The sequence below is a fragment of the Pseudomonas sp. GW821-FHT09E12 genome, assembly GCF_059416085.1.
Window position 1 is genome coordinate 228,404 of the sequence record NZ_JBWKOM010000003.1, and the last position, 111,240, is coordinate 339,643.

Genomic DNA, 111,240 nt, shown 5'->3' on the forward strand with positions numbered 1-111,240 from the left:
GCACCTCGATACCTAGCCAGCCACGAATCACCTGGCCGTGCTCGATGATCGACTTCATCACCTCCATGGCCAGCTTGATCGGGATGGCGAAGCCAATGCCCTGGGAACCGCCGGACTTGGAGAAGATCGCCGTGTTGATCCCGGTCAGGTTACCGTTGGCATCCACCAGCGCGCCGCCGGAGTTGCCCGGGTTGATCGCCGCGTCGGTCTGGATGAAGTCCTCGTAGTTGTTCAGGCCCAGCTGATTGCGCCCGGTGGCGCTGATGATGCCCATGGTCACGGTCTGGCCGACCCCGAACGGGTTGCCGATGGCCAGGGTCACGTCGCCGATGCGGATGCTGTCGGAGCGCCCGACGGTGATCGAAGGCAGGTTCTTCAGGTCGATCTTGAGGACCGCCAGGTCGGTTTCCGGATCGCTGCCGATCACATGGGCCAGGGTTTCACGACCGTCCTTGAGCGCCACCACAATCTGTTCGGCACCGGAGGTCACGTGGTTGTTGGTCAGCAGATAACCTTCGGGACTCATGATCACCCCGGAACCCAGGCTCGATTCCATGCGCTGCTGCTTGGGTAGGTTGTCGCCGAAGAAGCGGCGGAACTGCGGGTCCTCGAACAACGGGTGCGCCGGTTTGTTGATGACCTTGGTGGTGTACAGGTTGACCACCGCCGGCGCGGCGATCGCCACGGCATCGGCATAGGACACCGGGCCTTGTCGAAGCGCCTTGGTTTGTGGGGCTTGCTGCAGGTTGACGTCCAGGCTGGGCAGGCCGACCCATTGCGGGTAGCGCTGAATTATCAGCAACGCGATAAGCACGCCGGCCAACAGTGGCCAGCCAAAAAAACGCAGAGCCTTGAGCATTGAGCAAGTCCTGAGAGGTTGCAGGCCGCCCGGGACGGCCCATAATGTCGCGCATTATACGAGGCCGCGCGCGCCTCTGAACGGGATATTTAGGAGTCTTTTATGGCCGTTGCACTGAGCACTCTGGTAGAGGAAGCGGACCGCTACCTGGGCAGTTCGCGAATCGCCGATTACTGCCCCAATGGCCTGCAGGTCGAAGGCCGGCCACAGGTGCTGCGCATCGTCAGCGGCGTCACGGCCAGCCAGGCGTTGCTCGATGCCGCGGTGGAGTCCAATGCCGACCTGGTGCTGGTGCATCACGGCTATTTCTGGAAAGGCGAGAACCCCTGCATCACCGGCATGAAGCAGCGTCGGCTGAAAACCCTGCTCAAGCACGATATCAGCCTGCTGGCCTATCACCTGCCGCTGGACCTGCACCCGGACGTCGGCAACAACGTGCAGCTGGCGCGGCAACTGGATATCACCGTGGAAGGTCCGCTGGACCCGGACAACCTGAAGATCGTCGGGCTGGTCGGCTCCCTTGCCGAGCCCATGACCGCGCGGGACTTCGCGCGCAAGGTCCAGGAGGTGATGGGGCGCGAGCCGCTGGTGGTCGAAGGCAGCAAGATGATCCGGCGTGTCGGCTGGTGCACCGGCGGTGGCCAGGGCTACATCGACCAGGCGGTGCTGGCCGGGGTCGATCTGTACCTGAGCGGTGAGGCCTCGGAGCAGACCTTCCACAGCGCCCGGGAAAACGACATCAGTTTCATCGCCGCCGGCCATCACGCCACCGAGCGTTACGGCGTGCAGGCGCTGGGGGATTACCTGGCCCGCCGCTTCGCCCTCGAACACTTGTTCATCGACTGCCCGAACCCTATATAAAGCCTTGTCCTGTAGCCGCTGCCGCAGGCTGCACCAAGGCCTGCAGGGCCTTCAAGAGCACGCCTGCTGCGCAGTCGATCGCAGCCTGCGGCAGCGGCTACAGAGAGGCGTAAACACAGCAAACAGGCGGGTATATTCATATACCGTTTCGATCTAGCTGGCGTCCTGATTAGAAGAGGTCGCTGTGCTAGCATGCCCCGCTCGAACACGGCCCGCAGGCCGTCCATAAGAAAGCTTTCGTGAGTAGCCATGGTCGACAAACTGACGCATCTGAAACAGCTGGAGGCGGAAAGCATCCACATCATCCGCGAGGTGGCCGCCGAGTTCGACAACCCGGTGATGCTGTACTCCATCGGTAAAGACTCCGCCGTGATGCTGCACCTGGCGCGCAAGGCGTTCTTCCCGGGCAAGCTGCCGTTTCCGGTGATGCACGTCGACACCCAGTGGAAATTCCAGGAGATGTACAAGTTCCGCGATCGCATGGTCGAAGAGCTGGGCCTGGAACTGATCACCCACGTCAACCCGGAAGGCGTTGCGCAGGGCATCAACCCCTTCACCCACGGCAGTGCCAAGCACACCGACATCATGAAAACCGAGGGCCTCAAGCAGGCGCTGGACAAGTACGGTTTCGATGCGGCGTTCGGCGGTGCCCGGCGCGACGAAGAGAAATCCCGCGCCAAGGAGCGCGTGTACTCGTTCCGCGACAGCAAGCATCGCTGGGACCCGAAGAACCAGCGCCCCGAGCTGTGGAACGTCTACAACGGCAAGGTCAACAAGGGCGAGTCGATCCGCGTCTTCCCGCTGTCGAACTGGACCGAGCTGGACATCTGGCAATACATCTATCTGGAAGGCATCCCGATCGTGCCGCTGTACTTCGCCGCCGAGCGCGAAGTGATCGAGAAGAACGGCACCCTGATCATGATCGACGACGAGCGCATCCTCGAGCACCTCTCCGACGAGGAGAAGGCCCGCATCGTCAAGAAGAAGGTGCGTTTCCGTACCCTTGGCTGCTACCCGTTGACGGGCGCGGTGGAGTCCGAGGCCGAAAGCCTGACGGACATCATTCAGGAAATGCTCCTGACGCGAACTTCCGAGCGCCAGGGCCGGGTCATCGATCACGATGGCGCCGGTTCCATGGAAGACAAGAAACGTCAGGGCTATTTCTAAGTAGGGTCTAACATGTCGCATCAATCCGAATTGATCAGCGAGGACATCCTCGCCTACCTGGCCCAGCACGAACGCAAAGAACTGCTGCGCTTCTTGACCTGCGGTAACGTCGACGACGGCAAGAGCACCCTGATCGGGCGCCTGCTGCACGATTCGAAGATGATCTACGAAGACCATCTGGAAGCCATTACCCGCGACTCGAAAAAAGTCGGTACCACCGGCGACGACATCGACCTGGCATTGCTGGTCGACGGCCTGCAGGCCGAGCGGGAGCAGGGCATCACCATCGATGTTGCCTACCGCTACTTCTCCACCGCCAAGCGCAAATTCATCATCGCCGACACCCCCGGCCATGAGCAGTACACCCGCAACATGGCCACCGGTGCTTCCACCTGTGACCTGGCGATCATCCTGGTGGATGCCCGCTACGGCGTGCAGACCCAGACCCGTCGCCACAGCTTCATCGCCTCCCTGCTGGGCATCAAGCACATAGTCGTGGCCATCAACAAGATGGACCTCAAGGACTTCGACCAGGGCGTGTTCGAGTCGATCAAGGCTGACTACCTGAAGTTCGCCGAAGGCCTGAAGATGAAGCCCACCAGCCTGCACTTCGTGCCGATGTCGGCCCTCAAGGGCGACAACGTGGTGAACAAGTCCGAGCGCTCGCCGTGGTACACCGGCCAGTCGCTGATGGAAATCCTCGAGACCGTGGAAGTGGCGGGTGACCGCAACTTCAGCGACCTGCGCTTCCCGGTGCAGTACGTGAACCGTCCGAACCTGAACTTCCGTGGTTTCGCCGGGACCCTGGCCAGCGGCATCGTGCACAAGGGCGACGAAGTCGTGGTGCTGCCGTCGGGCAAGAGCAGCCGGGTGAAATCCATCGTCACCTTCGAAGGCGAGCTGGAGCATGCCGGCCCGGGCCAGGCCGTGACCCTGACCATGGAAGACGAGATCGACATCTCCCGTGGCGACCTGCTGGTACATGCCGACAACGTACCGCCGGTGACCGACAGCTTCGAAGCCATGCTGGTCTGGATGGCCGAAGAGCCGATGCTGCCGGGCAAGAAATACGACATCAAGCGCGCCACTAGCTACGTGCCGGGCTCCATCGCCAGCATCGTCAACAGGGTCGACGTGAACACCCTTGAAGAAGGCCCGGCCAGCGCTCTGCAGCTGAACGAGATCGGCAAGGTCAAGATCGCCCTCGACGCGCCGATCGCCCTCGACGGTTACGACAGCAACCGCACCACCGGTGCCTTCATCGTCATCGACCGCTTGACCAACGGCACCGTCGGCGCCGGCATGATCGTCGCCCAGCCTGTGGTGCATGGCAGCGCCACGCACCATGGCAAGCTGGCCCATGTCGCCACCGAAGAGCGCGCCCAGCGCTTCGGCCAACAACCGGCCACCGTACTGTTCAGCGGCCTGTCCGGCGCCGGCAAGAGCACCCTGGCCTACGCGGTAGAGCGCAAGCTGTTCGACCTGGGCCGCGCGGTGTTCGTCCTCGACGGCCAGAACCTGCGTCACGACCTGAACAAGGGCCTGCCTCAGGATCGCGCCGGGCGTACCGAGAACTGGCGGCGTGCCGCGCACGTGGCACGCCAGTTCAACGAAGCCGGCCTGCTGACCCTGGCGGCGTTCGTTGCGCCGAGTGCGGAAGGTCGCGAACAGGCCAGGGACCTGATCGGCAAGGAACGTCTGCTGACGGTCTACGTCCAGGCCTCGCCGGCGGCTTGCGCCGAGCGTGATCCGCAGGGCTTGTACGCCGCAGGCGGGGATAACATCCCGGGCGAGTCCTTCCCGTACGACGTGCCGCTGGATGCCGATCTGGTGATCGATACCCAGTCCGTGTCGCTGGAAGAGGGCGTCAAGCAAGTGCTGGAACTGCTGCGCAAGCGTGGCGCGATCTAAGCTTTAGCGGCCAATGAAAAGCCCGCCGTCGAGTGATCGACGGCGGGCTTTTTTGTGGCCTTGAGAAAGCTATCGCGGGCAAGCCTCGCTCCTACAGACGCAAGCGTGTTGCTTCTGTGTAGGAGCGAGGCTTGCCCGCGATGAGGCCCTTGCAGGCGGCTCGTTATTTGCCTGGATACTCTCGATGCATCTGTTCCAGCAGCGCGTCCTTGTTCTGCCACAGCTGGTTGATCCAGCCCTGGAACTCCAGGCGGTACACACCATCCTGGTCGTAGTTCTTGCCGATGAACTGCGGCGGGATCGGCAGCTCCTCGAAATGCACCACCACCTGGTTGACCTTGCCACACAGCAGGTCCCAATAACCCGGCTGGCCCGCCGGATAATGAATGGTGACGTTGACGATGGATTCCAGCTGCTCGCCCATGGCGTCCAGCACGAAGGCGATGCCGCCGGCCTTGGGCTTGAGCAGGTAGCGGAACGGTGAGGCCTGTTGCGCGTGCTTGGCCTGGGTGAAGCGTGTGCCTTCGACGAAGTTGAAGATGCCCACCGGGTTGTCGCGGAATTTCGCGCAGGTCTTGCGGGTGGTCTCCAGGTCCTTGCCCTTTTTCTCCGGGTGTTTTTCCAGGTAGGCCTTGGAGTAGCGCTTCATGAACGGGAAGCCCAGGGCCCACCAGGCCAGGCCGATCACCGGCACCCAGATCAGCTCCTGCTTGAGGAAGAACTTCAGCGGGCGGATACGCCGGTTGAGCACGTACTGCAGGACCATGATGTCGACCCAGCTCTGGTGGTTGCTGGTGATCAGGTACGAGTGCCGGTAGTCCAGGCTGTCGAGCCCGCTGAGGTGCCAGCGGGTGTGCCCGAGCAGGCTCATCCAGGCCTTGTTGTTGCTGATCCAGGCTTCATGGATGTGGCTCATCAGCCAGTCGGTGAAGCGCTGGGCCGCCGGGAAGGGCAGCAGCAACTTGAAGATCGCCACCACGAACAGCGGGGTGCAGCAGACGATGGTGTTGAGCGCCAACAACAGCGAGGCGATCACGCCTCGCAGCGGTGCAGGTAGAAAATCCAATTTACACATCCAGGGGTCGGTTGGCGGCTTGAATCGCGGTCAGGGCGATGGTGTAGACGATGTCGTCGACCTGGGCGCCGCGCGGCAGGTCGTTCACCGGCTTGCGCAGGCCTTGCAGCATCGGCCCGAGGCTGACGCAGTCGGCGCTGCGCTGCACGGCCTTGTGGGTGGTGTTGCCGGTGTTCAGGTCGGGAAACACGAACACCGTGGCCTTGCCCGCGACCAGGCTGTTGGGCGCCAGTTGCTGGGCCACGGCCTCGTTGGCCGCGGCATCGTATTGCAACGGACCGTCGATCAGCAGCGAGCTCTGGGCTTCATGGGCCAGCAAGGTGGCTTCGCGGACTTTCTCCACTTCTTCGCCTCTGGCCGATTCGCCGCTGGAATAACTGATCATCGCCACCCGCGGGGTGATGCCGAACGCGGCCGCCGAGTCGGCGCTTTGCAGGGCGATCTCGGCCAGCTCGCTGGCGCTCGGGTGCGGGTTCATCACGCAGTCGCCGTAGACCAGCACCTGCTCGGGAAACAGCATGAAAAACACCGATGACACCAGGGTGCAGCCCGGCGCGGTCTTGATCAGCTGCAGGGCCGGACGGATGGTATTGGCGGTGGAGTGGATCAGGCCGGACACCAGGCCATCGACTTCGTCCAGGGCCAGCATCATGGTGCCGATCACCACCGGGTCTTCCAGCTGCTGTTCGGCCATCGGCGCGTTGAGGCTCTTGCTCTTGCGCAGCGCCACCATCGGCTCGACGTAACGCTCGCGGATCTGGTCCGGGTCGATGACTTCCAGGCCAGGCGGCAGCTCGATGCCCTGGGCCCGGGCGACCGCCTCGACATCCGCCGGCTTGGCCAGCAGCACGCAACGGGCGATGCCGCGCGCCTGGCAGATCGCTGCGGCCTGCACGGTCAGCGGCTCGCTGCCTTCGGGCAGGACGATGCGCTTGTTGGCTTCCTGGGCGCGCTGGATCAACTGGTAGCGGAACACCGCCGGCGACAGGCGCATTTCCCGCGGCGTGCCGCAGCGCTGGTGCAGCCACTTGGCGTCCAGGTGGCTGGCGACGAAGTCGGTGATGATCTCCGCGCGCTCGCGGTCATCGATGGGGATTTCCTTGTTCAGGCCGTTCAGCTGGTTGGCGGTGTCGTAGGAGCCGGTGCTCACCGACAGCACCGGCAGGCCGGCATTCAAGGCGCCGCGACACAGCTCCATGATCCGTGGATCGGGCAGGGTGTCGCTGGTCAGCAGCAGCCCGGCCAGGGGCACGCCGTTGATCGCCGCCAGGCTCACGGCGAGGATGATGTCGTCGCGATCGCCGGGCGTCACTACCAATACGCCGGGCTTGAGCAGCTCCACGGTGTTACGCATGGTGCGCGCGCAGATGATGATCTTGGTCATGCGCCGGCTTTCGTAGTCGCCGGCGTTGAGCACCTGGGCGCCCATCAGGTCGGCGACGTCGCGGGTGCGCGGTGCGTTCAGTTCCGGCTGGAAGGGGATGCAGCCGAGCAGGCGGAAGTCGCCGCTGCGCAGCAGGGGCGAGTGCTCTTTCAGGCGGGCGGAAAAGGCCTCCATGCTTTCGTCGGTCCGCACCTTGTTGAGGATCACCCCCAGCACTTTCGGATCGCGCGGGCCGCCGAACAGCTGCGCCTGCAACTCCACGCGACCGGACAGCTCGGTGAGCACTTCGTTTTCCGGGGCCGATACCAGGATCACCTCGGCATCCAGGCTTTTCGCCAGGTGCAGGTTGACCCGCGCGGCATAGCTGGCGCTGCGGGTCGGCACCATGCCTTCGACCACCAGCACGTCCTTGCCGACGGCCGCCTGCTGGTACAGGGTGATGATTTCTTCCAGCAGTTCGTCCAGCTGGCCGTCGCCGAGCATCCGTTCGACATGGGCCAGGCCTAGCGGCTGCGGCGGTTTCAGGCCATGGGTGCGGGCCACCAGCTCGGTCGAGCGTTCAGGGCCGGTATCGCCTGGGTGAGGCTGGGCAATGGGTTTGAAGAAGCCGACCTTGAGGCCGGCCCGTTCCAGGGTACGCACCAGCCCGAGGCTGATGGAGGTCAGACCCACACCAAAATCGGTGGGCGCGATAAAAAAAGTTTGCATGCGGATTCTCGACGGGTGCATGGCAACGGTGAGTCGCTTATGTTTACTGCTCTACCGGAAATTCAGGCGCCAAGGTTAGCGCTAACCGAGCCTTGTGCGCACCAACCGCAGGCAAAGGGCTGGCCTATTTTTTCCGCACGCTTGAGCGGATCCAGGATCCAGGCCCGGGATTGCCAGGGCGGCTGGTGGCGCAGGTGCTGGGTATGGCCACAGGACAGCTCGACGACCCAGTGGCCGTCTTCATCCTGATGAAAGCCGACGATCGTCGAGCTTGGCGTCAGGTTCCGTTTGTCCGGGTTCCGTTCGCTTTCGGGCGATTGCTTCGCTAAACTTGGACGTTCTTCATTCTTATGCAAAAGGTCTCGCCCCATGCTGATCGCCGCCAACAAGGCTGTCTCCATCGACTATACCCTCACCAACGACGCTGGTGAGGTCATCGACAGCTCCGCCGGCGGCGCACCGCTGGTCTACCTGCATGGCGCAGGAAACATCATTCCAGGCCTGGAAAAGGCCCTGGAAGGCAAGAACGTCGGCGACGAGCTGAGCGTTGCCGTTGAGCCGGAAGATGCCTACGGCGAATACGCCGCCGAACTGGTCAGCACCCTGAGCCGCAGCATGTTCGAAGGCGTCGACGAACTGGAAGTGGGCATGCAGTTCCACGCTTCCGCTCCGGACGGCCAGATGCAGATCGTCACCATCCGCGACCTGGACGGCGACGACGTGACTGTCGACGGCAACCACCCGCTGGCCGGCCAGCGCCTGAACTTCAAGGTCAAGGTTGTCGACATCCGTGACGCCAGCCAGGAAGAAATCGCCCATGGCCACGTCCATGGCGAAGGTGGCCATCACCACTGATTTCTGCGCTAAGCTCAAGTCTGACTGGAGAGGCGCCCGAGGGCGCCTTTTTAGTCGGCGGCTTTTATCGCCGGGCAACAGGCGGTACTGTCGAGTGGCTGTTTTCTGCAAGAACACGGGAATTTGGAGTTCGTCATGAGTGCTTTTCACGACCTTAAATTGAAAGCCCTGGATGGTCAGGAGCTACCGCTCGCGCCTTTCAAGGGGCACGTCGTGCTGGTGGTCAACGTCGCCTCCAAGTGTGGTCTGACACCACAATACGCGGCGCTGGAGAACCTCTACCAGCAATACAAAGGCCAGGGGTTCAGCGTGCTGGGCCTGCCGTGTAATCAGTTCGCCGGGCAGGAGCCAGGCTCCGAGCAGGAGATCCAGGAATTCTGCAGCCTCAACTACGGGGTGACCTTTCCGTTGAGCAGCAAGCTGGACGTCAACGGTCCGGAGCGCCATCAGTTGTACCGTCTGCTGGCGGGCGAAGGGGCGGAATTCCCGGGCGACATCACCTGGAATTTCGAGAAATTCCTGCTGGGCAAGGACGGCCGCGTCCTGGCGCGTTTCTCCCCACGCACCGCGCCCGACGATTCGACGGTCATCCAGGCCATCGAAAAAGCCTTGAGCTGAATCTGCACGCCGGGCCCCGCTGCCCGGCCGGTTTTACCGCGCGTTCGCGCACCTTCGCTTTCCTCCGCTTTGGCACCTTAATCACCCCGATCAATAGTGCTGGGCGTTGCCTGGAGCACGGAATATTATCGCCATCATAAGGCCGTCGGTGTACCCGCCCGACTTGCCATTTCCCGTGATTAAGACCGTCAGCCCTGGAGTACCGCATGCCCGTTCAAGCCTTGTTCAAACCCTTTCAGCTGGGTGCCCTGGAGCTGTCGAGCCGGGTGGTGATGGCGCCGATGACCCGCTCGTTTTCCCCGGGTGGCGTGCCGAACTCGAAAGTCATCGAGTACTACCGTCGTCGCGCCGCGGCCGGGGTCGGCCTGATCATCACCGAAGGCACTACGGTCGGGCACAAGGCCTCCAACGGCTATCCGAACGTTCCGCGCTTTTATGGCGAAGCGGCCCTGGCCGGCTGGAAGAAGGTGGTGGACGCGGTGCACGCCGAAGGCGGCAAGATCGTTCCGCAGCTGTGGCATGTGGGCAATGTGCGCCGCCTGGGCACCGAGCCGGACGCCAGAGTGCCGGGTTACGGCCCGTCGGAAAAACTCAAGGACGGCCAGGTGGTGGTCCACGGCATGACCCGGGACGACATCGGCGAAGTGATCGCCGCCTTCGCCCAGGCCGCCAAGGATGCCCAGGACATCGGCATGGACGGCGTGGAGATCCACGGCGCCCACGGTTACTTGGTCGACCAGTTCTTCTGGGAGGGCAGCAACCAGCGTACCGACGAGTACGGTGGCGACCTGGCCCAGCGTTCGCGGTTTGCCATCGAGCTGATCCAGGCCGTGCGCGCCGCGGTGGGCCCAGGCTTCCCGATCATCTTCCGTTTTTCGCAGTGGAAGCAGCAGGACTACAGCGCCCGCCTGGTCCAAACCCCCGAGGCCCTGGGCGAGTTCCTCAAGCCGCTGGCGGACGCTGGTGTGGACATCTTCCACTGCTCCACCCGGCGTTTCTGGGAGCCGGAGTTCGAGGGTTCCGAGCTGAACCTGGCCGGCTGGACCCGTCAGCTCACCGGCAAGCCGACCATCACCGTGGGCAGCGTCGGCCTCGACGGCGAGTTCCTGCAGTTCATGGTCAACACCGACAAGGTGGCGCAGCCGGCGAGCCTGGAAAAGCTCCTGGAGCGTCTGAACAACGACGAATTCGATCTGGTAGCGGTAGGGCGCGCATTGCTGGTGGACCCGGACTGGGCGCAGAAGGTGCGGGACGGTCGCGAGCAGGACATCCTGCCGTTCAGCCGTGAGGCGCTGATGACGCTGGTCTGAGTGCAGCCGGGAAACGTTATCGCGGGCAAGCCTCGTTCCTACAGGATCACGAGGCTTGTCCGCGATGCTTTTGGCCCTGATGTTTTCAGCGCTAGGGCAACAACCGCCCCTCAGGCACTACCACTTCTTCCGTGCAGGCGCCGCGCAGCTGGGTTTCAAACTGCTCGATGATCGCCGCCCAGCCCTGGCGGCTGGCGTGCTGGCGGGCATTGAGGCGCACCCGGCGCAAGGTCTCGGGATCTTCCAGCAGCCAGCTGGCGGCATCGCAGAACGCGCATTCGTCCCCGGGCATCGCCAGCACACCGTTGTAGCCATGGCGAATATGCTGGGCCGCCGCGGCCTGGTCGTAAGCCACCACCGCCAGCCCCGAGGCCAGGGCCTCCAGCACCACGTTGCCGAAGGTTTCGGTCAGGCTCGGGAACAGGAACAGATCCCCCGACGCGTAGTGACTGGCCAGCGCTTCGCCGCGTTGCGAACCGCAGAACACCGCGTCCGGCAACTCCCTCTGCAGGACCGCGCGTTGCGGGCCATCGCCCACCACGATCAATTTCATGGACTGCTGTGGATAAGTGTCCTGCAGCTGAGCGAAGCAGCGTTTGAGCAGGCCCAGGTTCTTCTCCGGCGCCAGGCGGCCAACGTGAATCACCGCGATATCGTCATTGCCCAGACCCCAGCCTTGGCGCAGTTCGTTGAGGCGCTTGACCGGGTGGAACAGCTGGCTGTCGACCCCGCGCGACAGCAGCGCCAGGCGTTCGAAGTTGCGCCGCTCCAGCTCCAGGCGCTGGCTGGCGCTGGGCACCAGGGTCAGCTTGGAACGGTTGTGGAACCAGCGCAGGTAGTGGGTCAACAGGCGGGTCAGCAAACCCAGGCCGTACTGGCTGGAGTACTGCTGGAAGTTGGTGTGGAAACCGCTGACCACGGAAATCCCCAGGCGCCGCGCCGCCCGCAGCGCGGACAGGCCCAGCGGACCCTCGGTGGCGATGTACAGCACATCCGGGCGATGACGTTTCCAGCGCCGCAACAGCTTGTGCATCGACGACTGGCCCCATTGCAGCCCCGGATAACCCGGCAGCGGCCAGCCACGGCACAGCAGTAGACCTTCGTCGCTGATCCGGCTCTGATCGGCGCCCTGACGTGGGCGGATCAGTTCCACCTGGTGTCCACGGGCGCGCAATCCATCGCACAGGCGGCCAAGGGTATTGGCCACGCCATTGATTTCCGGTGGGAAGGTTTCGGTGATCAGAGTGATATGCAGAGCTGTCGTCATGGCCTCAGTGTCAACCGAGGCCATGTCGTCATTGTGACGTTGCGATGATGGATTTGTGACCCGCTCAGCGTTGCTGGGCCACCAGGCTCTCCGCGCCGCGCTCACGCACCCAGAACAGCGTCGCCCCGGCCACCGCCGCGGGCATCATCAGGATGTTGACCACCGGGATCAGCAGCACCAGATAGACGATCCCGCCAAAGCTCATGCTCTGCCAGCGCTTTTCCCGCAGCCAGGCGAGCATCTCGTTCCAGCCCAGCTTGTGGTTGTCCGCCGGGTAGTCGATGTACTGGATCGCCATCATCCACACGCCGAACAGCAGCCACAGCGGCGCGGCCACCAGGTTCACCACCGGAATGAAGGACAGGATGAACAGGCCGATGGCCCGCGGCAGGAAATAGCCCAGCTTGCGCATTTCCCGGGCCAGGGTGCGTGGGATCATGGCCAGCAGTTCGGCCCAGCTGAAGGGCGGGAAATCGTCGGTGCCACGGACCACCACTTCGACTTTCTCCGCGAGAAACCCGTTGAAGGGCGCGGCAATCACGTTTGCCAGCATGGTGAAGGTGAAAAACACCATCAGCAGCACCAGCACCACGAATAGCGGCCAGAGGATGTAGCTGAGAAAGCTCAGCCAGTCCGGCAGGGACGGCATCAGGGTGTCGACCCACAGGCTGAACTGATGGCCGGCGAAATAGATCAATCCGACGAACAGCACCAGGTTGATGGCCAGGGGCAAAAGGACGAACAGACGCAGGCCGGGGCTGAGCACCAGCTTGAGGCCTTCGCGCAGGTATTGCGGGCCGGACAGAACGGGGGCGGGCATAAGGAGCTCCGTGCAGGGGGAAAACGCGCCGACCTTACCGGCTTTGCCCCACCGGCGAAAGCGCGGTCGTTAGGTCGACATCAACTGTAACAAAGGCGCCGGTAAATACGCCGATACCGGATAGAGACCTCCTATGAGCTGGATTGTTAAACCGTATTTCCTTAATCTTCGCCCCCTCTATACGCTGCACCCATTATTTTTCGGACGGGCGAACCTGAAGCCTTCCCCAAGTGCTTTCGCCGTCCTTTTTTATTCCAGCCGGCAATCCGGCGTTCCGCGCCAGTGATCCGGGCCGGTCGATAGGAGTGAGTCATGTCTGATGTACGTCATTCGCGTGTGATTATTCTCGGTTCCGGCCCTGCCGGTTACAGCGCCGCGGTCTATGCCGCCCGCGCCAACCTGAAGCCGCTGCTGATTACCGGCATGCAGGCCGGCGGTCAGCTGACCACCACCACCGAAGTCGACAACTGGCCGGGCGACGTCCATGGCCTGACCGGCCCGGCGCTGATGGAGCGCATGCGTGAACACGCCGAGCGTTTCGAGACCGAAATCGTCTTCGATCACATCAATGCCGTGGACTTCGCCGCCAAGCCTTACACCCTGACCGGCGACAGCGCGACCTACACCTGCGACGCCTTGATCATCGCCACCGGCGCCAGCGCCCGTTACCTGGGCCTGCCTTCGGAAGAAGCGTTCATGGGCAAAGGCGTATCGGCCTGCGCGACCTGCGACGGTTTCTTCTATCGCAACAAGCCAGTGGCCGTGGTCGGTGGCGGCAACACCGCTGTCGAAGAAGCCCTGTACCTGGCCAACATCGCCAGCAAGGTCACCCTGATCCACCGTCGTGATACCTTCCGCGCCGAGAAGATCCTGATCGACAAGCTCAATGCCCGGGTTGCCGAAGGCAAGATCGAACTCAAGCTGAACGCCAACCTGGACGAAGTGCTGGGCGACAACATGGGTGTCACCGGCGCGCGCCTGAAGAACAACGATGGCAGCTTCGACGAAATCAAGGTCGACGGTGTGTTCATCGCGATTGGCCACACCCCGAACACTTCGCTGTTCGAAGGCCAGCTGGAGCTGAAGGACGGCTACCTGGTCGTGCAGGGCGGCCGTGAAGGCAATGCCACCGCCACCAGCATCGCAGGCATCTTCGCCGCCGGCGACGTGGCCGACCACGTGTACCGCCAGGCCATTACCTCGGCCGGCGCCGGCTGCATGGCCGCCCTGGACACCGAGCGTTACCTGGACGACCTGCAGAACGCTTGATTCTCAGACCGTTGCAATGAAAAAACCGGCCCAGGCCGGTTTTTTTGTGTCTGTTGTTTCCGTAGGAGCGAGCGGGCGGCGATCCGACTTGCCCGCGATAGGCTCCACGCGGTCTATCTGCAGCACCGCGTTGTCTGGATCGCGGGCAAGCCTCGCTCCTACAGGTCAGCGGCGCTTGAGTGGCTGCTGGGCAAACTTCACACCCGCCAGGCCATGGGCGATCAGCGCGCGGATATTGCCGTGGTCGCTGCCTTCAGGGGTGGCCAGCACCGAGCGGTAATGCTCACCGAACGCCAACAGCGCTTCTTCGTCGCTCAAGCCTTCCAGCAGGGCCAGGCCCAGGGTCTTGCACGAACCTTCGTTCTGCCCGGTGGCGTTTTCCACGCCACCGTTGTTGAAGGCTTGTGGCTGGTAATCGTAGCCCGCGGCGATAAAGGCCAGGGTGTCGGCGAAGACATGCTCGCCGCTCTTGAGGCTGGCGCGCAGGGTGTTCAGGTCAGTCATGGGGTTTTCCTTTGGCGAACGCCGCTTGCTGCTCGGCGCTGGCTTCTTTCTGGTAGAGGTTCTTCCACTCGGCGTAGGGCATGCCATACACCACTTCACGGGCGTCATCGAGGCTGACCTCGATCTGGCGCTCGTCGGCCTCGGCCTTGTACCACTTGGACAGGCAGTTGCGGCAGAAGCCGGCGAGGTTCATCAGGTCTATGTTCTGCACGTCCTTGCGGCTGTCCAGGTGCGCGACCAGGCGGCGGAAGGCGGCGGCTTCGAGTTCCAGGCGTTGTTGCTCGGTCATGTTCGGCTCTGTGCGATCAAATGTGGCGCGGATGATATCAGCGGCTGGCCGCGAGGGTGATCGACACCGACTCGGCGAAACGCAGGGCGTGGGGTTTGTCGACTTCGACCTCGGCGTACAGCACCGATTCGTTGGCCATGATCAGATCGAGGATTTCCTGGGTCAGGCGCTCGAGCAGGGCAAAGCGGTTGCCCTCGACGTGGGCGATGATCGCCTTGGTGATGGTGCGGTAGTTCAGCGCATGGTCGATGTCGTTGTCGCGCACGGCTTCCTGCGCGGCATACAGGATGGTCAGGTTGATCAGCACATCCTGCTTGTTGAGGATCTCGTCCTCGTTGATTCCGATGAAGGTCCGCAGGCACAGGTCCTTGACCCGGATGCGAGCCATTCCTGGCTGAAGTTGTGGCATTGCTACTTGCTCCGTCCGATCAATTGCAGGAATTCCTGGCGCGTGGTGCTCGAATCGCGAAAGGCGCCGAGCATCACCGAAGTGTGCATGGTCGAGTTCTGCTTCTCGACTCCGCGCATCATCATGCACATGTGCTGCGCTTCGACGACCACCGCGACGCCGGCGGCCTGGGTTACCCGCTGCACCGCGTCGGCGATTTCCCGCGTGAGGTTTTCCTGGATCTGCAGGCGGCGGGCGAACATGTCGACGATCCGGGCGATCTTCGACAGGCCCAGCACCTTGCCGGTGGGAATATAAGCCACATGGGCCTTGCCGATGAAGGGCAGCAGGTGATGTTCGCACAGGGAGTAGAGTTCGATGTCGGCGACTATGACCATTTCATCGTTGTCGGAGGCGAACAGCGCGCCATTGACCACCTCATCCACCGACTGGCTGTAGCCATGACACAGGTACTGTATGGCCTTGGCCGCGCGTTGCGGGGTGTCGAGCAGGCCTTCGCGCTCGGGGTCTTCGCCGAGACCCTTGAGGATCTCGCGGTAGTGCTGGGGCAGGGAAAGCATCATGCAACGTCCTCGCGGGAAGCCTTACTTGAGGTGCCGCCCGCCGTTGACGGTCAGGGTCGTGCCGGTGACATAAGGGTTATCGAGCAGATAACGCAGGCTCTGGTAGACCACCTCGCAACCGGGTTCGATGCCCAGGGCGGACTTGGCCAGGGCCTTGGCGCGGTACGCCGCGTCGTCGTCGGGATTGAACATTAACAGAGCCGGGGCGATGCCGTTGACCTTGATCGTCGGGGCATATTTCGCCGCGAAGGACAGGGTCAGGCTGTCGAGGCCGGCCTTGGTGGCGCAATAGGCGATGTGCTTGCTGCTGCCGCGGCGCGTGACGTCGTCGCCGATGTGCACGATGTCGGCGGGGCTGGAGCGCCGCAGCAGGTCCGCGCAATGCAGGTTGATCAGGTAGGGCGCGAGCATGTGCACGCTGAACATGTCGGCGAAGGCCGCGCTTTCCTGGCCGGGCGTTTCCTCCAGCCATTGCGAGGCGTTGTGCACGATCGCCCGCAGGCTGTCGGTGTGCTCGTGCAATTGGCTGATGAAGGCCTGGATCCCGGCTTCGCTGGAGAAGTCGGCGAACAGGGCAATCGCGCCACGCTCGCGCAAGGCCTGCACGCCGGGGCGTTCGGTGCGATAGCTGATGATCACCCGGTGACCGTCTTCCAGCAGGCGCAATGCGCAATGCAGGCCGACACGCTGGCCGGCGCCGGTGATCAGGATCGGGGCAGGGGAAGTAGTCATGAACGGCTCGCGTCGCAGGTAGAGCAAAACTATACCAGCGCGGGGCGGGGTTCGCCCAAGCCGCTGCAGGAGCGAGCGGGCGGCGATCCGACTTGTCCGCGATGATGGCGCCGCGGTCTGTCTGGCAGACCGCGTTATCGCTCATCGCCGGCGAGCCGGCTGCTAGATGTGGCTCTGTGGGGAAGGTGCTGCCGGCAGCGGACGGGGCGGCGTGCTGTTCAGCCACCCGGACAACAGGCGGGTGGACAGTGGAATGAACCAGTAGACCATCAGCGGCGTCAGGGCCAGGGTGCTGACGAGCACCCGCGGCGCCAGGCTGAGTTCGCCCAGCAACGGGCTGAGGATGAAGTTGAAGATCAGCGACACCGGGAAGAACGCCAGCCAGATGGCCACCGCCTGCTTCCAGCGCGGAGGGCGCTGGCCGGTTGCGCCGAACCAGCCGTCGATGCCGCTGACCCGGTGTTCATGGGGATGGGCGAACAGGTCGCTGCCGCGGGCCAGCCAGGCGGTGCGCGAGGCGGAGTGCTCCCAGACGTGCAGGGTCTGCTCGTCGGCGAAGCGGAAGATGATTTGGAATTCGTCATCGTCGGGCGGCGGAGCGAGCACGCCGGAGCCGAGATAACCGGGGAAGTCGGTGGCCAATTGTTCGCCTTCGCGCAGCCAGGCGATCAGGTCCTGGTAACGGCCATCGGCGACACGCCGGGCGACCATCAGGGTGACGGGTGAGGTAGACATTATGTATCTCCGTAAAACCAATGCGCTGCCTGGGTAAGGCCGTACGCCGGACGCAGCACCGGGGTGTTGGGCTGCGTCGTGAAAGCAAGCAAGGATTATTCCTGATTGTGACAAATACACCAGAGGCAGCGGTCGCTTTGCCCTGTGTTGAAGAACTGTCACCGATGGGGAGTAGAATGGCCGTCACTTTATCCATCGGTGTTTTCTGCCCAGATGCCCGTTATTACTGAACTTTCCCGCCCGACACAGCCCCTCGACCAACCCTCGCAGGACGATCTGTTTCCAATCCGGGAAGTTTCACGGTTGACGGGGATCAACCCGGTGACCCTGCGGGCCTGGGAGCGTCGTTATGGATTGATCCAGCCGACGCGCACCGAAAGTGGGCACCGTTTGTATTCGATGCACGATGTCGAGACGGTCCGCGAGATCCTCGGCTGGATCGATCGGGGTGTCGCGGTCAGCAAGGTCGGCAAGATCCTCGCCAAGACCCGGGCCGCCCGCGAGGCGCCGCAGGCCATGCCGGGCGACAGCGCATCGGGCGATTACCTGCAGTGGCAGGGGCAACTCAAGCGGGCGGTCGGCGGCTTCGACGAGCCGCACCTGGAGCGGCTGTACGGCCAGATCTTCTCCAGCTATTCGCTGTCGGTGGTGTTCCAGGACATCCTCATGCCGTTCTGGCGGCAGCTGGCGCAGCACCAGGAACCTTACGGCCACACCAGCGAATGGCTGTTCTTCGATCACTTCCTGCGTTCGCGGGTCTCCCAGCGCCTGCTGTTGCAGCGCGGCCAAGCGCTGCGCCCGGTGCTGCTGGCGGCGCTTGCCGAGCAATGCCGGGAGCTGGAATTGCTGGTGGCGGCGCTGATGCTGGGCAGTGCCGAGTTGGAAGTCCGGGTGTTGGCGCCGGGGCAGCCGTTCGACGAGCTGACCCTGGTCTGCGAGAAGATCAAGCCCCAGGCGCTGGTGCTGTTTTCCAATCACGCGCCGGCGCCGGAGCTGCCTCGACGCTTGAACCGCATGGCGCTGACCCTGGAGTGTCCGCTGATGCTGGCGGGAGATGTCGCCGAGCTGGCCCAGGACAGCCTGAGCGCTTCGCCGGTGGGCTGTCTGGGGAGTGACGGGCGTTTGATGATGCAGCGCCTGCGGCAGTTTCTCAGCGGTACGCTCGATACCTGAACTCATACCCAGGCAGCCAAAAGCTGCGATTTCAGATGTGCAGGTTGGGGTGTGCCAGGCGGTGCTGTTGCAGGATGAACTGGCGCAGGCGCTCGGTTTCATCCGTGTCGCTCTGGTTCAACCGATAGGCATAGAAGCCGACGTCGGTCTGGCGTTCGAGGCGGCCGCGCAGGGCGATGCGCTCGTAGCCCGACGGACTGAACCACTGGGCGAACTGCTTTGGCGCTTTGGCCCGGTTGTGGGTTTCCAGCAACACGCTGTTGAACGACACCTCATGCACCCACAGCGCAGTGGGCTGCCCCTTGGCGTTTTCCAAGGCCACCGGCTCCGCCAGCGTCAGGCGCCAGGGGCGGACCCTCGGCCCATCCTCGAAGATGCTCGGCACGCCCAGGCGCAGATGCAGCGCGTGGAACTCGTCTTCCACCAAGTGCAGGGGAAAGGTCATCTGTTGGTTTTCAAAGTGCGCCTGAATGGTCACTTGCTCATTGGCCGCCAGGCGGGTGAGCAGGTCGCGGATCTGTGAGCCCCCATTCACCAGCAGGCTCGAGTTCGCATCCCGCATGTTGAGTTGCGGGTTGTGCTGCATGGTCTGAATGAAGTCCAGTTCATCCTGAGTGAGGAGAGCGTCACGGCGCATGATGTTGCTCGAAGGAGAAGGTGACAAAATCATTGGTGATTAAGCGTACTGACAACTAATTCGACATCTTGTTAGAGCCGCTCGTCGCCTGGAAAGCGGCGAGTTCCGCGCGGGTTTCGGCCAGCTCCTTTTCCACCTGCGCCAGCCGTTGCTGGGCCTTGACCTGGACCGTCACATCTTTCTGCACCCCGACAAAATAGGTCAACTGGTCGCTTTCGTTGAACACCGGGGTGATCGACAGTTCGTTCCAGAAGTGACTGCCGTCCTTGCGGTAGTTGCGCAGCACCTGGCGGCAGGGCTGGCCGCTATCCAAGGCCTGGCGAATCAGCGGGATTGCCGGCTGGTCCCGGTCGCCCGACTGGAGAAAGCGGCAATCCTGGTACAGCACCTCGTCGGCGCTGTAGCCGGTGAGCCGTTCGAACGCCGGGTTGACGTAGATGATGATGTTGTCTTCGCCTTCCTGTTCGGCAACGACGATCCCGTCGTTGGAGGCGTTGATCACCAGTTGCAGCAGATGGGCGTTGATCATCGGAGGCTTTCCGCAGTCGATCGGCAGGTGGCGGCAATTCTAAGACATGGCGCGAAGCTGTCCACTGGCCATTATGGGCAAATCACGCTACAAGGCTGGATTTTTTCGCGCAACTGTTAATATCCCAGTCTTTTACTCAGCTTCAGGATCAGATTGATGAAAGTCGCCATCCTTTCCGGCTCGGTGTACGGCACGGCTGAAGAAGTCGCCCGGCATGCCGCCAAACTCCTCAATGCCGCAGGTTTCGAGGCCTGGCACAACCCGCGCGCGACCCTGGCGGATGTCCAGGCGTTCGGCCCTGAGGCGTTCCTGGCCGTGACCTCGACCACCGGCATGGGCGAGCTGCCGGACAACCTGCTGCCGCTGTATTCGGCCATTCGCGATCAACTGCCGGCGGCCTGGCGCGGTTTGCCCGGCGCAGTGATCGGCCTGGGCGATTCGAGCTATGGCGACACCTTCTGTGGCGGTGGCGAGCAGATGCGCGAACTGTTCGCCGAGCTGGGCGTGCGTGAAGTGCTGGCAATGCTGCGCCTGGACGCCAGCGAAAGCGTGACCCCGGAAACCGACGCCGAGCCTTGGCTGGCCGAGTTGATCAGCGCTCTGCGCGGCTGACCGGCCGCTCGCGCAAAAGCGCCAGCCAGGCTTGTGCGGCCTTGGACAGATAGGCGCCCTGGCGCCAGATGAAGGCGATGTCCCAGCGCAGGTAGTCGGGCGCTTGCAGCGTCAGGCGTACCACGCCGGGCCGCACCAGGCCGCGCGCCACCACGCTGGGCAACAGCACTACACCTTGCCCGGCGGCCACCAGGGCGGCGAGAAAGTCCGCCTGGCCGCTGCGGCCACCTTCCTTCGGGGTGAACCCCACCTGCTGACAGGCCTGCAGCAGCCGGTCGTTGAGCACGAAACTGCGCTGATAAAGCAGGAACGGCGTGTCCGCCAGTTCCTCCAGGCGCACCTGGGCCTTGATCGCCAGTGGATGATCGGCCGGTAGCAAGGCATCCAGAGGTTCATCGCAGAAAGGCTGGTAGGCGAAGGTCGGGTCCTTGGGCGTCAGGCTGCCGCCGATCTCCAGTTCCCCGTTGAGCACCGCCTGCTCGATATTCAGGCTGCCGCCTTCAAGCAACTGCACGCTGATGTTCGGGTAGCGCCTGCGGTACTCGGCGAACAGGCCGGCGAACAGTGCGTCGCTGCCCAGCAGGGGCAGGCCCAGACGCAATTCCCCGCGGGCCAACAAGCTCAGGTCGTCCAGCTCGCTGAGCAACTCATTGCGCAGGCGCAGCATGCCTTCGGCGCGTTGCAGCACCACGCTGCCAGCGGCGGTGAGATGAATGTGCGAGCCCTGGCGATCCAGCAATGGCGTGCCCAGGCTCTGTTCCAGCTGGGCGATTTGCTTGCTCACCGCCGACTGGCTGATATGCAGGGTCTTGGCGGCCTGGGTGAAACCGCCCTGGTGAATCACTTCGACAAAACTGCGCAGCTGTTTGAAGTCCATGTTTTGGGTCCGTGCTCTTAATTCCATTCTGGAATGGCTTCTAGTCTAACAATTCGCTTCGGTGATGGCAGGCGCTTGCCTAAAATGCAGGCCTGCGAGGACCGAATTCCATGAACGCTTCCACCTTGAAACACCTGGGTCGCCTGTTATCCGAACTGGCGGTGTTGCTGGCTATTTATCTGTTCGGCTGCCAGCTGGCCGGGTGGCTGGCGTGGCCGATTCCTGGCGGGGTGATCGGCCTGGCCCTGCTGTTGCTGGCGTTCGCCCTGGGCTGGGTCAAGCCGGCGGCGCTGCAAATGGGCGCGGGCCTGCTGATGGCCGAGATGCTGCTGTTCTTCATTCCGGCGCTGATGAGCCTGCTGGACTACGGCGGCCTGCTGCGCCAGGACGGCTGGCGGATCCTGCTGGTGATTGGCGTCAGTACGCTGATGGTGATGCTGGTCACCGCGTTCACGGTGGAATGGGTGTGCCGCTGGAGAATGCGCCATGACGCTTGAGCCCATGCCGATGTTCTGGCTGCTGCTGACGCTCGCGGCCTATCTGTTCAGCCGCTGGATCTACCGGCGCACCGGGCGCTACCTGCTGTCGCCGCTGATCCTGGTGCCGGCCCTGCTGTTGGCGATCGCCGTGCCGCTGCACACCGCCTATGCCGAATACGCCGCCAATACCCATTGGCTGATGCTGGTGCTGGGGCCGGTCACCGTGGCTTTCGCAGTGCCGATCTGGCAGCAGCGGCAGCTGTTGGCGCGGCATTGGTCGGCCTTGCTCCTGGGCATGCTGGCGGGCAGCGCGGCGTCCATCGCCAGCTCCTTCGGCCTGGCGCGGGTGCTGGCCCTGGACAGCTCGGTGACCCTGTCGCTGGTGCCGCGTTCGATCACCACGCCCTTCGCCATGCCGCTGGCCCATGACCTGGGCGGTGTGCCCGAACTGACGGCGGTGTTCGTGATGTTCACCGGGGTGTTCGGCGCCATGCTCGGCGGTGTCCTGCTCAAGTGGCTGCCGCTGCGCAGTGCCCTGGCTCGCGGTGCTTTGTTCGGGGTCGGCGCCCACGGCGCGGGGGTCAGCCGCGCCCATGAAGTCGGTGGCGAAGAGGGCTCGGTGGCTGGGTTGGTGATGGTCCTCACGGGCCTGCTGAACCTGTTCGCCGCCCCTTTATTGGCGTCGTTGCTTTGACGTTTGACCTGTGCCGATTGCAACTAAAATAACCACTGACCCGCTCGGTCAGTAAGCTGGCTGCAAAGGCAACTACCCGAACCCGGGTGGCTGACTAGACTGATCCCCACGTCCGAAAAAATAATAAAAAACTGCCGTCACTGAGGTCCTTGCCGTGAGCCTATCCTCCGTTCAATCGACATCGAGTGTGAAAGACCAGGTCAGCACCGCCGAATGGCAAACCCGCGTCGACCTGGCAGCCTGCTACCGCCTGGTGGCGATGCATGGCTGGGACGATCTGATCTTCACCCACATCTCCGCCAAGGTCCCTGGCACCGAAGATTTCCTGATCAACCCGTTCGGCCTGATGTTCCATGAGATCACCGCCTCCAGCCTGGTGAAGGTCGACCAGGCCGGCAACAAGCTGATGGACAGCCCCTACGAGATCAACCCCGCCGGCTACACCATCCACAGCGCCGTGCACGAAGTGCGGCACGATGTGGCCTGTGTGCTGCACACCCACACCGCGGCCGGGGTCGCGGTGTCCGCGCAGCAGCAGGGGGTGTTGCCCATCAGCCAGCAATCGCTGTTCGTGCTGTCGAGCCTGGCCTATCACGCCTATGAGGGCGTGGCCCTGAACCACGAGGAAAAGGCCCGGCTGCAGGCCGACCTCGGCGACAGCAATTACCTGATGCTGCACAACCACGGTCTGCTGACCTGTGGCGGCACCATCGCCGACACCTTCCTGATGATGTTCACCTTCCAGCGCGCCTGCGAGATCCAGGTGCTGGCGCAGAACGGTGCGGCGCAACTGATCGCCATCGAGCCGCAGATTCTGGCCGGGGCCAAGGCGATGATCGCCGGGGTCACCAGAAGCGCTCAAGGCATGGGCGGCGCGCTGGCATGGCCGGCACTGCTGCGCAAACTCGATAAACAAGACGCGGGTTATAAACTCTGATGCCTATGGCCGAGATTCCTCTGTGCGTGTGGCGCAAGCGCGGACATAGCTTCGCGTTTCGCGGCCATGCCATTCGCTACTGGACCGCGGGGCAGGGCGAGCCGCTGCTGCTGATCCATGGTTTTCCCACCGCCGCCTGGGACTGGCATTACCTGTGGCAGCCCCTGGCGCAGCGCTATCGGGTGATCGCCTGCGACATGCTGGGGTTTGGCGATTCGGCCAAGCCGCGGGACCACGAGTACAGCCTGCTGGAACAGGCGGACCTGCAGCAGGCCTTGCTCGAGCATCTGGGGGTCGATAGCCCCGTGCATCTGCTGGCCCACGACTATGGCGACAGCGTCGCCCAGGAAATGCTCGCCCGGCACTACGAAGAGCGTTGCAACATGGCCAGCTGTGTGTTCCTCAACGGCGGCCTGTTCCCGGAAACCCATCGCCCGGTGCTGACGCAGAAGCTGCTGCTCAGCCCGCTGGGCTGGATGCTCGGCCGCGCCTTCAGCCGTGAGGGCCTGGCCAAGAGTTTCAGCCAGATTTTCGGCCCGCAGACCCGGCCCAGCGAAAGCGTGCTGGATGACTTCTGGAGCCTGGTGGAGGCCAATAACGGCCCGCGGATCCTGCATAAATTGATCGGCTACATTCCCGAGCGCCGGGTGCAGCGCGACCGTTGGGTGAGTGCGATGCAGCGCGGCGAGGTGCCGCTACGGGTGATCGACGGCGCGGTGGATCCGATTTCCGGGGCGCACATGGTCGAGCGCTACTGCCAACTGATCCCCGCCCCGGATACCGTGCTGCTGGCCGGGATCGGTCACTACCCGCAGACCGAGGCCCCGGTCCAGGTGCTCAAGCACTATCTGGCCTTTCGCGACAGCCTGGAGTTTCCACCGCGAAAACTGGCCTGCTCCTGAGCGCCCCGCGCTGTCCGTAGCTACCGCGGTTCTGCGGCCTTGGCCTGTGCATGCCAGACGCCGATGCGGCCCACGCCGTGGTTCCCCCTCGATCATCCCCCTGCCTTATTGCGCACCATTCAGCTTCAGCCGTGTTTATTGTGACCGCCAGCCGCGTGCCTGACACTCGAAGCCATTGTCCGTCTGTTGTCCATCTGGCCTGTGGGAGTTCGGTATGAGTGAGTCTGTGCGCTTCGAGAATAAAGTCGTGATTGTCACCGGTGCCGGCGGTGGTCTGGGGCAGGCTCATGCATTGCTGTTCGCCCGGCACGGGGCGAAGGTCCTGGTCAACGACCTGGGCGGTTCGACCCAGGGCGAGGGCGCCAATGCCTCGGCGGCCGACCGGGTGGTGGCGCAGATTCGCGAAGCCGGCGGCATCGCCGAGGCCAACCACGATTCGGTGACCGACGGCGACAAGATCGTGCAGAACGCCCTGGATGCCTTCGGCCGGGTGGATGTGGTGGTGAACAACGCCGGCATCCTGCGCGACAAGACCTTCCACAAGATGGAAGACGCCGATTGGGACCTGGTGTACCGCGTCCATGTCGAAGGCGCCTACAAGGTGACCCGCGCCGCCTGGCCGCACATGCGCGAGCAGGGTTATGGCCGGGTGATCTTCACCGCGTCCACCTCCGGTATCTACGGCAACTTCGGCCAGTCCAACTACGGCATGGCCAAGCTTGGCCTCTACGGCCTGACCCGCACCCTGGCCATCGAAGGCCGCAAGAACAACATCCTGGTCAACGCCATCGCGCCAACCGGCGGCACGCGGATGACCGAAGGGCTGATCCCGCCGCAGGTGTTCGAGCAACTCAAGCCCGAGCTGGTCAGCCCGCTGGTGGTGTACCTGGGCAGCGAGAACTGCCAGGAGACCTCCGGCCTGTTCGAGGTCGGCGGCGGCTGGATGGGCAAGGTGCGCTGGGAGCGCAGCCTGGGCCTGGGCTTCGATCCGCGTGAAGGTTTTTCCCCGGAAGATGTCGCCGCCCACTGGCAGCAGATCTGCGACTTCGAGGGCGCGGCGCATCCCAAGGACAACATCGAAGCCTTGAAAGAGATGATGCAGAACCTGCAGAAATACGCGATCTGAAGCAGCGCCCGCCAACCCGAACAGCCGCGGCCTGCGCGGCTGTTCGCCTTATGCCTTCATCACTGCCTTCGGCCTGACCCTGGCGCTGTCAGTCCATCGCCTGTTGCAGCGTTTCCATTGCCACGGCGAGCAGACCTTGAGCATCGACCTGGCTTTCTACCGGGCATAAAAAAGGCCGCTGCAAGGCAGCGGCCGAAGGAAGACGTTAGATCAAGGAGCAACAAATCAACGTCAGTGAACACCCGGTGAAGATCTGAATATCGTTGCTTCAAACCTTCTGAATCCTCTTGCCCCCAAGGTGGCGTGATCACACCTCTGGGCGACTCTGCGTGGCTGTTTGCCGTGAGAGCGAGGCCAGAATAAGGGCTGGCTGTGCAATGAAAAATAGCGATTGTGGACAAGGACTGTTACAGCCTGGGCAATAGTAGTGCACGTTGCGCGGACATGCCCTGCAAGGGCGCAATCCATCCACCTGATACCCGTCCATCCAGCCCGTCGATGCACCGCGCAAAGGCCCGGCTGGCGAGGGCATTCATCCTTTCGGGCGACAACGCGAATACCTCCTTGGTGCGCTTATCGCTCCTGTGCGCCGGCAGTAGGGTGAGGCCTTCTGTCACTCACCGGGGAAGACGCATGACAAAAACAACAATGCGCGCCATCTTCACACCGCGGGCGCTGGCCGTCGCGGTGGCCTTGGGGGGCTGCGCCCAGGCGCAGGCCGTTTCATTCAACATCGGAGAGATCGAGGGGCAGTTCGATTCTTCGCTGTCCATCGGCGCCAGCTGGGGCATGCGCGATGCCGACAAGGACCTGGTGGGTGTGTCCAACGGCGGTCGCGGGCAGTCTTCCACCGGCGACGACGGGCGCCTGAATTTCAAGAAGGGTGAGACCTTTTCGAAGATCTTCAAGGGCATCCATGACCTTGAACTGAAGTACGGCGACACCGGCGTCTTCGTCCGTGGCAAATACTGGTACGACTTCGAACTCAAGGACGAGGACCGCGAGTTCAAGCCCATCAGCGACCACAACCGCAAGGAGGGCGCCAAGTCGTCCGGCGGGCAGATCCTCGATGCCTTCATCTATCACAACTACTCCATCGCCGACCTTCCGGGCACCGTGCGCGCCGGCAAGCAGGTGGTCAGCTGGGGCGAAAGCACCTTCATCGGCAACTCGATCAACAGCATCAACCCGATCGACGTGTCCGCATTCCGTCGTCCTGGCGCGGAGATCAAGGAAGGCCTGATCCCGGTGAACATGCTGTTCGCTTCCCAGGGCCTGACCGACCAGTTGACCGTGGAAGGTTTCTATCAGCTGGAGTGGGACCAGACCGTGGTCGACAACTGCGGCACCTTCTTCGGCAACGACGTGGTGGCGGACGGCTGCACCACTGGCTACACCGTCGGCAGCCCGGCGATCCGCCCGCTGCAACCGATTGCCGCAGCGTTCGGCCAGGGCGTCACCGTGGCCCCCGAAGGCGTGGTGATCGGCCGCGCCGGTGACCGCGATGCCCGCGACTCCGGGCAGTGGGGCACCGCCTTGCGCTGGCTGGGCGATGACACCGAGTACGGGCTGTACTTCATGAACTACCACGCGCGCACCCCGACGGTTGGCACCATCACCGCCGGGAGCAGCACTCTGGCGAGCATTCCGGGGATCGTCAGCACCGCCAACCGCATCGCCCCGGGCACCGGTTCGGCCCTGGCCCAGAGCGTGATGCTCGGGCGTGGCCAGTACTACCTCGAGTACCCGGAAGACATCCGCCTGTACGGCGCCAGCTTCTCCACCACGCTGCCCACCGGCACCGCCTGGACCGGCGAGATCAGCTACCGGCCCAACGCCCCGGTGCAGGTCAACACCAACGACCTGACCCTGGCCCTGGTCAACCCCATCGCCGGTGGCCTGGCGTCGCCGGTGCGGACCTCGGCGGGCGCCGACAACACCGGTTACCGGCGCAAGGAAATCACCCAGGTCCAGAGCACCCTGACCCAGTTCTTCGACCAGGTGCTGGGCGCCGACCGCCTGACCCTGGTGGGCGAGGCGGCGATCGTGCATGTCGGTGGCCTGGAGTCGAAAAGCGAGCTGCGCTACGGCCGCGATTCGGTCTACGGCCAGTACGGTTTCGGTGGCGATACCGACGGTTTCGTCACCGCCACGTCCTGGGGTTATCGCGCCCGGGCGATCCTCGATTACAACAACCTGATCGCCGGGATCAACCTCAAGCCCAACCTGTCCTGGTCCCACGACGTCAACGGCTACGGGCCCAATGGCCTGTTCAACGAAGGCGCCAAGGCGGTGAGCCTCGGGGTCGATGCCGACTACCGCAACACCTACACCGCCAGCCTCAGTTACACCGACTTTTTCGGCGGTGACTACAACACCCTCAAAGACCGCGACTTCCTCGCGTTGAGCTTCGGCGTGAACTTCTGATCCGGCCCTGAAGAAGGACAACTTTATGCGCAAGACGATTTTGCAATGCGGCGCCCTGGCCTTGACCCTGCTGGCGGCCAACGGGATGGCGGCGGTCACCCCGCAGGAAGCGGACAAGCTCGGCACCAGCCTGACCCCGCTCGGCGCGGAAAAGGCCGGCAATGCCGACGGCTCGATCCCGGCCTGGACCGGTGGTATCGGCAAGAACGCCGGGGCGGTGGACGCCAAGGGCTTCCTCGCCGACCCGTTCGCCAACGAGAAGCCGCTGTTCACCATCACCGCGGCCACTGTCGACAAGTACAAGGACAAGCTGTCCGACGGCCAGGTGGCGATGTTCAAGCGCTACCCGGAAACTTACAAGATCCCGGTCTACCCGACCCACCGCACGGTCGGCCTGCCGGCGGACATCTACGAGTCGGCCAAGCGCAGCGCGCTGAACGTCACCTCGATCAACGAAGGCAACGGCCTGGCCAATTTCACCGGCAACCGCTACTACGCCTTCCCGATTCCGAAGACCGGCGTGGAAGTGCTGTGGAACCACACCACCCGTTATCGCGGCGGCAACCTGCGCCGGATCATCACCCAGGCCACGCCGCAGACCAACGGCAGCTACACGCCGATCCGCTTCGAGGAAGAGGTGGCGGTGCCGCAGCAGATCCCCGACCTGGACCCGGAGAAAGGCGCCAACGTGCTGACCTTCTTCAAGCAGGCGGTGACCGCTCCGGCGCGCCTGGCCGGTAACGTGCTGCTGGTGCACGAAACCCTCGACCAGGTGAAGGAGCCGCGCCTGGCGTGGATCTACAACGCCGGCCAGCGCCGTGTGCGCCGCGCCCCGCAAGTGGCCTACGACGGGCCGGGCACCGCCGCCGACGGCCTGCGCACCTCGGACAACTTCGACATGTTCTCCGGCGCGCCGGACCGCTACGACTGGAAGCTGGTGGGCAAGAAGGAGATGTACATCCCCTACAACAGCTACAAGCTGGATTCGCCGAGCCTCAAGTACGACGACATCATCAAGGCCGGGCATATCAACCAGGACCTGACCCGCTACGAGCTGCACCGGGTCTGGGAAGTGGTCGGCACGGTCAAGCCGAGCGAGCGGCATATCTATGCCAAGCGCCACATGTACATCGACGAGGACAGCTGGCAGGTGGCGCTGGTGGACCACTACGACGGGCGTGGCCAGCTGTGGCGGGTGGCCGAAGGGCATGCGCAGTTCTATTACAACGCCCAGGTGCCGGCCTACACCCTCGAAGCGCTGTACGACATCATCGCCGGGCGCTACCTCGCCCTGGGGATGAAGAACGAAGAGAAGCACAGCTTCGAGTTCGGTTTCGCCGCCAAGGCCGCCGACTACACTCCGGCCGCCCTGCGCGCAACCGGCGTTCGGTAAGGCCCGGGATACAAACGATGGCAAAAGGCGACCGATCGGTCGCCTTTTTTATGGGCGCGGATCAGCGTGTTGAATACTTCTCAACAAGCACCGGCGACAAGGCTAGGGTGGGGGGCACGCAGGCTAAAACTATAAAAAGGCACGCCGCAATGACCGCCATGACTCCCTGTCCTGGATTCCTGCCCCGTTTGTCCTCCCATCACCTGTCCCGCAGCCGTCTGAGTGCCCCGCTCCTGGCGTCGCCCGCCCGGGTGAAACTGCTCTGTGCTCCGGCCGGCAGCGGCAAGACGGCCCTGCTCGCCGAATGCCTGTTGCAGGCGCCGCCCGGGTGCCGGGTGTGCTGGTTGCCCCAGGCCGGGGCCGCGCAGACACCGCTGCAATTGTGCGGCGAGCTGGCGCGGGCGCTGGGCCTGGCCGTATCGGACGAGGCCGCCGTGCTGGACCATCTGGCGCAGGTGCAGACTCCGACCTGGCTGTTCCTCGACGACTATTGTCGGGTCGCCGCGCCGCCGCTGGACCTGCTGCTCGACCGCCTGCTGGCGATCAGCAACCCGGCGCTGACCTGGTGGCTGGGCGGCCGCCGCCGGCCGCAATGCAACTGGCCGCGGCTGCTGCTCGACGACCAGCTCTACGAATGCACGGGGCCCGAGCTGGCGTTCACCCAGGAGGACATCGAGCGACTGCTGCAACAATTGCCGCAGCCTTTGTCGATCCACACCGCCAGCCGGATTTTCCAGCGCAGTGCGGGCTGGTGCGCCGGGGTGCGCATCGCCCTGCTCGAAGGCAGCGAGCTGGTGGCCACGCCGTGCCGGCAGGGGCGGCCCAATACCCTGCTGGAATACCTGGAGCACGAACTGTTCAGCGTGTTGCCGGCGGAGCTGTCCGAGGTCTGGCATGTGCTGGCGCACCTGCCGCGCTTCAATGCGCCGTTGTGCGAGCACCTGTTCGGCGCCGGGGAGGGTGCCCAGTACCTGCGGACATTGCAGGAACTGGGCTGCTTCATCGAACCCTGGGAGGCTGCGCCGGAGTGGCTGCAAGTGTTCGCGCCCCTGTCCCGGCTGATGCGCGACGAGCCCTGGCCGGCGGGACGCTCCTGGCATCGCCGTGCCTGCCAGTGGTTCGCCGCGCAGGAGGACTGGCAGGCGGCGTTCGAGCAGGCGTTGCTGGCGCAGGAATACGAAGTGGCGGTCAGCCTGTTGCAGCACTTCAGTTTCGAGCACCTGTTCGAGCAGCAGAATGTGGTGTTGCTGTTGCGTTTGCATGAGCAGCAGGGCGAGGAACTGCTGCTCGGCAGCCCGCAGTTGGTCGGGCTGTTGACGGCGGCCTTGCTGTTCGCCGGGCGTTTCGACCAGGCGCAACACTGCGTGGCGCAGATGGCGCGTTTCACGCCGCAGCCGACGGCCTCCGGGCAGCGGCAACTGGTGGCGCGCTGGCAGGCGCAGCAGGGCTGGCTGCTGCATCTGCAAGGGTTGATGGAACCGGCGCGGATGCATTTTCTCGAGGCGCTGACCGAACTGCCGGCCCATGCCTGGCCGACCCGCCTGCTGTGCCTTTCGGGCCTGACCCAGCAGGCCTTGCTCAGGGGCGAACTGGACGTGGCGCAGATGCTCAACCGCGAGGCGCTGTGCCTGGCCCGGGCCCAGGATTCATTGCTGTTCGAAGCGCTGCTGGAGCTGGACCATGCCCAACTGCTGGAGCAGCGTGGGGCGCCCCACAGGGCGCAGAGCCTGCTGGACGATGTGCAGCAATTGTTGAGTCGCCAGGCTTATCGGGTCGGCCCGCTGCTGGGTCGTATCGCCTTGCGCCAAGGGCGCCTGGCCTTGCGCCAGGGGCAGGCGGAACAGGCCGCCGGGCACTTCCAGAGCGGGCTCGAACGCTGTCTGCTCAGTCACGACAAGCGCGCCCTGTACGGGTTTCTCGGCCAGGCGTTCCTGGCCGCCAACCAGGGCGACTATGCCCACGCGTTTGTGCGCCTGCGCGATGCCGAGCGGCTGATGCAGCAACGGCAGATCCCGGACACGGTGTACCGCGCCGTGCTGCTGCAGGTCAGCAGCGTGTTCTGGTTGCAACAGGGGCGGCCAGAACTGGCCCAGGAGGCCTTGAGCCGGGTGCTGCGTCACTACCGCGGGCCCCAGGCGCGCCAGGCGCCACCGGCCACCCTCGAGCTGATTCCGCGTATCGAGTACCTGCTGGTGCTGGCCGAGGTGTACCTGCAGCGTGCCGAGGCACCGGTGGCAAACTTGCAGCGCCTGCTCGAACAGGCCCGGCAACGGGGCATGCTGTGCCTGCAGACCGAGTTGCACCTGGCCCTGGCCGAGGTCGCTTTCCTGCTGGGGGATCGGGTGTTGTCCGCCCGTGCCTTGCAGGAGGGGCTGGAACTCGGTGCCCGGTGCAACCTGCACCAGGCGCTGCATGAATTGCGTCTGCGTCAGCCGCGGATGTTTGATGTCCAGCCGGTGGCCAAACCCGAAGCGCCCATGCCGCTGCCGGTGGCAGGGGAGAGCCCGCTGAGCCAGCGGGAGCTGGAGGTGCTGCAACTGATCGCCCTGGGCAGCTCCAACCAGCAGATCGCCGAGCAATTGTTCATTTCCCTGCACACGGTGAAGACCCATGCGCGGCGCATTCACAGCAAGCTCGGGGTGGAGCGCCGCACCCAGGCCGTGGCCAAGGCCAAGACGTTGGGATTGATGTAGTGGTCGGACAGATATCAGGGCCGCCAACCTGACGGCGCGGTGCATCTGCTAAACCGCGTGGCCCTCTTTTACGACGGCTGCGCCGCCGATCGCAGCCTTCGGCAGCGGCTACAGAGGTCGGGGTTGTTGTAGCCGCTGGCGCAGCCTGCGATCGGTCGCGCAGCGGCCACAAAGCTGACGATTGGATGGATCCGCGTCTAGGGTTGGTAACCCATGCGCCAGCTCACCGCCTGGGACGCGGCCAGCAGGCGTTGCGCCGCCGGGCCGTTTTCGTCGGCGTGGAACAGCGAGGTCGGGCCAACCACCGTCAGCACGGCGGCGACCTTGCCGGTGGCGTCGAACACCGGCGCCGACAAGGCATCCACGCCGGGCATCAGCAGGCCGTGCACATGGTGCAGGCCGCGCTGGCGGATCTGCTCGCACAGGGCGGCATAGGCCTGCTCGTCCGCCAGCGCGTGGGGCGCGTGGGCCTTGAGTTCCTGCTCGCGCAAATCGACGGTTTCGCGATTCGGCAGGTAGGCGCCGAACACCAGCCCGGTGGACGAGCTGAGCAAGGGCAGCACCGAACCCAGTTGGGTCACCACCGTCACCGCGCGCACAGCCGGTTCGATATGCACCACAGTCGCGCCCTGGTTGCCCCATACCGCGAGGAAGCAGGTCTCGTTCAATTCATCGCGCAACTCGGCCAGGGGCAGGGCGGCGACCTTCAGTACATCCATGCTGCCCAGCGCCGCCATGCCCACCCGCAAGGCCTCGCGGCCCAGGCCATAGTGGTTGGTGGCGGTGTTCTGTTCGGCGAAGCCACTGGCGATCAGCGCTTGCAGGTAACGGTGAACCTTGCTCGCCGGCATCTGCACATGTTCGGCCAGGCGCGACAGCGAGGTCGCCGGCGACAGCTCGGCCAGGGCCTTGAGGATGTCGGTGCCGACCTCGGCTGAGCGGACTTTCTGTTTACCGTTGCTGTCGCTGGTGCTGCGCGGCTTTTCCATGGAAGTGGTGTGATCCCGGGACGAATGGGCGTCTTTATAGCTTGACGGTCAATACCAATCAAATTACGTTATCCGTAATTGGATTACGATAAAAATAACGCTGGCGTGCCGAGAACTCTCCCCATGGAGTCGCTGGCCGCTGCCAACTCCACTTCCAGGAGGCTCCATGAACCTCGATTCCACGGCGTCCGGGCTGGCGTACCAGTCGGGCTTCGGCAACCAGTTTTCCAGCGAGGCCCTGCCAGGCGCCTTGCCCGTCGGCCAGAACTCCCCGCAAAAAGCCCCTTACGGCCTCTACACCGAACTCTTCTCCGGCACGGCCTTCACCATGGCCCGCAGCGAAGCGCGGCGCACCTGGATGTACCGTATCCAGCCATCGGCCAACCACCCGGCCTTCGCCAAGCTGGATCGCCAGCTGGCAGGCGGGCCGCTGGGCGAGATCACGCCCAACCGGTTGCGCTGGAACCCGCTGGATATTCCGAGTGAGCCGACCGACTTCATCGACGGCCTGGTGAACATGGTCGCCAACTCGGCAGCGCAGAAACCCGCCGGGATCAGCATCTACACCTACCGCGCCAACCGCTCCATGGAGCGGGTGTTCTTCAACGCCGACGGCGAGTTGCTGCTGGTACCCGAACAGGGCCGCCTGCGCATCGCCACCGAGCTTGGGGTGCTGGAAGTCGAACCGCTGGAGATCGCGGTATTGCCCCGCGGCCTGAAGTTCCGCGTCGAACTGCTGGACCCGCAGGCGCGCGGCTATATAGCCGAAAACCACGGCGCGCCCCTGCGCCTGCCCGACCTGGGGCCGATCGGCAGCAACGGCCTGGCCAACCCGCGGGACTTCCTGACCCCGGTCGCCCACTACGAAGACCTCAAGCAGCCGACGACCCTGGTGCAGAAATTCCTCGGCGAGCTGTGGGGTTGCGAGCTGGATCATTCGCCCCTGAACGTGGTGGCCTGGCACGGCAACAACGTGCCGTACAAATATGACCTGCGCCGTTTCAATACCATCGGCACCGTCAGCTTCGATCACCCGGACCCGTCGATTTTTACCGTGCTGACCTCGCCCACCAGCGTGCACGGCCTGGCCAACCTGGACTTCGTGATCTTCCCGCCGCGCTGGATGGTGGCTGAGAACACCTTCCGGCCGCCGTGGTTCCACCGCAACCTGATGAACGAATACATGGGCCTGATCCAGGGCGCCTACGATGCCAAGGCCGAAGGCTTCGTGCCCGGCGGCGCTTCGCTGCACAGCTGCATGAGCGCCCACGGCCCGGATGGCGAAAGCTGCACCAAGGCCATCAACGCCGAACTGCAACCAGCCAAGATCGACAACACCATGGCCTTCATGTTCGAGACCAGCCAGGTGCTGCGTCCGAGCCAGTTCGCCCTGGAGTGCCCGCAATTGCAGAACGACTACGATGCTTGCTGGGCCTCGCTGCCCGCCACCTTCAACCCGAATCGGAAATAACCCATGAATCAGCCAACCATCACCCGCAGCTGGGTTGCCTCCGCCAACGACCATGCCGACTTCCCGCTGCAGAACCTGCCGCTGGGGGTGTTCAGCCACAAGGGTTCGGCGCCGCGCAGCGGCGTGGCCATCGGCGAGCACATCTTCGACCTGGAAGCGGCGCTCGACGCCGGGCTGTTCGAGGGCCCGGCCAAGGCTGCGGTGGATGCCACCCGTGGCGGCCAGTTGAATGCCTTTTTCGAACTGGGCCGCCCGGCCCGCGTGGCCCTGCGCGAGCGCCTGCTGGAATTGCTCGGCGAGGGCAGCAGCCTGCGCGGCAAGGTCGAGGCCCAGGGCGCGAAACTGCTGCCCCTGGCCGCCGATTGCCAGATGCACTTGCCGGCAAGGATCAATGACTACACCGACTTCTATGTCGGCATCGAGCACGCGCAGAACGTCGGCAAGCTGTTCCGCCCGGACAACCCGTTGCTGCCGAACTACAAATACGTGCCGATCGGTTACCACGGCCGCGCTTCCACCATCCGTACTTCCGGTGCCGACGTACGCCGGCCCAAGGGCCAGACCCTGCCCGCCGGCCAGAGCGAGCCGACCTTCGGCCCATGCGCGCGGCTGGACTACGAACTGGAGCTGGGCATCTGGATCGGCCAGGGCAATGAACTGGGCGAGCCGATCGCCATTGGCGACGCTGCCGAGCACATCGCCGGCTTCTGCCTGCTCAACGACTGGTCGGCGCGGGATATCCAGGCCTGGGAATACCAGCCGCTGGGCCCGTTCCTGTCGAAAAGCTTCATCACCAGCATCTCGCCCTGGGTGGTGACGGCCGAAGCCCTGGAGCCGTTCCGCCGTGCCCAGACACCACGTCCCGAAGGCGACCCGCAGCCGCTGCCGTACCTGCTGGACAAGCGCGACCAGGCCGCCGGTGGTTTCGACATCGAGCTGGAAGTGCTGCTGCTCACCGAAGCGATGCGCGAGCAAGGTCTGCCGGCCCACCGCCTGACCCTGAGCAACACCCAGTACATGTACTGGACCGTGGCGCAGATGGTCGCTCACCACAGCGTCAACGGCTGCCAGTTGCAGGCCGGCGACCTGTTCGGTTCGGGCACCCTGTCGGGCCCGCAAAGCAACCAGTTCGGCAGCCTGCTGGAAATCACCGAAGGCGGTAAGAAACCGATCGAACTGGCGTCCGGCGAAGTGCGTAAGTTTCTTGAGGACGGCGACGAAATCATCCTGCGCGGCCGCTGCCGCCGCGAGGGTTTCGCCTCCATCGGTTTCGGCGAATGCCGCGGCAAAATCCTGCCTGCCCGTTAAGAAGAGGTGCGCGTTATGGAGCTCTATACCTACTACCGTTCGACCGCGTCCTACCGGGTGCGCATCGCCCTGGCGCTCAAGGGCCTGGACTACCAGGCGCTGCCGGTCAACCTGCTGGCGGCCGGCGGCGGTGCGAACCGCCAGCCGCAATACCTGCAGATCAACCCGCAAGGCCGTGTGCCGGCCTTGCGTACCGATGACGGCGAGCTGCTGATCCAGTCGCTGGCCATCGTCGAATACCTGGAAGAACGTTATCCACAGGTGCCGCTGCTCTCCAAGGAGCTGGCGGCCCGCGCCCACGAACGGGCGGTGGCGTTGCTGATCGGCTGCGATATCCATCCGCTGCACAACTCCAGCACGCAGAACCTGCTGCGCCAGTGGGGCTACGATGAGGCGCGGGTGCTGGAGTGGATCGGCCACTGGATCAGCAACGGCCTGGCGGCGGTCGAGCAGTTGATCGGTGAGCAGGGGTATTGCTTCGGCGAGCAACCGGGGCTGGCCGACACCTTCCTGATTCCCCAGTTGTACGCGGCCGAGCGCTTCAAGGTGCCATTGGACGCCTACCCACGGATTCGCCGGGTCGCCGCCCTGGCCGCCGAACATCCGGCGTTCCAGAAGGCCCACCCGGCCAACCAGCCCGATACGCCCGCCTGACCTGTGTAGCCGCTGCCGCAGGCTGCGATCGACCGGAACGGTCGCGAAGATCTCTGGATCGCTGAAGGCCTTCGGCCTTATCGCAGCCTGCGGCAGCGGCTACAGGAGACAGGCCTGCGGCAGCAGCGTGTTCCCGCGCCTGAAGATGTACACAAGACCGATCCTTGTCGCCCAAGAGCAATGACGGTCTGCCGGCTTCCATAACCATAAAAAACAGCAGGTACCTTGCGATGCACAATCAGATTGCCAGCTTCCGGGCGGCCCTCGACGCCCGTCCGGTGTCGCGTTATCAGTGGTTGCTTCTTCTGCTCCTGGCCCTGTTGCTGGTCACCGACGGCTACGACGCCCAGGTGCTGGGTTATGTGGTGCCGGCCCTGGCCCAGGATTGGGGCCTGGAAAAGGCCGCGTTCGGTCCGGTGTTCAGTGCCAACCTGCTGGGCCTGACCCTGGGCTCGCTGGCGGTGACGCCGCTGGCGGACCGGTTTGGCGTGCGGCGGATTCTGCTGGCCTGCGTGCTGATCTACGCCAGCCTCACGGTGATGATGGTGTTCGCCGATTCGCTGAACAGCCTGATGGTCGCGCGTTTTATCTGTGGCATCGGCATGGGCGGGGCGATGCCCAGCGCCATGGCGCTGATGTCGGAATATTCGCCGCCGCGCCTGCGTACCCTGATGGTGACCCTGGCCGCCTGCGGTTTCTCTTTCGGCGGCGCGGCCGGCGGTTTTGTCGCCGCGGGTTTCATCGACCGCTTCGGCTGGCAGGCGGTGTTCCTCGCCGGCGGCGTCACGCCGTTGCTGCTGTTTCCCTTCCTGGCCTGGTTCCTCCCCGAATCGTTGCCGCGCCTGCTGCGCGATCAGCCGCCTTATGCCCGCCTGCGCAAGGTCACCGCGCGCATGCTGCCGGACTGGCAACCACCGGCCGCCTCGGCCGCGCAGAACCAAGCCGAGCAGGGCAGCAAGCTCACGGTGATCGAGCTGTTCCGCCACGGTTATGCGCGCCCGACGCTGCTGATCTGGTCGACCTTTTTCGTCAGCCTGATCCTGCTGTATTTCATGATCAGTTGGTTGCCGTCGCTGCTGCTGGAAAGTGGCCTGGGGTTGAACGAAGCGAACCTGGTGACCTCGATGTTCCTGTTCGCCGGCACCCTGGGGGCGATCTGCATGGCCTGGTTCGCCGACCGCCTGCAACGCAAGGTACGGCTGCTCTCGGCGGTGCTGGCCGGGGCGGCGCTGTGCACCCTGCTGTTGGGCCTGAACCACGATAATCCGCGTTACCTGGTGGCCTTCGTCTTCGCCGCCGGCTTCTGCATCATCGGCGGCCAACTGACCCTCAACGCCTTCGCCAGCAACTTCTACCCGGCCCATGTCCGCGCCACCGGCACCGGCTGGGCCCTGGGCGTCGGCCGCTTCGGCTCGATCCTCGGCCCGCTGTTCGGCAGCCTGCTGCTGGCGATGCACATCCCGGTGCAGCAGATCTTTTTCTTCTGCGCGATTCCGGCGGTGATTGCGGCGCTGCTGATCATCCAGGTGCGCTCGCCGTCCGAGGCGCCTTCGGCAGGCGCGGGGCCTGCACCAGAACTGCAGGCGCCGCTCAAACCCTGAAGGCGCGCGGGCTCAGCGTGCCAGATGCTTGATCATCGGCACGCAGGCCAGGGTCAGGCCCCGGGGCGAATGGTACTGGGCAACCTGCTCGCCGACGAAGCCGCAGTGGCGATAGAAGTCTGCGGCGTTCAGGGTCGAGTCCAGGATCAGGTGCGGTAGGCCGGCCTGCAGTGCCAGCTGTTCGAGGTAGTCCATCATCTGCCGGCCGATCCCGCGGCCCATGTACGCCGGATCGACAAACACCGCATCGACCTGCCCCGACTCCGGATCGAGCATGCCGCTGGCGGCGATCTGGTCGTCGATGACGGCTACGTGCCCGGTCTTCTTCAGGACTTCGACGAAGTAGTCCCCTAGGCTGCCGGCGGTCCAGACCTGCAGGTCGGCGGCGGGGTAATGGCCGCTGCACTGGTGGTTGATGGCTTGGTTGCGAATGACGAAGATGCGTTGCGCGTCGTCGCCATGAGCTTTTCTGATCAGCATGCTGTGCCCATTCCCTGGTGTGAGCCGAGCATCCTGCCAGAGCCCGGGCGGGGCTGTCATGCCGCCCTGGCCTGGATCAGCAGCAGCCCCCAGCCGGTCAGCAGCGTGCCGTCCGCTCGGAGCAAGGGTTGTGTGGCCGTGCGCAGTTCGCTCTTCATCAATGCGCGATTGGCGGGTGTCAGGCGATCCAGGTCGTAGGTTTCTGCCAACGAATCCCAGAGCTCCTCGAAGGTGGGCGTCCACTCAAGGTCCAGTTCCTCGAAGTGCAGCGAGGTGAAGCTGTGGCCCAACAGCTCCCGCCATCCACGCTGTGACTGAGTACGGGGATCCACCAGGGGCAAGGGACGGAGCTGGTCGCGTCGGGCGGCGGTGCGAAAGGCCTGCAAGTAGTGCTGGCCCGGCTCGCCCAACAGAAAGGCCCGGCCGACGATGGCCGAGAGTTGCCCGCCCTTGGCCAGAACCCGATGGATTTCCCCCAGCACCTGTTCGATATCGCTCATTAGCATCAGGGCCAGGTGCGAGACCACGGCATCGATGCTGCCGGTGGCAATCGACAGGCACTGGGCCCGCTCATTGAGCAGCACGCTGCGGTTCGCGAGGCGGGTGCGGGCCGCCTGCAGTTCGGTTGCGCTCATGTCCACGCCGGTCAACCGGGCGTCGGGATACTTCCTGGCCAGCAGATCCAGCAGGAAACCGTCGCCGCAGCCCAGGTCCAGCACCCGTGCGCGAGGCTGAGTGGTGGCGAGCGTGGCTGCCAGCATCTCGTAGGATGAACCGCGCCCCGGCAGGCTCAGCCCGGAAAAAGCCGGCGGCGTGGTGCCGGGGCGACGTTGGTGAAAGTCCTGAAGAAAGCGTTCGGCGCTGTTCATGCTGTTCATCCTTGAAGCAAACGGAGAGTTGTCGCCGGGCATTGTGGCATGGGAGGCAGAGCGCCCCATCAGTGCACGATGGTATTGGGTGGCAAGTGCCCCAGGCGTTCGGTCAGGCGCAGGCGCTGGATCGGGTCTTCGCTGAGCAGCAGGGCGTGTTCCAGGTCGAAGCGTTCGGCGTTGGGGCAGTCCAGGTGCTGGTAGAGGCTGGCGCGGGCCAGGTAGTCGGAGGCGCTGCCATTGCCCAGTTCCAGGACCCGCTCGGCATCGATCAGCGCATTGAGGTGGTCGTCGTGGCTCAGGTGCAACTGGCGCAGGTTGCGCGACAGGCGCTGGAGCATTTGCTGCGGGCTGGCCGTGGCCAGGTGCTCGGCGGCCAGCTTGATGTTCGGCCCGTACTGGCGCTCCAGCAGCTCACGGCAGTCGTTGGGGTACAGGCGGCGCCCGCCGCAAGGGTCGAGCAGGTGATCGGCACCGGGCACGCGCAACAGAAAGTGCCCGGGGAAGTTGACCCCGACCATGGGGATCTCCAGGCGCCGCGCCAGCTCCAGGGCAATCAGCCCCAGCGCCAGCGGTTGCCCGCGCCGGGTGTGCAGCACCTTGTCCAGCAGCGCCGCCTGCGGGCGCAGCGGCAAGAACTCGTCCTGCTGGAACCCCAGGTCGTTCATGCGCCGCAGCAGCGGCTGGCCCAGTTCGCTGACCGGCAGCAGCGGCAAGCCTGCGCTGACCCGCTGTTGCAGTTCCTTGAAGTCTTGCAGCAACTGCTCGGGCGACACCTCTTTGTCGTGCTCGGCGGCGATCCACAGCGCCGCCTCGAAAAGGGCGGGCGGGGACTGTTGCAGGCAGGCGAAAAAAGCTTGACGCGGGTTCATCGAAATCTCCAGCGAATGCCTCGTTTTAGCCCCGTCGCGGGCGTTCGTCCAGTGCCGCACACATGCCGTAGCAGGTTATTTCCTAAAGCCCGGTAAGGCACCGGGCTTATTCCCGCGCGCTCCAGCAATTTTCATGCACAAGCCTATACTGGCGACTACAAGAAGTGATTCGGGAGCCCGACGATGTTCGCTCTCATGCAAAGCACTCGCCTTGAATCGCTGCACCTGAGCGTTGACCCGGCCACCGGGTTGAAGGCGGTGATTGCCATTCATAGCAGCCGCCTGGGGCCTGCCTTGGGAGGCTGTCGTTACCTTGCCTACCCCGACGACGAAAGTGCCGTGGTCGATGCCGTGCGCCTGGCCCAAGGCATGAGCTACAAGGCCGCCCTGGCCGGCTTGCCCCACGGCGGCGGCAAGGCGGTCATCATCCGTCCGCCACACGTCGAAAGCCGCGCCGCATTGTTCGAAGCCTTCGGGCGCTGCGTCGAGCAACTCGATGGCCGCTACATCACCGCCATCGACAGCGGCACCTCGGTCGCCGACATGGACTGCATCGCGCAAACCACCCAGCACGTCACCAGCACCACCGCCTCCGGCGATCCGGCACCGCATGCCGCCATGGGGGTGTTCGCCGGCATCCGCGCCACCGCCATGGCGCGCCTGGGCAGCGACAACCTCGAAGGCTTGCGGGTGGCGATCCAGGGCCTGGGCAATGTCGGCTTCGCCCTCGCCGAGCAGTTGCATGCCGCGGGCGCCGAACTGCTGGTCAGCGATATCGATTCCGGCAAGGTGCAACTGGCCATGGAGCAACTGGGCGCCCATCCCATCGCCAACGAAGCCTTGCTCAGCACCCCGTGCGACATCCTCGCGCCCTGCGGGCTGGGTGGCGTGCTCAACAGCCACAGCGTGGCGCAACTGCGCTGCTCGGCGGTCGCCGGCTCGGCCAACAACCAGCTGACCAACCTGCAGGTCGCCGACCAGCTGGAAAACCGCGGCATCCTCTACGCGCCGGATTACGTGATCAACGCCGGCGGGCTGATCTACGTTTCGCTCAAGCATCGCGGTGAAGACCTGGCGACCATCACCGCCCACCTGTCGAAGATCAGCCAGCGGCTCACCGAGGTCTTCGCCCATGCCCAGGCTGAAAAGCGCTCCCCGGCGCGGGTGGCCGACGACTTGGCGGAGCGCGTGCTGTACCGCTAGGCGCGAGGGCCTTACCCGGCCATTTCGCCCTGTAAGCTCCGCGCCACAAGCGCGAGGCGCAACAACTGCACGCTGACCCGGCGTGCCAGGAGCCATGTGATGCCGCACAAGGTTGCACTTCCCTATACCCGCTATTTGTCCCCGGACGGCCAGTTGCTCGGCGACCTGCCGGCCTGGGCCGACGACTTCAATCTGCTGACCCGGCTCTACCGGCAGATGGTCCTGACCCGCCTGTTCGACCAGAAAGCCGTGGCCCTGCAACGTACCGGACGCATCGGCACCTATGCGCCGACCCTCGGCCAGGAAGCCATTGGCGTGGCCATCGGCAGCCTGATGCGGCCCGAAGACGTGCTGGTGCCCTATTACCGCGACACCGCCGTGCAATTGATGCGCGGGGTGCGCATGGAAGAGATCCTGCTGTACTGGGGCGGCGATGAGCGCGGCAGTGATTTCGCCGACCCGGCGGTGGCCGAGGATTTCCCGATCTGTGTGCCGATCGCCACCCAGGCCCTGCATGCCTGCGGCGTGGCCAGCGCATTCAAGATCCGTGGCGAGCACCGGGTGGTGGTGACCACCTGTGGCGATGGCGCCACCAGCAAGGGCGACTTCCTCGAGGCCCTCAATGTGGCGGGCACCTGGCAGTTGCCGGTGGTGTTCGTGGTCAACAACAACCAGTGGGCGATCTCGGTGCCACGGCGCATCCAGTGCGGCGCGCCAACCCTGGCACAGAAGGCCATCGGCGCCGGCTTCCACGGCGAGCAGGTCGATGGCAACGACATGCTCGCGGTGTACGACCGGGTGCAGGCCGCCCTGGAACGTGCCCGGCATGGCAAGGGACCGGTGCTGCTGGAGTGCCTGAGCTATCGCCTGGGCGACCACACCACCGCCGACGATGCCACGCGCTATCGGGCCGCGGATGAGGTCAAGCAGGCCTGGCTGGAAGAACCGGTCAAACGCCTGCAACGCTTCATGGTCGGGCAGGGCGTCTGGGACGGAAACCGCGAGCAGGCGCTGATGGTGGAATGCCAGGCGCTGGTGCAGCGTGCTGTGGATAACTTCGAGGCGGCGGGCACCCAGGCCCCCGAGTCGGTACTGGACTACGTCTATGCACAGTGGCCGGCGGCCCTGGCCGAACAGCGCGAGGTGTTCCTCGAACGGCTGGCGCGGCGTGCGGGAGGTGCGGACCATGAGTAACGGCACATTCAGCCTGCTGGAAGCGGTGAACCTGGCGTTGCACCGGGCCATGGCCGAGGACGAGAACGTGATTGTCCTGGGTGAGGACGTCGGCGTGAACGGCGGGGTGTTCCGCGCCACCCTGGGGCTGCGCGACAGTTTCGGCTTCAAGCGGGTGATCGATTCGCCACTGGCGGAAACCATGCTCGGCGGTCTGGTGATCGGCATGGCCGCCCAAGGCCTGAAGCCGGTGGTGGAAATCCAGTTCATGGGCTTTATCTACGCGACCATGGAGCACCTGGTGTCCCATGCCAGCCGCATGCGCAACCGCACCCGCGGACGCATCACCTGCCCGATGGTGTTGCGCACGCCCATGGGCGCGGGCATTCGCGCACCGGAACATCACAGTGAAAGCACTGAAGCGTTGTTCGCCCATATCCCGGGGCTGCGGGTGCTGGTGCCGTCCTCGCCGGCGCGGGCCTACGGCCTGCTGCTGGCAGCCATCGACGATCCCGACCCGGTGCTGTTCCTCGAGCCGACCCGGCTCTACCGCATGAACCCGCAACCGCTGGTGGACGACGGCAAGCGCCTGCCGCTGGACAGTTGTTTCACCCTGCGCGAAGGCAGCGACATCACCCTGGTCAGCTGGGGCGCGAGCATCGTCGAGACCTTGCAGGCCGCCAACGCGCTGGCCGAGCAGGGCGTGTCGGCGGAGGTGATCGACGTCGCCAGCATCAAGCCGCTGGACCTCGACACCCTGGAAGCCTCGGTGCGCAAGACCGGGCGCTGCGTGATCGTGCACGAGGCGCCGCGCACCTGCGGCGTCGGCGCGGAAATCGCCGCCAGCCTCTACGAGCGGGTATTGCTGGAATTGCAGGCGCCGATCCTGCGGGTCACCGCGCCGGACATTCCACCGCCGCTGTATCGCCTGGAGTCGCTGTACATCCCCGACGTCGAAGACATTCTTCACGCCTGCGACAGCACCCTGAACTTCGCCTGAGGAGGCTGCGATGAAATATTTCAAACTGCCCGATCTGGGCGAAGGCCTGCAGGAAGCGGAGATTGTCGAATGGCACGTCAGGGCCGGCGATGCGGTCAAGGCCGATCAGTTGCTGGTGTCGGTGGAAACCGCCAAGGCCCTGGTGGACATTCCCGCGCCCTATGACGGGGTGGTGGCGAAAACCTACGGCGCGCCGGGCGACATCCTGCATGTCGGCGAACCCTTGCTCGGCTACGAAGGCGAGGCGGATGCCGGCACCGTGGTCGGGCGCCTCGAAGGTGGCGGGGCCAGTCAGGAAGACCGGTTTTTTGTCGGCGCCGCGCCCTCGACCCGCGAGCATATGGCAGTCCGCGCCACGCCGGCGGTGCGCCAACTGGCCCGGCAACTGGGCGTGGACGTGAATGCCTTGAGCGGTTCGGCCAAGGATGGGCTGATCAGCCGCAGCGATGTGGAAAACGCCGCGCAGCAGGAACGGGAGCGGTTCGGCGGCGACCGGCTGCGCGGGGTACGCCGGAGCATGGCGCTGAACATGGCCCGCTCCCATGCCGAGGTGGTGCCGGTGACGATTTACGGCGATGCCGACCTGCACCGCTGGGGCCAGGCCCGCGATCCGCTGATCCGCCTGGCCAAGGCGCTGGCGGCGGCCTGCGTGCTGGAACCGGTGCTCAACAGCGCGTTCGACGGCAAGACCCTGTCGATCAAGCAGCACCAGCACCTCGACCTGGGCATCGCCGTGGACACCCCCGATGGCTTGTTCGTGCCGGTGCTGCGCAATATTGGCCAGCGCGACGCGGCGGACCTCAAGGCCGGGGTGACGCGCCTGCGCGCCGACGTGCAGGCACGCTCGATCCCACCCCAGGAGATGATGGGCGCGACCCTGACCCTGTCCAACTTCGGCACCCTGTTCGGCCGTTACGCCAATCCGGTGGTGGTGCCGCCGCAAGTGGCGATCCTCGCCGCCGGGGTGATCCGCGACGAACCGGTGGCCCTGAACGGCGCGGTGGTGGTGCATCCGCTGCTGCCGCTGTCCCTGACCTTCGATCATCGGGTGGTCACCGGCGGCGAGGCAGCGCGGTTTTTCAAGGCGTTGGTCGAGGCGCTGGAACAACCTGAGCTTTAGTCTTCCACAGGCATGAAAAAGGCCCTGAGCCAGAGACTCAGGGCCTGTTCAATTCGAGCCTGCTTACTTGGCGGCTTTGCTCGCCTTGGCGGGCTTGGCCGGTGCTGCGGGTTCCGCGGCTTCGGGCGCTGCCAGCGGAGCCTCTGGCTCGGCCGCCGCAACCGGCGCGCTGAGCAGTTCGGACAGGGCGTCCGGCTGGCTCTTGAAGGCCTTGGCGAACACATCGCGGTTCTTCGCCATGTAGATCCCGGCTTCTTCCACTTGTTGCTCGCTCAGGGACGGCACCGCTTTTTGCAACACTTGCGCCAGCAACTCAGCCAGTTCGAGCATTTTGTCATGACGGTCAGCTTCGGCTTTATCCATGAACAAGCGCTCCAGATCTCGGCTGCTGCGGTATACCACTTCGACGGCCATTCACCACCTCACATGCCTTCACGATAATGGGTATTTGCTACTACTGTATTTATATACAGGCTAGAAGAATAAGCGAATCCTTATGCTTTGAATAGTGGCTTTTTAATCTAGACGGGTTTCCGGGTTTGTCAGCTTTCCCCTGTAGGAGTGAGCTTGCTCGCGATCCGCGCAGCGGCCATTCAGTACCTTGTCTGAACAGACGCTATCGCCAGCATGCTCGCTCCTACAGATTGCCGCCGGCCTGAACGTGCCTTGTCTGCATCAGCCACCATCTCACCCCAGACGCTGGCCTTTTTTCTGCATGCAGAGCAACCGTCACGTCCAACCCGCATCATCCGGTCGAGTCGACCTAAGGAAAAACCATCGTGAAAATCAATTGGGCCGAGAAACTGCGGCAGAACGTCCATCAGCTGGCCGAGTCCCTGGGCAACCTGTTTGTCGAGACCTTTCACTACCTGGCGCTGTTCGCCATCGGCGCGGTGACGGCCTGGGCGGCGGTGATGGAATTTCTTGGGATGCTCGAAGAAGGTCATATCAAGATCGATGACATTCTCCTGCTGTTCATCTACCTCGAACTGGGCGCCATGGTCGGCATCTACTTCAAGACCAACCACATGCCAGTGCGCTTCCTGATCTACGTGGCGATTACCGCGCTGACCCGCCTGCTGATCTCCAACGTGTCGCACCACAACCCGCCGGACCTGGGGATCATCTACTTGTGCGGCGGCATCCTGCTGCTGGCGTTCTCGATCCTGGTGGTGCGCTACGCCTCGTCGCAGTTCCCCTCGGTGAAAATCGAACACCCGCAACGCAAAGTTGGCGCGGGTTCCAGCGAGCACCCGGAAGTCGAGAAGGGCGAGCTTTAAATCGCCACGCTCAGGGGCGGCCGGCCCTTGGCGGCCGGCAGCGGCAGCTTGAAGCTGTCGCTGTTGGTCATGGCTTCGAGGATGGCCACGGCGCTGTGGCCCTGCTCGATGGCGATGCCGAACTGAATGCTTTGCACCAGGCGCTTGAGCCGCTGCGGATCGTTGCGCTGCTCGGCGCTGATCATGCGTTTGGCCACGGCCCGGCCGGCCTTGGACAGGGTCAGCATGATGCTGCCGTCCAGGCCCTGGATGCTCAGGTTGACCCGGTATTCCGGGGCGAAGGCATCGGTAATCAGCTGAAAGGGGTTGTCCATGTGCGTCACCGCCTGATTGTATCGTGCAGTCATTGACCGGCCGGGATCGGGATTAGTTCGCATGTCCAGACCACTGGCAGGCCGTTCGCCGAGGTTTGATAACGTCCGTATTCCTCGGGTCTTGCAAAGCAAAGGGCATGCCGGGAAAGCCGTCGACCAATAAACCCGGGGGCGAAAAAAAACGGACCAATAGGTCCGTTTTTCTTTGGCTACCCGTTTCAGGGCATGAACGAATAAATGATCGCTGACAGTGCGATCAGACCGATCAGCACCACGAACAGATTCGACAGCTGGCCCGAATACTGGCGCAGCGATGGCACCCGCCGGATCGCGTACATCGGCATCAGGAACAGCAGGCAGGCGATCACCGGTCCGCCCAGGGTTTCGATCATGCCGAGGATGCTCGGGTTGAAGGTGGCCACGGCCCAGCAGGTCAGGACCATGAACAGCGCGGTGCAACGCTCCAGCCAGCGCGACGACAGGGTCCGGCCGCGGCTGCGCAGGCTTTTCACGATCAGCCCCTGGAAACCTTCGCTGGCGCCGATGTAGTGGCCGAGGAAGGATTTGGTGATGGCCACCAGCGCGATCAGCGGCGCCGCATAGGCGATCACCGGCGTCTGGAAGTGGTTGGCCAGGTACGACAGGATCGAGATGTTCTGCGCCTTGGCCGCGGCCAGGTCGGCCGGCGACAGGGCCAGCACACAGCTGAAGCAGAAGAACATCACCGTCAGCACCATCATGCCGTGGGCCACGGCGAGGATGCCGCTGCTCTTGCCTTCGGCCTGGGCGCCGTAGTGGCGCTTCTGGTCGACGGCGAAGGCGGAGATGATCGGCGAATGGTTGAACGAGAACACCATCACCGGGATCGCCAGCCACAGGGTCTTGAGGAACAGCGGCGTGGACATGCCGTCATTGGCCGAGGCGAAGAAGGCGCCGTTCCAGTTCGGGATCAGGCTGAGGGCCAGCAGCAACAGCGCGGCGACAAAGGGATAGACCAGCACGCTCATGGCCCGCACGATCACGCCCTGGCCGCAGCGCACGATGGCCATCAGGACGAGGATCAGCACCAGCGACAGGATCGCCCGTGGCGGCGGCGTCATGTGCAGCTGGTGCTCCATGAAGCTGCCCAGGGTGTTGGTCAGCGCCACGCTGTACACCAGCAGGATCGGGAAGATGGCGAAGAAGTAGAGCAGGGTGATCAGCTTGCCGGCGCCGATGCCGAAGTGCTCTTCCACCACCTCGGTGATGTCGCCGGAACGCCCGGACAGCACGAAGCGGGTCAGCCCGCGGTGGGCGAAGAAGGTCATCGGGAAGGCCAGCAGCGCCAGCACGATCAACGGCCAGAAGCCGCCGCCCCCGGCGTTGATCGGCAGGAACAGGGTGCCGGCGCCGATGGCGGTGCCGTACAGGCCGAGCATCCAGGTGGTGTCGTGCTTGCTCCAGCCCTGGCTGGCGGTCGTGGTGTCGCGGGCAGTCTCTACGGCAGGGTTTTCGGCAGCGGGTGTTCGTACATCGGTCATCGGTATTGCCTCGTTATTATTTTTGCTCGGGCTCACGTAGTACAGGCGGTCAGGCCGTTTGAAAACGTAGCGAGCGAAGGCAAGACAAGGCAAAAACAGGCGAGGAAGGGGAGTGTAGGGGCCTACATGAGCATTCCGAGCCTGTTTTTAACGCAGTATTGCCGAGCGCAGTCGTTTTCATACGGCCTGGGGGAATGCTCCTCAGCACTCCACCCAGCTCACGGCCAGGCCGCCCCGTGAAGTTTCTTTGTATTTGTCATGCATGTCGGCGCCGGTATCGCGCATGGTGCGGATCACCCGGTCCAGGGAAATGAAGTGTTTACCGTCGCCGCGCAGGGCCATCTGGGTGGCGTTGATTGCCTTCACCGCGGCGATCGCGTTGCGCTCGATGCAGGGCACCTGCACCAGGCCGCCGACCGGGTCGCAGGTCAGGCCGAGGTTATGTTCCAGGCCGATCTCGGCGGCGTTTTCCAGCTGCTCCGGGGTGGCCCCAAGCACCTCGGCCAGGCCGGCGGCGGCCATCGCGCAGGCGGAACCCACCTCGCCCTGGCAGCCGACTTCGGCGCCGGAGATCGAGGCGTTTTTCTTGCAGAGGATGCCCACCGCGGCGGCGCCGAGGAAGAAGTCGACCACGTCGTCGTCCGACGCTTCGGGGTTGAATTTCATGTAGTAATGCAGCACCGCCGGGATGATCCCCGCCGCGCCGTTGGTCGGTGCGGTGACCATGCGCCCGCCGGCGGCGTTTTCCTCGTTCACCGCCAGGGCGAACAGGTTGACCCACTCCATGGCCGACAGGGTCGAGCTGATGACGTTGGGCTTGCCGATTTCCAGCAGGTTGCGATGCAGCTTGGCCGCGCGGCGCGGCACATCCAGGCCGCCGGGCAGGGTGCCTTCGTGGCGCAGGCCCTGCTCGACGCATTCGCGCATCACCGCCCAGATGTGCAGCAGGCCGCTGCGGATTTCGGCGTCGCTGCGCCAGGCCCGTTCGTTGGCCATCATCAGTTCCGAGACTCGCAACTGGTGCCGTTGGCACAGGGCCAGGAGTTCCACCGCGCTGTTGAAGTCGTAGGGCAGTTCGACGCCGTTGGCCGCCGGGGCGCCTTCGGCCACTTCGGCTTCCTCGACGATAAAACCTCCGCCCACCGAGTAGTAGGTCTGCCGCCACAGCAGGCCGTCCGCAGCAAAGGCTGACAGCGACATGGCATTGGGGTGGTAGGGCAGGCTCTCGTCGAGCAGCAGCAGGTCGCGCTGCCAGTCGAAGGCGATGCGCGAGCGGCCGCCGAGGCTCAACTCGCTGCTTTCGCGCAGTTGCTGGATGCGCGGGCCGATGCTACTTGGGTCGATGCTGTCGGGCCATTCGCCCATCAGGCCCATGACGCAGGCACGGTCGGTGGCATGGCCGACGCCGGTGGCGGACAAGGAGCCGTACAGACGGATTTCCACCCGCTGCACCTGCTCCTGCAACCCTTGCTCGAACAGCCCCTGGGCGAAGGTCGCGGCGGCGCGCATCGGGCCGACGGTGTGGGAGCTGGATGGACCGATACCGACTTTGAAGAGATCGAAAACACTGATAGCCATGCTAAAGCCTTACAAGCAATGGAAGAGAAATCGCTGCCATTTTTTGTAGGCCGAGCGTCAGGTCGGCGATACTGCCTAGCTCGGTCAAGACTGACCAACGAATTTTCCTAAGACAGCCTTTAGCAGGACTAAACGATGAGTCGTCAGTTTCATGCCCAGACCTACGTCTGGCTGCATGTGTTTTCCTGTGCCGCGCGGCACTTGTCGTTCACCCGTTGCGCGGAAGAACTGCACATCACCCCGGGAGCGGTCAGCCAGCAGATCCGCCTGCTGGAAGAGCGGCTCGGCTTTCGCCTGTTTCACCGCCGTGCCCGTGGGGTGGAACTGAGCGCCGAGGGGCAGCGGCTGGCGATCACGGTGAACGAGGCCTATGGCAGCATCGACGCTGAATTGCGCCGGCTGGATGCCGGAATGATCAGCGGCACCTTGCGCCTGCGCTCGATCCCGTCATTTCTCGGCAAATGGCTGACCCCGCGTTTGCCCCGGCTGCAGCAGCGTTTTCCGGACATTCAGCTGCGGCTGGTGGCCGAGGACAGCAGCGTGGCCTTGCACGAAGGCGATTTCGACCTGGCCATCGACCTCAACGACGGAAGCTATCCGGGGCTGTTATCCACAGCCTTGCTGGATGAACAGATCTTTCCGGTCTGTGCCCCGGGGCTGTTGCGCGGGCGGCCGCCGTTGCACGGCCCGGCGGACCTGGTGCATTTCCCGTTGCTGCACGACATCACCGCCTGGCGCGGCAGCTATGAGTACGCGGAGTGGGAGTTCTATCTCAATGCCATCGGCTGCGAGGGCGCGGATGTGCGGCGTGGGCACACCTTCAATCGCAATCACCTGACCATCGAGGCGGCGATCGCCGGGATGGGGGTGGCGATTGCCCGGCGTACCCTGCTCAACGATGAGCTGGAGCGCGGCACCCTGATCGTGCCGTTCGGCCTCGCGGTGCCCAATCACAAACGTTATGTGCTGCTGTATGCGCCGGGTGCGCTGAGCCATCCGGGCGTGCGCGCGGTGCACGACTGGCTGGTGGAGGAGGCGGGGATTTTTCGTAGCCAGCACCCTCTGGGAGAGGGACAGCTGTGAGTGAAAAAGGCCAGGGACAGGGGCGACCCAACTCCCGACATTAACAGCGCTTTTGCTCCTTGTCCGGCTTTATTTGCGAATAGATATTTATCTTTTTTTAGGGGTTGAATTGTTCCGCGCTCTGCCCAACTCTGTAACCAAGAGGCCGCAAAAAGTACGCCCTCAGGGGCACGCGGTTCCTCTCGCGAGCTAGCTGAAATAAGGGAAGAACTATGCAAATCCAGGTCAATAGCGATAACCATATTCAAAGCAGCATCCGACTGGAGGAGTGGGTACGTACTACCATTGAGAGCACGCTCGAACGCTACGAGGAGGACCTGACCCGAGTCGAGGTTCACCTGCGGGACGAGAACGGCGAAAAGCCCGGTCCCCACGATTTGCGCTGCCAACTGGAGGCGCGGCCAAAAGGCCATCAACCGATTTCCGTGACCCACAAAGCCGAATCCCTGGAACTGGCCATCGAAGGAGCGGCCACCAAGCTGGAGAATTCCCTGGAACACCTGTTCGGCCGGTTGCGCAACAAGCGCGCCGCGGCAGCGCCAAGCGCCCGCGAAGGCCAGGCCGACGCCTTGCTTGAAGAGGAATTCCTGGAAAACGAACAGGCCGCGCTCAATAGCTGACGGCTGAGTTACTGTTCAAAAACATGCGCCTGCTGCGCAGCTGATGTTTGTAGGTGCTGGACATCCAATGCAGGCCCTCATTATTGGGGGAGACACATAAAGGCCATCGCTGTGATGGCCTTTTTTTGTAGCTCAACCCAGGCTCATCCTGCTGTGTTCGCGAAAGGTCGTTGGCTGATCGGGCAAATGCGGATACCTGCGTGGCAAGGGGCTCGACAGTAGGCATTTGGAGTCGATTTCAGATCGCCTCTTGAATATGCCGCACTTCAATAATCAATATTTCCTCGGCTTTCTGGCTCAGGATGTTGCCGATTCGTAGCTTGTTCTGGCTGTCCAGATTTGCATCCCACTCATCGAGCAGGATTATCCGGGCCTTTTGATTCAGTACATGAAGGAGCTTTTGAACCTGACTTTCTCCAGTGGAAAGTGGAGCGTCGGTTTCATGAAAGCTTACGTGGTTTGGCAGCAAAATGGACTCGGCAAACTCTGACTTGATCAGTTTTAAAAAAGACGACTTTCCAGAACCATTCTTGCCTGACACGAGAAATCTTCCTTTAAGACTGGCGATTGTGCGAATGTCATCGAGCAATTGATCAATGGGGATGGTCTTTCCATTCACGGTATTGCAAATCGATATATCTTCGCGAACGACTTGTTTGTTGAGGTTCAGTGGCTCCAATGTATCGGTGAAATTCAACAGATTGCTGATTCTTTTGCAAAAGTATACGTACTTGCTGTTATACAAACTCATTGAGTGAACATTTCCGAATACCTGCAGGGACCGCGGTAAAACCGCAACGATCATCCCCCAAGGGACAGACTGGCTCAGAGGCAGTCCTTGCAGGTATATCAGAATTATTGCGACGGCTATACATATCGGCAAGCACGCGGCCAATTGCTCAAGCCTGGTGTAGTACAGGGAGGATTTAAGGAAGTCCGCGATCAATGATCTGGAAGAAGCCTCCGAGTAGCCAATCATGGATGAGTTTGCATTCAGGTAGTAATCCCAAAGCGAACTTGCACGCTTGACTACGTTGAGCCTCTTCTGTTGTATTTCTGTGGCGGAGACACTTATTCTGCTTTTCATGGCCTTTACCAAGAAGTATGAAATCAGAATGGAGCTTGCCATTAGTATGGCGATGTGGGTCCCGAGCACCCAATAAAATACATAGAGGGTGACTATGATATTGCTATACACGGAAGTCATGCCGAAATAGAGATTGACTGTGCCATCCAGCGTTGTCGGTACTTCACTGCCCAGCCAGCTCTGGACATTCTTGCGGTTTGCTTCAGACGAAAGAGGTTGATTGTGGCGAAGATGCTTGTAAACGGAGAAGATGTATTTCTCCCATAAATCAATCTTGAGCTTTGCAGAAATGAACTCTACTGCGGAACTGATCAGGTATCCCAGCAAGGCAAATGAGAAGAAAAGGATTATCCGAGTCTTTAGCAGTTGGTAGTCTTGCAGCGAAAGAGCCGCGCCAGCCATGGCAATATAATAGGTTGATATGCCCAGGGAAACTTGCTGAGAGATGATCAGCACAATGCCTGAAATGAAATACCTATTGGAGGTAAACATGCGGTGCCTCTTTAAAAACCACTGTCAGTTGCTGTGTGCAACCAACATCAGGTTTTTATAGGCTTGTTTTGTTATATGGTTATTTCTGAATGACAGGGCGCAAGTCGGAATAAACATGTCGAGCTGTTTTGTCAGCCTCGATGCCATCGCCAGCAAGTGCGTGCCTGCAGAGCGGAATGATTTGCTGTTCTGTAGGAGCCAGGCTTGCCGGCGATGAAGGCGGCGCGGTGTGTCAGGCCGGACGCTATCGCGAGCAAGCTTCGCTCCTACTGGCAGGCGGTGGCCGTGGATCAGAACGCCACGGAGGTCTGTACGTACAGGGTCCGCGGTTCGCCCACGTACTTGCCTTTGTTGTTGTCGTCGAACGAACGGGTGAAGTACTGGTGGTTGAAGATGTTCTTCACCCCGACCGCCACGCTCAGGTCCGACAGTTGCGGGCCGAAGTCGTAGGCGGCGCGGCTGCTGAACAGCATGTAGCCGGGAATCCGCCCGGTGCTGCCGTCGGCGCTTTCGGCGGAGGTGTTGGCGTTGTCGGCGAACTGGCTGCTCTGGTAGCTGCTGTCGAAGTTCAGCTTCCACGGGCCCTCGGTGTAGCCGATGCCGAGGGTGCCTTTGTGCTTGGACGAGAACGGCACGCGGTTGCCCTTGTTCGGCCCGTCCTCACGGATGGTGGCGTCGACGTAGGCGTAGGTGGCGTACAGATCGAAACCGGCCAGTGCCGGGCTCAGGCCGTCCAGCGCGTAATTGACGCTGGTCTCGATGCCCTGGTGACGGGTTTCGCCACGGGCGATCACCGAGTCGTTAGTCTGGTTGCTGTCGTACTGGTTGTCGAAGTTGATCAGGAACGCGCCGATCTCCGCCCGCAGGGCGCCGTCGTCATAGCGGGTGCCCAGTTCCCAGGTGCGGGCCTTCTCCGGTTTCACTTCGCCGCTGCTCACACGGTTGGGCATCTGGCTGTACTGCACGCTGCCGAACGAACCCTCGGTGTTGGCGTAGAGGTTCCAGCTGTCGGTCAGGTGGTACATCACATTCAGCGCCGGCAGCGCGGTGTTGTAGTCGCCCTTGTATTTGACGTTGGTCAGGTTGTTGGTCTGCTGGGACTCGATCATCTCGTAGCGGATGCCCGGGGTGAGGGTCCACTTGCCGATGTCGATGCGGTCGTCGACGAAGAACGCATTGGCCTCGGTGCCGCCGCGGGTATCGCGGTCGTTGCGGCTGCTGGTGCTCGGCAGTTGCTGGTTGGCGCTGATCGGCGTGCGGTAGCGCAACTCGTGGCCGGCCTCGTTGATGTAGCGGTAGCCGATGCCCAGCTCGTGGCTGGTCGGCCCCAGGTCGAAGCCCTGGGCGAAGCGGGTTTCGACGCCGCGCACCCAGTATTCGCGCGGCGATAGCGAGAGGAAGCTGCCCTGGTCCAGGTAGCCGCTGCGCAGGGTCTTGGTGAAGAAGCTGTTGACGGTGAATTCGCGGCGATCTTCCTGGTAGCGATAACCGAAGTTGATCAGCGTGCGACGGCCCCAGAACTTGTCGTACGGACGGGTCGACTGATACGGGTCGGCCTTGTAGTCGGCGACGTTGAGGCCGCCGGGCATGTCGGCCTCGCCCTCGTAGTACTGGGCCATGGCGTTGAAGCTGTTGGTGTCGTCGAGCTGGTAATGGCCCTTGAGGATCAGGTCGTCGATTTGCGTGTCGCTGTGTTCGCGCCAGTCGCCGCCACGGCTGCCGGAGTACAGCAGGGCACCGCCCAGGCCGTTGTCGGCGGTGCCGCCGGTCAGCAGGTTGCCGGTGGTCTTGAAGCCGTCGTGGCTGGAGGACGGGCTGGTCTCGGTCTGGAAGCCGCCCTTGACCGTGGGCGCATCGGGAATGGCGCGGGTCACGAAGTTGACGATGCCGCCGACGTTCTGCGGCCCGTAACGCACCGCGCCACCGCCACGCACCACATCCACCGCGTCCATGTTGCCCATGCTGACCGGGGCGAAGGACAGCTGCGGCTGGCCATAGGGCGCGAAGGGCACCGGAATGCCGTCCATCAGTACCGTGGAGCGCGAGGCCAGGCGCGGATTGAGCCCGCGAATGCCGAAGTTCAGCGCCATGTCGTGGCTGCCGGTGCCGTTGTTTTCCGGGGCGTTGACCCCGGGGATGCGGTTGAGCACGTCGCGGGCCTGGGTCGCGCCCTGGCGTTCGAATTCTTCGCGGCGGATCACATCCCGCGCACCTGGATGCTCGAAGACGTTGGTCTGCGCCGCGTCGCCCAGCCAGTCGCCGACCACGCTGGAGGCGCCCAGCTCCAGGGCCGCCGGTGCGCCCTCGGTGCTCACCGGTTGCAGGCTGAAGGCATTGCCGCCTTCGGCGCGGGCTTGCAGACCGGTGCCCTTGAGCAGGGCATTCAGACCTTCTTCGGTGGTGTAGCTGCCTTCCAGGCCCTGGCTCTGCACGCCGCTGGTGACCTGGGAACCGAAGGAAATCAGCACCCCGGCTTCACGGCCGAACTGGTTCAGGGCGTTTTCCAGCGACGCTGCCGCGATGTGGTAATCGCGCGTCGGGCCGTCGGCGGCGATGGCCAGCGGCAGGGCGGCCAAGCTCAGGCTGGCGCCCAGCAGCAACTGGCGCAGGGTACGGGCAAGGGGCGTAAGGCGAGTGGGGTGCTGGGGCATGGACATCGATCCTGAGAAGGTTGCAGTCAAAGGGGGCTTTCCTTCTCTGTCACGCGAGTGCTGGAAAACGGCTCACACAAAATGAAAATAATTCGCACGTCGGAAAAAACATTGAATCGGTGCCGATTGGTAGCCGCTGCCGAAGGCTGCGATCGACCCCGAAGGGGACGTGCTCTTGAGGCCATCGCAGCCTGCGGCAGCGGCTACAGAGGCGATAGGTTTCAGGCGCGGGCCTCGACCGTGACCCAATAACGGGTGAAGCGCCGGACCTTCACCGGCAGGCTGATTTCCAGCAGGTCGAGGATCCGTTCGCTGTCGTCCAGTGGGTAACTGCCGGAGATCAGCAGGTCGGCGACCCGTGGATCGCAGTTGAGCTGGCCGCGACGGTAGCGGCCCAACTCGTCGAGGAAGTCCGCCAGGCGCATATGGGCAGCCACCAGCATGCCCTCGCTCCAGGCGCCGCTGCCGGCGTCCAGCGGCCGCGGGTTGTCCCAGGCGCTGCGGGTGAAGCTCAATTGTTGCCCCTTGCTTACCTGCAATGGTGCTGCCGAGTAATCCGACGGGCTTAGGCTGACGTTGCCCTCGAACACCGCCAGTTGGGTGCGCTGGCTGAACTGGCGCAGGTTCAAACGTGCGCCTTGCGGGCGCAGCAGGCCGTGGGTGCTCTGGATCAGCAGCGGCCGGCGGTCGGCCGCTGCGGTCAGCAGGATCTCCCCGGCCAACAGCCGGATCAGCCGTTGCTGGCCATCGAAACTCACGTCCACCGCGCTGTCGGTATTGAGCTGCAGCTGGCTGCCATCGCTCAGTTGCAGCGTGCGCCGCTGGCCCACCGGGCTGCGGTAGTCGGCCATCAGCGGGGTCAGCGGATTGTGTTCGCGCAAGCCCCAGGCCGCGGCGGAACCGGCGCCGAGGATCAGCAGCAGTTTCAGCGCCTGGCGCCGGCTGGAGGACTTCGGCGCGTTGAGCGCGGCATGGGCCAGGGGCGAAGACAGGCCGCGCAGCCGCTGGTTGACCCGCTGGATATGTTCCCAGGCCCGTTGATGTTCGCTGTGGGCGTCGTGCCACTGCTGCCAGGCCAGTTGCTGGCGCGGGCTGAGCGGCCCCGCCTGCATTTCGAGCAGCCAGTGCACGGCCTGTTCGGCGACCTGGGCGCCGATGTCCGGCGGACGGGGGAGTGCAGCGTTCACAGGGCGAAGTAACAGCGCAGGGCTGCCTTGTGCAGGTGGCGCTTGACCGTGGCGATGGAAATCCCCAGTTCGCGGGCGATCTCGCCGTGTTTCAGGCCATCGACCTGGGCCAGCAGGAACGCGCGTTTCACCAGGCGCGGCAAACCGTCGAGCAACTGGTCCAGCTCCATCAGGGTCTGCAGGATGATCGCCTTGTCCTCCTCGGACGGCGCCAGCAGTTCCGGCATCTGCGCCAGCGTGTCGAGGTAGGCCCGTTCCAGGTCCTGGCGCCGGTAGTGGTTGCACAGCACCCGTTTGGCGATGGTGGTGAGGAACGCCCGTGGCTCGACGATCGACGGCGTTTCCCGGGCGCTGAGCACCCGCATGAAGGTGTCCTGGGCCAGGTCGGCGGCGCTGTCGGGGCAGCCGAGCCGACGCCGCAACCAGCCGTTCAGCCAGCTGTGATGGGCGTGATAGAGGACTTCGACGGTAGAGGAGTGAGCCAAGCCGAACGCTCCGGCAGCATGAAAATGCTTAAGAGAACAAGAATTGTTCGCATTGTAGTGGCCGGGCATGGCATTGGGCAATCAACCCGGACCGACGGAAGAGCCCTCGGTGGGTTGTGGATTTTTTGCGCATGAGAATATTTATCATTAATATTGCGCCGACTTGAGCCCGCGTGAGGTATTTGCCAATGCCGGGCTGTCCTGGTTTCAAGGTCGAAACATGAAAAGCAAAGTTGCTGCGATCCCTTTTTCCTATCGTCTGGCCGTGACTTCACGGGTGCTGGCCGCGGTGTTCGGCGGGTACCTGCTGGCGGCGTTGTCCAGCATTTGCATGACCCTGCTGCTCCCTGTGTCCCGCGCCGATGCGGTATTCGGCGGCATGATGGCGTCCTTCCTGTTCTACCTGGTGGCGGTGCTCTGGTGCTTCGCCTGCCGCACGGCCTGGCAGGCCTGGTTCGGGTTGCTGCTGCCGGCGCTGGTGTTGGCGGCGATTTCTGCGTTGGCGTATTGGATGAATCTCTCATGAAGGAGGGATTTCGCCAGTCCATGGCCTGGTTGCACACTTGGGTCGGACTGGTATTCGGCTGGCTGCTGCTGGCGATTTTCCTGACCGGCACCCTGGCCTACTTCAAGGATGAAATCAGCCATTGGATGCAGCCCGAAGTGCCGTCGCGCTCGGTCAGCAACGAGACCAGCCTGATCCTCGCCCAGAGCTACTTGCAGCAGCACGCCCAGGGTGCCTCGCGCTGGTTCATCAACCTGCCCGATGCCCGCGAGCCGGTGTTGTCGGTGATGTGGCAATTTCCGGGCAAGCCCGGCGAGCGCGGCGCCTTTACCCAGAAACTGCTGGACCCGGCCACCGGCGCCGAGCTGCAGGCCCGCGATACCCGCGGCGGCGAATTCTTCTACCGTTTCCATTTCCAGTTGCAGATGCCCTATCCCTGGGGCCGCTGGCTGTCCACCGCGGCGGCCATGCTGATGTTCGTTGCCTTGATCAGCGGCATCATCATCCATAAGAAAATCTTCAAGGACTTCTTCACCTTCCGCCCTCGCAAGGGCCAGCGCTCCTGGCTCGACGGGCACAACGCGGTGGGTGTGCTGGTATTGCCGTTCCACCTGATGATCACCTACAGCAGCCTGGTGATCTTCATGTCGATGGTCATGCCGGCGAGCATCCTGGCCACCTACGGCGAAGACAGCCGGGCACTGTTCAATGAGGCGTTTCCCGCCACCAGCAACGCACCGGCCGCGGGCCGGACGGCGCCGCTGGTGCAGCTCGAACCGCTGTTGCAGCAGGCCCGCGAGCAGTGGCCGGGCGGCCGCGTGGGGCGTATCACGGTGAACAATCCAGGGGATGCCAATGCCTCGGTGAATGTCATGCGCCACGGTGGCGACCAGGTGGTTCGCGATTTTGGCAGTGCGGTTTCGTTCGACGGCGTCAGTGGCAAGCTGCTGCAGGTTGCCCCGCCGCAGTCGCCGATCGTCGCTATCCGAGGCGGTTTCTACGGGCTGCACATGGGCCTCTTCGCCGGGCCGCTGTTGCGCTGGCTGTACTTTATCTGCGGCCTGGCCGCCACCGCGATGATCGGCACCGGGCTGGTGATCTGGCTCGGCAAGCGCCAGCTCAAGCATGCCAAGAGCGGCGTGACGCCCTTCGAGTTGCGGCTGGTGGAAGTGCTGAACATCGCCAGCATGTCCGGCCTGGTGCTGGCCGTCGCCGCCTTCTTCTGGGCCAACCGCCTGTTGCCGGTGAGCTTCGCCGAGCGGGCGGACTGGGAAGTGAACAGCTTCTTTATCGTCTGGGGCCTGAGCCTGTTGCACGCCGCGCTGCGTCGCGGGCGCAAGGCCTGGGTCGAGCAGTTGGGCCTGGCGGCGTTGCTGCTGGCCAGTGTGCCGCTGCTGGATGCGCTGACGGTGCCCGATGTGCTGGATGGTTTCCTGGTGCACGGCGACTGGGTCCGGGCCGGGTTCGACCTGACCTGCCTGGCGGCGGGGCTGTTCCTGGCCTGGGCGGCCTGGAAGATGTCACGTCCTGCCTATCCCAACGCAGCCGCCCGCTCGCGACGGGCCGCCCTTGAAACCGAGGTGAATTGAATGCTCCTGGCGCTGCTGTTGTGTTACCCCGGTTTTGCCGGGTTGTGCCTGTCGATGGACCGTCACCACGCCGAACTCCTGGGCTACAAACCCACGGCCCGGCGCCGCAGTAGCCTGCGCCTCGGCGGCTGGTTGCTGCTGGCGGGTTCGCTGTGGGCGGCGATCGCGGCGGCTGGCTGGGCTTTCGGCCTGGTGCAGTGGTGCGCGGCCTTGATGCTAAGCGCCTTGTCGCTGGTGCTGTTGTTGCCGTATCAGCCGCGCCTGGCATTGCTGGCGGCCGGGCTGGGGCTGCTGGTCAGTCCGCTGGCCGCGTTGGCGCAATGAGCGCTGCGCAACGCCCAGCCTGAGGCGTTGGCTGCGATTGTTCGTTGACACGCGCCCCTCGCCAATCGTTATCTGGGCGCCCGCCGCAGCCGCAAGGCTGTCGGCGGTGGGTTCGAGGTCATCAAGGAAATACCTTTCTCATGGGTTCAGTACATCGTTTTTACACTCGCGGGCTGGGGTTGTTCCTGGCCTTGTCGCTGGCGGCTTGCGCCAGCCATCCCGGCGCCCGGTACGCTGCCAACCTGGATCAGGTCCTCGCCGACCCGGCGCTCCAGGGCGCCACGGTATCGCTGACGGTGCGCGATGCCGAGAGCGGTGCGGCCTTGTATCAGCACAACCCCGACAGCCGCCTGATCCCGGCTTCGAGCCTCAAGCTGCTGACCACCGCCGCCGCGCTGGACGTCCTCGGCCCCGACTACCGTTTTGCCACCGCGGTACTGGGCGACGGTGCGCAACAGGGCGAGCGGCTGCACGGCAATCTCTACCTGCGCGGCTCCGGCGACCCGAGCATGCAGGCCAAGGATTATCAGGAGCTGGCGGCGGCGGTGGCGCGTACCGGCATTCGTCAGGTCGCGGGTGACCTGGTGCTCGACGACACCGCCTTCGACGATCAACGACTCGGTGTCGATTGGGCCAGCGACGATGAAAGCCTGTATTACGCGGCGCAGATTTCCGCGCTCAATATTTCTCCCAACGACGACTTCGACGCCGGCAGCGTACTGGTTGCGGTAACGGCACCGACGGTGCCGGGAGCGCCGCTGGCGGTTCGCGTCAGCCCGGAAAACCGGCTGATGAGCTTGCGCAATCAGGGCCGGGTCGGGACGGCGGACAGCCTGCAGGTCGGCCGTGAGCATGGCAGCAATCTGCTGTTGATCAGTGGCGCCTTGCCGCCGGGGCAGTCGCGGCGCAATTGGGTCAGCGTGTGGGAACCGACCCGCCTGGTGGCGGACGTGTTCCAACAAGCGCTGGCCGAGCAGGGCGTGACGGTGCTGGGCCAGGTGCGCCTCGGCCAGCCCACGGCGCCCGCCGCCCGGGTGCTGGCCAGCCACTCGTCGATGCCGCTGGCGGGCCTGATCACGCCCTTGCTCAAGCTGTCGAACAACAACATGTCCGAGGTGCTGCTCAAGGCCATGGGCCGCAAGACCGCCAATGCCGGCACCGCCGCTGCCGGGGTGGCGGCCATCGAAGGCTTCCTGCGGCGCCAGGGCCTGAGCCCGCAAGGGTTGGTGCAGGTGGACGGTTCCGGGCTGTCGCGGCGCAACCAGATTTCCAGCCAGAGCCTCAGCGACCTGTTGCTGGTGGCGCGCAAGCAGCCTTGGTTCGCCACCTGGTACGCGGCGCTGCCGGTGGCTGGCGATGCCCAGCGCATGACCGGCGGCACCCTGCGTTATCGCCTGCAAGGCACCGGGGCTGTGGATAACCTGCACGCCAAGACCGGCTCGATGCAGGGCGTGTCGTCGCTGTCCGGGTATCTGCGAACGGCCGATGGTCGCCGGTTGGTGCTGGTGATGCTATCGAACAACTACCGTGCCGACGGCGCGCAGATCAAGGCCCTGGAAGACCGGGTGACGCGGGTGCTGTTGCAGTAAAAGCCTGGAACGACGGAGGGTAACCGATACACCGTCTTCGCGGGCAAGCCTCGCTCCTACAGGCGCCGCGTTCGTAGGAGCGAGGCTTGCCCGCGAAAAGGTGAGACGCGGTACGCCTGCCGATCACTCGCCGTCAGCCGAAAAACGCCTGGCGATATTCCCCGGGCGTGCCGCCCAGGGCCTGGCGAAAGCGGTTGGTGAAGTGGCTGGCGCTGGCGAAGCCGCAGGCCAGGGCAATCTCCCCCAGGGGCAGGCGGGTGCCGCGCAGCAGGTCGCGGGCATGTTTCAGGCGTCGCGCCAGCAGGTATTGATGGGGTGGCAGGCCGAAGCTTGCGCGGAACATCCGTGCGAAGTGGTATTCCGACAAGGCGCAGCGCGCGGCCAGTTGCCCGAGGCTGATCGACTCGGCCAGCTGGCTGTCGATGTATTCCACCAGTTGCCGGCGCTGGTGCGCCGCCAGCCCGCCCTTGAGGCGCAGGCCCTGGCGCTGGCCGACCTGGGTCAGCAGGGCATGGCTGAGCATCTCGTGGGCCAGGCTGCTGGTCAGCAGGCGCTCGCCGGGCTCGTCCCAGTTCAGCTGGATCAGTTGCCGAAAGCGCCTGGCCTGCTGTGGGTCGTCGAGGAAGGTGGTTTCCTGCAATTGCAGTTCGCGGGGGTCGCGGTCCAGCAGGGTCACGCAGCCCAGGGCAAATTGTTCCGGGCTGAAATACAGGTGGGCCAGGCGGATCCCGCCATTGATCACCCAGGCAGACTGGTGCTCGGCGGGCAGGATGCACAGCTTGTCCGGACCGCCCTTGGTCCCCGGCTGGCCGCGGCGAAAGGTCCCGGTGCCGCCGGCGATGTAGCACGACAGGGTGTGATGGCTCGGCGCTTCGTAGTCCTGGGCGTCGTGATGGTTGCTCCACAAGGCTGCGGCCAGGCCGTCACCGAGCTCGGCGCTGTGCTCCAGGCGAGCATTGGGCGAGCGGTTCAGGGCTTGAAAGACTTGCAGGGTTTCCAGTGCGGGCATGGCGGTCAGGTCTGAAATTGAACGGCATTCTGTAGCCGCTGCCGATAGGCTGCGATCGGCTCCGCAGGAGACGCGCTTTTGATATCGCAAGAAGGTCCTGCGGACCTTATCGCAGCCTGCGGCAGCGGCTACATGGCTCTGCATCCTACTCCGTGGGCGGCGCGCTGCCAGCCCGGCAACCGACAAAAGCGCAAGTTTATGCAAGCGCCCGGGCAGGCAATGGCCTGAGACTGGGTTGCCCTGCACAGGAGTCTCGCGCCATGAACCTCACGCTTTATCTGCTCACCGTCCTGATCTGGGGCACCACCTGGATTGCCCTCAAGTGGCAGTTGGGGGTGGTGGCGATTCCGGTGTCCATCGTCTATCGCTTCGCCCTGGCGGCCCTGGTGCTGTTCGTCATGCTGCTGCTCAGCCGCAAGCTGCAGGTGATGAACCGCCGCGGGCACCTGATCTGCCTGGCCCAGGGGCTGTGCCTGTTCTGTATCAACTTCATGTGCTTCCTGCACGCCAGCCAGTGGATTCCCAGCGGCCTGGTGGCGGTGGTGTTTTCCACGGCGACCCTGTGGAACGCCCTGAATGCCCGGGTGTTCTTCGCCCAGAAGATCGCCCGCAACGTACTGCTGGGCGGGGCGTTGGGGCTGCTGGGGCTGGGCCTGCTGTTCTGGCCGGAACTGGCGGGGCATAGCGCCAGCCCGCAAACCCTGCTCGGCCTGGGCCTGGCGCTGTTGGGCACCTTGTGTTTCTCGGCGGGCAACATGCTGTCCAGCCTGCAGCAGAAAGCCGGCCTCAGGCCGCTGACCACCAACGCCTGGGGCATGGCCTATGGCGCGGCGATGCTGGCGGGCTATTGCCTGGTCAAGGGCATCCCTTTCGATATGGAGTGGAACGCGCGCTACATCGGCTCCTTGCTGTATCTGGTGATCCCGGGATCGGTGATCGGCTTCACCGCCTACCTGACCCTGGTCGGCCGCATGGGCCCGGAGCGGGCGGCCTACTGCACCGTGCTGTTCCCGGTGGTGGCGCTGAATGTCTCGGCCTTCGCCGAAGGTTACCAATGGACCGCCCCGGCGCTGGCCGGGCTGGTCCTGGTGATGCTGGGCAACGTACTGGTGTTCCGCAAGCCCAGACTTGTGCCTGCATCTGCATCCGGATTTGAATCTGAATCTGTAGCCGCTGCCGAGCCTGCGAGGCTGCGAACGGCGGCGCAGCCGTCGCAAAACCAGGCGACCTGATTCTGCAGGTCTATCGCTGAAGGTCCTGCGGACCTTTTCGCAGCCTCGCAGGCTCGGCAGCGGCTACAGGTGGTGATAGGCAGTGGTATCAGCCTTTCCACACCTGCGGGTTGACCAGGTCTTGCGGACGCTCGCCGAGCAGGGCGCTGCGCAGGTTGGCCAGGGCGCGGTTGGCCATGGCGTCGCGGGTTTCATGGGTGGCCGAGCCGATATGCGGCAGGGTCACGGCGTTTTTCAGCTGGAACAGCGGCGACTCGGCCAGCGGTTCCTTCTCGTAGACGTCCAGGCCGGCGCCGCGAATGGTGCCGTTCTGCAGGGCTTCGATCAGCGCCGGCTCGTCCACCACCGGGCCGCGGGAGATATTCACCAGGATCGCGCCCGGCTTCATCAGCGCCAGTTCGCGGTGGCTGATCAGGTGCTTGGTCTTTTCACTCAACGGCACCACCAGGCAGACGAAATCCGCTTCGGCCAGCAACTGCTCGAGGCTACGCAACTGCGCGCCCAGCTCCTGTTCCAGCGCGGGCTTGCGGCTGTTGCCGCTGTAGATCACCGGCATGTTGAAGCCCAGGCGACCGCGTCGGGCGATGGCCGCGCCGATGTTGCCCATGCCGACAATCCCCAGGGTCTTGCCATGCACATCGCAACCGAACAGCGGTGCGCCGACGCTGGCCTGCCATTGCCCGGCCTTGGTCCAGGCGTCCAGTTCGGCGACGCGCCGGGCGCTGCTCATCAGCAGGGCGAAGGCCAGGTCGGCGGTGCTTTCGGTGAGCACGTCCGGGGTGTTGGTGAGCATGATCCCGCGTTCGTTGAAGTAGGCCAGGTCATAGTTGTCGTAGCCCACCGAGACGCTGGAGACCACTTCCAGCCGGCTGGCGTTTTCCAGCTGCGCGCGGCCCAGCTTGCGACCGACGCCGATCAGGCCGTGGGCGTGGGGCAGGGCTTCGTTGAATTGCGCGCCGATATCGCCCTGCTTGGGGTTGGGCACTATCACCTCGAAGTCCTGGCGCAGGCGCTCGATCATGTCCGGAGTGATGCGGCTGAAGGCAAGTACGGTCTTTTTCATCGCGGGAAAGCTCGTCAGGCAGAGGAGAATGCCAAGCAAGCTAACATTCCCCACGGGCTTTTTGTAGCGGCTGCGCAGGCGGTCAGGGCCGGATGATTCTGCGAATGTAGCCGCTGCCGCAGGCTGCGATCGGCCGGCACGGCCGTGACGTTCCAGCAGCCGCAGGAGGTCCTGCGGACCTTTCGCAGCCTGCGGCAGCGGCTACAGGGGGATACATGAGAAAGCCCCGATCAAGGGGCCAGGCGCACGCCGCTGAGTCCGCCGCTCAGTTCATAGGCCGTCAGCTCCGCCTGATGGGCGGCGAGAATCTCCGGCAGGGTGTTGCGCAGGTACTCGACCCAGGTCTTGATCTTGGCGTCCAGGTACTGGCGCGACGGGTAGATGGCGTACAGGTTCAGCTCCTGGGAGCGGTATTTGGGCATGACCCGCACCAGGGTGCCGTTGCGCAGGCCCTCGATGGCCGCGTACACCGGCAGCACGCCCAGGCCCATGCCGCTGGTGATCGCGGTTTTCAGCGCGTCGGCGGAGTTCACCAGGAACGGCGAGCCGTTGAGGGTGACCCCTTCCTGGCCCTCGGGGCCGTCGAACAGCCATTTGTCCAGGGCGATCACCGGGCTCACCAGGCGCAGGCAGGCATGGTTCGACAGGTCGCTGGGGCTGCTCGGGCAGCCGTTGGCTTTCACGTAGGCCGGCGAGGCGCAGACGATGCTGTAGGTGATGCCCAGGCGTTGGGAGACGAAACCCGAGTCCGGCAGCTCGCTGGCCAGCACGATGGACACGTCGTAACCCTCGTCCAGCAGGTCCGGCACGCGGTTGGCCAGGGTCAGGTCGAAGGTCACGTCCGGGTGCGACTTGCGGTAACGGGCGATGGCGTCGATCACATAGTGCTGGCCGATGCCGGTCATGGTGTGCACTTTCAACTGCCCCGACGGCCGCGCGTGGGCATCGCTGGCCTCGGCCTCGGCTTCTTCGACGTAGGCCAGGATCTGCTCGCAGCGCAGCAGGTAGCGCTTGCCGGCCTCCGTGAGCGCGATGCGGCGAGTGGTGCGGTTGAGCAAGCGGGTTTGCAGATGGGCCTCCAGATTGGAGACCGCGCGCGAGACATTCGCCGTGGTGGTGTCGAGCTGGACGGCGGCAGCGGTGAAGCTGCCGGCTTCGGCGACACAGCTGAAGGCACGCATGTTTTGCAAAGTGTCCATGGGGTGCTCTCTGGGGAGATGGCAAATTGTGACACGAAGTAACAGATTGTTGGCTATTGCACCAAGGGATTATCGCGCGAACGGTAATAAAGATTCACAGGAATCCCAGCTTATCGCCGTAAAGCCCGCCGCCTAGAATTGCGCCGATCTGTAGGGGCCGGCTGCCGGAGCCCGTGCAATGCGGTGGCTCAGTGACACCGTCTCGCGAGCACGCTCGCTCCTACAGGGATCCGCCTTCTCCCTATTTCAGGAATTCGCAGCAGTGCCGCGTCGCATCAGCAGAGAGCTGAAGACTCTCAGTGTTTGGGCTTTATCGTTAGCAATCAGCGGCTGCATCGGAACCGGGGGCATTGCCCCGCAGGGCAAGGCACTACCGGCCAATACACTGGCCACCGACGAGGCGATCCAGAGCGCCGCGCGCGACGCCCGCTGGCCCGCCGCCCAATGGTGGCAGGCCTATGGCGATGCGCAGCTGAACCACTGGGTGAGCCTGGCCGTGCAGGGCAGCCCGAGCATGGCCATGGCCGCCGCCCGGGTGCGCCAGGCGCGTGCCATGGCCGGCATCGCCGAGTCGGCCGAGTCGCTGCAGATCAAGGGCGACGCTACCCTCAAGCGCCACAACTGGCCCACCGATCAGTTCTACGGCCCGGGCGAACTGGCCAACAGCACCACCTGGGACAACAACGCCGCGCTCGGCTTCAGCTACGCCCTCGACCTCTGGGGCCGGGAAAGCAATGCCAGCGAGCGTGCCGTGGACCTGGCGCACATGAGCGCCGCCGAGGCGCGCCTGGCCCAGCTGGAACTGCAGAACAATGTCGTGCGCGCCTATATCCAGCTGTCGCTGCAATACGCCCAGCGCGACATCGTCCTCGCCACCCTGAAGCAGCAGGAACAGATCCTCGAACTGGCGCAAAAGCGCCTGGCCGGCGGCATCGGCACCCACTTCGAAGTCAGCCAGGCGCAGACTCCGCTGCCGGAAACCCATCGCCAGCTGGACGCCCTGGACGAAGAAATCGCCCTGGGCCGCAACCAGGTCGCCGCCCTGGCCGGCAAGGGACCGGGGGCGGGCGCGCAGTTGCAACGGCCGAGCCTGTCCCTGGCCGCGCCACTGAAACTGCCGTCGGCGCTGCCCGTCGAACTGCTCGGCCAGCGCCCGGACGTGGTCGCCAGCCGTTGGCAGGTGGCGGCCCAGGCCCGCGGCATCGATGTCGCCCACGCCGGCTTCTACCCCAACGTCGACCTGGTGGGCAGCCTCGGCTACATGGCCACCGGTGGCGGGGCGCTGGAGTTCCTCACCGGCAAGAAGCTCAACTACAACGTCGGTCCGGCCATCAGCCTGCCGATCTTCGACGGCGGCCGCCTGCGCGCCGAGCTGGGCGAGGCCGCGGCCGGTTATGACATCGCCGTGGCCCACTACAACCAGACCCTGGTCAACGCCCTGAAGAACATCTCCGACCAGCTGATCCGCCGCGCTTCCATGGACAAGCAGGCCGAGTTCGCCGCCGAGTCGGTGGCGTCGGCGCAGAAGACCTACGACATCGCCATGGTCGCCTTCCAGCGCGGCCTCACCGACTACCTCAATGTGCTCAATGCCCAGGGCATGCTGTTCCACCAGCAGCAGATCCAGCAGCAGGTCCAGGCCGCGCGCCTGAGCGCCCATGCCGAGCTGGTGACGGCCCTGGGCGGCGGCCTGGAGGCGGGGCGCGATGTGCCCGAGGACAGCCGGACCCAACCGAGCAAGACTCCGGCGGCGCTGGCCATCTTTGACCATTAAAAGCTGACCATTAAAAGCCGACCACCAAGTGCTGATCACCGAGTAAGCCCCCATGACTCCCTTGCCTGCTCCCTTGCGCTGGCTGTACTCCCTTGAATGGCGCCGGGGTTTCTTCGACTGGGCACGCAGCGACGGCGTGACCTGGGTCTATATCTTCAAGGTCCTGGCCGCCGCGTTCCTCACCCTGTGGCTGGCCATGCGCCTGGAGTTGCCGCAACCGCGCACGGCAATGATCACCGTGTTCATCGTCATGCAGCCGCAGAGCGGCCAGGTGTTCGCCAAGAGCTTCTATCGGTTTCTCGGCACCCTGGCCGGGTCGGCGGTGATGGTGGCGCTGATCGCCCTGTTCGCCCAGAACACCGAACTGTTCCTCGGTTCGCTGGCGATCTGGGTCGGCATCTGCTCGGCCGGCGCCGCGCGTTATCGCAACTTCCGCGCCTACGGCTTCGTGCTGGCCGGCTACACCGCGGCGATGGTCGGCTTGCCGGCCCTGGCCCATCCGGACGGGGCCTTTATGGCGGCGGTGTGGCGGGTGCTGGAGATCTCCCTGGGGATTCTCTGCTCGACCCTGGTCAGCGCCGCGATCCTGCCGCAGACCGCCAGCGCGGCGATGCGCAACGCCTTGTACCAGCGCTTCGGGGTGTTCGCCCTGTTCGTCACCGACGGTTTGCGCGGCCGCAGCCAGCGCGACGCGTTCGAGAGCGGCAACGTGCGTTTCATCGCCGAAGCGGTGGGCCTGGAGGGCCTGCGCAGCGTCACCGTCTTCGAAGACCCGCACATGCGTCGGCGCAACGGTCGCCTGAGCCGTTTGAACAGCGAGTTCATGGGCATCACCACCCGTTTCAACGCCCTGCACCAGTTGCTCGAACGCCTGCGCAGCAGCGCCGCCGAGTATGTGCTGGCGGCGACCAAACCGGGGTTGCAGGACCTCGCCGAACTGCTGGACGGCTTCTCCGGCCGCGCCCTGACCAGCCCCGATGCTGCGCGCCTGGCCGAGCAGCTGGCGAGCTACAAGGCCGAGCTGCCGACGCGGGTGCGGAGCATGCGCGCGCTGTTCCAGGAACATGAGCCGAGCGATGCCGAGCAGCTGGATTTCCACACCGCCTATGAGCTGCTCTATCGCTTCGTCGACGAGCTGCACAGCTACGCCCAGACCCACGCATCCCTGGCCGAACACAGCCATGAACGCGAGCGCTGGGACGAGCCCTTCACCCCGCAGACCAACTGGCTGGCCTCGGCCGCCTCGGGGATCCGCGCCTCGTTCATCCTGATCGTGCTCGGCAGCTACTGGGTCGCCACCGCCTGGCCCAGCGGCGCCACCATGACCCTGATCGCGGCGGCCACCGTCGGCCTCTCGGCCGCCACGCCGAACCCGAAACGCATGGCCTTCCAGATGGCCTGCGGCACCTTGATCGGGGCCGTGGTCGGCTTCGTCGAGATGTTCTTCGTGTTCCCCTGGATCGACGGTTTTCCACTGCTGTGCGTGATGCTGGCGCCGGTGATCGTGCTCGGTTCGTTCCTCGCTTCCCGCCCGCAGTACGCCGGGGTCGGCCTGGGGCTGCTGATCTTCTTCAGCACCGGTTCGGTGCCGGACAACCTGACCGTCTACAACCCCTACGCCTTCATCAACGACTACATCGCCATGGTCATGGGCATGCTGGTCTGCGCCGCCGCCGGGGCGATCATCCTGCCGCCCAACAGCCGCTGGCTATGGCGCCGTCTGGAGCAGGACCTGCGTGGCCAGGTGGTGTACGCCATCAGCGGCAAGCTCAAGGGCCTGGCGTCGAGCTTCGAAAGCCGCACCCGCGACCTGCTGCACCAGGCCTATGGCCTGGCGGCGGGGCAGCCGCAGGTGCAGCGCGAGCTGCTGCGCTGGATGTTCGTGGTGCTGGAGGTGGGCCACGCGATCATCGAGCTGCGCAAGGAGCAGGCGATCCTCCCGGTGCACCCGGCCTATGCCGAATCCCAGCCGTGGCGCCAGGCGATCCGGGTCATGGGCCGTTCGCTGGTACGGCTGTTCCTGCAACCGGGCCAGAGCAACCTTGCGCGCGCGCTGGTCGCGGTCGATCACGCGATCGGCCGGGTCCAGACCAGCGACGAGCCCTTCGCTCCGCACTTCGATACCTCGGTCTTGCGCCGGGTGAAGAGCTACCTGCACTTCATCCGCAGCTCATTGCTCGACCCGCAATCGCCGCTGGCCGCCTACGCCGCACAGCCCATACAGGCCCCGACCCAAGGACTTGAACATGCCTCGTGAAATCGCCTTCCACGGCGTGTACATGCCGACCATGACCCTGATGTTCTTCATTGCCGCGGCCCTGGCCTGGGCCCTGGACCGCTTCATCTCGGGTTATGACCTGTACCGTTTTTTCTGGCACCCGGCGCTGCTGCGCCTGAGCCTGTTCTGCTGTCTGTTCGGCGCCATGGCGCTGACTGTCTACCGTTGAGAGTCCTTTGATGAAAAAGTTTTTCAGCCTGCTCGCGACCCTGCTGGTGCTGGCCCTGGCCCTGTGGATCGGCCGCACCCTGTGGGTGCATTACATGAACACGCCGTGGACCCGCGACGGCCGGGTGCGCGCCGACATCATCAACGTCGCCGCCGACGTCACCGGGGAAGTGGTGGACGTGCCGGTGCGCGACAACCAGCTGGTGCAAAAGGGCGACCTGCTGATGCAGATCGACCCCGAGCACTACCGGATCGCGGTCAAGCAGGCGCAGTCGCTGGTGGCTTCGAGAAAGGCCACCTGGGAGATGCGCAAGGTCAACGCCCACCGCCGCGCCGACCTGGACAACCTGGTGATCTCCAAGGAGAACCGCGACGACGCCAGCAACATCGCCGACTCGGCCCTGGCCGACTACCAGCAGGCCCAGGCGCAACTGGAGGCCGCCGAGCTCAACCTCAAGCGCACCCAGGTACGCGCCGCGGTCGATGGCTACGTGACCAACCTCAACGTGCACCGCGGCGACTACGCGCGCATCGGCGAACCGAAGATGGCGGTGGTCGACAGGCATTCGTTCTGGGTCTACGGCTTCTTCGAGGAAACCAAGCTGCCCCATGTGCGCGTCGGCGATAAGGCCGAGATGCAACTGATGAGCGGCGAGGTGCTCAAGGGTCATGTGGAGAGTATTTCCCGCGGCATCTACGATCGCGACAACCCGGAAAGCCGCGAGCTGATCGCCGACGTCAACCCGACCTTCAACTGGGTGCGCCTGGCCCAGCGCGTGCCGGTGCGCATCCATATCGACGAGGTGCCGGAAGGCGTGCTGCTGGCGGCGGGGATTACCTGCACGGTGGTGGTGAAGGAGGGTGGGGATGCGCAGTGATCGGGCCGCTGCCGGGCGTGCCTGGGCGGCATCTCTGGCGAACCGGCTCCCGCGACATATTGCGGGAGCCGGCGGGCGACCAGGCGCTATCGAGCTGGAGAGCGAGGGTTACTTGTAGCTTTTCTGCATGATCGCCAGGGACTTCTTCGCCGTAGCCTCCAAGCCGTCGTCAACGTGGTTGATGGCGACCACCAGCTTCGGGTTCTGCAGCACATCGACACCGGGGTAACGCTGCTGGGCCAGCCGCGAGACGATGATGTACTGGGTCACCGCGTAATGCAGTTTGAACTTGCCGCTGTCCCGGGCCTTGGCGATGGCCGCTTTGACAAAGGCCTGGCGCTCGGCCGTCGTCATGCCCTTGAACAGGTCGGGGATATCGAAATGGATCTCGGCCGAGAAAATGGCCACCTCCTCAGCTCGCGCCTCGTCGTACATCACCTGCTTGCTGGTCACGCGCGCCTTCAGCTCGCTGAAGCGTTGTTCGCCTTCGGCCAGTTGCTCCGGGCTCATCTTGCCTTTCAAGGCATCCAGCTGGCTGGTGTCTTCGGTGTTATCGATGACCTTCAGCCAGGCATAGGCCTTCACCAGGTTGCCAGACTCTTCGGCTGCGTCGGCCAGGCTCTGCTGCGGCTCCGGGTTGCCGTGCAGCGCCGAGCGCTCCAGCCAGCGCACCGCCAGCTGCCGGTCCTGGGGGATGTCCTTGTCGCCGAACCAGTAGGTGGCGTACATGCCGTACTCGGCGCACCAATCGTTCTGCGAGGCCGAGTAGGCGATGTAGTTGAAGGACTCGCGGTCGCGCTCGGCCTTGGGTCTGTCCGTTTCCTGATCGGTGCTGGTGGACAGGTAGCAGAACGCCCGGGTGTAGTTCGGCGCGGCCATGGCGAAGCAGCTCTTGGCGTTCGTGTAGTCCTCGGCCTCGTAGAGTTTGTAACCGGCGCCGTACAGCACATCGGCGTCCATGGCCGGGTTGCAGTACTCGTTGGCGCTGACCTTGGGCAAGACGCTTTCCAGCGTCAGCTTGGGCAGGGTGTCATTCAGTTCGGGGACTTTCGGCTCGGTTTTTTCTGGAGCCGTGGTGGCGCAAGCCGCCAGCAAGGCAGCCAATGCCAGTGGCAGCACGTTGAACAATTTCAATGGATATTCCCTGATCTGCGATTGAATGAAGAGGCGCATGGAATGCAGCAGGGACAGGACGGGAGAGGGGGGAGCTTGAGCAGTTCCGTGCTTTCAGTGTCGACGTCAGCGATTCCATGCTGTGTTGAGCGCAAGCGCTCAAGAGGCGCGCATTCTACTGGGATTGCGAGGGGGCACAACCTCAGCATGAAGCTAGATTGCTGGAGGAACGGCCGGGGCCCTTCGTCGGCAAGCCGGCGCCTAAAAACAGTGGCATACATAGGCCCCTATAGGTAGGCGCGGCCGGGCGGCGTTCCATGTGCCGACGAAGACGCGGTTACAGGGCTGCCTGGCCGAGGATCACGTCGGCTTTCTTCACGGCATCCGCCACTTCCAGCTCTTTATCGCTGAGCAGTTCCACGATCTGCGGGTTCTGCAGCACATCGACGCCGGCCTGCTTCAATTGCGCCTGCCGCGCGATGATCACATAAGCGTACAGCTGGCCACGGGTGCTGAACTCGGGACGGGTGCTCACCGTGGCCACGGCCTGCTCCATGAGGGCATGACGCTCGGCCACCGAGAGGCCCTTGAAGGTCTCGGGGTATTCCATATGGATGTTCGCCGAGTACACCGCGATGTTCTCCTCGCGGGCTTCCTTGCGCACCGCGTCCTTGCTGGTGACGTGCTTGCCCAGTTGCTCGAAACCTTGTTCGCCTTCGCTGATTTGCTGCGGGTTCATCCGTTGTTTCAAGGCGTCGATCTGTGCGCTGTCATCCAGGACCCTGGCCCAGCTGTAGGCCAGCGGCAGATTGTTCTTGTTGCTGTGCAGGCGCACCAGGGTCTGTTGCGCGTCCGCATCGCCATGGCGCGCGGAGCGCTCCAGCCAGCGCAGGCCGAGGTCGCTGTCCGGGGTCTGCCCGCGCATGCCGTAGGTGAAGTTCTGGAACATGCCGAACTCGGCGCAGGAGTCGTTCTTCACTGCGGAATAGGCCATGTAGCCGAAGGCTTCGCGGTCGCGCTCGGCGCTGTCCTTGCTGCTGTCCTGTTCCGCGATGCTCGCCAGGTAGCACAGGGCCCGGTCGTGGGTGGGGGCGGCCATGATCAGGCAACTGCGCGCCTGCTCGGGTTTGTCGTCGTTGTACAGCTGGTAGCCGATGCCATACAGCAGATCGCTGTCCAGCTTGGGGTTGCAGTACTCGTTGGCGACGGCTGGCGGCAACAGCTCCTTGAGGCTGAGCTGGGGCAGGGTGGCGTTCAGCTCCTCGTCTGGCGATGGCGCGCAGCCGATAAGCGCGGTGGCCAGTACCAGCGGCAGCAAGTGTTGAGGTTTCAATGGATATTCCCTGATCGACGATTGAGTGACGGCGAGCATGGAAGAGGGGGGAGTTTCAGCGGTTCGCCAGCGATCCATGCGGCCTGATCGAGGCCCTGGGAGCCTCGAGTGCGCGCATTCTACTGGGATTGGGAGAGGGTACAACCTAGGCGACTAAAAGACGTTTTCTGGAACCCGTGGGAACAGCCGGGCGACGTTCCGCTGCCGGTGATCGGCCGTTACAGTTTTGCGCCCAGGCCAAAACGCTTCATCAGCGCCTTCTCCAGCAAACCCTTGGGCAACAGACTGGCCATCAAGGGCAACGCCCGGCTGCCATTACCGATCCGAACCAGGCGCGGTGGTTTGTCCTGCTGCACGGCCTTGAGCAGCCTGGCGGCAAATTCGCTGGCGGGCGTCGGGTGGTCCTGGGAGGCCCTGGCCCGTGCGCGGATGCCTTCGCGCAATGGCCACCAGGGCGATCGTTCGGTCAACAGCTGTTCGGCTTCGTGCCCGGCATTCTTGGCAAAGCTCGAAGCGATAGCCCCGGGCTGGACCTCCATCACCCGGATGCCGAACGGCGCCAGTTCCATGCGCAGCGCATCGCTCAAGGCATGCACCGCCGCCTTGGAGGCGCAGTAGGCACCGGCAAAAGGCGTCACCAGGACGCCCGACACACTGCCGACATTCACCACCAGCCCGCGGCTGCGGCGCAGCGCCGGGAACATGGCCCGGGTCACGCCGACCAGGGCAAACACATTGGTTTCGAACTGCCGCTGCATGGCCTCGACACCGCCATCGAGCAGCGGGCCCATGGCGCCATAACCGGCGTTGTTGATCAGCAGGTCGAGGCCGCCATATTGCTGGTTGATGCGTTCGCCCAGGGCGGTGAGCGCCGGGCCGTCGTTGACGTCCAGTTGCACCGTGTCAAAACCCGCGGCTTGCAGCATGGCCACGTCCTCGGCCCTGCGGGCGGTGGGCAGGACGGTGAAACCGGCGGCCTTGAAAACATCCGCCAGGGCGCGGCCGATGCCGCTGGAACAACCGGTGATCAGCGCAACGGGCATGGCGCGGTCCTTGTGCAAAAAGAGGGAAGGGGGGAATCAGTCGGAGAAACTGCCCTGCAAGCGCTCGGCGCGAAACTCCAGGGTTTGCGGGCGGTAGCCGGGGCGCAGCGGCGGCAGGGGCAGGCAGTCTTCCCAGTTGGCGCCGGCCTGCAACTCGCCGGGGCCGCGATAACGCGGGGCGCTGTACTGGTTGTCGGCCAGGTTCACGGTGTCACCCGGGGCGTAGGCGGCGACGCGCCAGCGCAGTTCGGTCAGCGGCACATCGTTGCCGTTGTTCATCTTCAGCAGCAGCGGGCGATCCGCCGGGCAATGCTCGGGGGCATAACTGATGCGCAATTCCAGGCGCGCCAGTTGCTGGGCTTCGCGGTTGTCCAGCCAGACCACCCACACCGCCACCAGGCCCAGCCCGACAGCGGCGGCCATGGACACCGGCAAGGCCTTGGCGGGGTAACGGACCAGCAGGATCAGCCAGGTGATAACCAGCAGAACGCCGATGAACATGAGGTGAACCTCGGGGGGAAATAGAGCAGTCATCCTACCTAAGCGTAGGTGGGATTGGCCAACCCTGATCCCAGGACGGAGAGGGCGCAGTGGCGCGGCATTTCGGAAAGATTTTGAAAAGGATTGGGGATTGTCTGTTTTTCGAGCATTCGGCAGAGTCGGTTTTCTCGCCAGTTTCGATAGGGAAGTTGAAATGTCTGGGAAACCTGCCGCGCGCGTTGGCGATCCAACCGCCTGCCCTTTGCCTGGTCACGGTACCAATCCGATAACCAGTGGCTCGCCTGATGTCCTCTTTGACCACCTGCCCGCCGCACGGGAGGGTGACCCGACCGCTTGCGGTTCAGCATTGAACGCCAATGTCATTCCCAACGTACTGATCAACGGAAAGCCAGTCGCTGTCCTGGGTTCCCTGGGCAGTCACGGCAATGTGGTTATGGGTGGTTCGGGGACGATCATCATCGGCAATAGTGGCGGCGGTGCGGTGTCCTCCGCAGTAGCCGCACTCCCCTCCGTACCCGGATTATGTTTGAAGTGCCTGCTGCTGGCCGCTCAGCGCAATCAGACCTTTGTCCCGCTGGAAGCACTGGGGAGCAGCGCATGAGGCGTGTCGGCTCTTTATTCTGGCAGCTCTCGGAACCCTCCGGGCCGTCGTCCAGACTGCTTGCCCTTATCGATGGCGCCCGCTATCTGACGTTGAACAAACGCCTTGAAGAGGCGGGCGACAGCATCCGTTTTCACTGGCTCCTGAGCGCTGGCGCACTGGATGAAATTCGCCATGCCGGCCCGGTACTGGTTGAGTTTCCAGACTCCAGGAGCGGTTTGCACGGGGCATTCGGCAACTGGCTGATTACGCGGGACCAGCAGACGCCGATGGTCTCCTGGCTTTGGAGTGATCAGCCTTTCGACATCCTGCGCGATTATCACCAGGGCTTGTTGTTCAGCCAAATGCCGGATGGGCGCCGAGCACTGTTTCGTTACTACAGTCCCGAGGTCAGGCGTGCGCTGGACAAGGTGATATCACCCTCCCAGATCCAGCAGATCATGCGTCATGTCCAGGACTGGCTGGTCTGGCAACCCCTGCAAGGTTGCTATCTCAGCTACGGTGTCGAGCAGGTAGGGGAGCACGCATGTTTGAGTTGAGTGTCGAGCAGCTTTCACAACTGGATGACATTCGTCAGAACGAAGTGTTTGAGCGGTTGTTACTGGAACTACAGCAGGAGAACCCTGAGTGGTTGTCCAGAAAGGGCCTGATGCCGGCTCTACAGATGTTGAAAGACCTGCGTGAGCGTGCGTGGAGTTTTGGCATCAGGGAGCCCGAGTCCGTCGAGCATTTTTTGCGGCATGGATTGACCTTTACCGACTTTGACAAGCAGCCGGCCTTTATCGAGTTCATGAACAGGCCTGTAGCGGATAGCCCCGAACGGCGATTCGAGGATTACGAGGATATCGTGGCGTTCAGGATGAACATGCAGCACTGGCGGGATATGCAAGCCGCCGGGGAGATTCGACCATGAGTGGACTGGGGATTCTGCCAAGTACAGGGCCGATGGTTATTCGCGTGGCGCCTCGCTTGGGGCCACGTTTACCGTTCGAGATTCCAGCCCCGCCTCCCAGGCTGCCGATGCCCGCTCCTCGGCCAATGCCGATGCCGGCGCCCAGGCCCACTCAGCCACTGCCTGCGCCCAGGCCAATCCCGCAGCCCGTCCCTTTGCCGCAGACGCAACCCCAGGCAAAACCCAGGGTAGATGCGCCTCCGACGACCGCTGAGCGGACTCGGGAAGCCGAGCGCGACTGTAAGGTCAAGCGGGACAAGGACTGTGTGAAATGCCCACCCGAACAGGGAACCATGACGATACCCAATAACGGCAAAGGTCATAGTATGTCCGCCCAGTCCGCGCTCTATCAGGCGTGGGTGACTGCTTTCCCGATGCCTTACGAGTGGTGGTGGAACAATACCTGGTGGGATGGTTTCGACAAACCGCGTTGCACCTTGCTGGAAGCCAAGGCCAATTACGCGTTCATGTTCATTCCGCTTATCGGGCTGCCGCGCCCTTGGGCCAATGTGGAGAAAACCCTGATTACTCCTGCCGAGATACATTCCCTGAAAGCCCGGCCCAGCCCGCCGGTTTCGGTTGAATGGCATTTCCTGCAAAGGGTGGTCTATGAGTATTGTGCCGAACAGTATGCGGAGAAGGGGCTCGCCAACCTGACCGCCTATTGGAACCCGATGCCGGGCACCAAGGATCATGATGAGTACATCAAGCAACGTGCAAAAGAGCAGAAAGAGTGGGATGAGTACCGCCGTGAAAATCCCGACCGTGTTTTTGAAGCCTGACTGAGGATGAGCGCTTGTTCAGAAAATTTTCATTCGTTCTGCGTTTCGACAAACAGAAGATCTCAGCGGTCTCGCATGAGGCGCAGTTGGAAAGGGCCGAGCGCTTTCTCAAAGGCCTTGGCGAGATTCATCCTCTGCTGCGGGACTGGTATCTGCAGGGCGGTTCCAGGGAGGAGTCGCTGCGCAAGCGGATCAATGACGACTTCGAGTCTCTGCGTGAAGAGGCCCGGAGCAACCATAACGATGACTTCCCCACGAAATTGCAGTTTTCCGTGTGGAATGGCCTGGATGATCCCCTGAAGGGCGGGTTGGCCTTTCATTACAACGCACACGACCTGGATTCAGTCGCCAGCATGCGCTTCGAAGATGGCGGGGCGCTTGTGGCAGCCATTCCCGATGTGAAACCGGTAGTGATCAGGGTGATTCAGTTGGCTGTTGAACTGTGGCCTGAACTTGACTGGTGTGTGCTGGCGCCAAAAGACCACTATCTGCGCACCAAGGTGTTCAAGGACCGGCAGACCGTCGGCTGGGTCGGGTTTTGTCCACACGTGTTGCGGGCCGGGGATTTTCCGAGCGCCGACCAGCTCATCGACATTCCAAAACGCGGCACGCTGATCGTGAGTTGTCCACAGGTGATGGATGAGGGCAAACGGGCTGATGTCCAGCGAGTTGCGGAGATCGATATCAAGTTGGTGGAGCTGGGGTATTTACCGCTGTTCATGAACTAGCTCGGTGGGCCTCGCCCGGGCATGAAAAAAGCCCCCACCCAACCGGCTGCGGATAGGGGACGCAGTCGGCTGGACGGGGGCTTCTTGTTCTGGCTGATTACTGGGCGATGGTTTTCACCGAGATACCGCGTTCCACCGGGGTGGAGCGGCCGTAGATGTCTTCGAAGCGTTCGATGTCGTCTTCGCCCAGGTAGCTGCCCGATTGCACTTCGATGATCTCCAGCGGGATCTTGCCCGGGTTGCGCAGGCGGTGCACCGAGGCGATCGGGATGTAGGTGGACTGGTTTTCGGTGAGCAGGAACACGTTCTCGTCGCAGGTGACTTCGGCGGTGCCGCTGACCACGATCCAGTGTTCGGCGCGGTGGTGGTGCATCTGCAGGGACAGGCACGCGCCCGGCTTGACCGAGATGTGCTTGACCTGGAAGCGCCCGCCCATGTCCACCGAGTCGTAGGAGCCCCACGGACGGTAGACCTCGCAGTGGTTCTGGGTTTCGCTGCGGCCCTGTTCGTTGAGGGTGTTGACCATCTGTTTGACGCCTTGGACCTTGTCCTTGTGGGCGATCATCATGGCGTCCTTGGTTTCCACGACCACGATGTTTTCCAGGCCGATCACCGACACCAGCTTGCCGTTGCCGTGGATCATGCAGTTGCGGCTGTCCTGGATCACCACGTCGCCCTTGCTGACGTTGCCGTTGACGTCCTTTTCATGCACGTCCCACAGCGACGACCAGCAACCCACGTCGCTCCAGCCGGCGCTCAGCGGCACTACGCAGGCGCGCTGGGTCTTTTCCATCACCGCGTAGTCGATGGAGTTGTCCGGGCAGCAGGCGAAGGTGGCCGGGTCGACGTCCACGGTGTCGGCGTCCTGGGCACTGCGTTCCAGGGTCAGCAGGCAGGTGTCGTAGATGTCCGGGTCGTGCTTTTTCAGCTCTTCGAGGAAGCGGCTGGCGCGGAACAGGAACATGCCGCTGTTCCAGAAGTAGCCGCCGGCCTCGACGAACTCGGCGGCGCGCTTGACGTCGGGTTTCTCGACGAAGTGCGAGACGCGGCTCACGCCTTCCGGCAGCAGCGCATCGTTGGTCGACTTGATGTAGCCATAACCGGTTTCCGGCTTGGTCGCCGGCACGCCGAACAGCACCATCTCGCCACGCTCGGCGGCCACGGTGGCCAGGGCCAGGGCGCGTTGCAGGGCTTTCTGGTCTTCCAGCACATGGTCGGCCGGCAGCACCAGCATCAGCTCGTCGCGACCTTCGTTGACCAGCATCATCGCGGTCAGGGCCACGGCCGGCGCGGTGTTGCGGCCGAACGGCTCCATCAGGATGCGCTGCGCTTCGAGTTTGCGCGCCGCCAGCTGCTCGTTGACGATGAAGCGGTGGTCCTTGTTGCAGACCACGATCGGTGTGTCCATGCCTTCGAACACCAGGCGCTCGAGGGTTTGCTGGAACAGGGTGTGTTCGCCGGTCAGGGCGAGGAACTGTTTAGGGAATTGCTTACGCGAAAGCGGCCAAAGACGTGAGCCACTACCACCTGACAAGATCACCGGAATCATGTTGTTACTCCTTCAAATACCGTTTGGGTTAGAGCTACTGCGTTCTGTCGTTTCACTCTCTTGTTTTTGTTCCTGTCCGGATTGGTCAATCGATTCTCCGTAGGAGCCAGGCTTGCCGGCGATGGCGTTCTCAAGGGCCTCATCGCCGGCGAGCCTGGCTCCTACAGGGGAGCGTCAATCCGGAAAATTCATATCAGCGCGTCGAGACCGGGCGCTTGACCCAGACTGGCGACAGGCTGCTGCCGTTGCCGGTGACGTAGAGCACCGCGGCTTCGCCGCGCTCCAGGGCGACCGGCTTGAGGTCGCTGACTTTTTTCTCGCCCTCGTACAGCGCGAAGCTGACTTTCACCGGGTTGATTTCACGTTCGCCACGGCCCTTGGCGGCCACCGACTGGACCACGTCGGTCTTGCCGTCGGCGGTCTTCAGGGTCAGGGCCTTGTCGCTCAGGTTCTGCACCCGGACCAGGGACTTCTGCTTGTTCTTGAACGGCGGTTCTTCGATCAGTTGTGGCTGGCCGCTGGCGTTGTTGACCAGGGTGTAATAGTGGTCGGCGGCGAGTTTCACCGGCACGTTCTGGCTGCCGACCTTGGCGGTGTAGTCGCCGCCGGGCATGAAGCTGAAGTCACTGCTGGCCAGCGGCGCGACGTCGCTGAGGCTGGTGCTGCCGACGGTGGCGCTGACTTCCTGGTTGCTGGCGTTGTAGATACGCACGAAGGACGAGCCTTTGGGCGCGGTCGGGCCGTACAGCGCGGCGTCGCCACCGGCGAAGGCCTGCATCGACAGCAGGCTCACACCGGCTACCAGTGCAAGAGACTTGGCGAGACGACGAGGAGTTGGAGTGAAAGTCATGGTGTACCTCTCTTTCAGTTTTGCGCCCGATCGGGCGTCTCGGATTTGTTGAGTGCAGCTACGTTCTGTTGGCGGGCGCCGGCTTGTTTGAGCTCTGCGACCCACTGCGGGTCGGCGTCGCCGATTTCGTTATTGACCGGCAGATATCGTTCGGGGAACTCCCAGATCAGCACCTGGGGCGGGCTGTTCTTGAAGGCATCGCTTTTCAGGTAACTGAGCATCGGCAACACCGGGCCGTGGCCGTCCTCGGCGTAGCTGACCACGTCGCTGTGCAGGGCCTGCTTGAGCGCGCCGACGAAGTTCCAGTTCGGGTTGGCGCTGTAGCTGGTGCCCACCAGGGCCACCGGCACCTCGTTGTCGGCGAACAGTGCGTCGTCGGCGGCCGGCTGATCGTCGGCGGCACGGGTCACGCGTTTCTGCAGCGGCTCCTTGGCCGGCATCAGGTTCTCGAACAGCGGGTCCAGGGGCAGGAACAGGCGCAGGTCGCCCTTGTGCACCACGGTCTGCTCGGCTTCGGTGACGAAGCGTTGCGGCTGGCCCATCAGCGGCGCCTTGTCGGCGATCGCCTTGGCCAACTGGTTGGCGGCGACTTCGGCGCCGGCCGGGGTCCAGTGGGTGTCGGTGCGCAGGAACACTTGCTGGCCGTTCTGCTTGGCCTGTTGCAACGGGCCCAGCAGGTCGGGGGCGAGGATCTTGTCGGCCGCCACCCGGGCGTGGAAGTCCTGGTAGAGGTTGGCGTGGATGCTGGCCGGCTGGACGTCGCCCAGGTGTTCCGGGTACAGGCGCACCTTGGCCGGCACGATCGCCATCACCAGTTTCACGCCTTTCTCTTTCAGGGCCTGGCGCACGCCTTCGACCAGCGCGTAGTTGCCTTGCAGGTTGAGTTCTTCGTTGACGATCGGGTGGAACTCTTCATCGCTGTACAGCCACTGGTCGCGGCCGAGCACCACGCCCGGACGACCTTCGTTGAACAGCTTGAAGTCCAGGGCCGCCCACAGGTTGGTGCCCAGGCGCTTGATCGGGAACTCGTCGTCGTAGTGGGTTTCCACGGCCTTGGCCCAGCGACCGTTGAGCACGGTGGCGTCGTTGTTGGTGCTGAAGCCGAAGAAGCTGCGCACCGACCACAGGCCCAGGACCATCAGGGTCACCAGGAACAGGGCGATATAGAAGACGCGTAATGAGCGGGTCATGGTCAGATCCCTCAGAACTGGAAGTAAAGGAACGGCGAGAAGCTTTGCGCCGAGAGTTTGAGAATCGAAGCGATGAACAGCAGCAGCACCAGGGCGCGCATCACGTAACGCGGCCAGTCGGCGACCCAGTAGGCCGGCTGGACCTGGGCTTCGACGCCCACGGTGTAGCCCGGCTGGTGGATGCTGTCCGGCTTGTCCCCCGGTACGGCCTTGATCAGCCCCGGCTGGGCGGTGGCCGGGCCGTCGGCCTCGGTGTTGATTTCGGGTTTGCTCTTGACCGGCGTCGGGTTGCGATACAGGTCACGCAGGCCGAAGAACGCCAGGGTGGCGTAGGCCACGACCAGGGTTGCCACTTGCAGGCCGGTGAGGCTGGCGCGGTTGAGTTCCGACAGCGACCAGTCGCCGAAGCTGAACATGGCGCCGTACATGCGACCGGCGACGTGCAGGTTCTCGGCGCGGAAGATCACCCAGCCCATTACCACCAGCAGGAAGGTCAGCGCCCAGCGGATCGGGTTCAGGCTGCGTGGCGAAGTGTTGATGCCGAGCATCTTCTCGATCGCCAGCCACATGCCGTGCCAGGCGCCCCAGACCACGTAGGTGATGTTCGCGCCGTGCCACAGGCCACCGAGCAGCATGGTCAGGAACAGGTTGCGATAGGTCATCAGCGTGCCTTTGCGGTTGCCGCCCAGGGTGATGTACAGGTAGTCGCGCAGCCAGGTGGACAGGCTGATGTGCCAGCGCCGCCAGAACTCGGTGATCGACTGGCTGATGTAGGGCTGCTTGAAGTTTTCCATGAAGCGAAAACCCATCATCAAGCCCAGGCCGATGGCCATGTCGCTGTAGCCGGAGAAGTCGAAGTACAGCTGCGCGGTGTAGGCCAGGGCGCCCAGCCAGGCGTCGCCCGTGGTCGGGTTCTGCAGGGCGAAGCAATGGTCGGCGACCACCGCCAGGGTGTCGGCGATGAACACTTTCTTGATGAAGCCCTGCATGAAGCGCGTGCAGCCTTCGGAGAACTTGTCCAGGGTGTGGGTGCGGTTGTTGAACTGGTCGGCCAGGTCGCGAAAACGCAGCACGGGGCCGGCGATCAGGTGCGGGAAGATCGCCACGAACGCCGCGAAGTCGATCAGGTTGCGGGTCGCCGGGGTGTCGCCGCGGTAGACGTCGATGATGTAGCTGATGGACTCGAAGATGTAGAACGAGATACCGATCGGCAACAGCACGTGGGTCAGGATGAACGGCTCAAGACCGAACGAGGTCATGATCGCGTTGATGCTGTCCACGCCGAAGTTGGCGTACTTGAAGTAGCCGAGGATGCACAGGTCGACCGCCACGCCGAGCAGCAGCCAGCGCTGGGCCGGCTTGGTGCGTACACCGGCGGCGCCGACTTTCAGGCCGATCCAGTAGTTCCACAGGGTGACGCCGGCGAACAGCGCCAGGAAGTCCACCCGCCACCAGGCATAGAACACGTAGCTGGCGATCAGCAGCAGCAGGTTGCGATAGCGTTGCCCGCTCAGGTAGTACAAGCCGAGAAAGATCGGCAAGAACAGGAACAGGAACACATTGGATGAGAAAACCATCCCGATCTCTCCATGTTTGACCAACAGTAAAGGGCCAGAGCCCCCCCAAACCCCCCCGTGAAAAACCGGGGGCGGCGTATTGCATTCGTCCGTAGCCGCTGCCGAGGTACGAGGCTGCGATCGGCCGCGAAGCGGTCGTGCTCTTGAGGACCTCGGAAGGCTCTTCGAGCCTTGTCGCAGCCTCGTGCCTCGGCAGCGGCTACAGGTGTCGCTTACGAGCCTTTGTTGCCCTTCTCATGCGAGGGGTCGTAGACCTTGGTCAGGTCGCCACCCAGGCGGAAGGTCTTGAACGGTTGCATCTTGTGCTTGCGTTCCAGTACATCTGGGGCGCAGGTGTAGAGGCTGCAGAAGGGTTCGAGCCAGGCGAATTTCGAGTCGACCTTGAGGTCGGTCATGTCCTGTTCCTTACCGTTCTTTTCCTCGAACTCGTCCGGGTCTTTCACCCCGGCCAGCACCCGCTCGCCCAGGCGTTTCAGGGCGCCGTTGTTTTCCTGGCGCAGGTCGACGCCGTTGACCTGGGCGAAGCTGGCGATCATCGCCAGCGGCGGCAGGGCGTAGTTGTGATAGGCCAGGGCGCGTTGCTGGCGCTTGAGTTCGTTGGGCAGGAAGCCGTTGGCGTCGACCTGATTGGCGCCGACCTTGTATTCCTTCACCGCCCAGTCGAACAGGTCGCGGCGGTTGGTCGCCACGGCGGTGGCCATCACCGACCAGGCGGCCCAGTACGAGTGGTTGTTGGTCTGCTCCAGCGGCAGGTTGTCCCAGTCGCTGACCACCTGGTCGGCCATCTTGCTGAACCAGGCCTCGATCTGCTGCGCCTGCTGCTGGTGAGTGTCCAGCGGATGGGAGTCGGAGAACTTCAGGCGCAGGTAGGCCGAAGCCATGCTGCCCAGGGCCCATTTGCGCATGGACTTGCCGGTGTGGTTGAAGTCCTTGGACATCAACGCATCGGCCTGGGCCCAGGCGCTCAGCCAGCTCAGGGTGCAGTCCAGTTGTTCCGGACGGCCGTCGCGCATGAACTGCATCACCCGCTTGCTGGTGCCGCGCTCGATCTTGGTGATGTCGGCGGTGCTGTCGCGAAAGGCCTTTTCCGATTGCACGTTGAGGGTCGCGCGAGCCTTGTCCGACCCTTCGTACTTGCTGCGAAATTGCAGCGAGCCGGTGTAAGGCGCGGGCATGGCGTCGCAGCCTTCGCTGTGGTCGCCGCTCTTGAATTTATCCACCGGCGCGTAATAACCCTGGGGCGGGCGCAGTGGGGCCGCGGCCTGGGTTGCGCCTGCGAACATCGCCAGGCTCAACAGGCTCGGTGCCAGTAACTGTTTCAGCGTTTTGCTTTGCATAGGAACCTCATTGCCCGATTTGCGCGGTGCGTTGACCGGCATCCGGGAATACGTTGCGTTTGCAAATTTTCGCTTCGACTTTCTGTGCCGCGGCGCCGGCTTCCGGCCCCTGGACTTCGACTGCCAGCAGGTTCTGCGAGGCCCAGTCTTCGTCGGTGCGCAGTTCAAAGGCGAAACGCCCGTCGGTGTCGGATGTTTCCGGTTTGTCGATCTTGATGTCCTCGTGGCGCCCGTTCATGTACCAGAGGGTGGCTTGCAGGGTTTTCACCGAGGTGTCGGCGAAGCGGATATCGACCTGGTGGCTGCTGTTGCGCAGGTCCATGTTCTTGCTGTTGACCATCAGCTCGTTCTTGCCGGGCTTGAGGGTGGCGCTGGCGCTCATTTGCGCTGGCTTGCCTTCGCAGCCGTTGTCGAGCAGGGCCATCATCTGCCGGTAGATGGTTTCCTGGTCCAGGCGGTACAGCGGCGAGAATTCCCAGATCAGGATCTTCGGTGGCTTGGTCTGGAATTCCTCGCTGCCCAGGTACTGCAGCATGGAGCCTTCGAAGCCGCCGCCGGGGAAGGCGACGTTGAGAATGTCGGCGCCAATCTCTTCCTGCAGGAAGCCGGCGAAGTTGTAGTTCTTGCCGCTGTGGCTGGTGCCCACCAGGGTGATCTCCGGGTTGCCGGAATCGCCGAACAGGTCGCCGTCGCCGGCTTCGCCCTTGGGTTCGGTGGTGAACTGGTCCATGTACTGGATCGCGTAGCTGGTGCCGCAGAGCTGGCCGGCCATGTTGTGCAGGGTGCCGGTCTTGCCCATGCGCCCGGACTTGTGGGTCTCGAACTCACGCTTGGGAATGTCGGCGAAGGCCGGCAACTGCTTGACCTTCTGCGCCACGATCTTCGCCGTGCGCTGGGCGCCGTACGGGGTCCAGTGCTGGTCGCCGCGGAAGTAGAAGTCGTGGGCCGGCAGGGTCTCCGGCAGTTGCTCGTTGGTCAGCGGCGACAGGTCCGGCACCACGTAGCCCATCTGGGCGAAACGGCCGAGCATGCCCTGGTAGTTTTTCAGTGCCTTGTCGTAGTCGAAGCTGGCCTTCTCCTGCGGGTTGAGCTTGTTGCGGTTCACCAGGCCGCGGGTCGGCTGGTACACCAGCACCAGCTCCACGCCCTTGCTCTTGAAGGCGTCGTGCAGCTGTTGCAGGCGGCGATAACCTTCCGGCGTGGTGTTGAATTCGGTGCGCAGGTCTTCCTGGGTGCGGAACAGCCAGTCGCCCTGGGCTTGCACCAGGGTGGTGAAGTTCTGCTGGTAGCGGGTGGTGTAGTTCTTCGCGTCATGGGCCGCCGGGCACAGGTTGCAGCAGGGCTCGGCGGTGAACTTCGGTGCCTGGGTTTCGTCGGCGCGAGCGCTGTTACTGGCGGCGAGAATGCCCGCGGTCAATGCCGAGAGGCTCAAGAGTTTTATCAGGTGTGGGCGCATGACAGTCATCCTCAATCGCGCATTTCGGTCTGGCGTTCGACAGGGTCGATCAGCACGGCTTTCTGCTGGCGCACCAGCAGGTCAAGAATTTCGTCCTGGCGCTCGCCGAGGATCCCCGAGAAGCTGATGCCGCTGCTCTTGGTCGGGGCGAGCATGGACACGCGGTACAGCTCGACGCTCAACGGCGAGTCGATGGACATCGGGCCGCTGCCATTGGCGGCCAGCTCGCCGCCGACCACGATCAGCGACACCTGGGCGTCGAACGGGTCGAGCTTGATGTCGCGGTCGGTGTCGGAGAGGTCCTTGATGTGGCCGTAGACGCCGGTCAGGCCGTTGGCCATGGCGACGTTCTCGTACAGGCGGATGTTCACGCTGTTGCGAATGCGGATGCCGTGGCGCCGGTTGCTGATCACCTTGTTGCCCCACAGCAGGTTGTCGGCACTCTCGTAGAGGGTGATGCCGTCGGTGTGGTTGCGGTAGATCTCGTTGTCGGCGATCAGGTTGTTCACGCTGTTACGGTCGATCACCAGGCCCGAAAGTTTGTTCTCGTAGCTGCGGTTGTTGAAGATGAAGCTGTCGTTCACTTCCCGGGAAATGATGATCCCGTGCTTCTTCTTGGTCCCGTAGACGGTGTTGTCGGCGATGATCAGCCGGTGCGAACGGTCGTGGGGGTCGATGCCGTAGACGATGTTGTCCTTGTAGGTGTTGCCCTTGACCACGAAGTCGCGGGTCTCGTAGCAATAGAAGCCGTACCACATGTCCGAGAACTCAGAGCCGATGATCCAGCCGGTGGGTTCGGGGCGCTTGAGCACCTTGGCCATGTTCGGCGTGTACTGGGAAATACTCACGCCGTAGGACTTACTGTTGGCGTAGCCGAAGCTGGCCATCTTGCTGTTGACGATGTAGGTCTCTGTGCCGCCCCAGGCCAGCAGGAACGGACGGAATTCCTTGGGCGAGTTGAACGTCGCCGGGCCGTTGTCCTTCTCGCGCCAGCCGGTGACCTTGGTGTCGCGCACGAACAACTGGCCGTCGTTGACCAGGAACGAACCGCCTTCCTGGGACAGGCGCAGTTCCTGGGTCTGCTGGTCGATTTCCAGGATGCCCTTGCGCCCGACCACGATCGGCAGCCGCGCCAGGTACACGCCCGGCGAGGTTTCGCTGATGTACTGCTTGGGCAGCTTCTTCGCCAGTTCCTTGAGGTTGACGTAACCGTCGTCGATGAAGATCGCCTGGGGGATGCCGTGCTGGCGCACCACCCATTCGGCCATCTTGTTGTCACCGCCGATAAAGTCCTTCAGCGCGTCTTCCTGCATCATGCGGCGCACGCTGATCTTGCCGGGCTTGCTGCGCACGATCTTCGCCGCCGCCGCTTCGGCGGTGTAGCCGGAGAGGTCGGGCAGGGCCGGCTTGGCCAGGTTCAGCGGCGCGGTGGGCGCGCTGCTGACGGTGTAGGTCTTGGCCTGTTGCAGCTCCTTGGCCACGGTCGGCTGCTTGCCGGACGTAGCGGCCGGGGCCGGTTCGACGTTGGCGAAGGCGGCGCTGCTGGCCAGCAGCATGGCGCCGGCCAACAGGCTGATCGAGCCTCTGATCGCTGGGCTGTTCATCGGGCTGTTCATCTCAGGCACTCCCTTGGCGGCTCGCATCAGAAGCGCCAGATCACGTCGACAAAGGCGCGGTGCATGTACGAGTCGACGTTCTTGCCATAGGCATCGCCCGGCTTGAACACGCCGCCACGAAAGCGCACCAGCGCCGAAGGCTCGTCGATCGACTGGCTGAGCGCGGCCGGCAGCAGGCCTTGCTTGAAGTATTTGGTGACCACCAGGTCCACTTCCTGGCCAAGGTCTTTCTCGCCATCGCGCAGCGGCAGGGACGAGCTGGAGAGCAGGGCGCCGGTGGCGTCGTCGTAGTTGTTTTCCACGGCGTTGATACCGTTGCTGCCCACCGGCTTGTTGCCGTCCACGCGCCAGAACTTGTGGTAGATCAGGCTGGCGTCGTATTCGTCGGCGAGCATCCAGGAACCGAACAGGGTGGCGGTCTGCATGTTGTTCATTTCGCCGCGGAAGGCTTCGCCGAAACGGTGCACCCGCGAGCGGGTCCCGGTGTAGTTCGAGCGGTTGCTTTCCAGGCCGTTCTGTTCGTAGTCGCCGCTGGCGCGGGCGTAGGCCGCGCCGACCTGCCATTTCGGGTCCAGGCGCAGGCGCACGCCGAGGTCGGTGGCCCAGCCGTCGAGGCTCTCGCCGCTCTTGGCCTGGGCCGGGCGGGTGCCGTCGGGGTTCAGCGCGTTGACCTTGTCGCGGTCGCCGCTCATGCCGGTGATGCTCGCCCAGTAGTTGACGGTGTTGGTGTTGCGCCAGTTGTAGGCGTCGCTGTTGGCTTCCAGGCCGAGCCAGGTCAGGTCACCGTTCTGGCGCTTGTCCAGGGAGTCGGTGGCTTCGCCCGGAACCGGGTAGTCGAGCTTGCCGTCGTCGTGGCTGTGGTGCGCGCGCACGCCGGCCCAATGCCCCGGGGTCCACTGGTAGGCCACATCGCCATAGACATGCAGGCGATCCTTGTCTTCCGGCGCCAGCTCCTTGAGGTCGGTGCGGTACTCGCTGAAGCGCTCGGCGATGCCTACGTTGGCGCGCAGCAGGGTGGTGTCGAAGGTCCAGTTCAGGGCTTCGATGTTGGTGTCGCGCCATTGGCCGTCGTCGTTGCGCAGGCGCTGGCGACCGAACTTCAACTGCTCGCCCGGGTAGGGGGTGAGGCCGCTGTAGCCGATCCAGAACTCGCGCATCGCCAGGTAGTTCTTCTTGCTCTTGCGGTCGCTGTTGTTGCTGCTTTCGGTGCTGGCGCCGTCGGACTGCTGCAGGGTGTCGGTCTCGATGATATCGGTCGAGGTCACCGCCTGGCCCATGGCGTAGGCGCTCCAGTTGCCGCTTTCGCCGTAGACCCAGGGACGCAGGTCGAGGCCGACGCCATTGACGTCGCCGCCGCCCAGGGTGCCGAGGTCACGGTCGTCTTCGGACTGGCCGGTGATCTTCACTTCCAGGCCGAAGTTCTTGCTCTCGGTGATGGCCGCGAGCGTCGGGCAGGACCAGATCAGGGCGAAGCTCAGGCCGATACCGGCCTTCACGAATGGATTCAACTTCATAGGGATTCCTCACCGTCTTCTTCCTGCAGCGCGTGCAGTTCCAACGTGTTCTGGCTCAAGGCGCCACGTACGGCCTGCTCCTGTTGCAGCAGGCGTTGGGCCTCGGCGCGTTGGCCTGGCGGCAGTTGGGCTTCGAGTTGTTGCGCAAGCTCGTTGGCTTGCGGGGTGTCCTGGGTCTTGGCCAGCTGGCTGAAGACATAGGCGTTGAGCGGGTCGGGCTTGGTGCCCTTGCCCTGGGAGAACAGCTGGGCGATGGCGAAGTCGGCGCTGTTCTGGCCGTTGCGCGCGGCGGTCAGCAGGTGGTCCAGGGCTTTTTGCGGATAGACCTGGCCCAGGTAGCCACGGCGGTAGATCTGGCCGAGGTAGTAGTCGGCGGCGACTTCCTTGCCCTGGGCCTTCTTGAAGTGTTCTTCGGCGACCTTGGCGTCGGCCGGGACCATCTTGCCTTCGTAGTAGAGCTTGCCCAGCAGCAGTTCGGCGCGGGGCTGGTCGGCGGCGCGACCGTTGTCCAGGTACTGCATCATCTTGTCGACGTCGCCGAGTTCAGGGAAGTCGTAGAGCAGCTGCGCCAGGGTGACCCAGGAGGCCGGGTAGCCGGGAGCGATCGGCTCCAGCAGCGCCTGCGCGGTTTTCTCGTCGGTCTTGCCCAGGCTCGCATCGCCCAGCACCCGGGCCACGCTGTCGACCCGTTGCGCGCTGATGACGCCGCGGGCGTGGCCGGCCTGCAGCTGTTTGAGCAGCTCGGCCTGTTGCTCCGGCTGGCCGCGTTTCTGGTACACGGTGGCCAGTTCGACGTAGCAGATATCGGTGACGTTCAGCGCCGCCTTGCAGATAGTTTCCACCTCGGCCAGGTGCTGGTCGTAGGTGCCCTGGGTGCGGTACAGCAGCACCTGGGCCAGGCCGGCTTCCGGGTAGCCGGCGCTGCGCCATTGGCTGATCTGCTGCTGGGCGTTGACCTTGGGGAAGCTCTGCGGATATTGCAGGTAGAGCATCGCCAGCGGGATCAGGGTGTTGCCTTCACCATTGGCGAAGGCCTTTTTCAACAGGCCTTCGGCTTCGTGGTGCTCGGCTTCGGTGGAGCCGGGCTTGGCCACCAGCAGGCGACCCAGGCGCGCCTGGGCCCGCGGCGAGGTGTCGGCCGCGGCGCGGTAGGTCGCCTCGGCTTGCTTGATCTTTGCCGGGTCGCGGGTTTCCATCTGGATATCGGCCAGGCCGACCTGGGCGTCGCTGTAACCCAGGTCCGCCAACTGCCGGTAGTTCTGCTCCGCGAGCACAGTGTCGCCGCGCTTCAGGGCTTCGTTGGCCAGGCGCTGGTCGGGCAGGCCGGCGCAACCGGCCAGGGCCATGGCGGTCACCAGAGGCAACAGCAATGCCGAACCCTGTAGCCGCTGCCGCAGGCTGCGATCGGCCGCGTAGCGGACGGGTTCCGGACGGCGCGCTGTGTTCGCCAGACCGCATTCATCCCCTTCACGAGTGCGTTGCACTCGATCGCAGCCTGCGGCAGCGGCTACAGGGGCCGTTTTCGTCATCGGGAGTGGGGTATGAATATTCATGGTTAGAGACCGGCAGCCATGGCTTTGTCGATCAGCCAGTTCACAGACGGGCCGCGATCGCTGCTGACTTCCACCGGGCGGCCGGCGAAGGCGCTGCTCAGCGGGGCGTCGGGCTTGATCTGCACGCGAATGTCCGAGGACAGGTCGCTGCTGTTGAGGCTGGTGCTGCTGACGATGGTGCCGCTGCGTACGTCGTCTTCGCCGGCGATCTGGAAGCTGACCTTGGTCCCCGGACGCACGTCGGCGAACTGGCGGTAGGAGAAACGCGCTTCGACGTTGGCCTGGCTGTTACGCGGGACCAGCTGGAAGATCACGTCGCCCTTGCTGGCGTACTGGCCGTCGGCAACCATTTGCTGGGCCACGGTGCAGTCGCAGGGCGAGGTCAGGGTGCCGGTCATCTGCTTGCCGAACAGTTCCTCGACCTTGGCCGGTTGCAGCTGGTCTTCGTTCAGATGGCCCTTGAGTACGTCGAGCATGCTGGTGCTGAAGGTCGCCAGCGGGGCGCCCTTGGCGGCCACGCCGTCGGCCTGGATCAGGCTCTGCACGGTGCCGTCGCGCGGCATGGTGACGTTCATCCCCGGCGCGCTGACCAGGCCGGCCTGGGCGTGGCTGACGAAGTACATGCCGTACACTGACTTGAGGATGAAGCCGAAGGCCGCCAGGCCAACGACGAAGATCCCGGCGCTGAAGGTCACCGCGCGCAGGCGGCCCAGGGCGCTCATGCCGTGGCCGGCGTCCTTGCTCTTGCGCGCCTTGGTGAAGTTGTCGCGCTGCAGGGTGGCGAGCACGTCGCCCATGGTCACGATGTCGCCGGCCAGGTGCGAGGTGATCAGCTGGCGCAGGGTCGAGATGTCCTGGGGCTCGAGGTTCTGGAACTGGCAGCCGACCCGGCCGCTCTGGCGATCCACGGAGCGCACCTGCAACTCCACGTCCATGGCCAGCCCGAGGTTGTCGATGACGAACTGCAGGCGGCCCTTGTGCACGTCGCCGACCTTGATCGGCAACTGCCCGCAGTTGAAGCTCAGGCCGCCGGCGGAGAGGTCGATGACCCGCGCCTCGACCGGGGTCCGGTCGGGGCCGAAGAAGCGCAGCTTGGCCGGGATCTTGACCCGGGCGTGTTGGCGTTGGGCTTCGGATTCATGCACTACATTGACGTTCACGGCGGTGTTCATAAGGGCGATTTCCTAGTTAATTCAGGCAAGGCGGGTCAGACCATCAGCAGCAGCGCGGCGACGAAAATGCTGCCGGCGGAGAAGGTCATGGTCCGAGACGACCAGGTGTTGAACCAACGTTGAAAGCTGGCGAGGTCACGGGACAGAGCAGTCGGTTGGCGGGTCCAGGACTGTTGGTCGAGGCGGAAGAACACGTAGATCTTCACCAGGGCCCCGACGATCTGGTTGTAATAGAGGATCAAAGGGTAGGCCGGGCCGATCCGGTGCCCCGAACAGGAAAGCAGCAGGGTCAGCAGCAGGCGGGTGATACCGATCCACAGCAGGTACACCAGGATGAAGGCGGTGCCGTACTTGAAGCTGGCGATCAGGGCCACGGTCAGGCCGAGCAGGGAGGTCCACATCGACACGCGCTGGTCGAACAGCACCACGCTGGTGAACAGGCCCAGGCGCTTGAGACCCAGCCCCAGGGCCCGGGAGTTCTGCCGCAGGTTGTTGCCGTACCAGCGGAACATCAGCTTGCGGCTGGCCTTGATGAAACTCTTCTCCGGCGGGTGCTCCACGGTGTTGATCGCCGCGTCGGGCACGTAGAAGGTGTCGTAGCCCAGGCGCATCAGGCTGAACCAGCTGGACTTGTCGTCGCCGGTGAGGAACTTGAAGCGGCCCAGGCGCCAGTGTTGCAGCGAGTCGCTTTCCACGTCGGCGATGAAGTCCGGGTTGGTGACCACGCTGGCGCGGAACACCGACATGCGTCCGGTCATGGTCAGCACGCGCTTGGACAGGGCCATGGAGCACATGTTGATGTGGCGCTGGGCGAAGCGCAGCTTGTGCCATTCGCTCATGATGTAGCCGCCGCGCACTTCGCAGAACTCGTTGGTGGTCAGGCCGCCGACGTTGCCGAACAGCTGGAACCAGGGCACGGTCTTGCGCACCACGCCTTCGCCGAGCACGGTGTCGCCGTCGATCACCGCTACCACGGCGCGGTCGTCCGGCAGGTGGCGGGAGATGGCGCGGAAACCGAAGGCCAGGCCGTCGCGCTTGCCGGTGCCGGGGATGCGCACGAAGTCGAGCTTGACGTGGGCAGGCGGGTTCATGCGGGCCCAGAGGCTTTTCACCAGCAGCTCGTCGGACATCTCCACGATTGAGCAGACCACGGTGGTAGGGAAGCCGCAGTCGATGGCTTCACGGATCACCGAGCCATAGACCTGGGCGGTGGTCAGGGCGTCGATCCGGAAGCTGGTGACCATCAGGTACACGTGGGACGGATCGGCGGCCTTGCCCAGCTTGCGGACCTTGCGGCGCAGGTGCGGGTAGACCACGTAGAGAAACAGCATGCCGCGCACGAAATGCGTGGCACCCATCGAGTAGCGCCAGATACCCACGGCGCCAATCAGGAAGATGAAGTCCTTCGATTCGGAGTCGAATGTGGACGCGGGCAACGCCAGGGCGAGACCCATCAGTAAACTCAAGAAAAACAGCCAACCTGCGGCCTGAAGTAGGCCGTGCTTTAGCCTGTGCATAATCTGCATCCGTCTCGATCTCGGGCGAGCCTGTGGGGTGGCCCGATGGGGTTAAGGCAGGCGAAAAAGCCGGGATGGCGTTGGCGCCCTGGCGGACGCCATCGCCAGCAAGCTGGCTCCTACAGGTGCGATGCGATCCTTGCAGGAGCGAGCTTGCTCGCGATCAACCGCGAAGCGGTTGCCGTGCTTCCCGAATCTGCCGGCTTACCAGCAGATACCTTCGGTCCGGCCGCTCGCGCTGGTGGCCTTGGACATGAACCCGACCAGGTCGATGACCTGTTTGCCATGCGGCACTTCTTCGGCCAGGGCGCGGAACTTCTCGTCGCGGTTGCCGAGGATGATCACGTCGGAGTTGTCGATCACCGAGTCGAAGTCCGCGTTGAGCAGGGACGAGACGTGGGGGATCTTGGACTCGATGTAGTCCTTGTTGGCACCGTGGACGCGGGCGTACTCGACGTTGCTGTCGTAGATGCTCAGGTCGAAGCCCTTGCCGATCAGCATTTCCGCCAGCTCCACCAGCGGGCTTTCGCGCAGATCGTCCGTGCCGGCCTTGAAGCTCAGGCCGAGCAGGGCGACTTTGCGCTTGTCGTGGCTGGAGACGATGTCGAAGGCGTTCTGCACCTGGGACTCGTTACTGCGCATCAGCGAGTTGAGCAGCGGCGCTTCGACGTCCAGGGAACCGGCGCGGAAGGTCAGGGCGCGCACGTCCTTGGGCAGGCAGGAACCGCCGAAGGCGAAGCCCGGGCGCATGTAGTACTGGGACAGGTTGAGGGTCTTGTCCTGGCAGACCACGTCCATCACTTCACGGCCATCGACGCCGACGGCCTTGGCGATGTTGCCGATCTCGTTGGCGAAGGTGACCTTGGTGGCGTGCCACACGTTGCAGGTGTACTTGATCATCTCGGCGACAGCGATGTCCTTGCGGATGATCGGTGCGTCGAGTTCTTCGTACAGCGATTGCAGGACGTCGCCCGAGGCCTTGTCGAATTCGCCGATCACGGTCATCGGTGGGAAGTCGTAGTCCTTGATCGCGGTGCTTTCACGCAGGAACTCAGGGTTGACCGCGACGCCGAAGTCGACGCCGGCCTTCTTGCCGGAGCAGTCTTCGAGAATCGGGATCACCACGTTGGCGACAGTGCCCGGCAGTACGGTACTGCGCACCACGATGGTGTGGCGGGAGGTCTTGTCACGCAGGACAAAACCGATCTCGCGGCATACCGCTTCGATGTAGTTGAGTTCCAGGTCGCCGTTCTTCTTGCTGGGCGTGCCGACACAGATCATCGACAAGTCGGTGTCGCGAATCGCCTCGGCGAAGTTGGTGGTTCCGCGCAGACGACCGGTTTGAATACCTTGCGCCAGAAGTTCACCCAGACCCGGTTCAACGATCGGCGAACGGCCTGCGTTGATCATGTCGATCTTGTCCTTGGCAACATCGACGCCAACGACCTCATGGCCCCGTGCAGACAGGCAACCGGCACATACCGCGCCGACGTAACCCAAACCAAATATGCTGATGCGCATCGCATTTACCTCTGTGTTATTCACGCCATTAGATGGCCGGAGTTAATGTTTGCCAGCTGTAATTACGCACTCGGAAGTTCAACGAACAGGCGTTGAGATATCCAGTGCAGGCAGACTAAGTTCCGAGTGTCTAAATAAGTGCACTCAAGTTGTGCGCAACTTGGCCTTGTTGTAGGGGCTGCCCTTAAATGTTGCCGTCCTTCCTGTTGGAAGGCTGCTCCGAGGTTGGCGATAATCCTGATTTATAGGAACAGGCCCATGATAATCAGGTAGTTACACGCTCCCGGAAGCGCTTTAAGGCGGGCTATGCCATGGCCTTGTAGGGGATAGTAATGGTGCATTATCTCCTGTGTATTGACCCTGAGTTCGAGTTCCTGAGCAGTAGGTCAGGACAATATGACAACTTCGCTACTGTCGTTGGATCCCATGTAAGTCATCTCCTACAAACTCGCTGAGAATCGTTACCGGTGGTATGAGCGGTGGTTCAGGACATAGTTCCAGACCGCTGATCCTGTTTTCTGAAATTTCTTGAAATATTGCAAAAGATGGCACTGCTTTCATATTGATAGCACTTACCATTTCAGCCTTTAGTTATGGGGAGTTAAAGCGCGGGGATATTTTTATGCCACTACCGATAAAAAATTTGTGTGCCACTACTGAAAAAAATGACCTCTGTCGAGTGAAACAAAAGTTATAAATTCAGAAGAAAATATTTTGGCGCCAATTGTTTGGCGTTTTGGCGGGAGTCAAAGAGGAAAGTGACCGCTCGTCGACGCACTCGTTTGCGCGAAACCAGTGCATCGACCGAGTGCGTTATTCCGGTGCGTGATCGCGCAGGAAAACCAGATTGTCGGGTTTCGACTGTTCGGCGCTGTAGCGGTAACCCTGGACATCGAATTGCTTGAGGGTCGCTGGGTCGTTGATGCGTTCTTCTATGACGAAGCGGCTCATCATGCCCCGGGCCTTCTTGGCGTAGAAACTGATGATCTTGTACTGGCCGTTCTTCAGGTCCTTGAACTCGGTATTGATGATCCGGGCGTTCAGGGCCGTGCGCTTGACCGCCGAGAAGTATTCGTTGGAAGCCAGGTTGAGCAGCAGGTCGTCGCCCTGTTCGGCCAGGGCCTCGTTGAGCCATTCGCTGATGCGCGTGCCCCAGAAGGCGTACAGGTCCTTGCCGCGGGCGTTGGCCAGCTTGGTGCCCATTTCCAGGCGATAGGGCTGCATCAGGTCCAGCGGGCGCAGCAGGCCGTACAGGCCGGAGAGCATGCGCAGATGCTGCTGGGCGTAATCGAAATCGGCTTCGCTCAGGGTTTCGGCATTCAGGCCGGTGTACACGTCGCCCTTGAACGCCAGCAGCGCCTGCTTGGCGTTGGCCGGAGTGAAGGCCGGGGTCCAGCTGCCGAAGCGCGCGGCGTTGAGGCCGCCGATCTTGTCGGAGACGTGCATCAGTTCGCTGATTTGCGCCGGGCTCAGTTCGCGCAATTGCAGGATCAGTTCCTGGGAGTGATCGAGGTACTGCGGCTGGGTGAAGCGTTGAGTGACGGGCGGGGTCTCGAAATCGAGGGTCTTGGCGGGTGAAATCACCATCAGCATGAAGTCGTCTCCTGTAAGCGTCGGGGGATTCTAGGGGCTTGGGCGCTTTGACTCCACCTATGAAGGCAATAGGGCATGCCGCCGGTCGTCCGTTGGTCGTCCGTTGGTCGGCGATGGTCTGCTGCTGGGAGGCGCGTGTCCGCTCTCTATAAAGGGAAGGGGAGCGGTCTAGGCAATAGGGCCGAGAGGCCGGCATCGGCTATAGTGCCGCGCGGGTTTTGTTATGGAGACATCCCTTTGCGCAGCGCGTTTTTTCTTTCGATCTGGCTGTTGAGTTTCGGCGCCCTGGCGGCGCCGAACGATGTGGCGACCCTGGATCGCAGCACCTGGCCGGAACAGCTCGGCAACCCGACCCTGTTCGACGTGGCGTCGCGGGCGGAGATCCTCACCTTCGCCCGCGCCCTGCTGGACAGCGAGGCCTGGGATGAAGCTTCGTTGAAGCAGCGCCTGGGCCTGCGGATTATCAACATGGCGTCGATCGATGCCGTCCGCCAGCGGCTCTGGCGGCAATTGCTGAGCAACTACAACTTCGCCCAGCAGAGCTGCGACCAGGACGCTTCCTTCTGTTTCCTGGTGGAAGACATGGACACCCTGCGCGAGCAGGCCGGCAAGTTCCAGTTGGGCGAGGACTCCTATTACGCCCGCTGGGCCGAACCGAGCCGGGCCTTCCATGAACAGTATCTGGACGAGCTGCTGCGCAAGGCCGCGCTGTTTCCCCAGAGCGCCAGCGAGATCGAGCGTTTTGGCGACTACGAGCGCAATGGCGACGAGCTCAATGACCGGCTGTTTTTGCTGACCTTCGACAGCGCCGCCAATCTCGCCCCGGACAACACCCCGTGGCTGACCGAATACCTGCGCAAGTCGAACATGAACGGCACCTTCTTCGTGCTTGGCAGCGAGTTGCAGAGCCGCCTGGAGCAGCGTTCGGTGGCCAGCCTGCAGGCCCTGTATTCGCAGCAGTGCGTGGGCGTGCTGGGCTGGGAGTATCGTTCCCACAGCCATTGGCAGGATTGGCAGGACTCGATCGAGCGCAGCGTCGAACTGGCCAAGGGCAAGCTGCCGGAAAACTACGTGCCGCTGTTTCGCCCGCCCTACGGCCAGCGCCGGGCGGATGCGCAGGCCTTCTTTAACGCACAGGGCTTGCAGGTGGCGCTGTGGGACATCGATCCGCAGGACGGCGCCGGCAAGCTCAAGGGCGAACAGAGCGGCCAGCGGGTGTTGACCCTGATGCTGTTGTGGCGACACGGGGTGATCAATTTCAACGCCCGGCAGGACGCGGTGAAGACGGCATTGCCCTGGTTGCTGACGCAGACGGCGCAGAGCGGAATCGGTTGGGAGGATTGTCAGGACGCGTTTCGCTAGAAACGACGAAAGGTCCGTATTTACGGGGGGAGAGGAGGTTTTTGCCGATTTTGGCCAGGATTTCGAGGCAGGCGGACTTCCGACTTTAACGGTGCCGGGGCAGCGCGCCAAGGGCTATTCGTCACTCTGCAAAATAAACTTAAAAAAAGCGTCAAAGTGCTTTTTCCTGTCACAGGTTTTGGAGTATTACGAAGTCAGACCGCCGAAACCTGCAACACAGGTGGCGTCTCCCAAGACTCCTTTTGTGTGCACTTCACTCGAACCCCTGCGGGTGAATTCGACGGTCAATTCGAGGCGCAGCACCGCCATGGTATTGCGTCGACTGGCCCCCACATAAGGTGACCGAGTATGGATGACCACGGACGTAGCCCTTCCTCCAACCAGCCAATCCTTTATGTACTCGATACCAATGTATTGATTCACGATCCAAACGCCCTGCTGAACTTCGAAGAACACCATGTGGCGATCCCGATGATCGTCCTGGAGGAACTCGACAAGCTCAAGAGCGGCCATCACAGCGTTGCAGCGGAATGCCGCCAGGCCATTCGCCTGATCGACAAGACCCTGGGTGAGGCCTCGCCTGAAGACGTCGAGCTGGGTGTGCCTATCCAGCGTGGCAAGAGCGGCCCCAAAGGCCTGCTGTCGATCCTCATGAGCAAGCGCTCCGAGCCCAACAGCCTGCTGCCGGAAAACCTCAACGACAATATCATCATCAACCAGTTGATCGACCTGCACGCGCGCGACAAGGAGCTGCGCGTGGTGCTGGTGACCAAAGACATCAACATGCGCCTCAAGGCGCGCGCCTGTGGGATCGCCGCCGAGGACTACAGCACCGACCAGTTGGTCGACGACGTGGCTTTGCTGCCCAACGGCTTCCACAACATGACCGGTTCCTTCTGGGACCGTGTGAGCAAGGTGGAAACCCGCCAGGATCACGGCCGCACCTGGCACCAGGTGCAACTCACCGACAACCTGCCGGCGGTGCACATCAACGAGTTCATCATCGACGAGCAGGGTTTCGTCGGCTGGATCAAGGAGATTCGCGCCGATGTGCTGCTGATTCTCGACCTGCATCAGGAACCCCTGTTGCACCAGGAAGCCTGGGGCCTGAAACCGCGCGACATCTATCAAGGCCTAGCGCTGTTCGCCCTGCTCGATCCGGACATCCATCTGGTCAACCTGTCCGGGGCTGCCGGTTCAGGCAAGACCATCCTGGCCCTGGCCGCAGCCATCGAGCAGACCATGGTCAGCAAGCGTTATCGGCGCATCATCGCCACCCGCAGCGTGCAGGGGCTGGACCAGGAGATCGGCTTCCTGCCGGGCACCGAAGCGGAAAAGATGGAGCCCTGGCTCGGCGCCATCACCGACAACCTCGAAGCCCTGCACATGGATGACGAAAGCACCCATGGCAGCGTCGACTACATCCTCAGCAAGGTGCCGCTGCAGTTCAAATCCCTCAACTACATTCGTGGCCGCAGCTTCCAGCAGAGCCTGATCCTGATCGACGAATGCCAGAACCTCACCCCGCACCAGATGAAAACCATCATCACCCGTGCCGGCGCCGGTTCCAAAGTGGTGTGCCTGGGCAACCTGGCGCAGATCGATACCCCTTACCTGTCCGCGACCAGTTCCGGGCTGACCTACCTCACTGAACGCTTCAAGGACTTCCCCAACGGGGTGCACATCACCCTGCAAGGGGTGCCACGCTCGATTCTGGCCGAATACGCCGAATCCCATCTGTAACCCTCGCCAGACGGGCGGCCGCGAGGCCGCCCGTTTTTTTGTGCCCGAAGCAAACCTATCTTCCGTGGGAGCGAGGCTTGCCCGCGATCCAGGCAACGCGGTGCAGCAGGTCAGGCGCGGTGATGCCTTCGCGGGCAAGCCTCGCTCCTACAGGGGCGGAGTGCGTGGATAATCAAACGTGCGGAAATTTGACCCTCGGGTTTACAATCGCCTTTCCTGATCAGGAGTAAGGCTGTGCTGACTCATCTCGATTCCCAAGGTCGCGCCAATATGGTCGACGTCACCGACAAAGCCGTGACGTCCCGCGAAGCCACGGCCGAAGCCCGGGTGCGCATGCTCCCGCAAACCCTGCAAATGATCGTCAGCGGCGGTCACCCCAAGGGTGATGTGTTCGCCGTGGCGCGCATCGCCGGCATCCAGGCGGCGAAAAAGACCAGCGATCTGATCCCCCTGTGCCATCCGCTGATGCTTACCAGCGTCAAGGTCGAACTCAGCGCCGAAGGCGAGGACAGCGTGCGCATCGTTGCCCGCTGCAAGCTGGCCGGGCAGACCGGGGTGGAAATGGAAGCCCTGACCGCCGCCAGCGTCGCCGCGCTGACCATCTATGACATGTGCAAGGCCGTGGACCGCGGCATGACCATCGAAGGCGTGCGCTTGCTGGAGAAGCTGGGCGGCAAGAGCGGTCATTACCAGGCGGATGAACAATGAACCTGACCGTGAAGTTTTTCGCCCGCTACCGCGAGGCGCTGGGCGTGGATTCGCTGCGGGTCGCCGGTGATTTCGCCACGGTCGACGATGTGCGCGCCCTGCTGGCCCAACGCGAGGGCGCCGAGGTGCTCAGCGAGCAGAACCTGATGTGCGCCCGCAACGAAGATCTGTGCCAGCTCGACGAGCCAGTGAGCGACGGCGACGAAGTGGCGTTTTTTCCTACCGTGACCGGGGGCTGACATGGCGATTCGTGTGCAATCGGGCGCCTTCGATCCGGGGGCGGAAGTCAACGCCATGCATGCGGCGAATGTCGGTGTCGGCGCGGTGGTGAGCTTTGTCGGCTACGTGCGTGATTTCAACGATGGCCTGGATGTGGCCGGGATGTTTCTTGAGCATTACCCGGGCATGACCGAAAAGGCCCTCGGCAAGATCGTCGCCGAGGCCGAACAGCGCTGGCCGCTGCTCAAGCTGGAAGTGCTGCATCGCATCGGCGCGCTGGAGCCGGGCGAGCCGATCGTCTTCGTCGGCGCCGCCAGCGCCCACCGCCAGGCGGCGTTTGACGCCTGTGCCTTTGTCATGGACTACCTGAAAACCCGCGCACCGTTCTGGAAAAAGGAAACCACCGCCGATGGCCCGCGCTGGGTGGAAGGTCGCGACAGCGATCATGCGGCGGCGGATCGTTGGAAAGAATGATTGCCTGATTCATCCGTATTGACCGCAAGTCCTCATCGCGGGCAAGCCTCGCTCCTACAGAGGATTGCATGGCTTCTGTAGGAGCGGCCGGTCGACGCTCGATTGCCGGCGATTGGCCCTTTGCTGCACCCTCCATTTTCCTGCTTTTCCCATTTCTGTCTCTCGACCAAAGGCCGGTTGAACCGCGTCCGCTGCGTTGACGAAATATACGTAAAAGTCCAGTATGGATTTACAAGTACAAAAAAGGCTCCACCGTTTCACTCCTTTCTTCTGTCTTGCCAAACCAACAACAACCCGCGAGAGAACGAATATGAAGAAACTCCCCCTCATCAGTGGCCTGGCCCTGAGCCTGTTGGCGTGCAGCAGCCTGTTCGCCGCCGAGAAAACCCTGCGCATCGGCATCGAGGCGGCTTATCCGCCGTTCGCCTCAAAAACCGACAAGGGCGAGATCGTCGGTTTCGACTACGACATCGGCAATGCCCTGTGCGCGCAGATGCAGGTCAAGTGCCTATGGGTCGAGGGTGAATTCGACGGCCTGATTCCCTCCTTGAAAGTGAAGAAGATCGACATGGCGCTGTCGTCGATGACCATCAACGAAGACCGCAAGAAGTCGGTCGACTTCACCCACAAGTACTACTTCACTTCCTCGCGGCTGGTGATGAAGGAAGGCGCCACGGTCGATGACCAATACGCCAGCCTCAAGGGCAAGAACGTCGGTGTGCAACGGGCGACCACCACTGACCGCTACGCCACCGAGGTGTTCGAGCCCAAGGGCATCAACGTCAAGCGCTACAGCAACAACGAAGAGATCTACATGGACCTGGCGGCCGGGCGCCTCGATGCTATTTTCGCGGACACCATCCCGCTGAATGATTTCCTGTCGATGCCGCGCGGCAAGGGCTATGCGTTTGTCGGGCCAGAATTGAAGGACCCGAAATACGTGGGCGAGGGCGCGGGGATCGCGGTGCGCAAGGGCAATGCCGAGCTGGTCGGCCAGTTGAATAGCGCCATCGATGGCATTCGCGCCAGTGGCGAATATCAGAAGATTTCCGAGAAGTACTTCAAGTCCGACATCTACGGCGACTGATGTCGTGTGGCGTTCGTGAGGACGCCATCGCGGGCAAGCCTCGCTCCTGCGGTTTTGTAGGAGCGAGGCTTGCCCGCGATGCTTTTAGAGGCTGTCAGCCCTTCAATTCCTTCAGGTGCTTGTACACCGTCGCCCGCCCCATGTTCAGCACGTTGGCCACATAGTTGGCGGCGCTTTTGCCCTTGAACGCACCTTCGGCGTGCAGCGCCAGCACCAGTTCGCGCTTGTGTTCGCGGGTCAGCAGGTTCAGGCCCAGCTGCCGTTCGCGCAGCCAGTTGTGCAGGAAGGTGTTGATGCGCTCCTGCCAGTCATCGCGAAACAGCGAGTCCGGTTGCGGGATCAGTTTGCTCGGCGAGAGGAACAGGTCCAGCGCCGCCTTGGCATTCTCGAACAGCGAAATATTCAGGTTGATGCACAGCACCGCCGTCGGCTGGCCGCTGCCGTCGCGCAGCACGCTGCTGAGGCTGCGGATCTTCTGGCCGTCCCAGTTGAGCTTTTCGTAGGGGCCGATATTCCGCTCATTGGCATCCTCGCCGAGCATGTCTTCGAGGGCGGAGTCGTCGCCCACTTCGCGCTTGGAGATGTTGTTGGCGATGTAGTCGATCTTCTGCGTGCGCAGATCGTGGATGACCACCTCGGCATGGGGGAAGAACAGCGTGGCGATGGCATCGGCGATCGCCCGGAAGTTATCCAGGGCAGGGTCCTGCGCGGGTGAGGTCATGGGTGGTTCTCCAGGCGGTGTCAGCGCCCTGCGAGGCAGGGCGCTGCGAGTGTGCCGCAATCGTTGGGGCGCGTCACTGAGCGGGGTCAGCCGAGGCGGGCGGGGGAGAGCATGGCGGCGTCCAGGCCAAAGCGCGCCAGTTGCTCCGGCAAGGCTTCGCCACGTACCAGGGCGGCGCTGGCCTGGCCCATGGCCGGTGAGGTCTGGATGCCGTAGCCGCCTTGCGCGGCGACCCAGAACAGGCCCGGTACCTGGGTGTCGAAGCCGGCCAGCAGGTCGCCGTCGCTGACGAAGCTGCGCAGGCCGGCCCAGGTGCGGGTCGGGCGGCGAATGGTCAGGGTGGTGGCCTCTTCGATCTGGTAGATGCCCATGGCGATGTCCAGCTCTTCCGGCTGTACGTCGTGGGGCTCCACCGGGTCGGCGTTGGCCGGCGAGCCGAGGAACATGCCGGCGTCGGGCTTCATGTAGAAGGATTCGTCGAGGCTCACCAGCATCGGCCAGTGGTGGATATCGACGCCTTCGGGGCCGGCGAAGATAAAGGCTGCGCGGCGTTTCGGCTGCAGGCCCAGGGGCCGGGCGCCGGCCATGGTGCCGACCTGGTCGGCCCAGGCGCCGGCGGCGTTGATCAGGATGGGCGCGCTGAAGGTCTGGCCGGCAGTCTGTACCTGCCATTGGCCTTGTTCGTCGCGGCTCAGCCCCAGCACTTCACAGTCGGTACGCACCTCACCCTGGTTGCGCCGGATGCCGCGCAGGTAACCCTGGTGCAGGGCGTCGGTGTCGATGTCGCTGGCGCTTGGGTCGTAGAGGGCGCCGTGGACCTTCTCGCGACGCAGGATCGGCAGGCGCGCGCAGGCTTCGTCGGCGCTCAGCAGCTGCATTTCCGGCACCGTGGCCTTGGCGCTCAGGTACTGGTTGTTCAGCTCGCTGGGGTCGCCGGTGAAGTCCACGGTCATTTCGCCGCGCGGGGTCAGCAGCGGGTGCTCGCAGAACCCTTGCGGCGGGGCATCGAAAAAGTCCCGGCTGGCCAGGGTCAGGGCGCGTACCTGGGGCGTGCCATAGGCGGCGGTATAGAGCGCCGCGGAGCGCCCGGTGGAGTGGTAGGCCGGATGCGATTCGCGTTCCAGCACCAGCACCCGGCCATGGCGCGACAGCCAGTAGCCGGTGGAGGCACCGGCAATGCCGCCGCCGATGATGATGAAGTCTGCCTGGGTCATTCGAGCCTCCAAAAAAGGGGATAACGCGCGTCTGTAGGGGCGAGGCTTGCCCGCGATCGATCCTGAGCCTGTCACCGTGGTTCGCTCGGGGCCGTCGATCGCGAGCCGGCTGGTGTTCCATTGGTATTTAGTGAGTGCACTGCAAGCGGTACAGCGCATTGGCCAGGGCGATGTCTTCCAGGCCCAGGCCGATGGAGCGGAAGAACACGTGGCGCCCCGGCTCCGGTCGTTGCGCCAGGTCGCTGAGCAGTTCGGGCAGGTCGCCGAGAATCGCCACCTTGTCCCAGCCATGCCGTTCGCCGGCGATCAGCATCTCGCCGGCCGAGCCGGGGGTGGTCTGACGATAGTCGCAATACACCTGCATGTCCTTCAGCGCGGCGGGTGGCACTTCATGGGCCCGTGGCGCGTTGGTGCTGATGGAGGTGATCAGCGCCGGTTTGCGCAAGGTGCGCGGGTCGATCACCGGGCCGGCGGAGGAGGTGCAGAGCATGATGACGTCGGCGTCCTGCAGGGCGTCATCGAGCTGGCTGGCGACCTGCAGGCGCGGGTCGAGGGCCTTCAGGCGCGCGATGTCCTCGGCGGATTTTCCGGCCAGGCCAGGGGAGTACAGGCGGATGGATTGCCACTCGCGCAGGGCTTTCACGTAATGCAGGTGGGCCTGGGCCACGGGGCCGCTGCCGATGATCGCCAGGTGCCTGGCGTCGGCCGGCGCCAGGGCGTCGACGGCCACGGCGGTGGTGGCCGCGGTGCGCGCGGTGGTCAGTTCGCCAGCGTCACAGAGCAGCAGCGGCTGACCGCTGTCCATGGACATCAGCAGGGTCCAGGCGGTGACCAGCGGGCCTTCGGCGCGGACGATATAGGGCGAGGTCTTGACCCCGTAGACCCGCTCTTCGGCCAGCACGCCCAGGTAGTTGATAAAGTCCCCGGCGCCCTGGGGAAACTCCACCAGTTGCTGCGCCGGCTGCACGGCAAGCCCGGCGGCCAGGTCGTGGAACAGCTTGCGCAGGACCTGCGGCACGTCGACCTGCGCCAGCAACTGGCGGGCTTGAGGCTGGGTCATCACGGACGGCGTGCTGGACATGCGGGTGCTCCCAAGAAATAAACTAATTTGTCTATTATGGACTTTTAGTTTTGTTGGGCAATATCCAGGTGAAAAAAAACGCAGCCTGTGGTCGGGCTGCGTTTTTTTGCGGGCAGGCTTGTATCTGTAGGAGAGAGGCTTGCCCGCGAGGCGTCATTGCTGACACTGCGCGTTATCGTTCATCGCGAGCAAGCTTCGCTCCTACAACGATGCTGCTCAGGCTTTCGGGCGTTTGCGCTCCACGGGGCGCAGCAGCTCGGTCGGCGGCATTTCGCAGCTGATCTTGCGACCCAGCAGCGCTTCGATCGACGGCAGCTGATAGGAGTCGTCCTCGCCGGCGAAGCTGATGGACACGCCGTCGGCGCCCGCCCGGCCAGTGCGGCCGATACGGTGCACGTAGTCGTCCGGCACTTCCGGCAGGGTGAAGTTGATCACGTGGCTGATGCCGTCGATGTGGATGCCACGCCCGGCGACATCGGTGGCCACCAGCACGCGGATCTTGCCTTCGCGGAAGCCTTCCAGGGTCTTGATGCGCTTGTGCTGCGGCACGTCGCCGGACAGCTGGGCGGCATTCACGCCGTCGCGTACCAGGCGTTCCTCGATGCGCCGCACTTCATCCTTGCGGTTGGCGAAGACCATGACCCGTTCCCAGCCGTTGTCGTTGACCAGGTTGTACAGCAGCTTGTACTTGTCGGCGCCGGCCACCGCGTAGATATGCTGTTCGACGTTGGCGTTGGCCACGTTCTCGGCTTCGATCTCGACGATCGCCGGGTCGGTGGTCCACTGCTTGGCGAGGTTCATCACGTCGTCGGTGAAGGTGGCGGAGAACAGCAGGGTCTGGCGTTCGCTTTTCGGCGGGGTCTGGCGAATGATCTGGCGTACCTGGGGGATGAAGCCCATGTCGAGCATGCGGTCGGCTTCGTCCAGCACCATCACTTCGACCATGTCCAGGTGCACGTCGCCGCGCTGGTTGAAGTCCAGCAGGCGGCCCGGGGTGGCCACCAGAATGTCGCAATGCCGGGCTTCGAGGTGCTTGAGCTGTTTGTCGAAGTCCATGCCGCCGACAAAGGTCATCACGTTGAGACCGGTGTATTTGGTCAGGCTGGCCGCATCCTTGGCGATCTGTACCACCAGTTCGCGGGTCGGCGCGATGATCAGCGCCCGCGGCTCGCCCATGTAGCGCTCTTTCGGTGGTGGGGTCTGCAGCAGCTGGGTGATGATCGAGATCAGGAACGCGGCGGTCTTGCCGGTACCGGTCTGGGCGCGGCCGATGGCATCTTTGCCGGCCAGGGTGAACCCCAGTACCTGCGCCTGGATCGGCGTGCAGTAGGGGAAACCCAGGTCGTGGATCGCGTGCATCAGTTCCGGCGCGAGTTTGAAGTCGTGGAAGCGGGTCTTGCCTTCCTGCGGTTCGACGACGAAGTCTTCCAGTTTCCAGGTGCTCACCGGTGGTTTCGGCGCGCGTGGGCGGCGCGGCTGCTCGGCCTTGGGCTTGTCGCTGCGCGGCGCGGTCTGGGCCGTCGGGGCGGCTGGGGCCACCGGCTCTTGCCTGGCCACGGAGGCGGGCGCGGTCCGTTCCGGCTGATGGCCGTCGGTACGGCTGCTGGGGCTGGAGGAAGATGGGCTGGAGCCTGGCGCGAGCTGCTCAGCCTCGCTTTTACCGAAGATTTTCTTGAGTGCTTTGAGCACGGTCATCTCATCAATTGGTTAAGGAATGTACGCCGGGCAGTGTAATGCAAGAATCGGGCGCGGCGTAGTGGATTGCTCAACGGGCTACCTAACTTATCGATTCAGCGCAAACGCTCGCCGAGCCAGGCGCCGATATCGCGAATTTCTTCGGGTAACACTTCGTGGCCCATTGGGTATTCCTGCCATGTCACGGTGACACCATGGTGTTTCAGGTACTCGTAGGCGGTGCGGCCCATGGCGTTCTGCACCACTTCGTCGTACTGGCCGTGCAGGCACAGGGTTGGAATCCGCTGCTGGCTGGCCGACAGTTCCAGTTCATCGCTGAAGGTCGGGGCATAGGTGGAGAGGGCAAGCACGCCACCCAGCGGGCCCTGCCATTTAAGGAAGGCGGTGTGCAGGACGACCGCGCCACCCTGGGAAAAACCGGCGAGGAAAATCCGCGAAGGGTCTATTCCGCTGGCGCGCTGTTCTTCGATCAGGTCGCTCAGGCGTTTGGCCGACTCGTCCAGCTGTTCGCGGTTGATCGCGCGCGCCGGGCTCATGGCCAGAATGTCGTACCAGCTGGGCATGGCATAACCGCCATTGATGGTCACGGCGCGGGTCGGTGCCTGGGGCAGGACGAAGCGGGTGGTCAACAGGCTTTCCTGCAGCGCTTCGGCCACCGGCAGGAAGTCGTAGCGGTCGGCGCCCAGGCCATGGAGCCAGATCACACAGGCATCGACGGGCTTGCTGGGCTGAAGAATCAAGGGCTCGGTCATGGTTGCTCCAAATATGTGCGCACGCGCCCAAGCGGTGCGTGATCGAGGTGCGCGGTCGGTTGATCAGTGAAGAAGATGTCGCAAGGCTGCAAGTTTTGCTCTTGACCCCGGGCTGAACCGCTTTGGCCGGCACTCTGGTACGGGCTTTGCTATAGCCGTTGCGTGAAGTGATTGCGTTCACCCTGCCGGTAACACTATCAGGCTACTGGCGGGTGTGGGATAGCAAAGATCCGATGATGGACGTTCGCCAGTGGCCGCTACGGGCTTCGCGAACATGCAAGGGCTACAGCCCGTTCGGTCGCTTGGTGAGTATGGGTTTTCTCTTAAATGGATTTTCTCCTACTAGACTCATAGCTAAAGTCCTACGCCGCTTGACCCTATAAAAAGCCAACACGGGTCAACAGTGCCTCATAAGGGTGCGGCAGGACTCAAGCTCCGACACAACAAGAGCAAAACTGGAGGTTTGAATGAAGATGTTGAAATCCACCCTGGCTGTGGTCACGGCCGCCGCGGTACTGGGTATGAGCGGCTTCGCGCAGGCGGGTGCGACCCTGGATGCGGTGCAGAAGAAAGGCTTTGTGCAGTGCGGTGTGAGCGACGGTCTGCCGGGCTTCTCGGTACCGGACGCCACCGGCAAGATCCTCGGCATCGACGCCGACATCTGCCGCGCCGTGGCCGCCGCGGTATTCGGCGACGCGACCAAAGTGAAATTCAGCCAGTTGAACGCCAAGGAGCGTTTCACCGCGCTGCAATCGGGTGAAATCGACATCCTGTCGCGCAACACCACCATGACCAGTTCCCGCGACGCGGGCATGGGCCTGAAATTCCCGGGCTTCATCACCTACTACGACGGCATCGGTTTCCTGGTGAACAACAAGCTGGGCGTCAAGAGCGCCAAGGAACTGGACGGCGCGACCATCTGCATCCAGGCCGGCACCACCACCGAGCTGAACGTGTCCGACTACTTCCGCGGCAACGGCCTGAAATACACCCCGATCACCTTCGACACCTCCGATGAAAGCGCCAAGTCGCTGGAGTCCGGGCGTTGCGACGTGCTGACCTCCGACAAGTCCCAGCTGTTCGCCCAGCGCAGCAAGCTGGCTTCGCCGAAGGACTATGTGGTTCTGCCGGAAACCATTTCCAAGGAACCGCTGGGCCCGGTCGTGCGTAACGGCGACGACGAGTGGCTGGCCATCATCCGCTGGACGGGCTACGCCATGCTCAACGCCGAAGAGGCCGGCATCACGTCGAAGAACGTCGAAGCCGAAGCCAAGTCCACCAAGAACCCTGACGTTGCGCGTCTGCTGGGTGCCGACGGCGAATACGGCAAGGACCTGAAGCTGCGCAAGGACTGGGTGGTACAGATCGTCAAGCAAGTCGGCAACTACGGCGAAGTGTTCGAGAAGAACCTCGGCAAGAGCACTCCGCTGGAGATCGATCGCGGCCTGAACGCGCTATGGAACAACGGCGGCATTCAATACGCACCACCAGTGCGCTGATGGTTCTATCGCCCGGCGGGCCAACCGCCGGGTGATGTTCTTGTTCCATTATTTCCGGGGCACTTCATGCAAAACTCAATCGGCGCACCTAAGCAGAGGCTCAGTCTCAGCGATCCACGAGTGCGTGCGTGGCTATTCCAGATCATCACCGTCGTGGCCGTGATCTCGCTTGGCTGGTACTTGTTCGATAACACGCAAACCAACCTTCAGCACCGGGGGATTACCTCCGGCTTCGACTTTCTCGAGCGCAGCGCCGGCTTCGGCATCGCTCAGCACCTGATCTCCTACACCGAAGCGGACAGCTATGCCCGGGTGTTCGTGATCGGCCTGCTCAACACCCTGCTGGTGACGTTCATCGGCGTGATCCTGGCGACCATCCTCGGGTTCATCATCGGTGTGGCACGCCTGTCGCAGAACTGGATCATCAGCAAATTGGCGACCGTGTATGTGGAAGTGTTCCGCAACATTCCGCCGCTGCTGCAAATCCTGTTCTGGTATTTCGCGGTGTTCCTGACCATGCCGGGGCCGCGTAACAGCCACAACTTCGGCGACACCTTCTTCGTCAGCAGCCGTGGCCTGAACATGCCGGCGGCCCTGGTGGCCGACGGCTTCTGGGCGTTCGTGATCAGCCTGGTGGTGGCGATTGTCGCCATCGTGCTGATGTGCCGCTGGGCCAACAAGCGCTTCGAAGACACCGGCGTACCGTTCCACAAGTTCTGGACCGGCCTGGCGCTGTTCCTGGTGATCCCGGCACTGTGCATGCTGGTGTTCGGCGCCCCGGTGCACTGGGAAATGCCGGAGCTCAAGGGCTTCAACTTCGTCGGTGGCTGGGTGCTGATCCCGGAACTGCTGGCCCTGACCCTGGCCCTGACCGTCTACACCGCGGCGTTCATCGCCGAGATCGTGCGTTCGGGGATCAAGTCGGTGAGCCACGGCCAGACCGAGGCGGCCCGCTCCCTCGGCCTGCGCAACGGTCCGACCCTGCGCAAGGTGATCATCCCGCAAGCCCTGCGGGTGATCATTCCGCCGCTGACCAGCCAATACCTGAACCTGGCGAAGAACTCGTCCCTGGCGGCGGGTATCGGTTATCCGGAAATGGTTTCGCTGTTCGCCGGTACCGTGCTCAACCAGACCGGCCAGGCCATCGAAGTCATTGCCATCACCATGAGCGTGTACCTGGCGATCAGCATCAGCATTTCCCTGCTGATGAACTGGTACAACAAGCGCATTGCGCTGATCGAGCGGTGAGGAAACGCGCATGAGCACTCATACTTTCAAACCCGACATGCCACCACCGAGCAGCAGCATCGGGATCGTGGCGTGGATGCGGGCACACATGTTCTCCAGCTGGATCAACACCCTGCTGACCCTGTTTGCCTTCTACCTGATCTACCTGGTGGTGCCGCCGATCCTCAGCTGGGCGATTTTCGACGCCAACTGGGTGGGCACCACCCGCGCCGACTGCACCAAGGAGGGCGCCTGCTGGGTGTTCATCCAGCAGCGCTTCGGCCAGTTCATGTACGGCTACTACCCGGCGGACCTGCGCTGGCGCGTGGACCTGACCGTGTGGCTGGCGGTGATTGGCGTGGCGCCCTTGTTCATCGCCCGGGTTCCGCACAAGGCCATTTATGGCCTGAGCTTCCTGGTGCTGTACCCGATCATTGCCTACTTCCTGCTGCATGGCGGCTTGTTTGGCATGGCCAACGTCGCCACCAGCCAGTGGGGTGGCCTGATGCTGACCCTGGTGATCGCCACCGTCGGCATCGCCGGCGCCTTGCCCCTGGGCATCGTGCTGGCCTTGGGGCGACGCTCGAACATGCCGGCGATTCGTGTGGTCTGCGTGACCTTCATCGAGTTCTGGCGTGGCGTGCCGTTGATCACCGTGCTGTTCATGTCCTCGGTGATGCTGCCGCTGTTCCTGCCCGAAGGCATGAACTTCGACAAGCTGCTGCGGGCGCTGATCGGGGTGATCCTGTTCCAGTCGGCCTACATCGCCGAAGTGGTGCGCGGCGGGTTGCAGGCGATTCCCAAGGGGCAGTACGAAGCAGCCGCGGCCATGGGCCTGGGCTACTGGCGCAGCATGGGCCTGGTGATCCTGCCGCAAGCCTTGAAGCTGGTGATCCCCGGCATCGTCAACACCTTCATCGCCCTGTTCAAGGACACTAGTCTGGTGATCATCATCGGCCTGTTCGACCTGCTCAACAGCGTGAAGCAAGCCGCCGCCGACCCGAAATGGCTGGGTATGGCCACCGAAGGCTATGTCTTCGCGGCCCTGGTGTTCTGGATTTTCTGTTTTGGTATGTCCCGCTACTCCATGCATCTGGAGCGTAAGTTGGACACAGGCCACAAGCGTTAGGAGTATCTCCATGAGTGAAGCGATCAAAAAGCCTGTGAGCCCTGAAGGCATTATTCAGATGCAGGGCGTGAACAAGTGGTACGGCCAGTTCCACGTGCTCAAGGACATCAACCTCAACGTCCGGCAGGGCGAGCGCATCGTCCTGTGCGGGCCTTCGGGCTCGGGCAAATCCACCACCATCCGTTGCCTGAACCGCCTGGAAGAACACCAGCAGGGCCGCATCGTGGTCGATGGCGTGGAGCTGACCAACGACCTCAAGCAGATCGAGGCGATCCGTCGTGAAGTCGGCATGGTGTTCCAGCACTTCAACCTGTTCCCGCACCTGACCATCCTGCAGAACTGCACCCTGGCGCCGATGTGGGTACGCAAGA

Annotated in this window: 103 protein-coding genes and 1 pseudogene (2 of these 104 only partly in view); 52 read left to right on the forward strand and 52 right to left on the reverse strand. The window is 63.5% G+C overall.

Annotation, left to right across the window (positions count from 1 at the left end):
* Positions 1 to 859, reverse strand: partial view of a Do family serine endopeptidase AlgW gene (algW, locus tag AC07PQ_RS09550; protein ID WP_025806436.1) — the 5' portion only. It extends 296 nt beyond the left edge of the window; only the first 859 of its 1,155 coding nucleotides appear in the window; it begins with the start codon at positions 857 to 859; the stop codon falls past the left edge of the window.
* 102 nt (positions 860 to 961) lie between these two features.
* Between algW and AC07PQ_RS09555 the strand changes: the two genes are divergently transcribed.
* The 3 genes from AC07PQ_RS09555 (at position 962) to cysN (ending at position 4,798) form a co-directional block, all read left to right on the forward strand.
* Entirely contained in the window at positions 962 to 1,720 is a 759-nt protein-coding gene (locus AC07PQ_RS09555; protein ID WP_493185400.1) for a Nif3-like dinuclear metal center hexameric protein, read from the forward strand.
* 249 nt (positions 1,721 to 1,969) lie between these two features.
* Positions 1,970 to 2,887 (forward strand): sulfate adenylyltransferase subunit CysD, encoded by a 918-nt coding sequence (gene cysD, locus AC07PQ_RS09560; protein ID WP_007929849.1) that lies wholly within the window; start codon positions 1,970 to 1,972, stop codon positions 2,885 to 2,887.
* 12 nt (positions 2,888 to 2,899) lie between these two features.
* Positions 2,900 to 4,798: a sulfate adenylyltransferase subunit CysN gene (gene cysN, locus AC07PQ_RS09565; RefSeq protein WP_007929848.1), complete on the forward strand. Its 1,899-nt coding sequence runs from the start codon at positions 2,900 to 2,902 to the stop codon at positions 4,796 to 4,798.
* A gap of 163 nt (positions 4,799 to 4,961) precedes the next feature.
* On the opposite strand, the gene yihG is transcribed toward cysN, so the two are convergent.
* The 3 genes from yihG to AC07PQ_RS09580 form a co-directional block, all read right to left on the reverse strand.
* A complete protein-coding gene (gene yihG / locus AC07PQ_RS09570) occupies positions 4,962 to 5,873 on the reverse strand; it encodes a 1-acylglycerol-3-phosphate O-acyltransferase, YihG family (RefSeq protein ID WP_087091262.1) in 912 nt (303 codons plus the stop codon).
* On the reverse strand, positions 5,866 to 7,965 hold the full coding sequence (gene pta, locus AC07PQ_RS09575) for a phosphate acetyltransferase (protein ID WP_101336854.1): 2,100 nt from the start codon (positions 7,963 to 7,965) through the stop codon (positions 5,866 to 5,868). Before pta ends, yihG begins: the two co-directional genes overlap by 8 nt.
* A 62-nt stretch (positions 7,966 to 8,027) precedes the next feature.
* Positions 8,028 to 8,366, reverse strand: a complete 339-nt coding sequence (locus AC07PQ_RS09580) for a DUF3565 domain-containing protein (RefSeq protein ID WP_081502469.1) — start codon at positions 8,364 to 8,366, stop codon at positions 8,028 to 8,030.
* Between AC07PQ_RS09580 and AC07PQ_RS09585 the strand changes: the two genes are divergently transcribed.
* The 3 genes from AC07PQ_RS09585 (at position 8,335) to AC07PQ_RS09595 (ending at position 10,748) form a co-directional block, all read left to right on the forward strand.
* Complete coding sequence (locus AC07PQ_RS09585) at positions 8,335 to 8,820, forward strand: FKBP-type peptidyl-prolyl cis-trans isomerase (protein WP_007929845.1); 486 nt, start codon at positions 8,335 to 8,337, stop codon at positions 8,818 to 8,820. The genes AC07PQ_RS09580 and AC07PQ_RS09585 overlap by 32 nt on opposite strands.
* 135 nt (positions 8,821 to 8,955) lie before the next feature.
* A complete protein-coding gene (locus AC07PQ_RS09590) occupies positions 8,956 to 9,438 on the forward strand; it encodes a glutathione peroxidase (protein ID WP_009042206.1) in 483 nt (160 codons plus the stop codon).
* A 206-nt stretch (positions 9,439 to 9,644) separates the two neighbouring features.
* Entirely contained in the window at positions 9,645 to 10,748 is a 1,104-nt protein-coding gene (locus AC07PQ_RS09595; protein WP_493185401.1) for an NADH:flavin oxidoreductase, read from the forward strand.
* A gap of 91 nt (positions 10,749 to 10,839) precedes the next feature.
* Here AC07PQ_RS09595 and AC07PQ_RS09600 read toward each other — a convergent pair whose 3' ends face one another.
* Both AC07PQ_RS09600 and cysZ read right to left on the reverse strand, forming a co-directional pair.
* Positions 10,840 to 12,039, reverse strand: coding sequence for a glycosyltransferase family 4 protein (locus AC07PQ_RS09600; protein WP_493185402.1), 1,200 nt, complete (start codon positions 12,037 to 12,039; stop codon positions 10,840 to 10,842).
* A gap of 40 nt (positions 12,040 to 12,079) precedes the next feature.
* Positions 12,080 to 12,835 carry a sulfate transporter CysZ gene (gene cysZ / locus AC07PQ_RS09605; protein WP_007929836.1) on the reverse strand — a complete coding sequence of 252 codons (756 nt, stop codon included), beginning with the start codon at positions 12,833 to 12,835 and terminating at the stop codon, positions 12,080 to 12,082.
* A gap of 312 nt (positions 12,836 to 13,147) precedes the next feature.
* On the opposite strand from cysZ, the gene trxB reads away from it, so the two are divergent.
* Positions 13,148 to 14,104: a thioredoxin-disulfide reductase gene (gene trxB / locus AC07PQ_RS09610; protein ID WP_007929833.1), complete on the forward strand. Its 957-nt coding sequence runs from the start codon at positions 13,148 to 13,150 to the stop codon at positions 14,102 to 14,104.
* A 165-nt stretch (positions 14,105 to 14,269) separates the two neighbouring features.
* Here trxB and AC07PQ_RS09615 read toward each other — a convergent pair whose 3' ends face one another.
* From AC07PQ_RS09615 to AC07PQ_RS09640, 6 genes are all read right to left on the reverse strand, one after another.
* Positions 14,270 to 14,608 carry a HopJ type III effector protein gene (locus AC07PQ_RS09615; RefSeq protein ID WP_007929831.1) on the reverse strand — a complete coding sequence of 113 codons (339 nt, stop codon included), beginning with the start codon at positions 14,606 to 14,608 and terminating at the stop codon, positions 14,270 to 14,272.
* On the reverse strand, positions 14,601 to 14,897 hold the full coding sequence (locus tag AC07PQ_RS09620; RefSeq protein WP_007929830.1) for a DUF1244 domain-containing protein: 297 nt from the start codon (positions 14,895 to 14,897) through the stop codon (positions 14,601 to 14,603). The genes AC07PQ_RS09615 and AC07PQ_RS09620 overlap by 8 nt, the downstream gene beginning before the upstream one ends.
* A 37-nt stretch (positions 14,898 to 14,934) precedes the next feature.
* Positions 14,935 to 15,306, reverse strand: coding sequence for a dihydroneopterin triphosphate 2'-epimerase (folX, locus tag AC07PQ_RS09625; protein WP_007929829.1), 372 nt, complete (start codon positions 15,304 to 15,306; stop codon positions 14,935 to 14,937).
* A gap of 2 nt (positions 15,307 to 15,308) precedes the next feature.
* Positions 15,309 to 15,869: a GTP cyclohydrolase I FolE gene (gene folE, locus AC07PQ_RS09630; protein ID WP_493185403.1), complete on the reverse strand. Its 561-nt coding sequence runs from the start codon at positions 15,867 to 15,869 to the stop codon at positions 15,309 to 15,311.
* A 21-nt stretch (positions 15,870 to 15,890) separates the two neighbouring features.
* Complete coding sequence (folM, locus tag AC07PQ_RS09635) at positions 15,891 to 16,601, reverse strand: dihydromonapterin reductase (protein WP_007929827.1); 711 nt, start codon at positions 16,599 to 16,601, stop codon at positions 15,891 to 15,893.
* Between the two features lie 162 nt (positions 16,602 to 16,763).
* On the reverse strand, positions 16,764 to 17,336 hold the full coding sequence (locus AC07PQ_RS09640; protein ID WP_007929825.1) for an antibiotic biosynthesis monooxygenase: 573 nt from the start codon (positions 17,334 to 17,336) through the stop codon (positions 16,764 to 16,766).
* 213 nt (positions 17,337 to 17,549) lie between these two features.
* Here AC07PQ_RS09640 and AC07PQ_RS09645 point away from each other — a divergent pair, with 213 nt between their 5' ends.
* Positions 17,550 to 18,509, forward strand: coding sequence for a MerR family transcriptional regulator (locus AC07PQ_RS09645; RefSeq protein WP_492569268.1), 960 nt, complete (start codon positions 17,550 to 17,552; stop codon positions 18,507 to 18,509).
* A 31-nt stretch (positions 18,510 to 18,540) separates the two neighbouring features.
* On the opposite strand, the gene AC07PQ_RS09650 is transcribed toward AC07PQ_RS09645, so the two are convergent.
* Positions 18,541 to 19,146: a hypothetical protein gene (locus AC07PQ_RS09650; protein WP_493185404.1), complete on the reverse strand. Its 606-nt coding sequence runs from the start codon at positions 19,144 to 19,146 to the stop codon at positions 18,541 to 18,543.
* Positions 19,147 to 19,201: 55 nt separating this feature from the next.
* Positions 19,202 to 19,675 (reverse strand): PAS domain-containing protein, encoded by a 474-nt coding sequence (locus AC07PQ_RS09655; RefSeq protein ID WP_007929819.1) that lies wholly within the window; start codon positions 19,673 to 19,675, stop codon positions 19,202 to 19,204.
* 156 nt (positions 19,676 to 19,831) lie between these two features.
* Here AC07PQ_RS09655 and AC07PQ_RS09660 point away from each other — a divergent pair, with 156 nt between their 5' ends.
* On the forward strand, positions 19,832 to 20,287 hold the full coding sequence (locus tag AC07PQ_RS09660) for a flavodoxin (protein WP_053259670.1): 456 nt from the start codon (positions 19,832 to 19,834) through the stop codon (positions 20,285 to 20,287).
* On the opposite strand, the gene AC07PQ_RS09665 is transcribed toward AC07PQ_RS09660, so the two are convergent.
* On the reverse strand, positions 20,268 to 21,164 hold the full coding sequence (locus AC07PQ_RS09665) for a LysR family transcriptional regulator (protein ID WP_007929807.1): 897 nt from the start codon (positions 21,162 to 21,164) through the stop codon (positions 20,268 to 20,270). The genes AC07PQ_RS09660 and AC07PQ_RS09665 overlap by 20 nt on opposite strands.
* A 110-nt stretch (positions 21,165 to 21,274) precedes the next feature.
* Here AC07PQ_RS09665 and AC07PQ_RS09670 point away from each other — a divergent pair, with 110 nt between their 5' ends.
* The 8 genes from AC07PQ_RS09670 (at position 21,275) to AC07PQ_RS09705 (ending at position 31,815) form a co-directional block, all read left to right on the forward strand.
* Positions 21,275 to 21,661: a CidA/LrgA family protein gene (locus AC07PQ_RS09670; RefSeq protein ID WP_007929806.1), complete on the forward strand. Its 387-nt coding sequence runs from the start codon at positions 21,275 to 21,277 to the stop codon at positions 21,659 to 21,661.
* Positions 21,651 to 22,337 carry an LrgB family protein gene (locus AC07PQ_RS09675; RefSeq protein WP_007929805.1) on the forward strand — a complete coding sequence of 229 codons (687 nt, stop codon included), beginning with the start codon at positions 21,651 to 21,653 and terminating at the stop codon, positions 22,335 to 22,337. The genes AC07PQ_RS09670 and AC07PQ_RS09675 overlap by 11 nt, the downstream gene beginning before the upstream one ends.
* Before the next feature lie 154 nt (positions 22,338 to 22,491).
* A complete protein-coding gene (locus AC07PQ_RS09680) occupies positions 22,492 to 23,274 on the forward strand; it encodes a class II aldolase/adducin family protein (RefSeq protein ID WP_493185405.1) in 783 nt (260 codons plus the stop codon).
* Positions 23,274 to 24,176: an alpha/beta fold hydrolase gene (locus AC07PQ_RS09685; protein ID WP_007929803.1), complete on the forward strand. Its 903-nt coding sequence runs from the start codon at positions 23,274 to 23,276 to the stop codon at positions 24,174 to 24,176. The genes AC07PQ_RS09680 and AC07PQ_RS09685 overlap by 1 nt, the downstream gene beginning before the upstream one ends.
* Positions 24,177 to 24,390: 214 nt before the next feature.
* Positions 24,391 to 25,302, forward strand: coding sequence for an SDR family oxidoreductase (locus AC07PQ_RS09690; RefSeq protein ID WP_007929802.1), 912 nt, complete (start codon positions 24,391 to 24,393; stop codon positions 25,300 to 25,302).
* Positions 25,303 to 25,935: 633 nt separating this feature from the next.
* Positions 25,936 to 27,729: a DUF1302 domain-containing protein gene (locus AC07PQ_RS09695; protein ID WP_493185406.1), complete on the forward strand. Its 1,794-nt coding sequence runs from the start codon at positions 25,936 to 25,938 to the stop codon at positions 27,727 to 27,729.
* Positions 27,730 to 27,754: 25 nt separating this feature from the next.
* Positions 27,755 to 29,122, forward strand: a complete 1,368-nt coding sequence (locus AC07PQ_RS09700; protein ID WP_493185407.1) for a DUF1329 domain-containing protein — start codon at positions 27,755 to 27,757, stop codon at positions 29,120 to 29,122.
* A gap of 149 nt (positions 29,123 to 29,271) precedes the next feature.
* Positions 29,272 to 31,815, forward strand: a complete 2,544-nt coding sequence (locus AC07PQ_RS09705; protein WP_493185408.1) for a LuxR C-terminal-related transcriptional regulator — start codon at positions 29,272 to 29,274, stop codon at positions 31,813 to 31,815.
* A gap of 197 nt (positions 31,816 to 32,012) precedes the next feature.
* Here AC07PQ_RS09705 and AC07PQ_RS09710 read toward each other — a convergent pair whose 3' ends face one another.
* On the reverse strand, positions 32,013 to 32,804 hold the full coding sequence (locus tag AC07PQ_RS09710; protein ID WP_007930806.1) for an IclR family transcriptional regulator: 792 nt from the start codon (positions 32,802 to 32,804) through the stop codon (positions 32,013 to 32,015).
* A 166-nt stretch (positions 32,805 to 32,970) separates the two neighbouring features.
* Here AC07PQ_RS09710 and hmgA point away from each other — a divergent pair, with 166 nt between their 5' ends.
* The 4 genes from hmgA (at position 32,971) to AC07PQ_RS09730 (ending at position 37,838) form a co-directional block, all read left to right on the forward strand.
* Positions 32,971 to 34,275 carry a homogentisate 1,2-dioxygenase gene (gene hmgA, locus AC07PQ_RS09715; protein WP_007930807.1) on the forward strand — a complete coding sequence of 435 codons (1,305 nt, stop codon included), beginning with the start codon at positions 32,971 to 32,973 and terminating at the stop codon, positions 34,273 to 34,275.
* A gap of 3 nt (positions 34,276 to 34,278) precedes the next feature.
* Positions 34,279 to 35,583: a fumarylacetoacetase gene (gene fahA, locus AC07PQ_RS09720; RefSeq protein ID WP_007930808.1), complete on the forward strand. Its 1,305-nt coding sequence runs from the start codon at positions 34,279 to 34,281 to the stop codon at positions 35,581 to 35,583.
* Positions 35,584 to 35,598: 15 nt separating this feature from the next.
* Entirely contained in the window at positions 35,599 to 36,237 is a 639-nt protein-coding gene (gene maiA / locus AC07PQ_RS09725) for a maleylacetoacetate isomerase (protein ID WP_009042230.1), read from the forward strand.
* A gap of 230 nt (positions 36,238 to 36,467) precedes the next feature.
* A complete protein-coding gene (locus tag AC07PQ_RS09730) occupies positions 36,468 to 37,838 on the forward strand; it encodes an MFS transporter (RefSeq protein WP_493185409.1) in 1,371 nt (456 codons plus the stop codon).
* 12 nt (positions 37,839 to 37,850) lie between these two features.
* On the opposite strand, the gene AC07PQ_RS09735 is transcribed toward AC07PQ_RS09730, so the two are convergent.
* The 3 genes from AC07PQ_RS09735 to AC07PQ_RS09745 all read right to left on the reverse strand — a co-directional run bounded on the left by AC07PQ_RS09735 (position 37,851) and on the right by AC07PQ_RS09745 (position 40,059).
* Positions 37,851 to 38,318: a GNAT family N-acetyltransferase gene (locus AC07PQ_RS09735; protein ID WP_493185410.1), complete on the reverse strand. Its 468-nt coding sequence runs from the start codon at positions 38,316 to 38,318 to the stop codon at positions 37,851 to 37,853.
* A gap of 56 nt (positions 38,319 to 38,374) precedes the next feature.
* Entirely contained in the window at positions 38,375 to 39,187 is an 813-nt protein-coding gene (locus AC07PQ_RS09740; protein WP_007932377.1) for a class I SAM-dependent methyltransferase, read from the reverse strand.
* Positions 39,188 to 39,255: 68 nt separating this feature from the next.
* The gene (locus AC07PQ_RS09745; protein WP_007932379.1) at positions 39,256 to 40,059 is read right to left on the reverse strand and encodes a SirB1 family protein; all 804 of its coding nucleotides are present in this window, start codon (positions 40,057 to 40,059) and stop codon (positions 39,256 to 39,258) included.
* 183 nt (positions 40,060 to 40,242) lie between these two features.
* On the opposite strand from AC07PQ_RS09745, the gene AC07PQ_RS09750 reads away from it, so the two are divergent.
* The 4 genes from AC07PQ_RS09750 (at position 40,243) to AC07PQ_RS09765 (ending at position 44,555) form a co-directional block, all read left to right on the forward strand.
* Positions 40,243 to 41,262: a Leu/Phe/Val dehydrogenase gene (locus AC07PQ_RS09750; protein WP_007932382.1), complete on the forward strand. Its 1,020-nt coding sequence runs from the start codon at positions 40,243 to 40,245 to the stop codon at positions 41,260 to 41,262.
* Between the two features lie 99 nt (positions 41,263 to 41,361).
* Positions 41,362 to 42,456: a pyruvate dehydrogenase (acetyl-transferring) E1 component subunit alpha gene (gene pdhA, locus AC07PQ_RS09755; RefSeq protein WP_007932384.1), complete on the forward strand. Its 1,095-nt coding sequence runs from the start codon at positions 41,362 to 41,364 to the stop codon at positions 42,454 to 42,456.
* Complete coding sequence (locus AC07PQ_RS09760; protein WP_493185411.1) at positions 42,449 to 43,435, forward strand: alpha-ketoacid dehydrogenase subunit beta; 987 nt, start codon at positions 42,449 to 42,451, stop codon at positions 43,433 to 43,435. Before pdhA ends, AC07PQ_RS09760 begins: the two co-directional genes overlap by 8 nt.
* Before the next feature lie 10 nt (positions 43,436 to 43,445).
* Positions 43,446 to 44,555, forward strand: coding sequence for a dihydrolipoamide acetyltransferase family protein (locus AC07PQ_RS09765; RefSeq protein ID WP_493185412.1), 1,110 nt, complete (start codon positions 43,446 to 43,448; stop codon positions 44,553 to 44,555).
* 156 nt (positions 44,556 to 44,711) lie between these two features.
* Here the strand turns inward: AC07PQ_RS09765 and AC07PQ_RS09770 are convergent.
* Positions 44,712 to 44,969: pseudogene (locus tag AC07PQ_RS09770) on the reverse strand (YebG family protein); the annotation flags it as partial.
* A 365-nt stretch (positions 44,970 to 45,334) separates the two neighbouring features.
* Here AC07PQ_RS09770 and AC07PQ_RS09775 point away from each other — a divergent pair.
* On the forward strand, positions 45,335 to 45,835 hold the full coding sequence (locus AC07PQ_RS09775; RefSeq protein ID WP_009042237.1) for a phosphate-starvation-inducible protein PsiE: 501 nt from the start codon (positions 45,335 to 45,337) through the stop codon (positions 45,833 to 45,835).
* Here AC07PQ_RS09775 and AC07PQ_RS09780 read toward each other — a convergent pair.
* The 3 genes from AC07PQ_RS09780 to AC07PQ_RS09790 form a co-directional block, all read right to left on the reverse strand.
* Positions 45,832 to 46,149, reverse strand: coding sequence for a DUF3509 domain-containing protein (locus AC07PQ_RS09780; RefSeq protein WP_150049084.1), 318 nt, complete (start codon positions 46,147 to 46,149; stop codon positions 45,832 to 45,834). The genes AC07PQ_RS09775 and AC07PQ_RS09780 overlap by 4 nt on opposite strands.
* A 218-nt stretch (positions 46,150 to 46,367) precedes the next feature.
* Complete coding sequence (locus AC07PQ_RS09785) at positions 46,368 to 47,669, reverse strand: serine/threonine transporter (RefSeq protein WP_493185413.1); 1,302 nt, start codon at positions 47,667 to 47,669, stop codon at positions 46,368 to 46,370.
* 201 nt (positions 47,670 to 47,870) lie between these two features.
* Positions 47,871 to 49,247 (reverse strand): L-serine ammonia-lyase, encoded by a 1,377-nt coding sequence (locus AC07PQ_RS09790; protein WP_493185414.1) that lies wholly within the window; start codon positions 49,245 to 49,247, stop codon positions 47,871 to 47,873.
* 135 nt (positions 49,248 to 49,382) lie between these two features.
* Here AC07PQ_RS09790 and AC07PQ_RS09795 point away from each other — a divergent pair, with 135 nt between their 5' ends.
* Together AC07PQ_RS09795 and AC07PQ_RS09800 are read left to right on the forward strand one after the other, a co-directional pair.
* Complete coding sequence (locus AC07PQ_RS09795; RefSeq protein WP_009042241.1) at positions 49,383 to 50,330, forward strand: LysR substrate-binding domain-containing protein; 948 nt, start codon at positions 49,383 to 49,385, stop codon at positions 50,328 to 50,330.
* A 212-nt stretch (positions 50,331 to 50,542) separates the two neighbouring features.
* Entirely contained in the window at positions 50,543 to 50,950 is a 408-nt protein-coding gene (locus tag AC07PQ_RS09800) for an HPF/RaiA family ribosome-associated protein (RefSeq protein WP_493185415.1), read from the forward strand.
* Positions 50,951 to 51,188: 238 nt separating this feature from the next.
* Here AC07PQ_RS09800 and AC07PQ_RS09805 read toward each other — a convergent pair whose 3' ends face one another.
* The 4 genes from AC07PQ_RS09805 to AC07PQ_RS09820 all read right to left on the reverse strand — a co-directional run bounded on the left by AC07PQ_RS09805 (position 51,189) and on the right by AC07PQ_RS09820 (position 56,852).
* Positions 51,189 to 52,529 (reverse strand): AAA family ATPase, encoded by a 1,341-nt coding sequence (locus AC07PQ_RS09805; RefSeq protein ID WP_493185416.1) that lies wholly within the window; start codon positions 52,527 to 52,529, stop codon positions 51,189 to 51,191.
* A 290-nt stretch (positions 52,530 to 52,819) separates the two neighbouring features.
* Entirely contained in the window at positions 52,820 to 55,180 is a 2,361-nt protein-coding gene (gene fecA / locus AC07PQ_RS09810; protein WP_493185417.1) for a TonB-dependent Fe(3+) dicitrate receptor FecA, read from the reverse strand.
* A 221-nt stretch (positions 55,181 to 55,401) separates the two neighbouring features.
* Positions 55,402 to 56,367, reverse strand: a complete 966-nt coding sequence (locus AC07PQ_RS09815) for a FecR domain-containing protein (RefSeq protein ID WP_493185418.1) — start codon at positions 56,365 to 56,367, stop codon at positions 55,402 to 55,404.
* On the reverse strand, positions 56,364 to 56,852 hold the full coding sequence (locus AC07PQ_RS09820; RefSeq protein WP_097135882.1) for a sigma-70 family RNA polymerase sigma factor: 489 nt from the start codon (positions 56,850 to 56,852) through the stop codon (positions 56,364 to 56,366). The genes AC07PQ_RS09815 and AC07PQ_RS09820 overlap by 4 nt, the downstream gene beginning before the upstream one ends.
* A 220-nt stretch (positions 56,853 to 57,072) precedes the next feature.
* Here AC07PQ_RS09820 and AC07PQ_RS09825 point away from each other — a divergent pair, with 220 nt between their 5' ends.
* From AC07PQ_RS09825 to dacB, 4 genes are all read left to right on the forward strand, one after another.
* The gene (locus tag AC07PQ_RS09825; RefSeq protein ID WP_007929383.1) at positions 57,073 to 57,378 is read left to right on the forward strand and encodes a DUF3649 domain-containing protein; all 306 of its coding nucleotides are present in this window, start codon (positions 57,073 to 57,075) and stop codon (positions 57,376 to 57,378) included.
* Positions 57,375 to 58,946 carry a PepSY-associated TM helix domain-containing protein gene (locus AC07PQ_RS09830; RefSeq protein WP_493185419.1) on the forward strand — a complete coding sequence of 524 codons (1,572 nt, stop codon included), beginning with the start codon at positions 57,375 to 57,377 and terminating at the stop codon, positions 58,944 to 58,946. The genes AC07PQ_RS09825 and AC07PQ_RS09830 overlap by 4 nt, the downstream gene beginning before the upstream one ends.
* Positions 58,947 to 59,270, forward strand: a complete 324-nt coding sequence (locus AC07PQ_RS09835; RefSeq protein WP_493185420.1) for a DUF3325 domain-containing protein — start codon at positions 58,947 to 58,949, stop codon at positions 59,268 to 59,270. It abuts the gene before it with no gap.
* Positions 59,271 to 59,410: 140 nt separating this feature from the next.
* Complete coding sequence (gene dacB / locus AC07PQ_RS09840; protein WP_493185421.1) at positions 59,411 to 60,859, forward strand: D-alanyl-D-alanine carboxypeptidase/D-alanyl-D-alanine endopeptidase; 1,449 nt, start codon at positions 59,411 to 59,413, stop codon at positions 60,857 to 60,859.
* Positions 60,860 to 60,992: 133 nt separating this feature from the next.
* Here dacB and AC07PQ_RS09845 read toward each other — a convergent pair whose 3' ends face one another.
* Positions 60,993 to 61,868, reverse strand: a complete 876-nt coding sequence (locus tag AC07PQ_RS09845; RefSeq protein WP_493185422.1) for a helix-turn-helix domain-containing protein — start codon at positions 61,866 to 61,868, stop codon at positions 60,993 to 60,995.
* Between the two features lie 260 nt (positions 61,869 to 62,128).
* Between AC07PQ_RS09845 and AC07PQ_RS09850 the strand changes: the two genes are divergently transcribed.
* On the forward strand, positions 62,129 to 63,100 hold the full coding sequence (locus tag AC07PQ_RS09850; protein ID WP_493185423.1) for a DMT family transporter: 972 nt from the start codon (positions 62,129 to 62,131) through the stop codon (positions 63,098 to 63,100).
* Positions 63,101 to 63,188: 88 nt separating this feature from the next.
* Here AC07PQ_RS09850 and AC07PQ_RS09855 read toward each other — a convergent pair whose 3' ends face one another.
* Both AC07PQ_RS09855 and AC07PQ_RS09860 read right to left on the reverse strand, forming a co-directional pair.
* Entirely contained in the window at positions 63,189 to 64,163 is a 975-nt protein-coding gene (locus AC07PQ_RS09855; protein WP_007930993.1) for a 2-hydroxyacid dehydrogenase, read from the reverse strand.
* A 230-nt stretch (positions 64,164 to 64,393) separates the two neighbouring features.
* The gene (locus AC07PQ_RS09860) at positions 64,394 to 65,362 is read right to left on the reverse strand and encodes a LysR family transcriptional regulator (protein ID WP_007930066.1); all 969 of its coding nucleotides are present in this window, start codon (positions 65,360 to 65,362) and stop codon (positions 64,394 to 64,396) included.
* Positions 65,363 to 65,624: 262 nt separating this feature from the next.
* Between AC07PQ_RS09860 and AC07PQ_RS09865 the strand changes: the two genes are divergently transcribed.
* From AC07PQ_RS09865 to AC07PQ_RS09880, 4 genes are read left to right on the forward strand one after another with little or no spacing between them, the layout of a single operon-like run.
* A complete protein-coding gene (locus AC07PQ_RS09865; protein WP_493185424.1) occupies positions 65,625 to 67,136 on the forward strand; it encodes an efflux transporter outer membrane subunit in 1,512 nt (503 codons plus the stop codon).
* A gap of 52 nt (positions 67,137 to 67,188) precedes the next feature.
* On the forward strand, positions 67,189 to 69,393 hold the full coding sequence (locus tag AC07PQ_RS09870) for an FUSC family protein (RefSeq protein WP_493185425.1): 2,205 nt from the start codon (positions 67,189 to 67,191) through the stop codon (positions 69,391 to 69,393).
* The gene (locus AC07PQ_RS09875; RefSeq protein WP_007930063.1) at positions 69,383 to 69,583 is read left to right on the forward strand and encodes a DUF1656 domain-containing protein; all 201 of its coding nucleotides are present in this window, start codon (positions 69,383 to 69,385) and stop codon (positions 69,581 to 69,583) included. The genes AC07PQ_RS09870 and AC07PQ_RS09875 overlap by 11 nt, the downstream gene beginning before the upstream one ends.
* A 10-nt stretch (positions 69,584 to 69,593) precedes the next feature.
* A complete protein-coding gene (locus AC07PQ_RS09880; RefSeq protein ID WP_007930062.1) occupies positions 69,594 to 70,460 on the forward strand; it encodes an efflux RND transporter periplasmic adaptor subunit in 867 nt (288 codons plus the stop codon).
* A 108-nt stretch (positions 70,461 to 70,568) separates the two neighbouring features.
* On the opposite strand, the gene AC07PQ_RS09885 is transcribed toward AC07PQ_RS09880, so the two are convergent.
* From AC07PQ_RS09885 to AC07PQ_RS09900, 4 genes are all read right to left on the reverse strand, one after another.
* Positions 70,569 to 71,594 (reverse strand): SEL1-like repeat protein, encoded by a 1,026-nt coding sequence (locus AC07PQ_RS09885; RefSeq protein ID WP_493185426.1) that lies wholly within the window; start codon positions 71,592 to 71,594, stop codon positions 70,569 to 70,571.
* Between the two features lie 316 nt (positions 71,595 to 71,910).
* On the reverse strand, positions 71,911 to 72,906 hold the full coding sequence (locus AC07PQ_RS09890; RefSeq protein WP_238543452.1) for an SEL1-like repeat protein: 996 nt from the start codon (positions 72,904 to 72,906) through the stop codon (positions 71,911 to 71,913).
* A gap of 218 nt (positions 72,907 to 73,124) precedes the next feature.
* The gene (locus AC07PQ_RS09895) at positions 73,125 to 73,949 is read right to left on the reverse strand and encodes an SDR family oxidoreductase (RefSeq protein ID WP_493185427.1); all 825 of its coding nucleotides are present in this window, start codon (positions 73,947 to 73,949) and stop codon (positions 73,125 to 73,127) included.
* A 36-nt stretch (positions 73,950 to 73,985) separates the two neighbouring features.
* Positions 73,986 to 74,450 (reverse strand): hypothetical protein, encoded by a 465-nt coding sequence (locus tag AC07PQ_RS09900; RefSeq protein WP_009042259.1) that lies wholly within the window; start codon positions 74,448 to 74,450, stop codon positions 73,986 to 73,988.
* A gap of 193 nt (positions 74,451 to 74,643) precedes the next feature.
* Here AC07PQ_RS09900 and AC07PQ_RS09905 point away from each other — a divergent pair, with 193 nt between their 5' ends.
* From AC07PQ_RS09905 to AC07PQ_RS09925, 5 genes are all read left to right on the forward strand, one after another.
* Complete coding sequence (locus AC07PQ_RS09905; protein WP_081502472.1) at positions 74,644 to 75,051, forward strand: PAAR domain-containing protein; 408 nt, start codon at positions 74,644 to 74,646, stop codon at positions 75,049 to 75,051.
* Complete coding sequence (locus AC07PQ_RS09910; RefSeq protein WP_053259704.1) at positions 75,048 to 75,590, forward strand: DUF4123 domain-containing protein; 543 nt, start codon at positions 75,048 to 75,050, stop codon at positions 75,588 to 75,590. Before AC07PQ_RS09905 ends, AC07PQ_RS09910 begins: the two co-directional genes overlap by 4 nt.
* Positions 75,578 to 75,964 carry a hypothetical protein gene (locus AC07PQ_RS09915; RefSeq protein ID WP_493185428.1) on the forward strand — a complete coding sequence of 129 codons (387 nt, stop codon included), beginning with the start codon at positions 75,578 to 75,580 and terminating at the stop codon, positions 75,962 to 75,964. The genes AC07PQ_RS09910 and AC07PQ_RS09915 overlap by 13 nt, the downstream gene beginning before the upstream one ends.
* A 365-nt stretch (positions 75,965 to 76,329) precedes the next feature.
* On the forward strand, positions 76,330 to 76,785 hold the full coding sequence (locus AC07PQ_RS09920) for a Tox-REase-5 domain-containing protein (protein ID WP_053259706.1): 456 nt from the start codon (positions 76,330 to 76,332) through the stop codon (positions 76,783 to 76,785).
* 14 nt (positions 76,786 to 76,799) lie between these two features.
* Positions 76,800 to 77,513: an Imm52 family immunity protein gene (locus AC07PQ_RS09925; protein WP_007930050.1), complete on the forward strand. Its 714-nt coding sequence runs from the start codon at positions 76,800 to 76,802 to the stop codon at positions 77,511 to 77,513.
* A 97-nt stretch (positions 77,514 to 77,610) separates the two neighbouring features.
* Here the strand turns inward: AC07PQ_RS09925 and AC07PQ_RS09930 are convergent, their stop codons facing one another.
* The 13 genes from AC07PQ_RS09930 to yaaA form a co-directional block, all read right to left on the reverse strand.
* Positions 77,611 to 79,062 carry a mannose-1-phosphate guanylyltransferase/mannose-6-phosphate isomerase gene (locus AC07PQ_RS09930; protein WP_007930049.1) on the reverse strand — a complete coding sequence of 484 codons (1,452 nt, stop codon included), beginning with the start codon at positions 79,060 to 79,062 and terminating at the stop codon, positions 77,611 to 77,613.
* 193 nt (positions 79,063 to 79,255) lie between these two features.
* Positions 79,256 to 79,912 (reverse strand): alginate O-acetyltransferase AlgF, encoded by a 657-nt coding sequence (locus tag AC07PQ_RS09935; RefSeq protein ID WP_493185429.1) that lies wholly within the window; start codon positions 79,910 to 79,912, stop codon positions 79,256 to 79,258.
* Positions 79,913 to 79,926: 14 nt separating this feature from the next.
* A complete protein-coding gene (locus AC07PQ_RS09940) occupies positions 79,927 to 81,102 on the reverse strand; it encodes an alginate O-acetyltransferase (RefSeq protein ID WP_007930047.1) in 1,176 nt (391 codons plus the stop codon).
* Between the two features lie 11 nt (positions 81,103 to 81,113).
* The gene (locus tag AC07PQ_RS09945) at positions 81,114 to 82,679 is read right to left on the reverse strand and encodes an MBOAT family O-acyltransferase (protein ID WP_053259712.1); all 1,566 of its coding nucleotides are present in this window, start codon (positions 82,677 to 82,679) and stop codon (positions 81,114 to 81,116) included.
* 212 nt (positions 82,680 to 82,891) lie between these two features.
* Entirely contained in the window at positions 82,892 to 84,016 is a 1,125-nt protein-coding gene (locus AC07PQ_RS09950; protein WP_007932826.1) for a mannuronate-specific alginate lyase, read from the reverse strand.
* 7 nt (positions 84,017 to 84,023) lie between these two features.
* The gene (locus AC07PQ_RS09955; protein WP_007932828.1) at positions 84,024 to 85,472 is read right to left on the reverse strand and encodes an alginate O-acetyltransferase; all 1,449 of its coding nucleotides are present in this window, start codon (positions 85,470 to 85,472) and stop codon (positions 84,024 to 84,026) included.
* Between the two features lie 11 nt (positions 85,473 to 85,483).
* Positions 85,484 to 87,088 (reverse strand): mannuronan 5-epimerase AlgG, encoded by a 1,605-nt coding sequence (algG, locus tag AC07PQ_RS09960; protein WP_087091307.1) that lies wholly within the window; start codon positions 87,086 to 87,088, stop codon positions 85,484 to 85,486.
* Between the two features lie 26 nt (positions 87,089 to 87,114).
* Positions 87,115 to 88,602, reverse strand: a complete 1,488-nt coding sequence (locus AC07PQ_RS09965) for an alginate export family protein (RefSeq protein WP_493185430.1) — start codon at positions 88,600 to 88,602, stop codon at positions 87,115 to 87,117.
* Positions 88,599 to 90,131, reverse strand: coding sequence for an alginate biosynthesis TPR repeat lipoprotein AlgK (gene algK, locus AC07PQ_RS09970; RefSeq protein ID WP_062823611.1), 1,533 nt, complete (start codon positions 90,129 to 90,131; stop codon positions 88,599 to 88,601). Before algK ends, AC07PQ_RS09965 begins: the two co-directional genes overlap by 4 nt.
* A 26-nt stretch (positions 90,132 to 90,157) precedes the next feature.
* Entirely contained in the window at positions 90,158 to 91,327 is a 1,170-nt protein-coding gene (locus AC07PQ_RS09975; protein WP_493185431.1) for a PilZ domain-containing protein, read from the reverse strand.
* Between the two features lie 35 nt (positions 91,328 to 91,362).
* Entirely contained in the window at positions 91,363 to 92,844 is a 1,482-nt protein-coding gene (alg8, locus tag AC07PQ_RS09980; protein ID WP_009042274.1) for a mannuronan synthase, read from the reverse strand.
* Between the two features lie 204 nt (positions 92,845 to 93,048).
* Positions 93,049 to 94,365 carry a nucleotide sugar dehydrogenase gene (locus AC07PQ_RS09985; RefSeq protein ID WP_007929392.1) on the reverse strand — a complete coding sequence of 439 codons (1,317 nt, stop codon included), beginning with the start codon at positions 94,363 to 94,365 and terminating at the stop codon, positions 93,049 to 93,051.
* 813 nt (positions 94,366 to 95,178) lie between these two features.
* Positions 95,179 to 95,958 carry a peroxide stress protein YaaA gene (gene yaaA, locus AC07PQ_RS09990; protein ID WP_007929391.1) on the reverse strand — a complete coding sequence of 260 codons (780 nt, stop codon included), beginning with the start codon at positions 95,956 to 95,958 and terminating at the stop codon, positions 95,179 to 95,181.
* 237 nt (positions 95,959 to 96,195) lie between these two features.
* Here yaaA and AC07PQ_RS09995 point away from each other — a divergent pair, with 237 nt between their 5' ends.
* From AC07PQ_RS09995 to AC07PQ_RS10020, 6 genes are all read left to right on the forward strand, one after another.
* Positions 96,196 to 97,320 (forward strand): polysaccharide deacetylase family protein, encoded by a 1,125-nt coding sequence (locus AC07PQ_RS09995; protein WP_493185432.1) that lies wholly within the window; start codon positions 96,196 to 96,198, stop codon positions 97,318 to 97,320.
* 348 nt (positions 97,321 to 97,668) lie between these two features.
* Positions 97,669 to 99,063 carry a PhoH family protein gene (locus AC07PQ_RS10000; RefSeq protein ID WP_007929389.1) on the forward strand — a complete coding sequence of 465 codons (1,395 nt, stop codon included), beginning with the start codon at positions 97,669 to 97,671 and terminating at the stop codon, positions 99,061 to 99,063.
* A gap of 234 nt (positions 99,064 to 99,297) precedes the next feature.
* A complete protein-coding gene (gene moaC / locus AC07PQ_RS10005; protein ID WP_009047097.1) occupies positions 99,298 to 99,771 on the forward strand; it encodes a cyclic pyranopterin monophosphate synthase MoaC in 474 nt (157 codons plus the stop codon).
* Positions 99,768 to 100,010, forward strand: coding sequence for a molybdopterin converting factor subunit 1 (gene moaD / locus AC07PQ_RS10010; protein WP_007932097.1), 243 nt, complete (start codon positions 99,768 to 99,770; stop codon positions 100,008 to 100,010). Before moaC ends, moaD begins: the two co-directional genes overlap by 4 nt.
* A gap of 1 nt (position 100,011) precedes the next feature.
* Positions 100,012 to 100,464, forward strand: coding sequence for a molybdopterin synthase catalytic subunit MoaE (gene moaE / locus AC07PQ_RS10015; protein WP_493185433.1), 453 nt, complete (start codon positions 100,012 to 100,014; stop codon positions 100,462 to 100,464).
* A 310-nt stretch (positions 100,465 to 100,774) separates the two neighbouring features.
* Positions 100,775 to 101,551: an ABC transporter substrate-binding protein gene (locus tag AC07PQ_RS10020; protein ID WP_101336897.1), complete on the forward strand. Its 777-nt coding sequence runs from the start codon at positions 100,775 to 100,777 to the stop codon at positions 101,549 to 101,551.
* Between the two features lie 94 nt (positions 101,552 to 101,645).
* On the opposite strand, the gene AC07PQ_RS10025 is transcribed toward AC07PQ_RS10020, so the two are convergent.
* The 5 genes from AC07PQ_RS10025 to AC07PQ_RS10045 form a co-directional block, all read right to left on the reverse strand.
* A complete protein-coding gene (locus tag AC07PQ_RS10025; protein ID WP_493185434.1) occupies positions 101,646 to 102,272 on the reverse strand; it encodes a helix-turn-helix transcriptional regulator in 627 nt (208 codons plus the stop codon).
* Positions 102,273 to 102,358: 86 nt separating this feature from the next.
* Complete coding sequence (locus tag AC07PQ_RS10030) at positions 102,359 to 103,486, reverse strand: NAD(P)/FAD-dependent oxidoreductase (protein ID WP_492569324.1); 1,128 nt, start codon at positions 103,484 to 103,486, stop codon at positions 102,359 to 102,361.
* A 127-nt stretch (positions 103,487 to 103,613) separates the two neighbouring features.
* Entirely contained in the window at positions 103,614 to 104,567 is a 954-nt protein-coding gene (locus AC07PQ_RS10035; protein WP_493185435.1) for an ornithine cyclodeaminase family protein, read from the reverse strand.
* A gap of 216 nt (positions 104,568 to 104,783) precedes the next feature.
* Entirely contained in the window at positions 104,784 to 106,262 is a 1,479-nt protein-coding gene (gene rhlB / locus AC07PQ_RS10040; protein WP_007932105.1) for an ATP-dependent RNA helicase RhlB, read from the reverse strand.
* Positions 106,263 to 106,357: 95 nt separating this feature from the next.
* Complete coding sequence (locus tag AC07PQ_RS10045) at positions 106,358 to 107,014, reverse strand: alpha/beta hydrolase (RefSeq protein WP_087091316.1); 657 nt, start codon at positions 107,012 to 107,014, stop codon at positions 106,358 to 106,360.
* A gap of 467 nt (positions 107,015 to 107,481) precedes the next feature.
* Here AC07PQ_RS10045 and AC07PQ_RS10050 point away from each other — a divergent pair, with 467 nt between their 5' ends.
* The 4 genes from AC07PQ_RS10050 to AC07PQ_RS10065 form a co-directional block, all read left to right on the forward strand.
* A complete protein-coding gene (locus tag AC07PQ_RS10050) occupies positions 107,482 to 108,513 on the forward strand; it encodes an amino acid ABC transporter substrate-binding protein (protein WP_007932108.1) in 1,032 nt (343 codons plus the stop codon).
* Positions 108,514 to 108,579: 66 nt separating this feature from the next.
* Complete coding sequence (locus AC07PQ_RS10055) at positions 108,580 to 109,761, forward strand: amino acid ABC transporter permease (RefSeq protein ID WP_493185436.1); 1,182 nt, start codon at positions 108,580 to 108,582, stop codon at positions 109,759 to 109,761.
* Between the two features lie 10 nt (positions 109,762 to 109,771).
* Positions 109,772 to 110,869, forward strand: a complete 1,098-nt coding sequence (locus AC07PQ_RS10060; protein ID WP_007932114.1) for an amino acid ABC transporter permease — start codon at positions 109,772 to 109,774, stop codon at positions 110,867 to 110,869.
* A gap of 10 nt (positions 110,870 to 110,879) precedes the next feature.
* A protein-coding gene (locus AC07PQ_RS10065; RefSeq protein ID WP_493185437.1) for an amino acid ABC transporter ATP-binding protein crosses the window boundary here: on the forward strand, positions 110,880 to 111,240 show its 5' portion. Its footprint extends 404 nt past the window's final position; only the first 361 of its 765 coding nucleotides appear in the window; the start codon lies at positions 110,880 to 110,882; the stop codon falls past the right edge of the window.

Excerpts from the sequence above, each read along its gene's own strand:
- AC07PQ_RS09555 (WP_493185400.1), top strand. The coding sequence starts at position 962 with ATGGCCGTTGCACTGAGCACTCTGGTAGAGGAAGCGGACCGCTACCTG.
- cysD (WP_007929849.1), top strand. The coding sequence starts at position 1,970 with ATGGTCGACAAACTGACGCATCTGAAACAGCTGGAGGCGGAAAGCATC.
- cysN (WP_007929848.1), top strand. The coding sequence starts at position 2,900 with ATGTCGCATCAATCCGAATTGATCAGCGAGGACATCCTCGCCTACCTG.
- yihG (WP_087091262.1), bottom strand. The coding sequence starts at position 5,873 with ATGTGTAAATTGGATTTTCTACCTGCACCGCTGCGAGGCGTGATCGCC.
- pta (WP_101336854.1), bottom strand. The coding sequence starts at position 7,965 with ATGCAAACTTTTTTTATCGCGCCCACCGATTTTGGTGTGGGTCTGACC.
- AC07PQ_RS09585 (WP_007929845.1), top strand. The coding sequence starts at position 8,335 with ATGCTGATCGCCGCCAACAAGGCTGTCTCCATCGACTATACCCTCACC.
- AC07PQ_RS09580 (WP_081502469.1), bottom strand. The coding sequence starts at position 8,366 with ATGGAGACAGCCTTGTTGGCGGCGATCAGCATGGGGCGAGACCTTTTG.
- AC07PQ_RS09590 (WP_009042206.1), top strand. The coding sequence starts at position 8,956 with ATGAGTGCTTTTCACGACCTTAAATTGAAAGCCCTGGATGGTCAGGAG.
- AC07PQ_RS09595 (WP_493185401.1), top strand. The coding sequence starts at position 9,645 with ATGCCCGTTCAAGCCTTGTTCAAACCCTTTCAGCTGGGTGCCCTGGAG.
- AC07PQ_RS09600 (WP_493185402.1), bottom strand. The coding sequence starts at position 12,039 with ATGGCCTCGGTTGACACTGAGGCCATGACGACAGCTCTGCATATCACT.
- cysZ (WP_007929836.1), bottom strand. The coding sequence starts at position 12,835 with ATGCCCGCCCCCGTTCTGTCCGGCCCGCAATACCTGCGCGAAGGCCTC.
- trxB (WP_007929833.1), top strand. The coding sequence starts at position 13,148 with ATGTCTGATGTACGTCATTCGCGTGTGATTATTCTCGGTTCCGGCCCT.
- AC07PQ_RS09615 (WP_007929831.1), bottom strand. The coding sequence starts at position 14,608 with ATGACTGACCTGAACACCCTGCGCGCCAGCCTCAAGAGCGGCGAGCAT.
- AC07PQ_RS09620 (WP_007929830.1), bottom strand. The coding sequence starts at position 14,897 with ATGACCGAGCAACAACGCCTGGAACTCGAAGCCGCCGCCTTCCGCCGC.
- folX (WP_007929829.1), bottom strand. The coding sequence starts at position 15,306 with ATGCCACAACTTCAGCCAGGAATGGCTCGCATCCGGGTCAAGGACCTG.
- folE (WP_493185403.1), bottom strand. The coding sequence starts at position 15,869 with ATGATGCTTTCCCTGCCCCAGCACTACCGCGAGATCCTCAAGGGTCTC.
- folM (WP_007929827.1), bottom strand. The coding sequence starts at position 16,601 with ATGACTACTTCCCCTGCCCCGATCCTGATCACCGGCGCCGGCCAGCGT.
- AC07PQ_RS09640 (WP_007929825.1), bottom strand. The coding sequence starts at position 17,336 with ATGTCTACCTCACCCGTCACCCTGATGGTCGCCCGGCGTGTCGCCGAT.
- AC07PQ_RS09645 (WP_492569268.1), top strand. The coding sequence starts at position 17,550 with ATGCCCGTTATTACTGAACTTTCCCGCCCGACACAGCCCCTCGACCAA.
- AC07PQ_RS09650 (WP_493185404.1), bottom strand. The coding sequence starts at position 19,146 with ATGCGCCGTGACGCTCTCCTCACTCAGGATGAACTGGACTTCATTCAG.
- AC07PQ_RS09655 (WP_007929819.1), bottom strand. The coding sequence starts at position 19,675 with ATGATCAACGCCCATCTGCTGCAACTGGTGATCAACGCCTCCAACGAC.
- AC07PQ_RS09660 (WP_053259670.1), top strand. The coding sequence starts at position 19,832 with ATGAAAGTCGCCATCCTTTCCGGCTCGGTGTACGGCACGGCTGAAGAA.
- AC07PQ_RS09665 (WP_007929807.1), bottom strand. The coding sequence starts at position 21,164 with ATGGACTTCAAACAGCTGCGCAGTTTTGTCGAAGTGATTCACCAGGGC.
- AC07PQ_RS09670 (WP_007929806.1), top strand. The coding sequence starts at position 21,275 with ATGAACGCTTCCACCTTGAAACACCTGGGTCGCCTGTTATCCGAACTG.
- AC07PQ_RS09675 (WP_007929805.1), top strand. The coding sequence starts at position 21,651 with ATGACGCTTGAGCCCATGCCGATGTTCTGGCTGCTGCTGACGCTCGCG.
- AC07PQ_RS09685 (WP_007929803.1), top strand. The coding sequence starts at position 23,274 with ATGCCTATGGCCGAGATTCCTCTGTGCGTGTGGCGCAAGCGCGGACAT.
- AC07PQ_RS09690 (WP_007929802.1), top strand. The coding sequence starts at position 24,391 with ATGAGTGAGTCTGTGCGCTTCGAGAATAAAGTCGTGATTGTCACCGGT.
- AC07PQ_RS09695 (WP_493185406.1), top strand. The coding sequence starts at position 25,936 with ATGACAAAAACAACAATGCGCGCCATCTTCACACCGCGGGCGCTGGCC.
- AC07PQ_RS09700 (WP_493185407.1), top strand. The coding sequence starts at position 27,755 with ATGCGCAAGACGATTTTGCAATGCGGCGCCCTGGCCTTGACCCTGCTG.
- AC07PQ_RS09705 (WP_493185408.1), top strand. The coding sequence starts at position 29,272 with ATGACCGCCATGACTCCCTGTCCTGGATTCCTGCCCCGTTTGTCCTCC.
- AC07PQ_RS09710 (WP_007930806.1), bottom strand. The coding sequence starts at position 32,804 with ATGGAAAAGCCGCGCAGCACCAGCGACAGCAACGGTAAACAGAAAGTC.
- hmgA (WP_007930807.1), top strand. The coding sequence starts at position 32,971 with ATGAACCTCGATTCCACGGCGTCCGGGCTGGCGTACCAGTCGGGCTTC.
- fahA (WP_007930808.1), top strand. The coding sequence starts at position 34,279 with ATGAATCAGCCAACCATCACCCGCAGCTGGGTTGCCTCCGCCAACGAC.
- maiA (WP_009042230.1), top strand. The coding sequence starts at position 35,599 with ATGGAGCTCTATACCTACTACCGTTCGACCGCGTCCTACCGGGTGCGC.
- AC07PQ_RS09730 (WP_493185409.1), top strand. The coding sequence starts at position 36,468 with ATGCACAATCAGATTGCCAGCTTCCGGGCGGCCCTCGACGCCCGTCCG.
- AC07PQ_RS09735 (WP_493185410.1), bottom strand. The coding sequence starts at position 38,318 with ATGCTGATCAGAAAAGCTCATGGCGACGACGCGCAACGCATCTTCGTC.
- AC07PQ_RS09740 (WP_007932377.1), bottom strand. The coding sequence starts at position 39,187 with ATGAACAGCGCCGAACGCTTTCTTCAGGACTTTCACCAACGTCGCCCC.
- AC07PQ_RS09745 (WP_007932379.1), bottom strand. The coding sequence starts at position 40,059 with ATGAACCCGCGTCAAGCTTTTTTCGCCTGCCTGCAACAGTCCCCGCCC.
- AC07PQ_RS09750 (WP_007932382.1), top strand. The coding sequence starts at position 40,243 with ATGTTCGCTCTCATGCAAAGCACTCGCCTTGAATCGCTGCACCTGAGC.
- pdhA (WP_007932384.1), top strand. The coding sequence starts at position 41,362 with ATGCCGCACAAGGTTGCACTTCCCTATACCCGCTATTTGTCCCCGGAC.
- AC07PQ_RS09760 (WP_493185411.1), top strand. The coding sequence starts at position 42,449 with ATGAGTAACGGCACATTCAGCCTGCTGGAAGCGGTGAACCTGGCGTTG.
- AC07PQ_RS09765 (WP_493185412.1), top strand. The coding sequence starts at position 43,446 with ATGAAATATTTCAAACTGCCCGATCTGGGCGAAGGCCTGCAGGAAGCG.
- AC07PQ_RS09780 (WP_150049084.1), bottom strand. The coding sequence starts at position 46,149 with ATGGACAACCCCTTTCAGCTGATTACCGATGCCTTCGCCCCGGAATAC.
- AC07PQ_RS09785 (WP_493185413.1), bottom strand. The coding sequence starts at position 47,669 with ATGACCGATGTACGAACACCCGCTGCCGAAAACCCTGCCGTAGAGACT.
- AC07PQ_RS09790 (WP_493185414.1), bottom strand. The coding sequence starts at position 49,247 with ATGGCTATCAGTGTTTTCGATCTCTTCAAAGTCGGTATCGGTCCATCC.
- AC07PQ_RS09795 (WP_009042241.1), top strand. The coding sequence starts at position 49,383 with ATGAGTCGTCAGTTTCATGCCCAGACCTACGTCTGGCTGCATGTGTTT.
- AC07PQ_RS09800 (WP_493185415.1), top strand. The coding sequence starts at position 50,543 with ATGCAAATCCAGGTCAATAGCGATAACCATATTCAAAGCAGCATCCGA.
- AC07PQ_RS09805 (WP_493185416.1), bottom strand. The coding sequence starts at position 52,529 with ATGTTTACCTCCAATAGGTATTTCATTTCAGGCATTGTGCTGATCATC.
- fecA (WP_493185417.1), bottom strand. The coding sequence starts at position 55,180 with ATGCCCCAGCACCCCACTCGCCTTACGCCCCTTGCCCGTACCCTGCGC.
- AC07PQ_RS09825 (WP_007929383.1), top strand. The coding sequence starts at position 57,073 with ATGAAAAGCAAAGTTGCTGCGATCCCTTTTTCCTATCGTCTGGCCGTG.
- AC07PQ_RS09830 (WP_493185419.1), top strand. The coding sequence starts at position 57,375 with ATGAAGGAGGGATTTCGCCAGTCCATGGCCTGGTTGCACACTTGGGTC.
- AC07PQ_RS09835 (WP_493185420.1), top strand. The coding sequence starts at position 58,947 with ATGCTCCTGGCGCTGCTGTTGTGTTACCCCGGTTTTGCCGGGTTGTGC.
- dacB (WP_493185421.1), top strand. The coding sequence starts at position 59,411 with ATGGGTTCAGTACATCGTTTTTACACTCGCGGGCTGGGGTTGTTCCTG.
- AC07PQ_RS09845 (WP_493185422.1), bottom strand. The coding sequence starts at position 61,868 with ATGCCCGCACTGGAAACCCTGCAAGTCTTTCAAGCCCTGAACCGCTCG.
- AC07PQ_RS09850 (WP_493185423.1), top strand. The coding sequence starts at position 62,129 with ATGAACCTCACGCTTTATCTGCTCACCGTCCTGATCTGGGGCACCACC.
- AC07PQ_RS09855 (WP_007930993.1), bottom strand. The coding sequence starts at position 64,163 with ATGAAAAAGACCGTACTTGCCTTCAGCCGCATCACTCCGGACATGATC.
- AC07PQ_RS09860 (WP_007930066.1), bottom strand. The coding sequence starts at position 65,362 with ATGGACACTTTGCAAAACATGCGTGCCTTCAGCTGTGTCGCCGAAGCC.
- AC07PQ_RS09870 (WP_493185425.1), top strand. The coding sequence starts at position 67,189 with ATGACTCCCTTGCCTGCTCCCTTGCGCTGGCTGTACTCCCTTGAATGG.
- AC07PQ_RS09875 (WP_007930063.1), top strand. The coding sequence starts at position 69,383 with ATGCCTCGTGAAATCGCCTTCCACGGCGTGTACATGCCGACCATGACC.
- AC07PQ_RS09880 (WP_007930062.1), top strand. The coding sequence starts at position 69,594 with ATGAAAAAGTTTTTCAGCCTGCTCGCGACCCTGCTGGTGCTGGCCCTG.
- AC07PQ_RS09895 (WP_493185427.1), bottom strand. The coding sequence starts at position 73,949 with ATGCCCGTTGCGCTGATCACCGGTTGTTCCAGCGGCATCGGCCGCGCC.
- AC07PQ_RS09900 (WP_009042259.1), bottom strand. The coding sequence starts at position 74,450 with ATGTTCATCGGCGTTCTGCTGGTTATCACCTGGCTGATCCTGCTGGTC.
- AC07PQ_RS09905 (WP_081502472.1), top strand. The coding sequence starts at position 74,644 with ATGTCTGGGAAACCTGCCGCGCGCGTTGGCGATCCAACCGCCTGCCCT.
- AC07PQ_RS09910 (WP_053259704.1), top strand. The coding sequence starts at position 75,048 with ATGAGGCGTGTCGGCTCTTTATTCTGGCAGCTCTCGGAACCCTCCGGG.
- AC07PQ_RS09915 (WP_493185428.1), top strand. The coding sequence starts at position 75,578 with ATGTTTGAGTTGAGTGTCGAGCAGCTTTCACAACTGGATGACATTCGT.
- AC07PQ_RS09920 (WP_053259706.1), top strand. The coding sequence starts at position 76,330 with ATGTCCGCCCAGTCCGCGCTCTATCAGGCGTGGGTGACTGCTTTCCCG.
- AC07PQ_RS09930 (WP_007930049.1), bottom strand. The coding sequence starts at position 79,062 with ATGATTCCGGTGATCTTGTCAGGTGGTAGTGGCTCACGTCTTTGGCCG.
- AC07PQ_RS09935 (WP_493185429.1), bottom strand. The coding sequence starts at position 79,912 with ATGACTTTCACTCCAACTCCTCGTCGTCTCGCCAAGTCTCTTGCACTG.
- AC07PQ_RS09940 (WP_007930047.1), bottom strand. The coding sequence starts at position 81,102 with ATGACCCGCTCATTACGCGTCTTCTATATCGCCCTGTTCCTGGTGACC.
- AC07PQ_RS09945 (WP_053259712.1), bottom strand. The coding sequence starts at position 82,679 with ATGGTTTTCTCATCCAATGTGTTCCTGTTCCTGTTCTTGCCGATCTTT.
- AC07PQ_RS09950 (WP_007932826.1), bottom strand. The coding sequence starts at position 84,016 with ATGCAAAGCAAAACGCTGAAACAGTTACTGGCACCGAGCCTGTTGAGC.
- AC07PQ_RS09955 (WP_007932828.1), bottom strand. The coding sequence starts at position 85,472 with ATGCGCCCACACCTGATAAAACTCTTGAGCCTCTCGGCATTGACCGCG.
- algG (WP_087091307.1), bottom strand. The coding sequence starts at position 87,088 with ATGAACAGCCCGATGAACAGCCCAGCGATCAGAGGCTCGATCAGCCTG.
- AC07PQ_RS09965 (WP_493185430.1), bottom strand. The coding sequence starts at position 88,602 with ATGAAGTTGAATCCATTCGTGAAGGCCGGTATCGGCCTGAGCTTCGCC.
- algK (WP_062823611.1), bottom strand. The coding sequence starts at position 90,131 with ATGACGAAAACGGCCCCTGTAGCCGCTGCCGCAGGCTGCGATCGAGTG.
- AC07PQ_RS09975 (WP_493185431.1), bottom strand. The coding sequence starts at position 91,327 with ATGAACACCGCCGTGAACGTCAATGTAGTGCATGAATCCGAAGCCCAA.
- alg8 (WP_009042274.1), bottom strand. The coding sequence starts at position 92,844 with ATGCACAGGCTAAAGCACGGCCTACTTCAGGCCGCAGGTTGGCTGTTT.
- AC07PQ_RS09985 (WP_007929392.1), bottom strand. The coding sequence starts at position 94,365 with ATGCGCATCAGCATATTTGGTTTGGGTTACGTCGGCGCGGTATGTGCC.
- yaaA (WP_007929391.1), bottom strand. The coding sequence starts at position 95,958 with ATGCTGATGGTGATTTCACCCGCCAAGACCCTCGATTTCGAGACCCCG.
- AC07PQ_RS10000 (WP_007929389.1), top strand. The coding sequence starts at position 97,669 with ATGGATGACCACGGACGTAGCCCTTCCTCCAACCAGCCAATCCTTTAT.
- moaD (WP_007932097.1), top strand. The coding sequence starts at position 99,768 with ATGAACCTGACCGTGAAGTTTTTCGCCCGCTACCGCGAGGCGCTGGGC.
- moaE (WP_493185433.1), top strand. The coding sequence starts at position 100,012 with ATGGCGATTCGTGTGCAATCGGGCGCCTTCGATCCGGGGGCGGAAGTC.
- AC07PQ_RS10020 (WP_101336897.1), top strand. The coding sequence starts at position 100,775 with ATGAAGAAACTCCCCCTCATCAGTGGCCTGGCCCTGAGCCTGTTGGCG.
- AC07PQ_RS10025 (WP_493185434.1), bottom strand. The coding sequence starts at position 102,272 with ATGACCTCACCCGCGCAGGACCCTGCCCTGGATAACTTCCGGGCGATC.
- AC07PQ_RS10030 (WP_492569324.1), bottom strand. The coding sequence starts at position 103,486 with ATGACCCAGGCAGACTTCATCATCATCGGCGGCGGCATTGCCGGTGCC.
- AC07PQ_RS10035 (WP_493185435.1), bottom strand. The coding sequence starts at position 104,567 with ATGTCCAGCACGCCGTCCGTGATGACCCAGCCTCAAGCCCGCCAGTTG.
- rhlB (WP_007932105.1), bottom strand. The coding sequence starts at position 106,262 with ATGACCGTGCTCAAAGCACTCAAGAAAATCTTCGGTAAAAGCGAGGCT.
- AC07PQ_RS10045 (WP_087091316.1), bottom strand. The coding sequence starts at position 107,014 with ATGACCGAGCCCTTGATTCTTCAGCCCAGCAAGCCCGTCGATGCCTGT.
- AC07PQ_RS10050 (WP_007932108.1), top strand. The coding sequence starts at position 107,482 with ATGAAGATGTTGAAATCCACCCTGGCTGTGGTCACGGCCGCCGCGGTA.
- AC07PQ_RS10055 (WP_493185436.1), top strand. The coding sequence starts at position 108,580 with ATGCAAAACTCAATCGGCGCACCTAAGCAGAGGCTCAGTCTCAGCGAT.
- AC07PQ_RS10060 (WP_007932114.1), top strand. The coding sequence starts at position 109,772 with ATGAGCACTCATACTTTCAAACCCGACATGCCACCACCGAGCAGCAGC.